At 61.7% G+C, this 112,496-nt stretch carries 114 protein-coding genes, 1 tRNA gene and 3 pseudogenes (2 of these 118 running past the window's edge); 70 read left to right on the plus strand and 48 right to left on the minus strand.

The features are described 5' to 3' along the window. The 27 genes from NKJ77_RS03320 to NKJ77_RS03450 all read left to right on the plus strand — a co-directional run. On the plus strand, positions 1–484 hold the end of the coding sequence (locus tag NKJ77_RS03320; protein WP_352499111.1) for a helix-turn-helix domain-containing protein. It extends 533 nt beyond the left edge of the window; only the last 484 of its 1,017 coding nucleotides appear in the window; its start codon lies off the left edge, out of view; its stop codon occupies positions 482–484. A 100-nt stretch (positions 485–584) separates the two neighbouring features. Continuing rightward, positions 585–1,727: an efflux RND transporter periplasmic adaptor subunit gene (locus NKJ77_RS03325; protein WP_352534234.1), complete on the plus strand. Its 1,143-nt coding sequence runs from the start codon at positions 585–587 to the stop codon at positions 1,725–1,727. Continuing rightward, on the plus strand, positions 1,724–2,419 hold the full coding sequence (locus NKJ77_RS03330; protein WP_352499113.1) for an ABC transporter ATP-binding protein: 696 nt from the start codon (positions 1,724–1,726) through the stop codon (positions 2,417–2,419). Before NKJ77_RS03325 ends, NKJ77_RS03330 begins: the two co-directional genes overlap by 4 nt. Next, positions 2,419–3,561, plus strand: a complete 1,143-nt coding sequence (locus tag NKJ77_RS03335) for an ABC transporter permease (RefSeq protein ID WP_352499114.1) — start codon at positions 2,419–2,421, stop codon at positions 3,559–3,561. Before NKJ77_RS03330 ends, NKJ77_RS03335 begins: the two co-directional genes overlap by 1 nt. A gap of 5 nt (positions 3,562–3,566) precedes the next feature. Then, positions 3,567–4,769: an ABC transporter permease gene (locus NKJ77_RS03340; RefSeq protein WP_352499115.1), complete on the plus strand. Its 1,203-nt coding sequence runs from the start codon at positions 3,567–3,569 to the stop codon at positions 4,767–4,769. A gap of 531 nt (positions 4,770–5,300) precedes the next feature. Next, on the plus strand, positions 5,301–6,068 hold the full coding sequence (locus NKJ77_RS03345; RefSeq protein ID WP_352499165.1) for a 3-oxoacyl-[acyl-carrier-protein] synthase III C-terminal domain-containing protein: 768 nt from the start codon (positions 5,301–5,303) through the stop codon (positions 6,066–6,068). Continuing rightward, entirely contained in the window at positions 6,065–7,447 is a 1,383-nt protein-coding gene (locus NKJ77_RS03350; protein WP_352499116.1) for a cytochrome P450, read from the plus strand. Before NKJ77_RS03345 ends, NKJ77_RS03350 begins: the two co-directional genes overlap by 4 nt. Beyond that, positions 7,440–9,053 (plus strand): AMP-binding protein, encoded by a 1,614-nt coding sequence (locus NKJ77_RS03355; protein WP_352499117.1) that lies wholly within the window; start codon positions 7,440–7,442, stop codon positions 9,051–9,053. Before NKJ77_RS03350 ends, NKJ77_RS03355 begins: the two co-directional genes overlap by 8 nt. Then, a complete protein-coding gene (locus NKJ77_RS03360; RefSeq protein ID WP_352499118.1) occupies positions 9,050–10,195 on the plus strand; it encodes a MupA/Atu3671 family FMN-dependent luciferase-like monooxygenase in 1,146 nt (381 codons plus the stop codon). The genes NKJ77_RS03355 and NKJ77_RS03360 overlap by 4 nt, the downstream gene beginning before the upstream one ends. A 587-nt stretch (positions 10,196–10,782) precedes the next feature. Next, on the plus strand, positions 10,783–11,055 hold the full coding sequence (locus NKJ77_RS03365) for an acyl carrier protein (RefSeq protein ID WP_352499119.1): 273 nt from the start codon (positions 10,783–10,785) through the stop codon (positions 11,053–11,055). Then, the gene (locus NKJ77_RS03370) at positions 11,055–11,777 is read left to right on the plus strand and encodes a hypothetical protein (protein WP_352499120.1); all 723 of its coding nucleotides are present in this window, start codon (positions 11,055–11,057) and stop codon (positions 11,775–11,777) included. The genes NKJ77_RS03365 and NKJ77_RS03370 overlap by 1 nt, the downstream gene beginning before the upstream one ends. Then, entirely contained in the window at positions 11,774–12,346 is a 573-nt protein-coding gene (locus NKJ77_RS03375; protein ID WP_352499121.1) for a hypothetical protein, read from the plus strand. Before NKJ77_RS03370 ends, NKJ77_RS03375 begins: the two co-directional genes overlap by 4 nt. A gap of 140 nt (positions 12,347–12,486) precedes the next feature. Then, the gene (locus tag NKJ77_RS03380) at positions 12,487–13,707 is read left to right on the plus strand and encodes a hypothetical protein (RefSeq protein ID WP_352534236.1); all 1,221 of its coding nucleotides are present in this window, start codon (positions 12,487–12,489) and stop codon (positions 13,705–13,707) included. A 151-nt stretch (positions 13,708–13,858) separates the two neighbouring features. Further along, positions 13,859–14,665 (plus strand): alpha/beta fold hydrolase, encoded by an 807-nt coding sequence (locus NKJ77_RS03385; protein WP_352499123.1) that lies wholly within the window; start codon positions 13,859–13,861, stop codon positions 14,663–14,665. After that, positions 14,649–15,575 carry a 3-oxoacyl-[acyl-carrier-protein] synthase III C-terminal domain-containing protein gene (locus tag NKJ77_RS03390; protein WP_352499124.1) on the plus strand — a complete coding sequence of 309 codons (927 nt, stop codon included), beginning with the start codon at positions 14,649–14,651 and terminating at the stop codon, positions 15,573–15,575. Before NKJ77_RS03385 ends, NKJ77_RS03390 begins: the two co-directional genes overlap by 17 nt. A gap of 90 nt (positions 15,576–15,665) precedes the next feature. After that, positions 15,666–15,956, plus strand: a complete 291-nt coding sequence (locus NKJ77_RS03395; protein ID WP_352499125.1) for a hypothetical protein — start codon at positions 15,666–15,668, stop codon at positions 15,954–15,956. Positions 15,957–15,961: 5 nt separating this feature from the next. Further along, positions 15,962–18,394, plus strand: a complete 2,433-nt coding sequence (locus tag NKJ77_RS03400; RefSeq protein WP_352499126.1) for an acyl-CoA dehydrogenase family protein — start codon at positions 15,962–15,964, stop codon at positions 18,392–18,394. Continuing rightward, positions 18,378–18,578 (plus strand): hypothetical protein, encoded by a 201-nt coding sequence (locus NKJ77_RS03405; protein WP_352534238.1) that lies wholly within the window; start codon positions 18,378–18,380, stop codon positions 18,576–18,578. The genes NKJ77_RS03400 and NKJ77_RS03405 overlap by 17 nt, the downstream gene beginning before the upstream one ends. A gap of 16 nt (positions 18,579–18,594) precedes the next feature. Continuing rightward, positions 18,595–19,227, plus strand: a complete 633-nt coding sequence (locus tag NKJ77_RS03410; protein WP_352534240.1) for a hypothetical protein — start codon at positions 18,595–18,597, stop codon at positions 19,225–19,227. A 12-nt stretch (positions 19,228–19,239) separates the two neighbouring features. Next, on the plus strand, positions 19,240–20,178 hold the full coding sequence (locus NKJ77_RS03415) for a beta-ketoacyl-[acyl-carrier-protein] synthase family protein (protein WP_352534242.1): 939 nt from the start codon (positions 19,240–19,242) through the stop codon (positions 20,176–20,178). After that, positions 20,175–21,773, plus strand: coding sequence for a class I adenylate-forming enzyme family protein (locus NKJ77_RS03420; RefSeq protein WP_352534244.1), 1,599 nt, complete (start codon positions 20,175–20,177; stop codon positions 21,771–21,773). Before NKJ77_RS03415 ends, NKJ77_RS03420 begins: the two co-directional genes overlap by 4 nt. After that, positions 21,770–22,030: an acyl carrier protein gene (locus NKJ77_RS03425; protein ID WP_352499130.1), complete on the plus strand. Its 261-nt coding sequence runs from the start codon at positions 21,770–21,772 to the stop codon at positions 22,028–22,030. Before NKJ77_RS03420 ends, NKJ77_RS03425 begins: the two co-directional genes overlap by 4 nt. Continuing rightward, positions 22,027–23,649 (plus strand): AMP-binding protein, encoded by a 1,623-nt coding sequence (locus NKJ77_RS03430; RefSeq protein WP_352534246.1) that lies wholly within the window; start codon positions 22,027–22,029, stop codon positions 23,647–23,649. The genes NKJ77_RS03425 and NKJ77_RS03430 overlap by 4 nt, the downstream gene beginning before the upstream one ends. Further along, positions 23,639–24,991, plus strand: a complete 1,353-nt coding sequence (locus tag NKJ77_RS03435) for a cytochrome P450 (protein WP_352534248.1) — start codon at positions 23,639–23,641, stop codon at positions 24,989–24,991. Before NKJ77_RS03430 ends, NKJ77_RS03435 begins: the two co-directional genes overlap by 11 nt. Then, positions 24,988–25,944: an aldo/keto reductase gene (locus NKJ77_RS03440; protein ID WP_352499133.1), complete on the plus strand. Its 957-nt coding sequence runs from the start codon at positions 24,988–24,990 to the stop codon at positions 25,942–25,944. The genes NKJ77_RS03435 and NKJ77_RS03440 overlap by 4 nt, the downstream gene beginning before the upstream one ends. A gap of 53 nt (positions 25,945–25,997) precedes the next feature. Then, positions 25,998–27,155 carry an acyl-CoA dehydrogenase family protein gene (locus NKJ77_RS03445; RefSeq protein WP_352499134.1) on the plus strand — a complete coding sequence of 386 codons (1,158 nt, stop codon included), beginning with the start codon at positions 25,998–26,000 and terminating at the stop codon, positions 27,153–27,155. A 666-nt stretch (positions 27,156–27,821) separates the two neighbouring features. Continuing rightward, complete coding sequence (locus NKJ77_RS03450) at positions 27,822–28,142, plus strand: hypothetical protein (protein WP_352499135.1); 321 nt, start codon at positions 27,822–27,824, stop codon at positions 28,140–28,142. 86 nt (positions 28,143–28,228) lie between these two features. Here NKJ77_RS03450 and NKJ77_RS03455 read toward each other — a convergent pair whose 3' ends face one another. The 9 genes from NKJ77_RS03455 to NKJ77_RS03495 form a co-directional block, all read right to left on the minus strand. Next, the gene (locus NKJ77_RS03455; RefSeq protein WP_352499136.1) at positions 28,229–28,549 is read right to left on the minus strand and encodes a hypothetical protein; all 321 of its coding nucleotides are present in this window, start codon (positions 28,547–28,549) and stop codon (positions 28,229–28,231) included. Positions 28,550–28,684: 135 nt separating this feature from the next. Beyond that, the gene (locus tag NKJ77_RS03460) at positions 28,685–29,377 is read right to left on the minus strand and encodes an amino acid ABC transporter permease (protein WP_023809599.1); all 693 of its coding nucleotides are present in this window, start codon (positions 29,375–29,377) and stop codon (positions 28,685–28,687) included. 17 nt (positions 29,378–29,394) lie between these two features. After that, a complete protein-coding gene (locus NKJ77_RS03465) occupies positions 29,395–30,111 on the minus strand; it encodes an amino acid ABC transporter permease (RefSeq protein WP_352499137.1) in 717 nt (238 codons plus the stop codon). 67 nt (positions 30,112–30,178) lie between these two features. Further along, positions 30,179–31,006, minus strand: coding sequence for a transporter substrate-binding domain-containing protein (locus NKJ77_RS03470; protein WP_352499138.1), 828 nt, complete (start codon positions 31,004–31,006; stop codon positions 30,179–30,181). A 23-nt stretch (positions 31,007–31,029) separates the two neighbouring features. Beyond that, a complete protein-coding gene (locus tag NKJ77_RS03475; RefSeq protein WP_352445348.1) occupies positions 31,030–31,770 on the minus strand; it encodes an amino acid ABC transporter ATP-binding protein in 741 nt (246 codons plus the stop codon). Between the two features lie 57 nt (positions 31,771–31,827). Next, positions 31,828–32,391, minus strand: coding sequence for a peroxidase-related enzyme (locus tag NKJ77_RS03480; RefSeq protein WP_352534250.1), 564 nt, complete (start codon positions 32,389–32,391; stop codon positions 31,828–31,830). Next, positions 32,388–32,870: a CMD domain-containing protein gene (locus tag NKJ77_RS03485; protein WP_352499140.1), complete on the minus strand. Its 483-nt coding sequence runs from the start codon at positions 32,868–32,870 to the stop codon at positions 32,388–32,390. Before NKJ77_RS03485 ends, NKJ77_RS03480 begins: the two co-directional genes overlap by 4 nt. Continuing rightward, complete coding sequence (locus NKJ77_RS03490; protein WP_352534252.1) at positions 32,867–34,336, minus strand: NAD(P)-binding domain-containing protein; 1,470 nt, start codon at positions 34,334–34,336, stop codon at positions 32,867–32,869. Before NKJ77_RS03490 ends, NKJ77_RS03485 begins: the two co-directional genes overlap by 4 nt. Continuing rightward, positions 34,333–35,304 (minus strand): LysR family transcriptional regulator, encoded by a 972-nt coding sequence (locus NKJ77_RS03495; protein WP_352534254.1) that lies wholly within the window; start codon positions 35,302–35,304, stop codon positions 34,333–34,335. The genes NKJ77_RS03490 and NKJ77_RS03495 overlap by 4 nt, the downstream gene beginning before the upstream one ends. Before the next feature lie 231 nt (positions 35,305–35,535). Between NKJ77_RS03495 and NKJ77_RS03500 the strand changes: the two genes are divergently transcribed. Then, a complete protein-coding gene (locus NKJ77_RS03500) occupies positions 35,536–36,606 on the plus strand; it encodes an NAD/NADP octopine/nopaline dehydrogenase family protein (RefSeq protein WP_352534256.1) in 1,071 nt (356 codons plus the stop codon). Between the two features lie 210 nt (positions 36,607–36,816). Here the strand turns inward: NKJ77_RS03500 and NKJ77_RS03505 are convergent, their stop codons facing one another. From NKJ77_RS03505 to NKJ77_RS03515, 3 genes are read right to left on the minus strand one after another with little or no spacing between them, the layout of a single operon-like run. Beyond that, the gene (locus tag NKJ77_RS03505; protein ID WP_023669873.1) at positions 36,817–37,464 is read right to left on the minus strand and encodes a hypothetical protein; all 648 of its coding nucleotides are present in this window, start codon (positions 37,462–37,464) and stop codon (positions 36,817–36,819) included. A 34-nt stretch (positions 37,465–37,498) separates the two neighbouring features. After that, positions 37,499–38,233, minus strand: a complete 735-nt coding sequence (locus NKJ77_RS03510; protein ID WP_352499144.1) for a HupE/UreJ family protein — start codon at positions 38,231–38,233, stop codon at positions 37,499–37,501. Positions 38,234–38,281: 48 nt separating this feature from the next. Further along, a complete protein-coding gene (locus NKJ77_RS03515) occupies positions 38,282–38,671 on the minus strand; it encodes a hypothetical protein (RefSeq protein WP_023683326.1) in 390 nt (129 codons plus the stop codon). Between the two features lie 104 nt (positions 38,672–38,775). Between NKJ77_RS03515 and NKJ77_RS03520 the strand changes: the two genes are divergently transcribed. The 10 genes from NKJ77_RS03520 to NKJ77_RS03565 all read left to right on the plus strand — a co-directional run bounded on the left by NKJ77_RS03520 (position 38,776) and on the right by NKJ77_RS03565 (position 49,101). Further along, complete coding sequence (locus NKJ77_RS03520; protein ID WP_023669876.1) at positions 38,776–39,057, plus strand: metal-sensing transcriptional repressor; 282 nt, start codon at positions 38,776–38,778, stop codon at positions 39,055–39,057. 8 nt (positions 39,058–39,065) lie between these two features. Further along, positions 39,066–40,406, plus strand: coding sequence for a cation diffusion facilitator family transporter (locus tag NKJ77_RS03525; RefSeq protein ID WP_352534258.1), 1,341 nt, complete (start codon positions 39,066–39,068; stop codon positions 40,404–40,406). A gap of 64 nt (positions 40,407–40,470) precedes the next feature. Next, entirely contained in the window at positions 40,471–41,793 is a 1,323-nt protein-coding gene (locus tag NKJ77_RS03530) for an MFS transporter (RefSeq protein ID WP_352499146.1), read from the plus strand. A 9-nt stretch (positions 41,794–41,802) separates the two neighbouring features. After that, entirely contained in the window at positions 41,803–42,243 is a 441-nt protein-coding gene (locus NKJ77_RS03535) for a YqaA family protein (RefSeq protein ID WP_352499147.1), read from the plus strand. A gap of 129 nt (positions 42,244–42,372) precedes the next feature. Then, positions 42,373–43,935 (plus strand): ABC transporter substrate-binding protein, encoded by a 1,563-nt coding sequence (locus NKJ77_RS03540; RefSeq protein ID WP_352499148.1) that lies wholly within the window; start codon positions 42,373–42,375, stop codon positions 43,933–43,935. A 28-nt stretch (positions 43,936–43,963) separates the two neighbouring features. After that, the gene (locus tag NKJ77_RS03545; protein ID WP_023703912.1) at positions 43,964–44,905 is read left to right on the plus strand and encodes an ABC transporter permease; all 942 of its coding nucleotides are present in this window, start codon (positions 43,964–43,966) and stop codon (positions 44,903–44,905) included. Positions 44,906–44,909: 4 nt separating this feature from the next. After that, positions 44,910–45,821 (plus strand): ABC transporter permease, encoded by a 912-nt coding sequence (locus NKJ77_RS03550; RefSeq protein WP_023669882.1) that lies wholly within the window; start codon positions 44,910–44,912, stop codon positions 45,819–45,821. After that, entirely contained in the window at positions 45,818–46,828 is a 1,011-nt protein-coding gene (locus tag NKJ77_RS03555; RefSeq protein ID WP_031201713.1) for an ABC transporter ATP-binding protein, read from the plus strand. The genes NKJ77_RS03550 and NKJ77_RS03555 overlap by 4 nt, the downstream gene beginning before the upstream one ends. Next, positions 46,821–47,804, plus strand: a complete 984-nt coding sequence (locus tag NKJ77_RS03560) for an ABC transporter ATP-binding protein (protein WP_023696818.1) — start codon at positions 46,821–46,823, stop codon at positions 47,802–47,804. Before NKJ77_RS03555 ends, NKJ77_RS03560 begins: the two co-directional genes overlap by 8 nt. A gap of 259 nt (positions 47,805–48,063) precedes the next feature. Further along, on the plus strand, positions 48,064–49,101 hold the full coding sequence (locus NKJ77_RS03565) for a Cj0069 family protein (protein ID WP_352499149.1): 1,038 nt from the start codon (positions 48,064–48,066) through the stop codon (positions 49,099–49,101). A 229-nt stretch (positions 49,102–49,330) separates the two neighbouring features. Here NKJ77_RS03565 and NKJ77_RS03570 read toward each other — a convergent pair whose 3' ends face one another. Then, a complete protein-coding gene (locus tag NKJ77_RS03570) occupies positions 49,331–49,924 on the minus strand; it encodes a TetR/AcrR family transcriptional regulator (protein ID WP_023703909.1) in 594 nt (197 codons plus the stop codon). A 204-nt stretch (positions 49,925–50,128) separates the two neighbouring features. Between NKJ77_RS03570 and NKJ77_RS03575 the strand changes: the two genes are divergently transcribed. The 7 genes from NKJ77_RS03575 to NKJ77_RS03605 all read left to right on the plus strand — a co-directional run bounded on the left by NKJ77_RS03575 (position 50,129) and on the right by NKJ77_RS03605 (position 56,371). Further along, complete coding sequence (locus tag NKJ77_RS03575) at positions 50,129–50,941, plus strand: class I SAM-dependent methyltransferase (protein ID WP_352499150.1); 813 nt, start codon at positions 50,129–50,131, stop codon at positions 50,939–50,941. Positions 50,942–51,095: 154 nt separating this feature from the next. Continuing rightward, positions 51,096–51,623, plus strand: a complete 528-nt coding sequence (locus NKJ77_RS03580) for a hypothetical protein (RefSeq protein ID WP_023685957.1) — start codon at positions 51,096–51,098, stop codon at positions 51,621–51,623. Positions 51,624–51,710: 87 nt separating this feature from the next. Continuing rightward, the gene (locus tag NKJ77_RS03585; RefSeq protein ID WP_023696813.1) at positions 51,711–52,355 is read left to right on the plus strand and encodes a DUF1007 family protein; all 645 of its coding nucleotides are present in this window, start codon (positions 51,711–51,713) and stop codon (positions 52,353–52,355) included. A 20-nt stretch (positions 52,356–52,375) separates the two neighbouring features. Beyond that, positions 52,376–53,092: a HoxN/HupN/NixA family nickel/cobalt transporter gene (locus tag NKJ77_RS03590; RefSeq protein ID WP_023669894.1), complete on the plus strand. Its 717-nt coding sequence runs from the start codon at positions 52,376–52,378 to the stop codon at positions 53,090–53,092. Between the two features lie 483 nt (positions 53,093–53,575). Next, entirely contained in the window at positions 53,576–54,919 is a 1,344-nt protein-coding gene (locus NKJ77_RS03595) for a hemolysin family protein (RefSeq protein WP_352534260.1), read from the plus strand. Positions 54,920–55,867: 948 nt separating this feature from the next. Next, entirely contained in the window at positions 55,868–56,005 is a 138-nt protein-coding gene (locus NKJ77_RS03600) for a YHYH domain-containing protein (RefSeq protein ID WP_023669898.1), read from the plus strand. Positions 56,006–56,131: 126 nt separating this feature from the next. Then, complete coding sequence (locus tag NKJ77_RS03605) at positions 56,132–56,371, plus strand: hypothetical protein (RefSeq protein WP_156933401.1); 240 nt, start codon at positions 56,132–56,134, stop codon at positions 56,369–56,371. Positions 56,372–56,651: 280 nt separating this feature from the next. Here the strand turns inward: NKJ77_RS03605 and NKJ77_RS03610 are convergent. Then, positions 56,652–56,881: pseudogene (locus NKJ77_RS03610) on the minus strand (hypothetical protein). Between the two features lie 814 nt (positions 56,882–57,695). On the opposite strand from NKJ77_RS03610, the gene NKJ77_RS03615 reads away from it, so the two are divergent. Then, a complete protein-coding gene (locus tag NKJ77_RS03615; protein WP_023669902.1) occupies positions 57,696–58,007 on the plus strand; it encodes a DUF736 domain-containing protein in 312 nt (103 codons plus the stop codon). Positions 58,008–58,095: 88 nt separating this feature from the next. On the opposite strand, the gene NKJ77_RS03620 is transcribed toward NKJ77_RS03615, so the two are convergent. The 3 genes from NKJ77_RS03620 to NKJ77_RS03630 all read right to left on the minus strand — a co-directional run bounded on the left by NKJ77_RS03620 (position 58,096) and on the right by NKJ77_RS03630 (position 59,741). Further along, positions 58,096–58,626, minus strand: coding sequence for a Ros/MucR family transcriptional regulator (locus tag NKJ77_RS03620; protein ID WP_023669903.1), 531 nt, complete (start codon positions 58,624–58,626; stop codon positions 58,096–58,098). A gap of 538 nt (positions 58,627–59,164) precedes the next feature. Continuing rightward, positions 59,165–59,413, minus strand: a complete 249-nt coding sequence (locus NKJ77_RS03625) for a conjugal transfer protein TraD (RefSeq protein WP_023669904.1) — start codon at positions 59,411–59,413, stop codon at positions 59,165–59,167. 1 nt (position 59,414) lies between these two features. Beyond that, entirely contained in the window at positions 59,415–59,741 is a 327-nt protein-coding gene (locus tag NKJ77_RS03630) for a conjugal transfer protein TraD (RefSeq protein WP_023669905.1), read from the minus strand. Positions 59,742–59,913: 172 nt separating this feature from the next. On the opposite strand from NKJ77_RS03630, the gene traA reads away from it, so the two are divergent. Continuing rightward, positions 59,914–62,961, plus strand: a complete 3,048-nt coding sequence (gene traA / locus NKJ77_RS03635) for a Ti-type conjugative transfer relaxase TraA (RefSeq protein ID WP_352534263.1) — start codon at positions 59,914–59,916, stop codon at positions 62,959–62,961. A 129-nt stretch (positions 62,962–63,090) separates the two neighbouring features. Then, positions 63,091–63,306, plus strand: a complete 216-nt coding sequence (locus tag NKJ77_RS03640; RefSeq protein ID WP_023669907.1) for a helix-turn-helix transcriptional regulator — start codon at positions 63,091–63,093, stop codon at positions 63,304–63,306. An 85-nt stretch (positions 63,307–63,391) separates the two neighbouring features. Here the strand turns inward: NKJ77_RS03640 and NKJ77_RS03645 are convergent, their stop codons facing one another. Beyond that, on the minus strand, positions 63,392–63,634 hold the full coding sequence (locus NKJ77_RS03645) for a helix-turn-helix domain-containing protein (RefSeq protein ID WP_023699715.1): 243 nt from the start codon (positions 63,632–63,634) through the stop codon (positions 63,392–63,394). A gap of 136 nt (positions 63,635–63,770) precedes the next feature. On the opposite strand from NKJ77_RS03645, the gene NKJ77_RS03650 reads away from it, so the two are divergent. The 3 genes from NKJ77_RS03650 (at position 63,771) to NKJ77_RS03660 (ending at position 67,013) form a co-directional block, all read left to right on the plus strand. Further along, complete coding sequence (locus NKJ77_RS03650; RefSeq protein WP_023669908.1) at positions 63,771–64,451, plus strand: hypothetical protein; 681 nt, start codon at positions 63,771–63,773, stop codon at positions 64,449–64,451. 7 nt (positions 64,452–64,458) lie between these two features. Then, on the plus strand, positions 64,459–64,914 hold the full coding sequence (locus tag NKJ77_RS03655; protein ID WP_023686247.1) for a helix-turn-helix domain-containing protein: 456 nt from the start codon (positions 64,459–64,461) through the stop codon (positions 64,912–64,914). A 470-nt stretch (positions 64,915–65,384) separates the two neighbouring features. Then, positions 65,385–67,013, plus strand: coding sequence for a recombinase family protein (locus NKJ77_RS03660; protein ID WP_352534335.1), 1,629 nt, complete (start codon positions 65,385–65,387; stop codon positions 67,011–67,013). Here the strand turns inward: NKJ77_RS03660 and NKJ77_RS03665 are convergent. Beyond that, positions 66,970–67,046, minus strand: a tRNA-Met gene (locus NKJ77_RS03665). The two genes, NKJ77_RS03660 and NKJ77_RS03665, sit on opposite strands and share 44 nt — an antisense overlap. Positions 67,047–67,281: 235 nt before the next feature. Between NKJ77_RS03665 and NKJ77_RS03670 the strand changes: the two genes are divergently transcribed. Further along, positions 67,282–68,241, plus strand: a complete 960-nt coding sequence (locus tag NKJ77_RS03670) for a Gfo/Idh/MocA family protein (RefSeq protein ID WP_023683623.1) — start codon at positions 67,282–67,284, stop codon at positions 68,239–68,241. Between the two features lie 64 nt (positions 68,242–68,305). Here the strand turns inward: NKJ77_RS03670 and mnmA are convergent, their stop codons facing one another. Further along, entirely contained in the window at positions 68,306–69,496 is a 1,191-nt protein-coding gene (gene mnmA, locus NKJ77_RS03675) for a tRNA 2-thiouridine(34) synthase MnmA (protein ID WP_023831456.1), read from the minus strand. Between the two features lie 257 nt (positions 69,497–69,753). On the opposite strand from mnmA, the gene sciP reads away from it, so the two are divergent. Continuing rightward, complete coding sequence (gene sciP, locus NKJ77_RS03680) at positions 69,754–70,029, plus strand: CtrA inhibitor SciP (RefSeq protein WP_013529904.1); 276 nt, start codon at positions 69,754–69,756, stop codon at positions 70,027–70,029. 64 nt (positions 70,030–70,093) lie between these two features. Here the strand turns inward: sciP and NKJ77_RS03685 are convergent, their stop codons facing one another. Beyond that, a complete protein-coding gene (locus NKJ77_RS03685; RefSeq protein WP_352534266.1) occupies positions 70,094–71,023 on the minus strand; it encodes an NADP-dependent oxidoreductase in 930 nt (309 codons plus the stop codon). A gap of 92 nt (positions 71,024–71,115) precedes the next feature. Here NKJ77_RS03685 and NKJ77_RS03690 point away from each other — a divergent pair, with 92 nt between their 5' ends. Next, positions 71,116–71,517 (plus strand): winged helix-turn-helix transcriptional regulator, encoded by a 402-nt coding sequence (locus NKJ77_RS03690; RefSeq protein ID WP_352534268.1) that lies wholly within the window; start codon positions 71,116–71,118, stop codon positions 71,515–71,517. A gap of 100 nt (positions 71,518–71,617) precedes the next feature. Here NKJ77_RS03690 and NKJ77_RS03695 read toward each other — a convergent pair whose 3' ends face one another. Continuing rightward, entirely contained in the window at positions 71,618–71,995 is a 378-nt protein-coding gene (locus NKJ77_RS03695; protein ID WP_023669945.1) for a flagellar export protein FliJ, read from the minus strand. A 449-nt stretch (positions 71,996–72,444) separates the two neighbouring features. Here NKJ77_RS03695 and ctrA point away from each other — a divergent pair, with 449 nt between their 5' ends. After that, positions 72,445–73,140 (plus strand): response regulator transcription factor CtrA, encoded by a 696-nt coding sequence (gene ctrA, locus NKJ77_RS03700; protein WP_006203583.1) that lies wholly within the window; start codon positions 72,445–72,447, stop codon positions 73,138–73,140. A gap of 86 nt (positions 73,141–73,226) precedes the next feature. Here the strand turns inward: ctrA and NKJ77_RS03705 are convergent, their stop codons facing one another. Further along, complete coding sequence (locus tag NKJ77_RS03705) at positions 73,227–73,595, minus strand: response regulator transcription factor (RefSeq protein WP_023669946.1); 369 nt, start codon at positions 73,593–73,595, stop codon at positions 73,227–73,229. A gap of 244 nt (positions 73,596–73,839) precedes the next feature. Next, positions 73,840–74,469, minus strand: a complete 630-nt coding sequence (chpT, locus tag NKJ77_RS03710; protein ID WP_023669947.1) for a histidine phosphotransferase ChpT — start codon at positions 74,467–74,469, stop codon at positions 73,840–73,842. Between the two features lie 390 nt (positions 74,470–74,859). Here chpT and NKJ77_RS03715 point away from each other — a divergent pair, with 390 nt between their 5' ends. Both NKJ77_RS03715 and NKJ77_RS03720 read left to right on the plus strand, forming a co-directional pair. After that, positions 74,860–75,396 (plus strand): DUF1134 domain-containing protein, encoded by a 537-nt coding sequence (locus tag NKJ77_RS03715; protein ID WP_245259859.1) that lies wholly within the window; start codon positions 74,860–74,862, stop codon positions 75,394–75,396. A 154-nt stretch (positions 75,397–75,550) separates the two neighbouring features. Continuing rightward, positions 75,551–76,711, plus strand: coding sequence for a coiled-coil domain-containing protein (locus tag NKJ77_RS03720; RefSeq protein ID WP_352534270.1), 1,161 nt, complete (start codon positions 75,551–75,553; stop codon positions 76,709–76,711). A gap of 38 nt (positions 76,712–76,749) precedes the next feature. Here NKJ77_RS03720 and NKJ77_RS03725 read toward each other — a convergent pair whose 3' ends face one another. From NKJ77_RS03725 to NKJ77_RS03750, 6 genes are all read right to left on the minus strand, one after another. Beyond that, positions 76,750–77,544, minus strand: coding sequence for a TrmH family RNA methyltransferase (locus tag NKJ77_RS03725; RefSeq protein ID WP_023831453.1), 795 nt, complete (start codon positions 77,542–77,544; stop codon positions 76,750–76,752). A gap of 71 nt (positions 77,545–77,615) precedes the next feature. Beyond that, complete coding sequence (locus NKJ77_RS03730; protein ID WP_023669951.1) at positions 77,616–77,954, minus strand: ArsR/SmtB family transcription factor; 339 nt, start codon at positions 77,952–77,954, stop codon at positions 77,616–77,618. A 153-nt stretch (positions 77,955–78,107) separates the two neighbouring features. Next, entirely contained in the window at positions 78,108–78,878 is a 771-nt protein-coding gene (locus tag NKJ77_RS03735) for a HugZ family pyridoxamine 5'-phosphate oxidase (protein ID WP_023817384.1), read from the minus strand. A gap of 35 nt (positions 78,879–78,913) precedes the next feature. Continuing rightward, positions 78,914–80,080, minus strand: a complete 1,167-nt coding sequence (locus NKJ77_RS03740) for a CaiB/BaiF CoA transferase family protein (protein ID WP_023831452.1) — start codon at positions 80,078–80,080, stop codon at positions 78,914–78,916. 6 nt (positions 80,081–80,086) lie between these two features. After that, positions 80,087–80,848: a 3-hydroxyacyl-CoA dehydrogenase gene (locus tag NKJ77_RS03745; RefSeq protein ID WP_023683632.1), complete on the minus strand. Its 762-nt coding sequence runs from the start codon at positions 80,846–80,848 to the stop codon at positions 80,087–80,089. Positions 80,849–80,954: 106 nt separating this feature from the next. Further along, the gene (locus NKJ77_RS03750; RefSeq protein WP_023683633.1) at positions 80,955–81,491 is read right to left on the minus strand and encodes a GNAT family N-acetyltransferase; all 537 of its coding nucleotides are present in this window, start codon (positions 81,489–81,491) and stop codon (positions 80,955–80,957) included. A gap of 271 nt (positions 81,492–81,762) precedes the next feature. Between NKJ77_RS03750 and NKJ77_RS03755 the strand changes: the two are divergent. Then, a pseudogene (locus NKJ77_RS03755) lies at positions 81,763–82,747 on the plus strand (glutathione S-transferase family protein). 16 nt (positions 82,748–82,763) lie between these two features. On the opposite strand, the gene NKJ77_RS03760 reads toward NKJ77_RS03755, so the two are convergent. Next, on the minus strand, positions 82,764–83,264 hold the full coding sequence (locus tag NKJ77_RS03760; RefSeq protein ID WP_031195394.1) for an NUDIX domain-containing protein: 501 nt from the start codon (positions 83,262–83,264) through the stop codon (positions 82,764–82,766). 71 nt (positions 83,265–83,335) lie between these two features. On the opposite strand from NKJ77_RS03760, the gene NKJ77_RS03765 reads away from it, so the two are divergent. Then, positions 83,336–84,262 (plus strand): metallophosphoesterase family protein, encoded by a 927-nt coding sequence (locus NKJ77_RS03765; RefSeq protein WP_023683636.1) that lies wholly within the window; start codon positions 83,336–83,338, stop codon positions 84,260–84,262. On the opposite strand, the gene NKJ77_RS03770 is transcribed toward NKJ77_RS03765, so the two are convergent. The 4 genes from NKJ77_RS03770 to leuA all read right to left on the minus strand — a co-directional run bounded on the left by NKJ77_RS03770 (position 84,263) and on the right by leuA (position 89,569). Then, positions 84,263–84,880 carry a hypothetical protein gene (locus NKJ77_RS03770; protein WP_023817388.1) on the minus strand — a complete coding sequence of 206 codons (618 nt, stop codon included), beginning with the start codon at positions 84,878–84,880 and terminating at the stop codon, positions 84,263–84,265. Between the two features lie 84 nt (positions 84,881–84,964). Further along, a complete protein-coding gene (locus tag NKJ77_RS03775; RefSeq protein WP_023686188.1) occupies positions 84,965–85,768 on the minus strand; it encodes an alpha/beta fold hydrolase in 804 nt (267 codons plus the stop codon). Between the two features lie 103 nt (positions 85,769–85,871). Then, positions 85,872–87,641, minus strand: a complete 1,770-nt coding sequence (locus NKJ77_RS03780) for a tetratricopeptide repeat protein (protein WP_023711106.1) — start codon at positions 87,639–87,641, stop codon at positions 85,872–85,874. 188 nt (positions 87,642–87,829) lie between these two features. Continuing rightward, entirely contained in the window at positions 87,830–89,569 is a 1,740-nt protein-coding gene (gene leuA, locus NKJ77_RS03785; RefSeq protein WP_502902098.1) for a 2-isopropylmalate synthase, read from the minus strand. 596 nt (positions 89,570–90,165) lie between these two features. Here leuA and NKJ77_RS03790 point away from each other — a divergent pair. Then, positions 90,166–90,390: an RNA-binding protein gene (locus NKJ77_RS03790; RefSeq protein WP_352534275.1), complete on the plus strand. Its 225-nt coding sequence runs from the start codon at positions 90,166–90,168 to the stop codon at positions 90,388–90,390. On the opposite strand, the gene NKJ77_RS03795 is transcribed toward NKJ77_RS03790, so the two are convergent. Both NKJ77_RS03795 and NKJ77_RS03800 read right to left on the minus strand, forming a co-directional pair. After that, entirely contained in the window at positions 90,387–90,863 is a 477-nt protein-coding gene (locus NKJ77_RS03795; RefSeq protein ID WP_352534277.1) for a hypothetical protein, read from the minus strand. The genes NKJ77_RS03790 and NKJ77_RS03795 overlap by 4 nt on opposite strands. A 13-nt stretch (positions 90,864–90,876) precedes the next feature. Continuing rightward, entirely contained in the window at positions 90,877–92,013 is a 1,137-nt protein-coding gene (locus NKJ77_RS03800; protein ID WP_352534279.1) for a HigA family addiction module antitoxin, read from the minus strand. Between the two features lie 111 nt (positions 92,014–92,124). Here NKJ77_RS03800 and NKJ77_RS03805 point away from each other — a divergent pair, with 111 nt between their 5' ends. From NKJ77_RS03805 to NKJ77_RS03830, 6 genes are all read left to right on the plus strand, one after another. After that, positions 92,125–93,003: an IS1 family transposase gene (locus NKJ77_RS03805; protein ID WP_352534281.1), complete on the plus strand. Its 879-nt coding sequence runs from the start codon at positions 92,125–92,127 to the stop codon at positions 93,001–93,003. A gap of 213 nt (positions 93,004–93,216) precedes the next feature. Continuing rightward, on the plus strand, positions 93,217–93,426 hold the full coding sequence (locus tag NKJ77_RS03810; RefSeq protein ID WP_352534283.1) for a hypothetical protein: 210 nt from the start codon (positions 93,217–93,219) through the stop codon (positions 93,424–93,426). Positions 93,427–93,459: 33 nt separating this feature from the next. Beyond that, positions 93,460–94,077, plus strand: coding sequence for a Fic family protein (locus tag NKJ77_RS03815; protein ID WP_352534285.1), 618 nt, complete (start codon positions 93,460–93,462; stop codon positions 94,075–94,077). A 121-nt stretch (positions 94,078–94,198) separates the two neighbouring features. Beyond that, a complete protein-coding gene (locus tag NKJ77_RS03820) occupies positions 94,199–95,365 on the plus strand; it encodes an ATP-grasp domain-containing protein (RefSeq protein ID WP_352534287.1) in 1,167 nt (388 codons plus the stop codon). Positions 95,366–95,370: 5 nt separating this feature from the next. Next, positions 95,371–96,147, plus strand: coding sequence for an esterase family protein (locus tag NKJ77_RS03825; RefSeq protein ID WP_352534289.1), 777 nt, complete (start codon positions 95,371–95,373; stop codon positions 96,145–96,147). Beyond that, complete coding sequence (locus NKJ77_RS03830; protein ID WP_031197571.1) at positions 96,147–96,461, plus strand: nuclear transport factor 2 family protein; 315 nt, start codon at positions 96,147–96,149, stop codon at positions 96,459–96,461. The genes NKJ77_RS03825 and NKJ77_RS03830 overlap by 1 nt, the downstream gene beginning before the upstream one ends. A 10-nt stretch (positions 96,462–96,471) precedes the next feature. Here NKJ77_RS03830 and NKJ77_RS03835 read toward each other — a convergent pair whose 3' ends face one another. Next, positions 96,472–98,007, minus strand: a complete 1,536-nt coding sequence (locus NKJ77_RS03835; protein ID WP_352534291.1) for an MFS transporter — start codon at positions 98,005–98,007, stop codon at positions 96,472–96,474. 146 nt (positions 98,008–98,153) lie between these two features. On the opposite strand from NKJ77_RS03835, the gene NKJ77_RS03840 reads away from it, so the two are divergent. Further along, positions 98,154–99,050, plus strand: coding sequence for a LysR family transcriptional regulator (locus tag NKJ77_RS03840; RefSeq protein WP_352534293.1), 897 nt, complete (start codon positions 98,154–98,156; stop codon positions 99,048–99,050). Positions 99,051–99,201: 151 nt separating this feature from the next. Here NKJ77_RS03840 and NKJ77_RS03845 read toward each other — a convergent pair whose 3' ends face one another. The 5 genes from NKJ77_RS03845 to NKJ77_RS03865 form a co-directional block, all read right to left on the minus strand. Next, positions 99,202–99,954 carry an SDR family NAD(P)-dependent oxidoreductase gene (locus NKJ77_RS03845; protein ID WP_023733383.1) on the minus strand — a complete coding sequence of 251 codons (753 nt, stop codon included), beginning with the start codon at positions 99,952–99,954 and terminating at the stop codon, positions 99,202–99,204. Positions 99,955–99,999: 45 nt separating this feature from the next. Next, a complete protein-coding gene (locus tag NKJ77_RS03850; RefSeq protein ID WP_352534295.1) occupies positions 100,000–101,088 on the minus strand; it encodes an AbrB family transcriptional regulator in 1,089 nt (362 codons plus the stop codon). Between the two features lie 80 nt (positions 101,089–101,168). Next, positions 101,169–101,477 carry a putative quinol monooxygenase gene (locus NKJ77_RS03855; RefSeq protein WP_023691624.1) on the minus strand — a complete coding sequence of 103 codons (309 nt, stop codon included), beginning with the start codon at positions 101,475–101,477 and terminating at the stop codon, positions 101,169–101,171. A gap of 79 nt (positions 101,478–101,556) precedes the next feature. Further along, on the minus strand, positions 101,557–102,336 hold the full coding sequence (locus NKJ77_RS03860; protein ID WP_023699699.1) for an SDR family NAD(P)-dependent oxidoreductase: 780 nt from the start codon (positions 102,334–102,336) through the stop codon (positions 101,557–101,559). A 72-nt stretch (positions 102,337–102,408) separates the two neighbouring features. Further along, complete coding sequence (locus NKJ77_RS03865; RefSeq protein WP_352534297.1) at positions 102,409–102,837, minus strand: DsrE family protein; 429 nt, start codon at positions 102,835–102,837, stop codon at positions 102,409–102,411. A gap of 100 nt (positions 102,838–102,937) precedes the next feature. On the opposite strand from NKJ77_RS03865, the gene NKJ77_RS03870 reads away from it, so the two are divergent. Both NKJ77_RS03870 and NKJ77_RS03875 read left to right on the plus strand, forming a co-directional pair. Beyond that, positions 102,938–104,032 carry a hypothetical protein gene (locus tag NKJ77_RS03870; protein WP_352534299.1) on the plus strand — a complete coding sequence of 365 codons (1,095 nt, stop codon included), beginning with the start codon at positions 102,938–102,940 and terminating at the stop codon, positions 104,030–104,032. Positions 104,033–104,181: 149 nt separating this feature from the next. Continuing rightward, positions 104,182–104,766, plus strand: coding sequence for a DUF4272 domain-containing protein (locus NKJ77_RS03875; protein ID WP_352534301.1), 585 nt, complete (start codon positions 104,182–104,184; stop codon positions 104,764–104,766). A gap of 259 nt (positions 104,767–105,025) precedes the next feature. Here the strand turns inward: NKJ77_RS03875 and NKJ77_RS03880 are convergent, their stop codons facing one another. Both NKJ77_RS03880 and NKJ77_RS03885 read right to left on the minus strand, forming a co-directional pair. Beyond that, the gene (locus NKJ77_RS03880) at positions 105,026–105,955 is read right to left on the minus strand and encodes a cation diffusion facilitator family transporter (RefSeq protein WP_196815073.1); all 930 of its coding nucleotides are present in this window, start codon (positions 105,953–105,955) and stop codon (positions 105,026–105,028) included. A gap of 23 nt (positions 105,956–105,978) precedes the next feature. After that, positions 105,979–108,168 carry an anthranilate synthase gene (locus NKJ77_RS03885; RefSeq protein ID WP_023686176.1) on the minus strand — a complete coding sequence of 730 codons (2,190 nt, stop codon included), beginning with the start codon at positions 108,166–108,168 and terminating at the stop codon, positions 105,979–105,981. 321 nt (positions 108,169–108,489) lie between these two features. Between NKJ77_RS03885 and NKJ77_RS03890 the strand changes: the two genes are divergently transcribed. Continuing rightward, positions 108,490–109,260, plus strand: coding sequence for an isocitrate lyase/PEP mutase family protein (locus NKJ77_RS03890; protein WP_023669978.1), 771 nt, complete (start codon positions 108,490–108,492; stop codon positions 109,258–109,260). Between the two features lies 1 nt (position 109,261). Here NKJ77_RS03890 and NKJ77_RS03895 read toward each other — a convergent pair. The 3 genes and pseudogenes from NKJ77_RS03895 to NKJ77_RS03905 all read right to left on the minus strand — a co-directional run. After that, positions 109,262–110,316 (minus strand): annotated as a pseudogene (locus NKJ77_RS03895) (peptidase M14). Between the two features lie 91 nt (positions 110,317–110,407). Continuing rightward, positions 110,408–111,586: an MFS transporter gene (locus tag NKJ77_RS03900; protein WP_023831445.1), complete on the minus strand. Its 1,179-nt coding sequence runs from the start codon at positions 111,584–111,586 to the stop codon at positions 110,408–110,410. A gap of 115 nt (positions 111,587–111,701) precedes the next feature. Next, on the minus strand, positions 111,702–112,496 hold the 3' portion of the coding sequence (locus NKJ77_RS03905; RefSeq protein WP_023831444.1) for an FAD-containing oxidoreductase. The gene runs 597 nt beyond the window's last position; the window shows 795 of its 1,392 coding nt (coding positions 598–1,392); its start codon lies beyond the right edge, outside the window; its stop codon occupies positions 111,702–111,704.

The following is a 112,496-nucleotide window of genomic DNA, read 5'->3' on the forward strand; positions in this document are numbered from 1 at the left end:
GACGCGGGGCGAGCATACCCCGCTGCTGGTCACCATCGGAAATCTTGCGCTGCTGGTCGTGCTGTCAATTGCCGTCGCGGCGGCAAGCCGCCGCGGCATGCCCGCTCAGACGATCGGGCCCACTCCGATTCTGGATATTGCGGAGGACACGGCAACCATCGCCGCAATTCAGGTTCTCATGGAGACCAAGCGCGTCTATCGCGATGTCGATCTCAACCTCGACCGGCTGGCCCGCAAGGCGGGAATTCCAGCCCGGCAAATTTCCACGGCGATCAACCGCGCAACAGGTAAGAACGTCTCGCAATACGTCAACGATTACCGGATCGCGGAAGCGTGCAGCTTGCTCAGGGATACGAAGAAGCCCGTAACCGAGATCATGTTTGACGTAGGCTTCCTGACCAAGTCCAATTTTAATCGCGAATTCCGCCGCGTCACCGAAAGCACGCCGCAAGAATGGAGGCGGACGAAGGCCGAGCCTGATTGAATCTCTTGTTTTCATGAGAACGTCGGACTAGATCGCGGTCTAGGACGGTCCAGAACGCGTTTCAGGTCTCTTTTCTCACATCGCCGGTCATACTGCCGGCATGAACATGATCACGGAACACGACCGCAAACTGGCCGCCAAACTGGCCGCCGCGCTCGCGCCTCTGCCTCCCGGGCCTGTTGCGGACACAGTCGAGCCGCGAAGGAAAGGTCTCCGGCGGCTGATCCTTCCCATGGGTTTTTCGGTGCTGGCCGTGACAGCCATTGCTGTCGTTTACCACCAGCCAGAGCTGTACCGCACTATCGAGGCCAAGGTCCTGACGACAACTGGCCTAACGGATGATGCAATCGAAAACGGCGTTTCGGCACCCGTGGAACAGCCGGGCGCCCTAAACGGCGCGCAGGTGACAGAGCCTATCGGCACACAAGCCCCCATCGCTCGCGAGATCAACGGCTCGGGTTATGTAATTGCGCCCCGCACCACGACTGTCTTTTCCAAGTACGAAGGCAGGATCACCAGCGTTGCCGTCCAAGTGGGAGACCTTGTGGAGGCCGGCCAGGTTCTGGTGACGCTTGACGATGCAGGAGCCCAGTTCGCGCTCGAACAGGCCGAAGCAGCGAAGGTCGCGGCGGATCTCTCGCTTGCCGCCCGAAACATCGATCTTGACCAAGCGCGGGCTTCTCTTGGTCGTACCGAATCTCTGGCCGCCCGTGACGCGGCAAGCAGGCAGCAGTTGGACGAGGCGCGCTGGACCCTCGAACGCGCCGAGAACACGGTGGCTCAGGCGCGGCAAGAATTGGCGGCCGCGGAGCTTGCCATCCGCATCGCCGAGGAACCCGTTCGCGAGCTGACGGTGCGCGCGCCCTTTGCCGGAACCGTGACGCGGGTCGACGCCCATGTCGGCGACACCATGCTCGCTCGCGTCGACAGCGTACGCGAGAGCCTGAGCCTGCTGACGATCACCGATAGGACCAAGATGGTGATCGATGCCGATGTGGCGGAATCCAGCATGGCCGACCTCCGGCCGGGGTTGCGGGGGGAGGCCGTTCTCGACGGATTTCCCGATTCCCCCTTTTCAGTCGAAGTCCTGCGGGTCGCACCCGTCGCCTCCATGGAAAAGGGGACGGTCACCTTGCGCCTCTCGCTGACCGACCCACCGGCCGGCATGCGGCCGAACATGGCCGCGCGCATTCGCATCCAACTCACCGATACCGTCAGCAAGACCGGAGCAAACAGCCAATGACACACGACCCCTACATCACGCTCGCCGGCGTGCGGAAAGGATATCGCATGGGCGGCGAGGCGATTCCGATTTTCACGGCCCTCGACCTTGCCATACCGCGCGGCGATTTCGTCGCGATCATGGGTCCGTCCGGATCGGGCAAATCGACATTGCTCAATATGTTGGCCGGGATAGACGTGCCGGATGCCGGCAGCCTGAGCATCGGCAACCACAGGCTCGACCGGATGGGCGAATCGGCGCGCTCGACCTGGCGAGCGCACAACATGGGCATTGTCTTCCAGTTCTATAATCTTCTGCCGATGCTGAATGCGGCGGAGAATGTCGAGCTTCCTCTGCTGCTGAAGCCGCTATCGGCGCGGGAACGCCGTTCGCGCGTCGGCAAGGTGCTCGATCTCGTCGGGCTTTCCGGCCGCGAGAAGCAGTATCCATCCATGATGTCGGGCGGCCAGCAGCAGCGTGTGGGCATCGCCCGCGCCATTGTCTCCGATCCCGGGTTGCTTCTGTGCGACGAGCCTACCGGCGACCTCGACAGAAAGTCCGCCGACGAAGTGCTGGAGATGCTGTCTTTGCTCAACCGCACTCTGGAAAAGACCATTGTCATGGTCACCCATGATCCGCAGGCTGCGCGTTCCGCCAGGAGAACGCTTCATCTCGACAAAGGTATGTTCATCGAAGAGAAGAGGGCCGCCTGATGACATTCTTGAGCCTTACCCGCAAGAACGCCTGGCGAAAGCCGTTGCGCACTGTTTTGCTGCTGGTCTGCGTCGCGGTTGCCTTCCTTATCTACGGCCTGACCGCGAGCTTCCTTGCCGGTTCGCAAGGCACATCCGCCGCGAGTGAGGACTTGCTGGGCGTCATGAGCGTTGCGGGACGCGCCCAGCCATTACCCATGGCGCATCTCGCCCGCATCGCTGCCGAGCCCGATGTCAGTGCTGTCGCATACATGTCGCGATTGCGCGGATACGTGGTCAACGAGAAGAATGTCATTGCTGTCAGCGCCGTCGAGCCGCAGGCTCTCATGACCGTCAATGGCAAGGAACTCGGCCTGACGCCGGCGTTGGTCCGGGCGCTCGACCAAGGTCGCGACCGGGTGCTGGTTGGTCGCGCGCTGGCCGAGGCTCAAGGCTGGTCGGTAGGCCAGCGCATCACCGTCACCGCCTTCCAGATGATCCGCCAGAACGGCGATCGTGACTGGAGCTTCGAGATCGCCGGTATCTTCGAAGGCGAAAACGACAGCACCGACACCTATTTCGCCATCGGGCGCTACGACTATGTGAATGCGGCCCGGGCGAAGGGCAAGGATACGGTGGACGTCTTCGTCGTTCGCCCGCGTGACGGGGTGAAGGCAAGTGCACTCGCCGCACGCATCGATTCGCTGTTTGCCAATTCCGCCGCGCCGACGCGAACGCAGTCCGAAAAGCAGTTCCTCGAAGCCTTCCTGCGCCAATATGCCGACATCAAGCTGATCGTTAATCTGGTCACGGGTGCGGCTTTCATCACCCTGCTGATGATTGTCATCAACACCATGGTCTTCGCCGTGCGCGAACGAACCTTTGAAATCGGCGTTCTGAAAACGCTGGGCGTCTCCCGCGGCAGGATCATAGCCCTGGTCCTCAGCGAGACGCTGTTAATCGTCATAATAGGCGCAAGTGTAGGTCTTGCCCTAGCGAAGCTCGCAACCGTGCTTGTCGGGCCGGTTCTCGGCCTCGCATTCTCCCCGTCGGTGCTGGCCAAGGCAACAGTGATTGTCTTCGCGGTTGGCCTCGCGACCGGCCTGCTGCCGGCAATCAACGCCATGCGAACCCCCATTATCAAAGCCTTCAGAGCGAGGTAGCCGCCGTGTCCACCCAGATCAAACAGACGCTCGTGATGACGAGGGCGAACTTCTCCAGCCTGCCGCGTCGCCTCGCGATCTCACTGTCGATGGCGCTTTCCGTAGCCCTCGTTGTCGCTGTCCTTGCCGGCTTCCTTGCTATGGCCGAAGGGTTTGAAAAGGCGCTGTCCGGCGCAGGTTCGCCCCTTGTCGCGGTTGTCCTCGGCGGCGGCACAAACCAGGAAACCGGCTCCGACATCCCCGCAGATGCGATCCGCAGCATTCAATCCATGACTGGAGACATCGGCGTTGCTCGCGACGAAGCTGGCAACCTACTCGCGTCCCGTGAACTGGTGCTTCCGGTGGAGGTCGTCGGAACGCAGGGTGTATCGTCGACGACGCTTGCGCTGCGCGGAATGGACGTTGGCGGTCCTTCGGTCCGCGACGGCATCGCGCTTTCGGCCGGTCGACTGTTCACACCTGGCACCCGCGAGATCGTGGTCGGTGCGCGCATCGCCGGCGATTTTCCGGGCTTCGGCATTGGCGAGACGATTCGGTTGGGGACGGTGGACTGGACAGTGGTCGGCCATTTCGCGGCCAATGGCAGCGCCTTCGAATCCGAAATATGGGGCGACCTGGACGCGGTTCGCGCCGCCTTCAACCGGCAGGGACAGGTACAGAGTCTGCGTTTGCGCCTCACCGCCCCTTCATCGATTGCGGCGCTGAAGGCCAGGTTGGCGACTGTAACCTCCACGCCGCTTGTCGCCGTCTCCGAAGCTGATCTTTATGCCGCGCAATCGGGCCGCACATCAAACCTCATCCGCCTGTTCGGCTGGCCGCTTGCACTGCTTATGGCCATCGGCGCAACCGCCGGCGCCCTCAACACGATGATGAGTTCGGTCTCGGATCGAACCGTCGAGATCGCCACCGTTCGTGCGCTTGGCTTCGGCCGGCTCTCGGCCTTCCTCGCGACTTGGTTCGAAGCGGTGGCGATTGCCGCCACCGGCGCGATCCTGGGCATCTTCGCCTCTTGGCTTGTCTTCAACGGCTGGCAAGCCAGCACTGTCGGTGCCAACGAAGCCAGCATGGGCTTCCGGCTGTCGGTTGACGCAGGTGTGATGCTTACCGCCGGCCTGCTTGGCCTCGCCATCGGCGTCATCGGCGGCGCTCTGCCGGCAATCGCGGCCACCCGGCTGCCTCTGACGGTTGCTCTGCGGGCGCGCGGATAAAGTGCGAAAATGCCCAGGCGCTGGTCGTGTTATGCCCACTGCCAGTGTTCTCTGCCATCGCTTCGCCTCGTCTGGGGCTGGCGGGCGATGGCTGCCGTTATCTGTAAAGCACCCGCGGTAGAAATCCGCGCTCCCGAATCGGATTTTCGGCAGCCAGCCAAGTCGCTGCCAACACCTGAAATCCGGGCCGCGCAGGCCGGAGCTTTGTCCTGTTGATCCCGCTGGCGCGATGTTGTCTTCGGCGACGTCCTCTTTTGCGATTTTGATGGTCCTCAAACGCGTTCCAGGACGCAAGTCGATCGCTTCTGCCCGATAATGAATTATGGCCAAAATAGAAAGCACAATCTCCAAATAGCTGGATTGGGCATTTTCTTGATCTTGAACAATATCTTTTCAGGTTCTCAGAGGAGCCAGGCCGTTTCACTGGAGTGTCTTGACGAGAGTTATGGCATAACCCCAGGTGGTATTGCCGTATATAGACGTTTCTATGGCATATCTGCAGTAACACTTTGCGAGGCTGACTTGTTCCATATGCTCGGCGACGTGTTGGCGCGTGCGCTTGAGACGGTGCCGAACGCATCCGAATGTGAAGGGCAACTGATCTATTGCAAGACCCAGACGCATAACACCTTCAGCGATGACGGCTGGTTGCCTTCGCTGGCCGAGAAGTACGGACTGGCCCGATGGGAAACCTTTTCCTGGGCGATGACCAATTGCGCCTCGGCGATCGTCGCGATGCATTTTCTCGAGCATAGCAGCACCCGCGCGCCGGTCATCTTGATCACCGGCGAAAAGGCTTTCCACCCCAGTGTCAGCGCCCTTTCGGTCGGCCTTTTGTCTGAGATCCCCGCCGCAAGTGTCCTCAACATCGGCGGGGATGGATGGCGAGTGCTTGCAACCCACGTGCAGCATCTGGGCGGGTTCTATGAGAACCCGGACCAGATCAAGCCGGCGGAGCGCAGAAGGCTTCAGGAAATCTATGCGGACGCGCTTCGCACCTTCATCGATGACAGCCTCGCGCGGTACCGCCCCATGCTACGCGGCGATGCCGTGCTCATGCCGCACAATCTGAACCTGCCCGTTATGCGAGCGGTCATACGCCAGCTCGGATGGGAGGATCGCACGCATTACGGCGATGTGGCCAACCACGGTCACGCCTATTGCTCGGATCTTTTCCTCAACCTCGATCGCCTCACAGCTCCGGAAGGAACAGCGCTTCCGGAACAGGCGATTCTGGTCGCTGCCGGGACGGGTATCACCTTCGCATCCTGTCTGCTTGAACGCAAAGCGCCGTCATGACCGGCCTCGAAACATCAGTCGTCGAGGCAGCGACGGGGAAACGGGCAGAGCCGCTCACCCGGTCCATCCCGGTCTTCGATACTTCAAGCGACACCTATCAACGGTTCGGCCTGCTTGCCCTCACCGAGATGGCCGCCCGCCAGGGCGGGGACGCTGTGTTGCTGCGACTGGCCGGCGGACATAATGCTCTTCTTCTGTCCGGCGCAGACGGCGCTGATCATTATGCGCGCCACGTTGCCGACATCCCGGGCGAGCGCGGCGACGTCACCAGCAACGCGGCTGCGGTGCGTCGTCTGCTCGGCGATTCGGATCTTGCCGAGGCCTGGCGTCGGGGCAGATTGTCCATCGACGAGCACCTCCCGCTTTGGCTCGAACGGGCGCGGGCCAGGGCGACGACGGCGCTGCTACACGATGCGCTGCGACCGCAGGGTTCGGATCGGCTCCGCGTCCTTTGCAGGCTCTGGTCCGTGCGTGCATGCTGCCCGGCACTCCTCGGCCACGGGCTTGCCGACCCAGATCTGATCGAAGGGTTTCTGCGAATCGAGGCCTTCTTTACTGCGCTGAATGGCGTCGGGCCGCAGGTGGATGGAGCCGAAGCGGAGGAAGCGTTCAAACAGGCGCGCGCCTTCGTCGATGATGTCCTGGCCGCCGGGCTGATGAGAGGTAGTTCGGGAGATGACAACGCCGTCTGCGCACTTCGCGCGCTTCTGCCCAGCTCTTGCAGCACGAAAAACATGATCGATGAGCTGCGCCCCGTTATCTTCGGGCTGCTCTTCGAGGCGATTCAGATTGATGGTCTCAACCTGCTTTGGACCCTGGTGGAACTTGCGCGCGGCGGTGCTTTGGTCGAGGCAATCGCAATGGAAGGGCGGACCGATGACGCAGTCCGGGCTGGTCCGCTTGCCCGTGCCGTCACTATGGAAGCGTTGCGGCTCTATCCCGAGTTGCCCTTCATTCACCCGACAGGCCCCGCCTCGAATGTCGATGACGAAGGGTTGCGCGGCGAAGCCATTCTCTATGCGCCATGGCTCATTCACCGCGACGCCCGCCTCTGGCCGGAGCCAACCCGCTTCTTGCCGCAGCGCTTTCTGTCCGGCGCAGAAAAGGCCCGCCTTCCAGACATCTATATGCCGTTTGGTCTCGGTCCGCTCGCGCGAAAGCGGACGCAATTCGTCATCGACCAGATTGCCGCGACCGTAACGACAATTTGCAGGAACGCGTGTCTTTCGCTTGCGCCGGACTGTCGTCCCGGCGATCTGCGCCCGGTCTATCGCGCTACCTTGCAGCCTCGCGGTGACGTCGACGTCCATTGGCAGCGCCGACCGAATGGAGATGCGGCCCCGCACGCGCCCCTTGAAACGGAGAAGAGTGATGGTTGATCTCATTCTGTCGCGTATTCGTAACCACATGGTGCGGTCTCCGCAGACACCGGCCTTGGTCGGCGAGACCGGGGTCATGCGGTTCGGCGAACTGGGCCGACGGTGCGCCGGTATCGCGGCGCATCTGCAGGATCTGCCCCCCGGGCCCCTGCTGGTCGTCGGACACAAGGACCATGATTGCATCGCGGCGATGCTCGCCTGTGCATTTGCCGGACGCCCGTTCATCTTCGTCGATCGGATGAACCCGGTTCAGCGGATCGAGCGGATCGCGGCCATTGCCGGCGTGACGCATGCCCTTGTGGCGTCGTCGGGTATCGCGCTTTCGACCGTCACCCTTCTTGACGCCCGTGATATGGAGGCCTTGCCCGTGGAGGCCGTTCCGTCAGGTCCCGTCCCCGGTTCAACCCTGTTCTATCTCGTCTTCACGTCCGGCAGTACCGGCGTGCCGAAGGGCGTGGCCGTGACGCGTGACAACTTCGCCGCTTTCGACGACTGGTACGGCCCTTTGCGTCATGCGCATGCAGGACGGGGCGCCCATGTGAACCACGCAAGCCTCGCTTTCGATATGGGTATGCTCGACCTCTGGCCGGCGCTCGCTACGGGGACTCCGGTCATCCTGCTGGATCACCGCAACAATGTGATCGCTCGCAACAACATGCGCCTCATGTCCGAAAACGGCGTGACGACACCGGCATCGTGGTTCTCGACGCCCTCGCTGCTGCAGATTATGCGCACGGACAAGGGCTTCTGCGGGAAGACCTTTCCGGAGTTGAAATGCTTCTTTGTCGGCGGTGAGGTCGTGCAGAAGAACCTGATCCGCGACCTGTGGCGGTGTTTCCCTGAAGCAGTGGTCCTCCATGCCTACGGCCCAACGGAGGTGACCTGCGTCACCCATGCGAAGGCGTTGAAGCCGGCCGATCTCGAGATCGGCGATCTGCTCCCACTCGGTCCAGCGCTCGCCACGACCACGATGCGCATCGTCAAGCCCGAAGGCAGCCTGGCAGCAGCAGGCGAGCTGGGTGAGGTGGTGCTGAGCGGACCGCAGGTGGCGGTAGGCTACCTGCCACCGGACCATCCGCGCAATGTCGCGTTCGCCACCTGGCGGGGCGAACCGAGTTATCGCACGGGCGATCTCGGCTATGTGGATCAGTTTGGGGATCTTGTGTTACTCGGTCGGATCGACCGGCAGGTGAAGTGGAACGGCAACAGGATCGAGCTCGACGAAATCGAGGGGGTCGCCTGCGCGCTTCCCTATGTGGTGCAGGCGAGCTGCGTGCCGATCTTCAAAGACGGCCGCGTCATCAACATCGTGCTGTTCCTGCAGCTGGCGGCCGATCGGGATATTCCACGCGACACGATCGTCCTGGACATGCGCCAGGCGCTACCCGCCGTAATGGTCCCTCGCGACATCCATCTGGTGTCGACGTTCCAACTCACCATCAATGGCAAGATCGATACGGCAGCGTTGCGCGCAATCGCCGGTGCGGAGGCGTCGCAAAGCGCTGCCGGCGCTGGCTTGTCCCACCAGGATGGGCCTGACGCGAGCACTCCCTTTCACCAGCGGCACAACGGGAGCGACCTCAAGCAAAAAGGAGTACCACAGTGACAGAGCATGTAACCGCCCCGGCCGGATTCGACAGTTCCGTCACACCTCCGGACGTCGCCGGCCTTTCTGTGACGGCCCGCGCGCCGTCGACCAGGCCGATTGGCTTCAGCCTCTCTTTCTTTGCCAACGATGACCAGCAGGCACGCGGCCCAGCTGCCTACCGCCTGCTGCGGGAGGCGAGCGAATATGGCGACCGTAACGGTTACGAGGCGGTCTGGCTGCCCGAGCGCCATTTCCACACCTTCGGCGGGCATTTCCCGAATCCGGCCGTGCTCGCTGCGTCGCTGGCGACAATCACCAGCCGCATCGGATTGCGGGCCGGCAGCGTCGTGGCGCCGCTGCACCACCCTGTGCGGATCGCCGAGGAATGGTCGGTCGTCGACAATCTCTCCGGTGGCCGTATCGGGTTGTCCTTCGCCTCAGGCTGGAACCTCAACGACTTCATCCTCGCGCCCACCCCCTTCGAGATGCGCCGCGAGACCACCAACCAGGCCATAGACACGGTACGCCGCCTGTGGCGCGGCGAGGAAAGCTCATTCGCTCATAACGACGGGCCGCGGGCGGTCAAATCCTTCCCGAGGCCCTTCCAGGCGGAGCTGCCCGTCTGGCTGACGACGTCGGGCCGCGTGGAAGGATTCGAGGCCGCCGGCAGCCTCGGTGCCAACGTCCTAACCCACCTGCGCGGCCAGGAGATGGACGACCTTCCGGCGAAGATCGCGCGGTATCGCAAGGCTCGGCAGGAGCATGGCCATGCCGGTCCCGGCCAGGTCACTCTCATGATGCACACCTATATCCATGAGAACCGCGCTCGCGGGCTCTCGGATATTCAAGGGCCGCTCCAGTCGTATCTCGGCAGTTCGCTCGACCTCACCCAGGCCTCGACTCGACGCGCGGTCGTCGCCAGACCGTCGTCGAAAAACGCTGCGCGTCTGCGCGAGGCTATGCTAGCCAATGCATGCGAGCGCTACATGGGCGAAAGCGGCCTCTTCGGCACACCGTCCGAGGGGATCGAGGTGGCCGACCGGCTGGCGAAAGCAGGCGTCGACGAGATCGCCTGCCTCGTGGATTTCGGGATTGAGCACGCCAAGGTGATGCGCAGCCTTGAACTGCTGACGGAGGTCAAGGGCCACTTTCATCGCTAGCCCGGATATCTCGCAGATATGATGTTCGAGCCCGTCGACGGCCACGACGTTGTGGCTGGTTTCGATGGGCGGCGCAATCAGTTCGGATGCCGGAGCGCTGCTGCCTTGGCGTGACGGTCAACGCTTGGCGGCTGAACGCTTTGGCGCCTGCTTCGGGATCGGCGCGATCCGCACCGGATCGGGCATTCGGTTGGCCACAAGGCTGGTTCTGTGATCCGCCAACGGCCGGCTGCGTAGGATTCTTCCGCGCAACGCGGATTCGGCCAGGTTCACCGATGCCGACATTCACGACATCGCCTGGAGCATCGTCTCAACCCGCGAAAATGCCTCAACTTCCAGGCCCCTGCAGAGGCCTCCGCACCACAAATCAATGCCGCGCTTAAAAGGAGAACGTAGCGAGGTCCTATTTCGTGATGTTGGCGGTCCAAGATCGTGTTCGAGGACGCGACGTCTGAAATCCCTGCTTAAGCTGCAGCTACCAAAAACCGAGCGTCGTGCGGGAGCGCCGCTGCGGCAGACTGACTGAAATCTAAAAATATGGCGGACCTACGTGGCGCAGAGATTCCTCTGAACAGCGGGATGAATTCATGAACAGTGCCCTCCTCAATGTCATTCTTACTGCAATCAGGAACGCACTTTCCGAGGTGACGGAGCGGCCCGTCGCGGCGTTGAGCTTAGACATGAAGCTGGACCGGGACTTCGACCTGGACTCGTTCATGTTTGTCCAGTTCCTTCTGTCTCTGGAAGACAAGGTCGAGAATCTGCGCTTCGATCCGCTCGCGCTCGGCGAGGCCGATTTCAACGTGATCGGCAACCTTGCGACCTATATTTCCAGCCAGGCGCTGGCCAAAGCACCCTGATGCTCCACACCGCCGCTCCGTTGACAGCAGACCAGCTTTTCTCGCTCGCCCGCCAAGGTGAGGTGCGTGTCACCCTTCGTGCGCTCTGCCGGTATGTAACAGAGCTGGACGGCTATCTGGTGAGCAACGGTTTGGCGCTGCATGCCGCGGCCAATGACCGGCCCCTGGTGTCACCGTCTTCCGGCACCGCCGATATCGGCATAGAGCGGACGAGTGAAGACATCGTCCTCGTCCATCTGGGGCTCTGCCTTTCGCAGGTCCGCGGAGCAAGCGAAACCGGGCGGTTCGCCTTGCGCCAGGCGATCGCGGCAACGGCAGTGCGCCTGGGTCTGCTTGCACAGGCCCTTGATACGGCCTTCCGCCATCTCGAGCCGCGGCAGAGTTTTGGGCGCAAGGTGCTGCACCATCAGCTCGTCAAGGCACATTTCTCGGCCTCCCACGACCTGATTACGCGCCGCCGCGAAGAGCTCGCGCTCATCGAGACAAGCGGCGACCTCGCCTATGATCCGGGTGTGCAGCACGAGATCAGCACGCATTTCATGAACGTGTCCAAGCTCATGGGCGGCCACGGCTTCCTGCTCCACGGGATCAACACGACTGAATATCTGGCCTCGCTGATCCGCGCACTCTACGCCAACCCGGCTGGATCGATCGGCCTCTACGAAATTGCCGTGCATCCCTATGCCAGGCAGACGCCGGCGACCGTCGGGGGCCGGCAATGATCATCGGCAAGGTCGGACCCGACTATTATGTTGTCGAAGGCGCGATCAGCGTCGCGGCAAGCGTGCGCCCTCTCGATGCGGCGGAGCGTCGGCAGGTCGCGCTGTGGCTGGACCTGAACCAGGTTTCGCACAATGTCGACCTGCAGACGGTTGTCTTCGAGAATGCGGCACCTCACGCCGGGGCACTTCAACCTCTGCTGGCGGATATCCGCGCGCGCCTTGGCGGCTCTGATCTCTCAATCCTGTACCTCCACCGCGGCCACCAGCTGGATACGCGCTCGCCGATCCTGCAATGGCTGCTGCCGCTTGTCGGCGGGACGGGCCCCGTCTTCGCGCTGCGGGTAGACGACGAGATCGCCCGCCAGGACGCCACGACCATGGCGCGAGCCCTGCTGCACCGCCATGGAAGGGTTCTGGTGCTCACCGACGAGACCCGCCGTCTCGGCCCGCACGAGGCGGCAGCCCCCGTCATCACCTACACGGTTCTAGTCAAGGGAAGCATCGAGACCGATCCGACCATGGCTTCCCCCGGACAAGCGGTCGTCGAAAACCTGGAGGTTCGCCTGTGACCATTGACGTTTCCGTACAGCCCGCCCCGGCCACGATCCCGCAGCCGACCACGCGTATCATCGGTCAGATAGGGGCTCTCGCGGCACCGCTCGCGCTTGGCGCCTGCGTCCTTTCGTCACTCAATCTCGGCACGCTGGCCTTGCTGTCGCGCTACGACCAAAGTGGCGCGCTCCATATGATGTCCCTGCTGCAGCCGGCCTTCTTCCTCGTCATCGCCCTGATGGAAGGCCTGTCGGTCACCAACCAGGTTTTTGCCGCGCGCACGAAGCATGCATTGCCGAAGGGTAGCCTGCGCAGCTCTTCGCGCATCCTCGCAATCGCCGGTCTTTTGCTGCTCTGCCTCCTGGCCGCCTCGGCCTATGGCGTGGAGCGCTTCCTCGGAGAGCGGGCTGGGGCCTGGCAACCGACGCTGGCCGAGCTGCCACTGGCAGTCCTGTCCATGGCGGCATTCGTGATTTTCGAGGTCTACCATGGCGCTTTGCGCGGGCGCGGACGCGTGCTTATGGGGCTGGTGCCCTTCGCGATGGCGGCGGCGATCAGCCTTGCGGCAACCTATTTCCTGCTGACACGTCACCAGCTGGGCTTCGACGCGGTGCTGCTCGGCAATCTCGCCGGATCGCTGGTCATGCTTCCCCTCGTCATTTACCTCGTCCACCGCGAGGCGCGCGGCGGAGAGAGCATGCCGGCGCCCCAGCTTTACGGGAGGCTTCGCGGGCTTCTGACAAATGTCGGTGGCCCGGTCTTCTTTTCCATCCTTGTCGCCAGTGCCAGCGCGGCCGTCCTCTTCCCAGTGCTCGACCGCTTCGGCAAGGACGAGGTATCCGCCTTTCTCATCGTCATAAGGCTGCGAGTTGCATTCATGATCCCCGCCGTTGCCGCGGGCTCGGCTATTGCCATCCTCGCCAACCAATCCCTGGACGAGCACTCGAAGCATGGGCAGAGCGTGCGCCCCCTGGCTGTCGGCCTTCTCTTCGTCTTTACCCTCTATCTGCTCGCCACACTGGTCATGGCACTCATGCCTGGAGTTGTCATCGACGCCATCGTGCCGCAGCAGACAGCGGAACTGAACGACCGGTCGATCCGGCTTCTTCTTCTTCTTCTGCCGACCTTCTTCCTGCTGCCCTGCGCTATCTGCATGCAGATCATCCTCGAGCAGGTCGGCGACGGCCTCAAGGTGCTCCTCCTGACCATTGCCGTCGAGCTGGCAACCGTTGCCGCGGTTCTTTTCGTCCTTCAGGACCAGCCCTCCATGGAGCACATCTGCTACATTCTCATCGCATCGGCCACCATCATGTTCACCGCCTTCCTTGCCCGCGTCCTCATACTGTCGCGCAGATGGGAGGTAGAGCGTGTTGTTTGAACTCGCCTATCCCGCCTTGTGCCTGATGGGCGGCGTTCGCCGCATGTGTGCGCCTTGGCTCGGCCGCCCGGCTCCGGCCTTTGGCGGCGATCCGCAACCGGCGCGCTTCCGCCATCTGCGTTCGCGCCTGCGCCGCCTCGATATACAGCTCATGACGACCATTCTGCCGTTTGCCGGAGGCATGCTGGCGCTGCGGCGTTTCGAGCGCGATCGCGCCTCGGCCCCAGCGGTTGCTCTTCCCATCGATCACCATGTCAGGACAGCAAAAGCCACCCTTGCCGTGCGGCTTTGCGGCAACCCGAATGGACGTCGGGCCCTTCTTCTGCATGGCTGGGGCACCGACGGCACGATGGTGTGGCCCCTGGCGCGGTTGCTCGCCGATGCCGGTTTCAGAGTGGTCGTCCCGGATCTTCCGGGGGACGGCGCGTCGCAGTCCGCGGCGCTCTCATTTCATGAAAAGGGCCGGCTGATCGCTGCGCATTGTAGCGCGTTTGGGCCGTTCGACTGCGTGATCGGCCATTCCGCCGGGGGGCTCATCGCGGCCATCGCGCTGGACGCGGGTCTCAAAGCCGACAAGCTCATCACCGTCTGCGCGCCGCAATCCCTTGGCTCCCTGCTGCATTCCTATCTCGTCCAGACCGCCGCGCCGCGCCGGCTGATGGATGCCATCCTCGGCGTCTATCGGTTCGTCTACCGGGTCGATCCGCGGCATATCGGGCCCCGCACCTTCGCCCGGATGGGCAACCACCTCCTGGTCGTTCACGCCACCGCCGACTGGCAGGTCATCGCCGAGGAGGCGCATGCCATTCTCGCTATCGCGCCGGGTGCAGGCGTCCTGTTTCTCGACGATTGCAATCACCGCACCGTTCTGGGTCATCCCGCCCTGACCAGGGCCATCGTCGGCTTCGCCGACAACAGGCATGCCGGAGCGGAGGCCAACCATGCTAACGCTGCTTGATCTCGAGCTTCATTTTCCCGCCCGCGTGGAAAAACTCGACGACATTGCGGGCAGCCTGCTGCTGTCGCGCGACCAGCATCGGATGTTCGGCCGCTTCTTCGGTTTCGACACCTTCCATTGCGATCCGGAGCAATCGCTGCCCGACCTGGTCGGTGTTGCGGCAGACGTGCTTCTCGCCCGAAACGACGATATCGGGGCACGGCTGACCCATGTCGTCCATTGCCACACCTTGCCGACGACCAGCATCATCGATGGTTGTCATGGCGAGGTGCTGGCGGCCTTCTCGGCAAAGGGCATCGAGGTCTTCAGCGCCGCCATGAGCCATTGCGCGACCGGCTTGAGCATTCTCGATCTCCTCGACAGCATCCTGGCCAAGGACGACGTCGCTCTGGTCCTCATCGGCGAAAAGGCCTTTCACCTCGGCATAAGGGTGATCGAGAACGCGACCATCATGGGCGAGGCCGCCTGCGCGCTTCTGGTGGGGCGGGGCAGCGGACCCTATCACGTGCTCGCCAGCGCCACGCGTCACGATGGGCGGTTTGCAATCATCAAGGGCGAGCCCCACGAGCCGTTGGCGGACGGCTTCGCCGATGCCTATGTCGATTTCGCCTGCGACAGCATCCAGCGTTCCCTCGCCCGCTTCGGCGTCGGCCTTGACGATCTGCGCTGCATCCTGCCGCACAACGTCAACATCCCGTCCTGGGCGCAGATCGCCAGGCGGCTTGGCATCGGCCTCGACCGGATCGTGCTTTCCACCATCCCGCACTACGGCCACTGCTTCGGCGCGGATCCCTTCATCAACCTGCAGCATGCCCGAAGGCATAGCGTGGTCGGCCCATCCGACCTCGTCCTGCTGTTCAGCATCGGGCTTGGAATGACCGCTTCCTCAGCTTTGGTGAGCGTGAACTAGAGCATGGTGTCAAGAGGCTGAAGAGTTCTGGGCAGATATTATGGGTAGAAACAACAGGTTAGAGTGAAATGGCGATTGGGGAGCCCCGAAATGCTCGATACAAAATCCACCATCCGGCATGCGCTGGAACAGACCGGACTTGGCCCGACACGTATCGATGACGTGTTGGGCGGCGCTCAGATCTATGGCCCGACGGGCATCATGGATTCGCTCGAGTTCGTGCATTTTCTCTCGAGCCTGAGCGAGCAAATTCGCGTCGATGTCTTCGACCTGCTCGGCGAGCTCGACATCGCCACGTCCACCATTTTCCGCAACATCGACGAGCTTTCGCTTTTCGTCGAAGCGAAGGTCGCTACAGCCGTCGAACTGACGGGGCAGTGACGACAATGGTGGGGGATGACAAGCGCCTTTGGGAGATCGCAGAGGCAGTCGGAACACCGTTCTACCTGTTCGACGCGGCACTTCTGCGCGCGCGTTACGCGGCTTTGAAGACGACATTCCCTTCGGTGGCGTTCTTCTACTCGCTGAAGGCCAACCCGAACCTGTCCGTCGTGCGCGAACTCGTGCGCGCCGGGATGGGATGCGAGGTCTGCTCCATGCTGGAACTGGAGACGGCGATCGCGGCCGGCGCGCCGGCGCAGCAGACACTTTTCGTCGGCCCGGCGAAGTCCGGGGCAGAGCTGCGCCAATGCGTTTCGGAAGGGATCAAGGCCGTCGTCGTCGAATCCGGCGAGGAGCTCCGGCAGCTTGAAGCCATCGCTGGCGAGCACGGCAAGATCCAGACCGTCGCCCTGCGCATCAACCCCGACTTCCAGTTCCCCGGCGCCAAGCTCAACATGAGCGGTAAGGCGAGCCAGTTCGGGATCGACCAATCTACCCTGTCCAACGTGCTGCGGGACGCCGCAGCCTATGGCCATGTCCGGATCGTCGGTCTGCATGTCTATATGGGCACGCGCATCCTGGACCACATGGCTATCGTCAGCAACAGCCGCCATATCCTCAGCCTTGCCGATGACGTCCGCGACCATCTGCGCTACCCACTTCAATTCGTCGACATCGGCGGCGGCTTCGGCGTTCCCTATTATGAAGGTGAAGCCGAGCTGGATCTTTGCGCGCTGGGACAGGATCTGAATCCGGTCCTCGCGGCATACGAACACGCGAACCCGCAAACCAGGATCTGCATCGAGCTTGGCCGCTACATGGTGGCGAGCGCCGGCCGCTTCGTCGTTTCGGTGCGCCAGCATAAGACGATGAAGGGCGAGAATTTCGCCATCTGCGACGGCGGATCGAACATCAATTCGGCCGCTTCGGGAAATGGCGTGCTCATGCGCAAGAATTTTCCCATGACCCTCCTGCGCAAACACCCGGAGAGCGACGCTGCCAAGGGCAACTGGACACTGACTGGACCGCTCTGCACGCCGATGGACATCATTGGCAAGGATGTGCCCATGATGTCGCCGTCGGCTGGCGACCTCGTCTGCATTCATCAGTCCGGAGCCTATGGCGCGACCGCTTCGCCAGTGAACTTTCTCGGTTTCGGACAGCCCGCCGAGGTGATGATCGACGGTGATCGCCTCACCCTCGTGCGCCAGCGGGCCTCGAACGCTATCATTCTGGCGGACCAGACGCCCCGCAGTCTGACGCCGGCACCGGCTTTCATCCGTTCGGCATCGGAATCCAACGTTTTCGATCACCCGTGCCTGGCCAAGCTTGATGCGCTGCGCCCGCTTCTCGTTGCGACAGGCGCCAGGCTCGAAAACGATCCGGAGGCATGGCGCGACCTTTGGACCAATCCGCTCCTGCGTGCCTTGACCCTGATCGGCGTGCCCGCCCGCCACAATTGCTTTCCGATCGAGCAGGCGGGTCTTGATCTCGACGGATGCAGCTACGCCCTGCAAATCGCCATGATCGAGCGCATAGCGAGGGCGGACGCAAGCTGTATCCTAGCGCTTCAGGGGCCGTCGCTTTCTGGCGGGGTCGTCCAGAAGATGGGAACGCCGGAACAGATCGAGCGCTTCTTTCGCGCCTATCAACGCGGACCGCAGGGCACGTTCTTCGCCGTGACCGAACCGACGGGGGGCTCCGATCCTTCGCAGGGGAATTCTCATCTCTGCGACAAGGCGGGAACGCTTCGACTCAACGCGCACAAGATGATCGTCGGAAACGTCGAGCGCGCTGCCGTGGGCTTGCTTTTTGCCCGCGACGAGCGTTCCGGCCGTCCGGTGCTGGTCATGATCGACCGCGAGTGCCATGCCCGCCATCTCACTATCGAGAGACTGCCGACATTCGGCCTGCACGGCGCCGATCTTTGCCGTCTGATGGTCGAGGATCTTCCTGTCCAACCGGACATGATCCTCGGCGACGGGAGGCCCTCGCTGCAGGACGGCTTCGTCGCCATCAACGATGTGTTCGAACGGAACCGGCCGATTGTCGCTGCCCTCGCACTCGGGACGGGCCGCGGCATACTCGACTATCTGAGCGAAGCCACGCATGGCGTCGAACCTCGTCTCGCGGACCTGCGCCTGCGCCATGCGGCGCTCTTGCGACGGCTCGACAGAGTGCTTGCGGCCTATGAAGCCGGACGCCCGAAGACGCAGGAAATCAGCCTCATCAAGCTGCAAGCCGTCGCCTTTGCCGATCAGGTGGTCGAAAGAGCCTTCTCCCTCGATTGTTCTGCGCAGCTGATGATGGATCCCGTGCTTCGCCGCAAGACGCGCGACGCCAAGGCCTTTGAATACATGGAAGGAACCACGAACATTCACGTGCTGAATGCCTTCCGTTCGTATGTTTCAGGAGTGCCGCATGAGCATGTTCATTGATCCGCGCACCATCGTCTGCGGCACCTTCGGCGGGCTCGAACCGGCGGCGGCGGCCTTCGCCGATCAGGTTGACTATTGGGAAGATTATACGCGCCGCTTCTTCAAATCGAACGGCAGAGCCTATACCGAAGACGACAGCAACGTCGTCCGCTGGCTGAGCGCCGACGATCGCGCCCTTCGTTGAGATGGTGCGGGCACTGTTGCCATCCCTGTCCGCCCGCGCCGATCTTTCCAATATCGATCTGATCATCCTTGCGCATTGGCTGCCCGATGTTCATCTCGGCACTTCGGTGACGAACTTCGCGCTGCACACGCTCGACCTTTCGGAAGGGCTCGGCTTCGCGATATCCGACCGCGGTGCTTCCGCTCCGCTTTTTGCTCTCCATTGCATCGAGCGCTACCTGACAGGGCCGCGAAACAAGGCGCTGCTGATGGTCATGGATCAGAAGCACCTTCTCTATAGGTCGGAGCTTGTCGATAGGGTCGATCCTCTCAACTCGGCCAGTCTGGTGCTGGTCCAGCGGGGCAATGAAGGTCCGCTGCGCTACCGCGGTTACCGTCGCCGTCACGAGATCGCACGCATCGGCTTGGCGGAACACCTTCGTATCATGGCGCAGGATCTGTGTCTCAATTCGCAGGCCTGCACGCTCATCGCCGACGCTGAGACCGCCGATCGGGCGGGTTGGCCTGGACCGGTGCTCGTCCAGGACAAGCGGCTGCTGTGCAGCGCACCCTTCGCCGTACTCGCCGATCAGGGAAAGCCCGGAAACGACTATCTCATCATCGTCCATGACAAATTCAGCCTGACCGGCATCGGTTTCAGCGCCGACTAAGGAGATTGTACCATGAGACTGGTTGCCATAAGTGCTCATGTCCCGGATGGCCGCATTGAAGCGGAAGAGATCGTCCGCGCTGCCGGTGGCTCGCGTTCGCAGGCGCAGGTCTTTTCCAGGCTCTTCGGCATCAACCAGGTCTCCACCGCAGCGGACGGAACGTCTCCCACTGGCGCATTCGAGGCGGTTCTCGACAGCCTGCTGCAAAAGCACGAGGGCCTGGCACCGGATGCCGCCATCTACGTTCACGCCCTGCCGCTGCAATATCCGGAAGGCAGCTCGCCGCTCAGCGAGCTTCCCGACCACCCGCTCCTCGCCGACGTGCGTACGCGATACGAAGTCGACCAGTACAATTGCGGTGGCATGTTCTGGGCGCTCGAAATGGCGGAGAGCCTCCTGCGCAGCGGACTTTCCCGCTGCGTGCTCCTGCTCGCGGGGGACGGGCATAGGGGGCTGCCGCTGTCCGAACGCTACGTTCCCGGATGTACTCTCATGGGCGAGGCCTATTACGGTCTGATCGTCGACAATGAGCACGGCGGGTGGCGCTTCGCGCCGATTGCGTTGCACATGCGGCCGGAATTCCACAGCGGTCGTGCCGGCACGCACAGCGAGATGAGCGCGTTCTTCGCCGCCCACAACGGGATGGTCAAGGCCGCCCTCGACGAAACGCGGTTCGACTGGAGCGGGTCGTCACGTCTGCTCCCGCACAACGTCAACCAGCTCGTCTGGAAGCAGATGAGCCAGAACCATGACCTCGCTTTCGACAGGGTCGATCTCGGCCTCCTGCCGGATATCGGGCATTGCTACACGGCCGATCCGTTCGTCCTGCTGTCCAATCTCCTTGCGAAGGCGCCTGACCGTCAGGATCCCCTCACGCTTGTGTCTGTCGGAATGGGCGCCTTCATCGGAGCTTTCCAGCTTCACAGATCGATGAACGGGGTATGGCAATGAAACGTTCTCCAAATTTGCTTTCCAGCTTCCTGCTCGATACTGCCGCGGTACGTGGCGATCAAATCGCCCTGCGCGACGGGCTGCGCGAGCTGAACTATGCCCGAATCGTCCTGCTGGCCTCTGCGATCGCGCGCGACCTGCAACAGGCCGGGATCGGTCGCGGCGACCGCGTCGTGCTCTTGATGTCGAACTCCATCGGCTTTTGCGTCACCTTATGGGGCATCGTGCTCGCCGGGGCGGTGGCCGTGCCGCTCAGCCCCGACACCAAGAAAGAAAAGTTCGCTTGGATCGTCGGCAATTGCGAGCCCAAGGCCGTCGTCATGGACGAACTCCTCCTGCCAATGGTGCAGGCGGCCATCGCCCAGACGAGCCTTCCACCTTACCTGCTAATGTATGTCGGCACCGGCCTTCTCGGACAGGACCTGATCGTATTCGATGAAGACACCGCCGCCGCCGAGGCGACGCCCGTCGCCCGGCCGCTCGCCGACATCATCGACCGTGATCTGGCCGCTATCATCTATACGTCCGGCTCCACGGGCGATCCCAAGGGAGTCATGCTCACGCATCTCAATATCACGTCGGCCGCCCGTTCAGTGTCGACCTATCTGGGTTACCGGTCCGACGACGTCGTCTTCTGCGCTATTCCGCTTAGCTTCGATTACGGGCTCCACCAACTGACCATGGCCACGCTCGTCGGCGCGACGCTCTATGTCGAAGTGAGTTTCGCTCAACCGTTCTTTGCGCTTTCCCATCTGGTCTCTTGCGGGGCGACGGTCTTCCCGATCGTGCCAACCATGGTTCCGCTGATCGAACCTTTGGTGGACCGTTTCGAGGTCGGTCGCGTCCGCTGCCTGACGAGCACATCGGCAGCGCTCCACAGCGGCAGCATCGACAAGCTGGCGGCTATGTTCTGCCACGCGACCATCTTCTCCATGTACGGCCTCACTGAGTGCCATCGTTGCACCTATCTCGATCCGGCGGAGCTCGAAACGCGCAAGATGAGCGTGGGAAAAGCCATTCCCAACACGGAGCTCTGGCTGGTGGACAAGGAAGGCCGGCGTCACTTCCGCAACGCGACCGGTGAGCTCGTCATCCGGGGAAGCACTGTGATGAAAGGCTACTGGAATAATCCCGCCAAGACGGCTGAAAAGTTGCGCATGTGCCCCGAGACCCAGGAAGTCGTTCTTTTCACCGGCGACACCTGCCGGCTAGACGAAGACGGCTTTCTCTACTTCATCGCCCGCGACGACGACATTCTCAAGGTCGGCGGTCAGAAGGTGGCCCCTTCCGAGATCGAGCGCATGCTTACGTCGCATCCGGTCGTGTCTCAGGCCGCCGCGATCGGCGAGACGCATCCGACCCATGGAGAACGCCCCGTCGCCTTCGTCACGCTGCATCCCGGGCAGCACGCCAAGCCGAGAGCCCTTCTCGACTGGTGCCGCGAACGCCTGGAACACCACGTCGTGCCCGCCCGCATTATCATCGTCGACGAATTGAGGCGTAACCAGAACGGAAAGATCGACAGGCATGTCCTGCGGGACCTGCTCGTCAACACGCTTGATCACCCCATTGCCGCAGAGGAAACCCCATCATGAACGAGTTGGAAGCCATCATCATTAAAGCCATTGTCGAACTTCTCGAACTCCCGAACCAGAATGGGCTTGCGCCCGAGACGCGCCTGCAGGACCTAGGCATCGACAGCGGCCTTATGCTGGAACTCTTCCTCCTCATCGAAGAAAGCGTGCCGAGTCTGGACATCGATCCGGCGCAACTGCTCCCAGAGCACTTCACGAGCGTGGAGAGCCTCGCGAGTTTCGTAGGCAGGAGCGTCCAGGCGCAGGCAGTGGTATGACGGCTCTTCCCAACCGTCACGAGACCTTCCAACCCACCGTGGAAGAGCGTCTGCACGCGATCTTCGAAAGCTTCGCTGGCGAGACGGCTGCAAGCTGCCGCTACGCAGGGGGCGAGCTCAGTTATGCGGAGCTGTATCGCCGGGCCGCCAATCTCCGCCATGATCTTGCCAGCGGCCCGCTTGCAGGACCGGAGCGTCCCCCGGTCCTGATCTGGGGCCACAAGGACCATCGCTACATGATCGCATACTGGGCGTGCCTGACCGGTGGCTGGGCGTTGGTGCCGGTAGAGCCGGAGACACCGGTGGAACGTGTGCGCCAGATCGCGTCGGCCTGCGGCGCCGGAGCCCTGCTCATCGCCGATACGGATACGAGGATCGAGGCGCAGATCGCTGATCTTGTGTCGGTCGTTCACATCGGCTGCGAAGACGACTGCACGGGTCTGGCCTTCGATACCGCCTGCCGGGCGCCAAACGCCGGCATCAATCCGCATGACGTGGCCTACATAATGTTTTCCTCCGGCACGCTCGGCCAGCCGAAGGGCATTCAGGTGAGCTATGCCAATCTCATCGACTTCATAGACTGGCTCGACGTGCTCCTGCCCGAGGCGGCGATGTGGCAGGGCGTGTCCGGCAACATCCGCTACTGCTTCGACGTATCGCTCTTCGAGATCTGGACCGCCTGGCTTCATCTGCTGCCGGTGACAGCGCTCGATCACGCGGACCTGGCAAATTCCAGCGGACTGATCCAGAGGGTGGCGGCCGATCGCGTTTCGCTGTGGGTCTCCACGCCATCGATCATTCGTCTCTTCCTCAAGAATCCGCGCTTCACCGGCGAGGCTCTTCCCGATTGCAGGACATTCCTCTTCTGCGGCGAGCCACTTACAAAAATGATCGTCCGCCAGCTTTTCGAGCGTTTCCCAGGATGCCGGGTCGTCAACACCTACGGGCCGACCGAATGCACTGTCGCCGTCACCGGCGTAGACATCACCGAGGCGCACCTGACGGATACGCACGAGCTGCCGATCGGCTATGCGCGCCCCGGCACCGTGCTCGAACACTTCGCCCAGGCCGAAGCGGGCGCGGAGGATGGGAGCGAACCGCTGGCGGGCGAAATCTACATCCGCGGCCTCAGCGTCGGCAACGGCTACATCAACCTGCCGGAGAAGCAGGCAACGGCCTTCCCCAAGCCGGGGCTCTACCGCACAGGGGACTGGGGATATCGGGCGAAGGACGGCCTCTGGTACTTCAAGGGGCGCATCGACCGGGAAACGAAAATCCAGGGCGTGAGGGTCGATCTCGATGATGTCGAGAAGCATGTGCGCTCGCTTGAAGGCGTCGATGATGCGGTGGTCAGCGTCTATTCGCTCGACGGCCAGCCGCGTGCGCTAAATGCCTTCGTCCTCGGACCACGCGGTGCGGCGGATCTGCGGGCCCTTGCCGAGCGGCTCGCGACCGAGCTCCCGTCCTATCTCGTCCCACGCTTCTGGTATGCGAATTTCAAAGTCAAGCTGAACAACAACTCCAAACTCGACCGCAAGGAGGTCATCACTGCCGCCGGCAAGGCGCGCGCCCGCTACGTCCATTCCGGGCTTGGCGTGGGTGTCCCTCATGGGCACTGATTCCGGTTTCTCACAGGAGGGTCCTCCGGTGGCTGCATGCCCCGTCTTCGACGCCAACTCGGCACTCTACCAGAATCTCGGCCTGCTGAAAGTAGCCGAGGAAGCATCCCGACGGCACGGCGACCTCGTTGTCCTACATACGGGCGACGACCGGGACACCTACCTTTTGAGCGGTGAGCAAGGCCTGCGCTCGTGGAAAGAGAACGCCGCCCAGCTGCTGGCCACTTTCGGCGACGTAAGGAGCAATGCCAACACCACGCGCATGCTTCTCGGCGCAGATGGCCAAGGCGCCTCCTGGGCACGGGTCGGACTGGCACTCCGCCGGGCCCTTTCGCAGGCCGAGGCGGCGTCGGAAGCGCAGTTCGACGCGGCCGCGGACGCTGCGGCCGATGCATTCATCGCCGAGGTGCAGGGCACGGTCGACGACCTTCGCGACTTGACGCGGCTGTGGGCGGTTCGCTCGGTGGCGCCTACGATCTTCGGCTCGGTGGCCGATCCGGCCACCTTGGCGCAGGGGCTGATCGCGATGCAGTCCTTCCACCGCTTTGTGTTCAACAAGACGGCGGAGACGCTGCATTCCGCCGAAAGCTCCGAGGAGTTCATCAAGATCCGTGCCTTCCTTGACCAGGTGGTCGCGGCCAGCATCGAAGCGGCGAGGCCGGGCGACCCGACATTCGTCGCCGCCCTGGCTGGGGCACTGCCAGAAGAAATCGAACCAGACGCGCGGGTGAACCTGCTGCGCCCCATCCTGTTCCGCATCCTCAAGGATCGGCTGAACGTCGACGGGCTGGGCCTGTTCTGGGCGCTTGTGCATCTGGCAAGGGATGACGCGCTTGCGGCTGCGCTGGCCGGGGAGCAGGACGCCGGCGCCAGGCCGGACGGCCGCTCCCTGGCCATGTCGGTCGCAAAGGAGACCGCGCGCCTCTATCCGGAGCATCCTTTCGTCTACCGCACGGCCGGTCGAAGCATGTCCGTCGACGGGATGACCATTCCGACCGGCGCGACCGTCCTGTTCTCGCCCTGGCTCATGCATCACGACCAGCGCTGCTGGCGGGAGCCGAGCCGTTTCTACGGCCGCCGCTTCATGGCGGAAAGCGAGGACCCCGAATGCTTCATGCCTTTCGGCCTTAGCCCCACGGCGCGCAAGCAGACACGGTTCATGCTGCGCCAGCTTTCCAGGTCGCTACACACCGTCACGTGCGCCCTGGAATTCGAGATCGCACCGGCCTGCGCGCCCGGCAACCTGCGCCCCTTCCTGCGCGCCCAACTGGCGCCCCGCGGACCTGTCCCGTTCGTCTTCCGCAGACGCCGGCAGCTGGTCGAGACAGGTTGGTTGCAATGAATAGGCGCAGGCTCGGTCGCTCGGGGCTTCTCGTAGCGCCCTTGGGACTTGGTGGAAACGTCTTCGGCTGGACGATCGACGAACGCGGATCCTTCAGGGTCCTCGACGCTTTCGTCGACCGCGGATTCAACCTCATCGACACCGCTGATGTCTATTCCAATTGGGCGCCCGGCAATCCGGGTGGCATATCGGAAACGATCATCGGCAATTGGATCAAGGCGCGCCACAACCGCGACCGGATCGTGCTGACGACGAAGGTCGGCTTCGCCATGGGCACCGGGAGAGAGGGCCTGTCACGGCGCTATGTGACAGAGGCCATTGAGGCTTCCCTGCGGCGCCTTTCGACCGATTACATCGATCTCTATCTTGCCCATCGGGAAGATCTGCAGGTCCCCATCGAGGAGACGCTGGGTATCTTCGCTGACCTAGTGCGGGAGGGAAAAGTCCGCGCGATCGGCGCGTGCCATCATGGAACGCAACAGCTTGGCACGGCCGAGCATATTTCCAGGCACGAAGGCTGGCCCCGATTCGAGACAGTGCAGGCGCACTACAATCTGTACGATCGGGGAGAGCACGAAGGGGACCTCGCGGCCTTCTGCTCTGCCCATGAAATCGCGGTCACAAGCTACTTCTCGCTGGCGCGCGGCTTTCTCTCCGGAAAATATCGGGCGCGGAGCGATTTTCGCAAGAGCCCGGCCCGCGGCTTCTTCATGAAGGCCTACCTCAACGAACGGGGGCTACGGATACTCGACGCCCTCGACGAGATTGCTCTTGCCCACGGCGTTGCCCCGGCGAGCGTGGCGATCGCCTGGCTCAACAGTCGCCCGGGTCTTGCCGCGCCGATCGCCAGTGCAACGACGCCAGCCCAACTCGCACAGATCCTCGAAGGTGCGACGCTGCACCTTGTGGCCGACGAATTGCAGCGCCTCGACAGCGCCAGCTCCTATTATTGAGGCACCGGCAATGCCTGAGCCATCTCGAACCGGGCCGATCATTGAGGTATGCCATGATCAAACGAAGTCTTTTTTCACATACGGATGACCGTTTCCGCCTCTATGTTGCGGATTTCCTCGACAGCGAGATAGCGCCATACCACGGTGACTGGGAGATGCAGGGCCGCATCCCGCGCGATGCCTGGCTCAAGGCTGGTGCGGCCGGCCTGCTGTGCCGCACGGCTCCTAGTGGCCACGGCGGCTGCGATGCCCCGTTCACCGAAGCCGTGGTCATTGCCGAGGAGCTGGCGAAACGACGGCTCTCCGGCTTTCTGACCTTTTTGCAGAGCGATATTGTAGCGCCATATTTTCTCAAGCTGGCGACGGAAAATCAGAAGCAGGACTATGTTCCGGGTTTGTGTTCGGGCGCAAAGCTCGGGGCAATCGCCATGACGGAACCGCAATCGGGTAGCGAGGTCGCGCATATGAAGACCTCCGTCGCCCGGATTGACGGCGATTTCGCCATCAACGGCGAAAAGAAACATATATCGAATGGCTTTTCGGCTGATGTAATCGTCGTCGCCGCGCGCAAGGCAGGCCTGGCCCTGGAGCAGGCCCCGCAGTTGAGCCTCCTGATCGTCGACGCGGATAGGCAGGGCCTCAGCCGAGAACCCATCGCCAAATCCGGAATGCGCGCCCTCGACACCAGCACGATCGTCTTCGACGATTGCCGTGTAGGCGGAGACAAGCTGCTGGGTGCCGAGGGTCGCGGCTTGTTCTACCTTTTGACCTTCCTGGGTCTCGAGCGTTTGATGCTCGCAATCTATGCCCAGACGAACGCGGTCACCATTCTGCAAGAGTTGATCGGCTTCTGCGGGCGCCGAAAGACATCCAGGGGCAGCCTTCTCGACTATCAGGTCAACTATTGCCGCTTGGCGGATCTCTACGGCGAATGCACCGTCAATCAGGCCTATATCGACGCATGCATCATCGAGCAGTCCCGTAGCGGCCTCAACCCGAGGGCTGCGAGCCTGGCAAAGTTGCGGGCGACGGAAACGCTGAAATCTGTTGCTGCCCTGTCGGTCCAGCTACACGGCGCCCAAGGCATAAGCGGCGTATCAGGTGAGCGTTGCACGCAGGATCTCCTCGACAGTGCCGTACAGTCCATTTGGGGCGGAGCAAGCGAAGTGCTGCGCGATGTGATCGGTCGAGGCTTGGTCAACAGTCTTTAGGACGAACCAGGCCGCCCCAATTTTCCTTAGAAATACAGCATTCGGAAAGCGCCCGGCAGGTCTTTTAGTAGCGATTGTTTACCCGCGAGATGTTGCACTTCCCCAGATGTCTTTGGAGCATAATTGAGGACTGCGGTCTTGGAGCGGCGAGGGGACTTGCCTACATCGCACATGTCGCCGATATGAAGGTCGATGAGTTCGCCGAAGGTTTTCAGGCGCGCTATACGGGACTTGGTCGGCGTCTCACGCGATCGACTTGGCGCTCGGTTTCGGTTGCCCTGCGTCGTGCATCGTCTCGGCGCAAGAAGGTCTCGCTGACGTAGCGACCTTTGCGACGGACTTGGACACGCCAGGAACCGGACGAGAGCTTTGTGTAGGTGGCCATTTTTTCGTGTGCGCTCCGTGTGCAATGAGAGATCGAAACGTGGCGAAAAGGGTCGTATTCTGGCGTAAATTCGAGTGCACTCGGCAGGTCCTAGCGATTTGATGTTAGAGAAAAAATGCTAAAATATCAAGCACATAGATTGGCCATAGCACCCATGAGCTGATGGAACGTCCCCAACTCTGAACCTTGAAGGTGGGCGAGGTTGTCGAGGCGTTGACCGTTCTGACGGGAGCAGGTTTTGCCCTCCCGGCGCAAACGCCAACAAAACAGACTACCGAGCGATGCAACAAGCTGAACCGCCATATCCGCAGCCGCGCGCTTGGCGCACGGAACTTACGCATCTTGCTTCACCCGTGACTCGCGGCGGCATATTCGTGCCCCATGTCTACCAGATGTTTATGCTCGCACTCGAGCAGGGCAAGCAATCAGCTGAGGATCTTGCGGATTTCGTCTGGGAATTCCTCGACAGTGTTGGCGAACGGCTGGTGAGGAACGGACAGCGCGTCGAAGAGAAGGACGAGAACATCAAGGAGTTCACAACTATGGCCAACGCATTCCTAACTAGGAAGCGCCCGCTGTTGCAGGCGCTCGCGGTCATGTAGGCGATCAACTTCGCCTGCCAAGCTTGGGGGTGGCGACTCTCCTCTGTGCAAAAAAAATGCAGATCCATGCAAGGCCCGCTATGTCGCTACAGTCGATTTAGGCCGGCCGTTGTCGCTCGAAGCAGGAAGTCAAAAAAACGAGGATCGGAGGCCCAAGCGATGTTGACGCGAATGCCTGCCTTCGTCCGCCGATAGTGGCCCTCACTGATCAGCCCATGGATCAGCCGCTCGATATGTCCCGAGCTGTTGACGTTCGTCAGCATCTTCAACTCGGCCAGGGAAGCGATCAGGTCTTGACGCGCTGCGATATAGCCGCAGCGCAGGTTGGCCGAGAGCGTCTTGGGGAAGGCGCGCACGCAGATGACGTTCTGCAACTGGTCGAGTGGTGCCAGGTCGACGCCGCGCACCTAACCAAGCGCATGAAACTCACCGATACATACATCGGCTACTTGGGTTTCTCCTCAAGCTTTTCATCTCCGAAAGAATTGCCTCCCAGCTGCGGGTCGATATCCGAAGCTTGACGATTCTATCCCACATCCGCCTCACGTCCGCACCCTCAGCGCCTGCTCCAGCCTGTCGGCAATCTGTGTGACGATATAGGCAATCACCATATAGATCACGACGGCAATCACGAAGGCTTCGAGGTAGTAGTAGTTCAGCGCGGCGGTCAACTGGGACTGGGCGAAGATATCGACAACCTCGATGGCGAATCCGAGAGAAAGGGCCTTCATGATGACCATCATCGAAGTTGTCAGGTCAGGAATTGCCGTGAGGGCCACCTGGGGAAAAAGGATACGTCGGAACAGTTGGCCGCCCGTATAGCCCAGCGAATGGGCTGCGTCCGACTGACCGGTGTCGAATGCATTCAGGGCTCCCTTGATAATCTCCGATTGGAACGCGGCGACACAGCCGGTAATCGCAACGACAAGGATGACCCAATTGGGGGTTTCGTGGGCGTTGAAGTTGATCCCCAGCAATGAGAACAGGAACTGGAATGCGGGCGGCAGACCGAAATAGGCGAGGAAAATCACGATGACCATCGGAACGCCCTTGAACACGATCTTGTAAGTCATGATGAGCTCTCGCAGCACCGGCACCCGTCTGTATTCGATAAGCGCGAATATGCTGCCGACTATCGTAGACAGGACAAAAATCATGAGCGCCATTCCAATCGTCACGGGTACGGCACTCAGAATTTCCTGAGTGTCCTGGAGCAAAATATCGGTATCAAACATGGTTGAATACCCTTACGTCAGACGCTCGCGAGGAGCTCGTTCTTGATCGGAGTTGTTGTCGTCGCCTCAGGCGCTTGCATCGGTGATCGAAGCTCGAAGAAGCGCACGATGAGCCATGCGACCAGGCACATCAGCGAATAGATGACCGCCAGGACGAGGTAGGTTTCGAACTGGAACTGGTTGTAGTCGCGCTCCATGATCAGATGCGCGGTCGCCATGACGTCGGCCGCCCCGATGTACATGACCAGCGCAACGTTATGGATCAGATAGATGATGGAGTTCCCATAGCCCGGCAAAGCGAAGTGCACCGCCTGAGGACCCACGACGCGAGTAATTTTCTGTCGGAACGTATATCCAAGGCTGTCGGCCGCATCGTGCTGGCCGCGATCGACGGCCAGATATGCAGGCCGCATGACTTCCGACAGATAGCCGCCGTGGTAGAGACTCAACCCCACCATGGCAGCCATCGTCGCCGAAATAAAATCTTTGGCGCCGAACAGGATCACCAACAGCGGAAGCCCATAAAACGCGACGAACAACTGCAGTACGACAGGAACACTCCGGGCATAAGATACGTAGAGGTCCACTAGGTGACTTATGACTGGCACCCTGCGGACCCGGAGGGTTGTCGCGATGAGTGCCAGGCAGAACCCGGAAATGAGGGCCGTAAACGTGATGGCGAGCGTCAGCGGCAGTGCCGAGAGCAACTCGGGAATCATAGCAGAAACATCCACTTTGAAACGCTCCTTCTTGCAATTCAGCCTTGCCGCTGACAAGCGAATATGGCCCTCGACGGCCGTGCTATTTCATGTACTGGACGATGCCCTCGCCGAACCACTTCTGCGAGAGCTTCTCGATCGTGCCGTCGTCTTTCAATTCCTTGAGAACCTTGTTCACATCGTCAGCCAGAACCTTGTTCTCGTCTGATCTGTGGATCAGCATGTAGGTGTTGTTGCTGAACACTGGTTCGGACGCCACGATATCGAGTTTCTTTTGCTCGATGACGGTCTGCTCACCGAGATTGGACGGCAAGACGAGAGCGTCGAACTTACCGTTCTGAACTTCGTCCAGCCGGTTCGGGTAGGGAATGCCTGCACTCGATGCCGTGACATCGAGCTTGTATTGCGGGTTTTCTTTCTGCCAGTTCATGATGAACTTGTAGGTTCCACCGCCGGCCGTGGTCGGAACGATCCTCTTGCCGACCAGGTCTTTCATTTCCTTGATGCCGCTGTCTTTCTTGCTGTAGATCTTCATCAGGCTGGCGCCCATAGGATTTTCCGGAATGAAGAACTGCTTGGAGCGCTCGGGCGACTTGTAGTAGCCACCCACCGCAATGTCGTACTTGCCCGTAGCGAGACCGGTTTCCTGGGCAATGTCGGAGACGCCTTCCATTTCGAACTTGTATTGCGGCAGCTTTGCGTTGATCGCCTTCAGAAGGTCGGGCTCATAGCCTTGCGGCTCGACGCCGATCGCGCCCCATGCCAGCGGCTTGGATTCGGCAGACGTAGCGATCTTGATCGTGCGAACGGTCTGGCCATAGCTGACCCCCGCCGTTGCAAGGGCAATCGCGATGCCGCCGGCGATGGCCAGGGCATAGCGGCGAGAGAAATTGGATGTGATTGCAGACATGTCTTGGTTCCCTTGTTGTTGGATTATTGAAAAGCGAGTTCTGACTGCAGGAATTGAGCAAGTCGTGGGCTGGAAGGCGCGTCGAAGATATCAGCCGGGCTGCCATCGGCGGCGACCACGCCGCGGTCCATGAAGACGATCCGGTTGGAGATGTTCCTTGCGAATTGCATCTCGTGGGTCACAAGCAGCGAAGTGATCCCTGACGAGGTGACGTCCTTGATCACCTTTAGGACTTCACCGACGAGTTCGGGATCTAGCGATGACGTAGGCTCGTCGAAGAGTATTACGTCGGGTCGAACTGCCAGGGCGCGCGCGATGCCGGTGCGCTGGAGCTGGCCGCCCGACAGCTGGGAGGGATAGCTGTCTCGCTTCGGGGTGAGGCCGACCCGCTCGAGCTCCCGCAAGGCGATCTCGCGCGCCTCGTCCGCGGACTTGCGCTGCACGACGACCAGGGGATCCATCACGTTCTGCAGGACCGTCATGTTCTTGAAGACGTTGAATTGCTGAAAGACCATCGCCGTTCGCAACCGGATCGCTTGGACAGCTGTTTTGTCGGCGCGCTGGTAATCCATCCGAATCTGATCGAACGCGATGGTTCCTGAGGACGGCTTGGCCAGGTAGTTGATGCATTTCAGCAACGTGGTCTTGCCGGTGCCGCTGGGGCCGATGATCGACACCACATCACCCCGCTTTACCGAGAGATTGACGCCGTTCAGAACCTGTGTGCTTCCGTAAGACAGCTTTACATCTTTGAGTTCAAGCATTGCTGGTTGGCCCTTCGGAAAGTGTGAGACGGACTGCTTTGACCGTATGCGACATCATCACCCGCTCTCCGCATGGCCCAGAATGTGCATCAGCCGGTTTGCCCAGCCAAAGATCGATATGGCGTGGATCAGGTCGATGATCTCGCGGTCGTCCATGCCGACCGATCGAAGCGCGGCGATATCGTCTGCCGTCGCTTCCGACGGGGCCGCCGACAGGCGGCGGGCAAAACTGTAGATTGCCGCATCGCGTTGGCCGAGCGCTTCAGGTTTGTCGAGATACAGCGCGGTGACCACTTCGTCGCTCTTGGTCAGCTCTGCATGCCTGCGGGCGTGAACGACGGCACAGAATTTGCAGCCATTGACGATCGAGGCACCCAATGCACCAAGTTCGCGGTCAGGGCGGGCAAGCCCGCCTTCTACGTACATGATTGCGTTGAACAAGACGGTGCGAGCAAGGTAGCTCTCAGGGTCATGCGCAAGGGTGCGCACATATTCCGAAACTTTCTTGGCTGATGGCGTGACCTTCATCGCTTCAAGCTGTTCCGGCGTGGCCTCGGATAGCTCGACCGGCGCTATGTACGGATGCCAATTCAATGGCTTCAGGCGCACCGCGGAAATCATGCCGTCCTCAACAATCGCAGGCCGGTTGCCACCCGCGTCTGGAAATTGACGAAGGCGATGAGCTCGGAAAGGGCGACGATCTGAGGATTGTTCAATCCAGCTTGGGCGAGCAGGGCGATGTGGCCCGCTTCCGCCTTTTTCGGTGTCAGCGTAATCAGGTCCACATGGCGTGCGATGGTCGCCAATGGCTCTTCCAAATCCGTTTCCCCCTGGGCTAAGGCCAGAAGCTGCTCAGTCGGATCGAGCTGAGCCAGCTGCTCATCATATTCGGCCATTAGGACCGGATCGGCATTCAGAGCGGCCATGCGACGGGCCAGAGCAACCCGCAAATTAGGCGCAAGCCCTTGGTCGTTTGCTGGCTGCAGGACGGAGAGGCGACATTCCTCGGCCCCCAGCACGAATTCAGGCCGAAACCGACGCGCGCTGAAAAGCGCATCGTCCGTTGATAGACCGGCGGCCTTGTCCATTGCGTCGATCACAGCGCGACCTCCTTCTCCAACAACGGTGTTGAATCGACCCATTCGTCGCCCAGAAGTTCGGGCGTGTCGTAAGCGATCAGGTTGGCGAAGTGGGTTTCGACATCTTCGGCAAACAGCGATGCGGCAATGCCGCGGACCAAACGGTCGGCACCCGCGCTGACGGCTGGGATATCACCGGAGACCTTGCCGTGCGTCAGCATGGCGGCGTCGTTGAAGCAGTGGACATGCGACAGCATCGGGCAGGAGCCGGGGACGCGCTCACGAAACTCGAAGGCGGGACCTAGGTCCGGTGCGTCGGACATGCCTGCACGCGCCGGGCCCATATCCGGCCTATATCGGCCATCCGACCAGGTACGGATATGTGGGGCGATCGCCGCAAATTCCGGGCGGCCGCTGAAGTCATTTGAGAAGCCGGTTGCCGCGATCAGGAAATCGTAGCGCATCGGCCCCTGCGTGGTTTCCACCAGCAAGGTCCCTGCCTCCTGCTTCACCGCAACTATGCCGCAGTCGAGAAAGAACCGAGCATTGGGGTGCCGAGACACGCGAAGTGTCGATGAACGCGGCGGCGGCGTCTGGGTCGAGGCGGTATAATCGAAGAATTTCCACTTCCAGGGGTCGGGCAAGTGATGCATGCCGAGTACAACACCCGGGCTGCCAATGCCGGTCAGCTTGTTGATGCGCGGCATCTCCTTGCGCCGGATCAACATGTCAACAGAGCCGGCTCCCGCCTCGAGCGCCGTTGCGGCATTGTCCATGGACGAGGCACCAGCGCCGATGACAGCGACACGCTTGCCTTTCAGTGTATCGAAGTGGATGTCGTCGGCGGAATGGGCCCAATAGGCGCGATCGACGCCGCTGAGGAAATCGGGCACGGCAAAACCGCCCAGACCAGAGCGGCCGGTGGCCAGAACGAGACGACGGGTGAGAACCCGGCCGGTTTCCGCGCCTTCGATATCGATCGCAATCAGATCTCCAACAGGTGCCAGTCCGGTCATCCGCACGCTGTTGCGGGCCGGCAGGCCGAGAACCTTGCGGTACCAGACCAGGTAGTCCATCCATTGGCCCTTCGGGATTTTGTCCAGCGACCGCCATGCCTCAACGCCCCATTGCGCAGTGAACCAGGCGCGGAACGTCAATTGCGGCAGGCCGAGCGACGGACCGTGCAGAGTCTTCGGCGACCGAAGCGTCTGCATGCGGGCAAAGGTCACCCATGGTCCTTCGAACCCGGCCGGAGCCGCATCATAGGCGACGACATTGGTGATCCCTGCCAGCACCAGCTTTGCCGTGGCAGCAAGTCCGCACATGCCGGCGCCGACGACAACGACATCACGGACCGGCACGCCGTCGTGCGAACGCGCGGGAACCCATGGCTTGGCGGGCAGTTCGAGAAACTCAAGATCCTGTGCGAGCTGTGCTTCGAGCGCGGCAAGACCTGTCGACGTTGGCGCGGTGGGGGTATGCTTCATATTCCCGTTCCGTGATTTGTGCCGGATGCAGGATCGCTCACCAGTTGGCCGGCCAGGGCCGGATCGAGTTTCTTGAAGCCGACGATCGTCCGTTCAGCCACCGCCTCGACCGCATCCATCAACGCCTGCGCGACTGGACGAAGGGGGCGTTTTTCGGCAGCAACAACGCCCCAATAAAATAGGACGGTCGCGTCAATCGGGCGGATGGCGACCCCAGGCAAGGCCACGCCATAAGCGGTGAGGGGATCGATGACAGCGGCTACGCCGGTGCGGCGCACAAGCTGCAACGCGCCATAGGCAGTGTTCGTCCGGATCACTGGCCCGGTGTCGATGCCCCTGGCCGCCAATGCCTTGGAGACATGCAACTGGAAACGCAGCGGATTGAGCAACGTAGCGACGCGGCGGCCGGCAAAGGCCGAAAGGGGTATGACATCAAGTTCAGCCAGCGGATCCTCCTCCCGCACCGCCGCAACATCAGGTGCCGAATAGAGCCGCAGGACATCCAGACCGGGCGTATCGAGCGGCAGGCTTGAAAAACCGATCTCGGCACGTCCGCTGCGCACTTCCTGCGCGACGATCGAGGGAAGAAACTGCCCGAGATGTGTCTCGTGCGGAAGCTCAATACCCTTGAGCTCGGCCAGGGCCGCCGGGATCAAGCCGGTGCCGATCGCGGAGGTTGTGACAATCTGCAGGATCCGCCCACGGCCGGCGGCGATCATCTTGGCCCGCGCTGCAAGTTCGGTGAAAGACATCAGCAATCGCCGCGCTTCCTCCTCGAATGCGACACCCTCTTCAGACAGCTGCACCCGTCGACCGATCCGATGCAGCAATTCGAAGCCAAGTTCGGCCTCGAGCTCCTGAATGGTGCGTGTCACCGAAGGTTGGGAACGCCCGAGCATGTCAGCCGCCTTGGTAATGCTGCCGCTGGCAGCAACCGCAAGGAAGGTCTGAAGGTCCCGGGTTTCCATGTTCTCCCTACATGCGTAATTCGTATGATTGACATCGTCTCATTCATTTTTGATATATGTCAAGCGGAAACTAATGGTCGTTGCGGCGTTTGCCGGCTCAGAGCCGGAGTCCTGATCGAAACGGCTGATGGCAACCGACGTGACTCCAATTCGGATCCTCGTGATGAAAAAACTTGTAGGCGGGGACGGCAAGGATTCTCGAACCATAAAGCCGGCGACAGGAGGAATGTTATGCGCGTGAGTATTCTGGGCGCTGGAGCAATTGCCTATGGCCTTGCGGCCTATTTGGCACAATCGGGACATACGCCAACACTTTGGTCACCGTCGGGAGACCGCACCAGAACGTTGGCGACTGGCGAATTATTGAAGGCGATGGGGGATATCCAGGCGACGGTGCCGGTGCGCATTGCCAATGATTGTAAAGATGCCATCGATCACGCGGATGTGGTGGTGATCGCGCTTCCCGCTTACGGCCACAAGATGGTGATGGATGCCGCCGTCCCTCATCTGGCAGATGGTATTCCTGTCATCGTCAGTTCGCATAGTTCGTTCGGGGCGCTGTATCTCTCCAAGCGGTTAGCCGAGCGCAAGGTCAGGTTGCCGATCGTCGTTTGGGGCACAACGCTCTTGACCGGCCGCCAGCTCGGACCAACAGAAGTCCAGGTCACTTCCATTCGCCAGAAGCTTGATGTTGCGACGCTGCCCTTCGATGCGCTCGATCAAGGGTACAAGCTTTGCACGGCCTTGTTCGGCGATCGTTTCGTCAAGCGCGATGGTCTGCTGGCAATTGCGCTCAGCAACCTCAATCCGCAGAACCATCTGGGAATTGCCCTTCTCAATCTCACACGCATGGAGAAGGCCGAGCAATGGAGCCAGGGGGGAAATGTCACTCCTGCCGTTGGTCGCTTCATCGAGGCTCTGGATGCCGAACGATTGGCCATAGCTGGCAATTTCGGTATCGCGGTTCGTACCGTCCAGGAACATTTTTCATTGTCGTTCCACGTCCCCATGAGCACCGTTTCGGAAATGAACCTGGAGATGGATCGCCAAGGTCGTGGCGGCTTTGGCCCGACGACTATCGAGAGCCGCTATATTCTCGAGGACGTTCCGTTCGGCCTGTTACCAACCGCAGTCCTGGGGAAGATCAGCGGAAATCCGGCGGTTCTCCATGAATCCGGAATTTCCATATTGTCGGCGGCTTATGGCCGGGATCTAAAGGGAGATAATGATATTCTTCCTGGGCTCGGCATCGAGAAAATGACAAAGACGGATCTTGAAGCCCTTTGCCGCAAGGGGTTTTGAGCGCGCTCGCGGCCAATGCGGCGTGATTACGCTTTGGGGAAGCTAGCGCGACGCTCCTGTTACATCATTGCGAGCTGATTCTAACCAACGACATCCGAAGGGGACCAACACAGGTTGGATATTATCAAACTGTGTTGGTCCGAGTTGGCTATTTCACCTGCTTGATCTCCCCCGGCGCCAAACGGCGCCGGATAAGACGTGCCGTATCGATCACATCATGCGTTTGATGTCGGTGTACGCGCCATTCGTCTTCAGCGTCACGGTGACGTCGGCACCGGTGCGGTTGCGCCAGAACCAACCGTGATTGCCGTCAAAGGCTGCCTCAAGTACGCCCTCGTCCTCTGCAGCACCGCGTCCCTTCTCGTATGAGATGTTTTCGCCGCCGCCGTCACCATGGGTGTCGAAGTTCACCGCCGCGCCATTGGCTGTCCAAGAGTAGTTTGCCTTTGCGCCCTTGGCCATGACGAGCTTGATCTCAGCTCCTTCGCCGGGCTTGAGGGTGACCGACATTTCGTCCGTCCGCAGTTCCTGGGCAGAGGCGGAACCAATCACCAGTTCAGCGAAGACGCGCTCCAGAAGACTCGACTGCTGATCTTGGCCTGGCACTGCGGTCGGCGTGCCGTTTTGCAATTCGCGAAGGCGGTCTTGCTCGGCCTCTTCGGCGAGTTGTGTCTTGATCTCGCCCATCTCGGTGAGCTCGAGCGCTCGCCCAACGCCGGTGGGATCGATGGCGTATTCGGCCGGCAGCACGATGGTCACAAGGATGGCCGCTGCCGCGACAATGGCGATAAGGGTAGATCGGAGGAGCTGCATGGATGTCGGCAGTTCAGCGCGGGTCGGGATGTCGGTGTTGTACATGGGAGAATTCCTTTTTTGATCTTTACTTGGAGGTTCAGGAGACGACCCAGCCGGTGAGCTGATAGCCGATCAGCACAAACCCGGCGGTCATCATGATGGTGTTGGCGGTGTATGCGTGGCGCCAGAAACTGTCGGTCCGGCGCCAGTAGCCCATGACGATAAGGATAGCAGCGAGCGCCAGAAGCTGACCGACCTCAACGCCGACGTTGAAGGCAAGTAGGTTGGGCACGAGCCCGTCGGGCGAGATGTTGTATTCGATGATCTTCGTCGACAGGCCGAAGCCGTGGAAAAAGCCGAAGATCAGCGTCGCGATCTTGGTGTTCGGCTGGAAGCCGAGCCACCTCTGGAAGGCACCCATATTGTCGAGCGCCTTGTAGACGACCGACAGGCCGATGATCGCGTCGATGATGTAGCTGTTGATGCCAACGTTGAAATAGACGCCAAGCAGCATGGTCGTGGAATGGCCGAGCGCGAACAGGCTCACATAGATGCCAATGTGCTTCATCCGGTAGAGGAAGAAGATCACGCCGAACAGGAACAGGACGTGGTCGTATCCCGTCACCATGTGCTTGGCGCCGAGATAGATGAAGGGCAGCAGATTGATGCCCGTGATCTCCTGGATATAGCCCTTGTCGCCTTCGGCAACGGCATGGGCGAGGGCAGTCCCCCCAAGCAATGGGAGGGTCAGGAGAGCAATGAGCACAGGAAGGGCAAACCGCCAGCGCGCGCAAGGCGTGCGTGGCGGACCCTTGTAGAAGGATCCTTGCATGAGAATTCCAATCGTCGTCGTTGAGGATGGCCGCGCGTGCGGCCGCGATCATGCGATGACGATCTGCCTGGGAGGGCGCTCAAGCCGGAAACGGATTTCGAGGTCGGCAAACGAAGGCGGGTAAACCAGCCAGCTCCGGCCTATCGGCGGTGCTGGCTGCGCGAAGCCCGGAAGCGTGCTCGCCGTTTCATGGGTGTGGTCGGCCGGATTGTGGCCGTGGGTATGACCAAAGCTCTGCTCATCGGCTTCGCCATCGTCATGGCTGTGGCCGTGTTTTTCGATCTGTGCTGTCAGCTCTGCGTGACGCGCTGCCTCGGCGGCAGCGAGCGCAATCGGGCTATGCGAGGCCGAACTACCCACTGGGGAGAGCAGCACGCCGAGAGTCATCGCGAACGCGACGATGAGACGAAAGGCTGTGCTAGGGATCCAATTCGGCATGCTTAACGATTATTCTCTAAAATCCTAACGAATGGTGGCATGCACCAGAATCGAGGCCACTTTGAGGCTTGGAATATCCTCTCTGGGGGGATAGCATCCAGGGCATGAATGAGCGTCCCCACGTCCACGAAACCCATCCTGCCATCATCAAGCGGCTGAAGCGCGCCGACGGCCATCTGCGCGGGATCGTCGAGATGATCGAGGCCGGGCGACCGTGCCTCGACATCGCCCAGCAACTTCATGCCGTGGAGAAGGCCATCGCCCAGGCCAAGAAGACGCTGATCCAGGACCACCTCAACCACTGCCTTGAGGACGTCGTCGGACCGCTGGCGCTCGAGCAGCGCCGCTCGATCGACGAGTTCAAGGATATCACCAAGTACCTGTGAGAAGCGCCATGATGGACAAAGTTCGCGATTGGTTCGGGTTCGGCCCGATGACGCAAGGCATGGGCGGCCACGGACATGATCACGGCGAGGGCGGCCATGGCCACACGCATGGCGTCATCGACCCGACGATCGCCACGACGACGCGCGGCATCTGGGCGATCAAATGGTCATTCGTCGTTCTGGCCATCACGGCGGCGCTGCAGTTGGTGGTCGTGTTCCTCTCCGGCAGCGTGGCGCTGCTGGCCGACACGATCCACAATGTCGGCGACGCGGTCACCGCCATCCCATTGTGGGTCGCCTTCATGCTGGCCCGTCGCAAACCGAGCAAGACGTTCACCTACGGGCTGGGCCGCGTCGAAGATCTGGCCGGCATTCTGATTGTCCTCATCATCTTGTTCAGCGCCATCGTTGCCGGCTACGAGGCGATCGACCGGTTGATCAATCCGCAGCCGATCGCATTTCTTGGCTGGGTCGCCATAGCCGGCATTATAGGTTTCTTAGGCAACGAGGCCGTTGCAGTGTTCCGTATCCGGGTCGGCCGCGAGATCAACAGCGCGGCGCTGATCGCCGACGGCTACCATGCGCGCACCGACGGCTTTACCAGTCTGGCGGTTGTGCTGGGTGCTATCGGCGTATGGCTGGGGTTTCCGCTGGCCGATCCGATCATCGGGCTCTTGATCACGGTGGCCATCTTCGCGATCGTCTGGCAGTCTTCGAAGGCAGTCCTCACGCGCATGCTCGACGGTGTCGAGCCCGGCATCGTCGATGAAATCCATCATGCCGCCGAGCATGTGTCCGGTATCGAACGTGTCCAAAGCGTGCAGGCGCGCTGGATCGGCCATCGCCTGCATGCCGACGTCGCCATCAGTGTCGCCGACGCGGCGACGGCCAAGGACGTGATGGGCGTCACCGAAGCCCTCAAGGAGGAACTGTTCGCCCACTTGCCGGCGTTGGCTGAAGCGAATGTTCGTCTGGAGAGTTCAGCCGGGTCTGCCGCGACGGGCACGGAACCCTCTCACTCACATAGTCATCATGCGCCGGAGCCCTTCAAGGTCGACTGCGATCTGGCTGCCGGGACATTGGAAATCGTCGACACGCCGGCTGGCGAGCGGATGCGGCTGACCATCGACCGGCATGCCGACGATCTGATGGCAACGGTGATCATCGATAGGCCTGGCGGGCCGGAGACGCTTCGCCTCGAACCCGTCGCCGACAACCATCATCGCCTTGAGAGCACCGTGGCTCCTGCTGAGCCGCATGAGTTCCAGGCGAGGCTGGTCTTGGCCGCGAAGGGTCGCGAGCAGGTGCTGCCGTTCAAAATGGTCGAGCCGGAAGGCCACCATCACTGAGATCAGGCCCGCCATTCAATCGCCACGGATCAACGACCCATCGCTCCTCCAAGAAGACAGACATATGCTGCAAGTCCTTGCCAATCGCACTTATCGCCATCTTTTCCTGGCCCAGGTCATCGCCCTGATTGGCACTGGCCTTGCCACCGTGGCGCTCGGGCTGCTGGCCTATGACCTTGCCGGCGCCGATGCCGGCGCGGTGCTCGGCACGGCGCTTGCCATCAAGATGATCGCCTATGTCGGCGTGGCGCCCGTTGCCGCCGCCTTCGCCGAGCGCCTACCACGCCGTACCATGCTGGTTTCGCTCGACCTCATCAGGGCAGGGGTTGCCGTATTCCTGCCCTTCGTCACCGAAGCCTGGCAGATATATCTTCTCATCTTCATCCTGCAGTCGGCGTCAGCCGGCTTCACCCCGACCTTCCAGGCTTCGATCCCTGACGTGCTGCCCGAAGAGAAGGACTACACACGGGCCTTGTCGCTGTCGCGGCTTGCCTACGATCTGGAGAGCGTGGTCAGTCCGATCCTGGCGGCGGCACTGCTTTCGGTCATCAGCTTCCATAGCCTGTTCGCAGGCACGGTCATCGGCTTCCTGGCGTCGGCCGCGCTGGTGGTGTCGGTGGTTCTGCCGAGCCCGAAACCCTCTGAGCCGCGCGGCATTTACGAGCGCACCACACGCGGCATCCGTAACTATCTGGCGACGCCGAGATTGCGCGGCCTGCTGGCGCTCAACCTCGCTGTCGCCGCCGCCAGTGCCATGGTGATCGTCAACACGGTCGTGCTGGTTCAGGCAAAATTCGGCCTTTCCCAGAGCGACACGGCATTTGCCCTTGCCGCCTTCGGTGGCGGCTCGATGATCGCGGCGCTGGTCCTGCCGCGGCTGCTGGACAGCATCCCGGATCGGGTTGCGATGTTGTCAGGCGCCGGCCTGCTGGTTGCCGGCGTGTTCGCAGGGCCGTTCGCCATCAGCTATCAGCTGCTCTTGCCGCTCTGGTTCGTGCTCGGGCTCGGCTATTCGCTGGCGCAGACCCCGTCTGGGCGGCTGATCAAACGCTCGGCCGATCCCGTCGACCGGCCGGCATTGTTTGCCGCGCAATTCGCGCTTTCGCACGCCTGCTGGCTCATCACCTATCCGATCGCCGGACTCGTCGGCGCGGCGATGGGCCTGCCCTTCACCTTTATCCTGCTTGGCGTCATTGGCGCCGCGGCACTCTTTGCCGCGATGTGGTTGTGGCCGCGTCACGATCCCGACGTTCTCAGCCACGCCCATGACGATCTGTCTGACGGGCATTCGCACCTCGAGGACGCCGTCTGGACCGAAGCAGGCTTCGAGCATGCGCATGGTTATGTCGTTAACGATAGGCACCCAAAATGGCCGAAAGCGAGCTGAGCGGCCCCAATGCTGGGAAATGTTGGTGCCTTCGGCGCGCTGTTCCTCACCGCGTTCGCCGCAGCGACAATTCTGCCGCTGCAGTCAGAGGCGGTGCTGGCCGGCCTGCTGCTGACCGGAAGCCAGTCACCGGCGGCGCTGATCCTGGTCGCGACGATCGGCAACGTGCTTGGTTCGGTTGTCAACTGGCTGCTCGGCCGCTGCATCGACCGCTTTCGCGACCGCAAATGGTTTCCGGTCAAGCCCACTGCGCTCGATCGCGCCGCGGCGCGCTACCGCCGTTACGGACGATGGAGCCTGTTGCTGAGCTGGGTTCCCGTCATCGGCGATCCGCTGACGATGATGGCCGGTGTTCTGCGCGAGCCGCTCTGGAGCTTCGTTGCGATCGTCACGATGGCGAAAGCCGGCCGCTATCTCGCGCTCTCGGCGGCGGTGCTGAACTGGATGTAGGCCGCAACCGCGACCAAGTGGGTCGCTGGGGTAAGACTCTCAAACAGTTTTCCGACTTTATGCTTATGTCTATACAAATTAGCAAGCGTGCACATGATCGTTGCCAATCAAACAAAAAGGGGAACTAACATGATGACTCTCGACCGCCGCAATTTCCTGGCCTCCACAGCCGGCCTGGCCTTCATTGCCGCGTTTCCGCGCGCCGCGTACTCGGAGGGGCATGAAACGTTGAAGGTCGCCATTGCCGCCGAAACCGGCGATCTCGACCTGCTGCAAAACGTCTCCACGCTGAGTTCCTACACGGTCGTGTTCGACGCCCTCATACACTATGGCCAGGACGGCGCGCTCGAGCCCGGGCTCGCCACCAAGTGGGCTGTCGCCGACGACCAGCTTTCGATCGCCTTCGACCTGCGCGAAGGTGTTGCCTTCAGTGACGGCACGCCCTTCGATTCGACCGCCGCCGAATGGAATCTCAAACGCTGGCTGGGCGTCGCGGATTTCTCATGGATCGGTGTGTCCGACGGATTCGACAGCATCGTCACCGATGGACCCAGCAAGTTGACGATCAAGCTGAAGCGTCCGGTGCCCGCCGCCTTGCTGGAGCTCACCATCGTGCGTCCGGTGCGCTTCCTATCGCCGAAGGCTGTCGACGCCGGCGGCAAGCAGACCGCTCCGGTCGGCACCGGACCGTGGATCGTCGAAAGCTACGATTCCTCCGGCACCGTGCTGGTGCGCAACGACAAATACTGGGGCGAGAAGCCACTGTTTGCTCGCATGGAGCTGAAGGTGGTTCCCGACGAACTCGCCCGCGCCAACGCCCTGCGTTCCGGCGACCTCGACGTGATCGGCGGCGACTGGGTGGCGACGCTGTCGCCACGCCGCGCCCGCGCGCTTGAAAAGGACGGTATGAAAGTGGTGGCCGAGGCCGGCACCGCAACCATGCTGCTCGGTTATTCGCCGAAGGCCAAGATGATGGCCGACAAGGCCGTGCGCGAGGCCATCTATGTCTCGGTCGACCGCGCCGCGATCGCCAAGGTGTTGTTCGAAGGCTACGCAGATCCGGCGGCGGATCTCTTCCCGGCCAACGTGCCTTCGTCGGGCAAGCGGCATGACGTGCCGGTACGCGACGTCGCCGCGGCCAGGAAAATCCTTGCCGATGGCGGTTGGAGCGAAAGCGGAGGCGTCTGGAGCAAGGAGGGCGCGCCGCTGGCGATCGATTTCCTCGTATCGGAGGAATCGCTGCCGGGTTCGCGCCGCATCGCCGAGATGATCCAGGGTCAGCTGTCCGAGGTCGGCTTCCAGGTTCAGGTCTCGTCAGTCGACAACGCCACCATGCACGACCGTCGCCCGGCGTTCGAATATGATCTTGCCTTCTTCACCACCTATGGCGCGCCCTATGATCCGCACGGCACGCTCGGCAACGCGTTCGTATCCACCGCCGACAGCGGGCCGGACGGCAAGATCTATGTTTCCCCGGAGCTTGATGGCGTGGTCAAGGCCGCGCTCGAAGCGAGCGGCGACGAACGCGAAGCCAAGATGCAGGCGCTCTACGACTGGCTGCACGACAACCGGGCGATCTGCCCGCTCGTTGTCAGCCAGCGGCTGTGGGCGCACAATCCTCGCGTCGAGAACTTCGCGCTTCCCGCGACGGACTACGACCTGCCGTTCAAGGCGATCACGCTGAAGGCCTGAACGCCTCGAACCTCCTGGGGGAGTTCCGATGAGACGCACGATTCTGCGAAGGATGTTGCTTGCCTGTCTGCTTGTCGTGGCGGCATCGGCATTGACCTTTACCCTGGTTGCCGCGGCGCCGGGCAACGTCGCCGCGCTCATGGCCGAGCGTGCGGCAGGCCCGGGCGCGGATGCCGAAATGATCAAGAAGATCGGCGAGGACCTCGGGCTCTATGATCCGCTGCCGGTCCGCTACGGCCGATGGCTTTTCAGCGCCATCACCGGCGATCTCGGCGTCTCGCTGCGCACCGGCAAGCCGATCGCGCAGGAATTCGCCGCCAGAATCCCGATGACGGCGGCGCTGCTTGCGGGCGGCGGCATTCTCGCCTTTTTCCTGTCGCTGGCGCTCGGCGTTGCCGGTGCGGTCAGCAATGGTGGCGCGTTGGACCGGTTCCTCCACGCCTTCTCGCTGGTCGGCGCCTCGACGCCGAACTTCTTCGTGGCGGCGCTGCTGGTCATCGTCTTTTCGGTGATGCTGGGCTGGCTGCCCACCTTCGGCGTCAGCGGCTTCACCTCGTGGCTCTTGCCGTGGGTGACAATCGCCCTGTTTCCGGCATCGGTGCTGAGCCGCGTCGTCCGCGTCAACCTCCAGGAGGCCATGTCGCGACCCTTCGCCACGACGGGCTTCGCGAAGGGCTACACGAGGACACAGGTGCTGATGCGCGAGGCTCTGCCCAACATCGCCATCCCGTTCCTGACCACCTTCGGCGCCCAGTTCACGCTGATGATCATCGGTTCGATCGTGGTTGAAACGGTGTTTGCGCTGCGCGGCGTCGGCGCCTTCTTTATCGATGCAATCCGCTTCCGCGACTTCGTCGGCATGCAGTCGGTTCTGTTGCTGTTCGTGGTGTTCTTCGTTGTCGTCAACCTGATGGTTGACGTGATCTGCATGTTTGTCGACCCGCGCATGCGTAGGGCGAGAGGAGCTTGATCCGATGAACACGTCCTTGTTCAGGAGCATGAAGGACTGGCCCTGGCTGGTGCTGCTGCCAGTCGTCTTCTTTGTCGCGGTCGGTGTGCTCGGTCCCTCGATCATGCCTTACGATCCCGGCGCGCAAGACTACGACGTCACGCTTGCGGGACCGAGCTGGGCTCACTGGCTGGGCACCGACTATCTCGGCCGCGATATTCTGAGCCGCATCATCGGCGGCGCCCGCATATCGCTGGTGGCGATGGTGATCGTGCTGGTGGCCGCACTTGCCATCGGCGTCAGCATCGGTTCGTTCGCCGGTTATGTCGGCGGGCGCGTCGAGCTGGTGTTGATCAGCCTCATCGACATCGCGCTGGCGCTGCCAAGCCTGGTGATCGCGCTGGCACTGATCGGCATTCTCGGCACCGGCTACTGGTCGATGATCACGGCGCTGACGCTGGCGTGGTGGGCGAACTATGCCCGCATGAGCCGCGCCGTGGTCACCGCCGAATTGCAACAGCCCTATATCGAAGCGGCAAGGGTGATGGGCGCCAGCCATCTGTGGATCTTTGTGCGCCATATCCTGCCGCATGTCCTGGCCCTCGTCGTGGTCTATGCCAGCGCCGATGCTGGCGCCCTTGTCCTGGCCATCGCGACGCTGAGCTTCCTCGGCCTGGGCGTCGCGCCGCCGGCGCCGGAATGGGGCCAGATGCTGGTCGACGGCATGAGCTACATCGAGGAATACCCAAGGCTGGTCGTCCTTCCGGGCCTTGCGCTCACTTTGGTGGTGGTCAGCTTCAATCTGCTGGGCGAGACCTTCGCGTTGCAAAAGGTGCCGAGGCCGGTGCGCGGCGGTTTGCTGCGCAAGCGTCGCAAGGCGCGCGCCGTTGAGGAAGCGGAGCGGAACGCCGTCGAAACGGGAACAGCCGCGCCATGAGCGACGAGCCGATCTACTCCATAGAAAACATGGTCATTGATCTCTACGCCACGACCGTTTCCGTGCGCGCGGTCGATGGGGTGTCGTTCAACGTCCGTCCCGGCGAGACAGTCGCCGTCGTCGGCGAGAGCGGTTCGGGCAAGACCGTCATGACGCTTGGGCCGCTCGGCCTGCTGCCCGAGGGCGTCACCGTTGATATCAAGGGATCGGCGCGAGCCGAAGCGAGCGAACTGGTCGGAATGGAGTCCAGGCGCTTGTCTGACCTTCGCGGCCGCTATTTCGGCGTCATTTTCCAGGACCCGATGAGCGCGCTGAACCCGATGCTGAAGATCGGACCGCAACTGGCGCGCCAGGCGCGCCGCTTTGCCAATCTGTCGCATGCGGATGCCCGCAAGGAAGCAGTCTCGCTGCTCGCCCGCACCGGCATCCCTGATCCGGAAGACCGCTACGATCGCTATCCGCATGAAATGTCTGGCGGCATGCTGCAGCGCGCCATGATCGCACTGGCCCTGGCAAGCCGGCCGCGCGTGCTGATCGCCGACGAGCCGACCACTGCGCTGGACGCCACGGTGCAGGCGCAGATCCTGGAGCTCATCCGCGAGATCCAGCGCGAGGAAGGCATCGCGGTCGTGCTGATCACGCACGACATCGGCGTCGTCGCCTCGGTCGCGGACCGGGTCATGGTGCTCTATGCCGGGCAGGTGGCGGAGGAGGGGACCGCGATGGATGTGCTGACGCGGCCGACGCATCCCTATACACGCGGGCTGCTTGCCTCTGTACCGGATTTCCGCGCCGACGAACGCGCCGCGACCAAGGAAATACCAGGTTTGCCGCCGAACCAGATCAGGCTGGAGCCGGGCTGCCGTTTCGCCGCCCGCTGCGAACTGGTTGAGCCCGAATGCCACGTGCATCGGCCGCCGCTCCAGACGATCTCGACGGGCGGGACGCCGCACAAGGTGGGATGCCCGGTGGTGCTGAGGCGGGAAGGGATAGCGGTCCATGGCTGACATTGCGGCGATTGAGGTCAAGGGCCTGAAGGTCCATTTCGCCAACCGCTCCGGCACAGGCGCCGTGCGGGCGGTCGACGGCATCAACCTGACCATTCCGCGTGGTGCCTTCCATGGCATCGTTGGCGAATCCGGTTGTGGCAAGACCACGCTGGCTCGCAGCGTCGTCGGCCTGCAGAAGGAGACTGAGGGTACGGTGCTGATCTCGGGGCGGGATCGCGCCCAGTGGCTGAAGTCGGACCGCAAATCGTTCAGCCGCGAGGTCCAGTTCGTCTTCCAGGATCCGCTGGGCTCGATGAGCCGTCGCCAGACCGTCTACCAGACGCTGGAAGAGCCGCTGCAGATCCATCGTCTCGGATCTTCGGCCGAGCGCCGGCGCCGTATCGGCGAGCTGCTGGATCTGGTGGCGCTGCCAGCGACCGTGCTCGACCGCCTGCCGCGTTCGCTTTCCGGCGGCCAGCGCCAGCGCGTTTCGATCGCTCGCGCGCTTGCGCTGAAGCCATCGATCCTGGTTTGCGACGAACCGCTCAGCGCGCTTGACGTTTCGATCCGGGCGCAAATCGTCAACCTGTTCACATCATTGCAGAAACAGCTTGGCCTTACCATCGTCATCGTTGCGCATGACCTGGCGATCGTGCGCGAGGTCTGCTCAAACGTGACGGTGATGTATCTTGGCCGCATCGCGGAAGCCGGCGTGACGCGGCCGCTGTTTCGCGAGCCGGCCCATCCCTACAGCCAGGCACTGCTTTCGGCGGTTCCTTCGCCGGATCCTCGTATCGAGGCCGGCCGTCGCCGAATCATCCTCGCGGGCGATCCTCCAAGCCCCAGCGCGCCGCCACCGGGATGCCGCTTCAACACCCGCTGTCCTGTGGCGATCGATGTCTGCCGGGCCGAGGAGCCGATGTTGCGCTCGGTGCCGCATGGCGGGGTCGCGGCCTGCCACCTGGCCGACGGCGAGCGGCGGCCGGTGATTTGAGTGCCGACTTGATCTGCCCTCGTTGCCCAGGCCGCCGCCGGCTTCGGTCACTCAATTCGTTGGTTTCATGTGGTATGCTGGCGGTATTCCGCTTCAAGGTCGGCGTGATCCCGGTGCTAGCGGCATGTTCGATCCTGGGCGTGCTTTTCGGCGTCGCGGCGGGCTCGATCTAGGCCGATCTTTCTGCTCGGATGCGAGCATCGCAGTCTATTTCGTATCGGGGCTGTCTGATGGGCGAGCAAGTAGGAGGCGAGGTATAATGGGCACGAGGCGAGTGGCTGTGGTCTGGCGCGGTAACCGGGAGGCGCGTCGCACGGCGACACCGCAGAACAACCGGTTTCATCGCGTGTTCGAGGAACTCGCTGCGATCGGTGTTCACGCCGAACCGGCCGTTTATGACGAAGAGTTTGCCGAGGAGGTTCGGACCCAGCTCCTGGCGACGGACGGCGTGCTGGTCTGGGTCGATCCCTTGCACGAGGGAAAAACCCGTGCGGTGCTTGACCCGCTGCTGCGCGACGTGGCGGCACGCGGCCCCTGGGTGAGTGCACATCCAGACGTGATCCTGAAAATGGGCGTGAAGGAAGTTCTGCACCGTACGAAGCATCTCGGATGGGGAACCGATACTTACCTCTACGGCTCCGCCGAGGCTTTTCGCGAGGCGTTTCCGGAGCGGCTTCGAACGGCCGGTCCACGGGTGCTGAAGCAGAACCGCGGCAATGGCGGCCAGGGAGTATGGAAGGTCGAGCTGATCGGTTCGTTTCCTGGCGGAGAGCCGGCGGTTCGGGTGCTGCACGCGCGACGCGGCAGTACGCCGGAAGAACTCGCACTGCCGGATTTCATGGCGCGCTGCGAGGTGTATTTGACACCCGATGGCTGCATCGTGGATCAGCCATTCCAACCGCGTTTACCCGACGGGATGATCCGCTGTTACATGGGCGCCGACAAGGTGGTCGGCTTTGGCCACCAGTTCATCAAGGCCCTAATCCCACCACCTCCTGAAGGGCCAGATTCCGAGGCTGCGCAACCAGGGCCGCGGATAATGCATCCCGCTACGGCCGAACCGTTTCAGGCGCTGCGGACCAATATGGAAACCGGGTGGACGCCGCAAATGATGGCTGTGCTAGGCATCGATGCCAGGTCGCTGCCGATCATTTGGGATGCCGATTTTCTCTACGGACCACGGACTGTGTCAGGTGAAGACACGTATGTGCTTTGTGAGATCAACGTCAGCTCGGTCTTTGCCATCCCCGATCAAGCGCCGGCCGAAATAGCTCGACTCGTTGCCATGCGATTTTGAATCGACGAAGATTGGCGGTCCGAGTGGGGCTCTGGCCGAACGCGGTTCGGCGGTCAGTCCGATGGTCGCCGGACCCCTGCTTGCCGTTTCCGGTTTCGGCTGACCAATTCTCATCGCGGTGGCTTGAACACCATCTACGAAATCCTTTTGCTCACGACGTTTCGCAAGATTCGGCCGCCCGAGGAACGTTAGCCTCAACCGGCGCGAGATCTGGATTTGGAAGCTCTTGCTAGGGTGACCGACCCGGAAGAGCTGAACCCGCCATCCGCTGGAACAGGTCGTCGACCTGGGCCGGCGAGAGGCTGGCGTCCTCGGCGATCCACCAGGCAAGCACCGAGAGAAAGGCTCCCGATATGAACTGGACGACGAATTCCAGCGGCACGCCCGCGTCGCCGATCCGCTTGCCAGACAGTTCGGTTCGCACTGCGCGCCGTATGCGTTCACGCAATTGATCGTGGATCGTGTCGCCGCTGCTCGCAAGTAGCGCCTTGTGAAGCGACCGGAACGCCCGCGCGTGCTCGAACATCGGCAGGCTGAATTCGAACGGGCGGTTGCCTGTCTTTTCGTCTGCCGACACGCGCCTGCTCAGCGACAGCAGATGCGCCTCAAGGGCCGCGCTGCGCAATTCGTCCTTGCCGGCATAGTGCGTATAGAAGGTCGACCTGCCGACATCAGCTTTCTGGCAGATGTCTTCCACGGTGAGAGCCGCATAGCCGCACTCTGGGATCAGGGCAATCAGCGCGTCCTGCAGCATGGCGCGCGTGCGCGCGACACGACGGTCGATCGTACCCCTGTGGTCGGGCCGCTCGATTTTAATGGTCATTGCTCTTTCCACCGTGCGGTTTCGGACGTTCAGCGGTCCGTTGTCCAGCAACAGCGCTACTGGACAATCTGTCCAGTATGATACGCCGAGTCCAGAAGCTCAAGAATGCCTTGAGCACTCCGGAAACGGACGAGGAGGCAAAAGGAAATGCACCAATTTGGTCATCGGGCTGGAAACGGACAGCATTCGCGAAAGGGCGTTATTATGCTTGCCGTGCTCGTCAAACTGTCGCTGGTCGCCGGTTTTCTGCTAATGCTTCATTTCGGGGACGGCTATCTCAATGCCGGTGCTTGGACGGCTGCAGTCCACGGCCTCATCCTCGCCGCGGTCGCGGCATTCGCACTCTGGGGCGGCTTTCGTCACATGCGGACTGCCGGCGCGCATGGCGCCGGCGAAAGGGGCATCGGCATCGTCCTGCATAGGGCGGTCGGCTATGACCTGCTTGCGCGCGTCCTGACTTGGGGCCGCGAGGACCGGTTCCGTGAATTCATGCTGCGTCTGGCAAGGCTCCAGCCCGGCGAGGCGATGCTCGATGTCGCCTGCGGTACGGGCACGCTTGCCATAGCCGCGAGACAGTTGGTCGGAGCGGTCGGACGCGTCACGGGCGTCGACGCATCGGTCGAAATGGTCGAGAGGGCGCGCGTCAAGGCTACGCGAGCCGGCGTTGATCTGACCTTCCTCCAGGCGACGGCCCAGGAACTTCCCTTCGAAGATGGCCAATTCGACATCGTGATCGGTACGCTCATGCTGCATCACCTGCCGAAACCCGACCGATCGACCTTCTTTCGTGAAGCGGAGCGGGTTCTGAAGCCGGGAGGCCGACTGCTGCTTATCGACTTCGGAAGGCCGCTGCACGAATCCACATTGCCGAGGCTCCATCGGCACGGGCATATCGACATGAATGCGGTCGGAACTCTACTGGTCGAGACAGGCTTCAGGGTCGACGATACCGGCGCCGTCGGGACCATGAACCTCGATTATGTGCGCGCGACCACGGACAAGATCCTGCCTGCCTGAGCGCGGCATGCTGCGGCGACCGGACCGGGCGCGCCGCCGCCAGGAAGACGCGCGGGCCGGTAGTCGCGGGCCGCGCTGCATTGTGTGCGCAGCCGCCGCGGCGCTATCTTGCCGATTGGCTATCCCGGCCTGCTTCGATACGCGAGTCTACCGAATGCCCAAGACCTACTTGTCCTTGACGCTTGCGGCCGCATGGTTGGCATCACCGCTTGCGCATGCCGATGGCGTCGACCGGGCGCTGGATGCCTTCCACGCGACATGCCTGGCGCACGGCCCCGACTTCGAGCGAACCGCGACATTGGCAAAGACGCGCGGATGGACGCCGCTCGTCGACGGCGCGGCACTTGCTCCTGTGGATGCCATGAAGGCCTTCCGCGGATGGCAGGTCACCGGCGACGACCTTCCGGCCGGAACGATGGTCGCGGTGACCAGGGCGACCATGGACGGCAGGTCCGTCCAGACCTGCTCGCTCAAGCTTTTCGATGTCGACCGCGCCGAGTTTGAAAAACGGTTCTTCCACCGCACCGACGCCGAAAAAATCGGCGAGGAGAGGAAGGGCAGGCAGGTTTCCCGGCTGTTCATACTGATCGCGGGCAATCGCAAGCAGCTCGTGCATTTGACGTCGCCAGCCGTTCGGGGCACAGCGAACGCCATCATAGCAAGTTCGATCGTCGATGATTGAAAAGGCTTCGCGGGCCGCGTCCCAATTTAGCCTGCTTGCGCTGCCAGATCACTCGGTTGGCGCGCAATGACGAGAAAGCGAGCGCAAATGCGACTGACCAGCACGATTTTTGGCGTGGCGCTCCTGCTCGCCTCCACCGTCGCGGCCGGCGCTCATCCTCATGTCTTCGCGGAAGCCCGTTTGGACCTAACGGTTGGCGCTGACAAGTCGGTCAAGTCGCTCAAGCATCTCTGGCGGTTCGACGAGCTCTTCTCCTCGACGGTGCTGATGGAGTTCGACAAGAATTCCGACCTTACTCTCGACGCCGAAGAACTCGACGCCGCCGCCCTCACCATCCATGCCTCACTGGAAGAATACAATTATTTCCAAATGGTCACTGTGGAAGGCAAGGACGTGGCGATGACGCCGCCGGCGAGGCTGGTCACTAGCTACGAGAACAATCAACTCGTCATCCAATTCGAGACGCAGCCGAAAGACACGCTGGCGCTCGCCGGCAAGGTGAGCATCGGCGTCTACGATCCGACCTTCTACACCGCGATCGATTTCACCGATGACGATAAGATCGCCGTGGCTGGCCTACCGAAAGATTGCACGAGGGCCGTCGTCCGCCCCGATCCGAATACCGCAATCGCACAGAATCAGACGAAATTGACGGATGCCTTCTTCAGCGATCCGACCGGAACCGATCTCGGCAAGATATTCGCGACACGCCTTGAATTGACGTGCGGTTGAAGCGGCGGAACGGATAGAACGTGTTTTTCCAAACCCTGGTCGAGTTTCAACGCACGATATACTTGGCGCTCGCCGAACAGATCAAATTGCTGTCAGCCGGGGGCGACTGGCTGGCGTTCACTGCCTTCCTGCCGATGGGTGTCCTGTTCGGAGCTGCGCATGCTTTGACACCCGGACACAGCAAAGCCGTGCTGGCTACCTATTTGGCCGGATCGGATGCCAGCATCCGTCGCGGCCTACTGGTGTCGCTGACACTCTCCTTCACCCATGTCACGATTGCCGTTGTGATTGCAGCCCTCTCGTTGCCATTAGTCTCGATTGCGCTGGGCAGCGTCGGCCGGGCGCCGCTTTTGGAGGATGTCAGTCGTGGCCTGCTCGGGTTAATTGGTCTGTGGATGCTTTGGCGGGCGCTCAGCCACGGTCATCACCATCAGCATGAAGGCGAGGTTGTGGGCGTCATGGCCGGCCTGATCCCATGTCCATTGACGCTCTTCGCGATGACCTTCGCGATCTCAAGAGGTGTTCCGGTCGCGGGCATACTCTTTGCAATCACCATGATGGCCGGCGTGGCACTGACGTTGTCTTGCGTGGCAGTTCTGTCGATCCTGTTTCGGGAACGGCTGGTGCATTTCTTCGACCGTCGGCCGCGCCTGTTCGATGTGATATCGCGAACTATCGAAGGTACCGCCGGCCTTATTCTTACTGGCGTGGCTGTCTGGCAAATCTCGTCGAAATGAGAAAGTTTGACCGACCGCCAAGGCCACAGCGATTCTCATAGGGATCACATTGCAATTAACGACGTCGTGCCATTAAGTGCCGGCACGCGTGGTTCGGGTTTGGGTTTAGAACATTGAGTGACCGTCAGAAGATCATTTGGATGATAGCGCTGGCGATCCTCGCCGGCATCGGGGTGATATTGCTAAATCACTGGATCAAAGGCGATCTCTACGCGGCGGATCCATTGACTTCGACTACCCAGATACGCCACATTTAGTTCGGCCGGCATGACCGGTTCTTTTTCTATCCGATTTCTGGCCCGCCGGTTCGCGCCGGCGGATTTTTTGCGGGGGTAGGATACTCAGCGCGGATTTGGCTATCTTGCCCCTGATTGTCAGAGGCGGAGCTGCGGTGATCGCTCCGCAATGATGGCCAACGGCGGTTCCACGACGGCGGCATACGCGCTTGAGAGATGAGAGTGGCTGTTTCATAAAGAGGATATCATGCCTGCGGACGATGGTAGTCTACGCGACATTCTTGGAATTCTGTTGGTTCTCCTACTCGTAGGCGCCAACGGTTTCTTTGTCGCCGCCGAATTTGCGCTGGTCGCGGTTAGACGAAGCCGCGTCGACGAATTGGCTACAGCTGGACGCTCGAACGCCAGCCTCCTTCAACGGGCTTTGGTGAATCTCGATGCGAACCTTGCAGCAACTCAGCTCGGCATCACCATCTCATCGCTGGCGCTCGGTTGGGTCGGCGAGCCTGCACTCGCTCATCTGATCGAGCCACTCCTCTTGGGAGTGATGGGGTCGCTGGCCACGGCAGCTTCGCACACCATTGCCGTCGCAATCGCCTTCATCATCATAACCGCGCTACACATTGTCTTGGGTGAACTAGCGCCGAAAAGTCTGGCGCTCCAGCGCAGCGAGAGCACGGCACTTCGGGTCGTCCGCCCTCTCGGTCTGTTCCTGTTCCTGCTCAGGCCGGCGATCCTTGTTCTCAACGGTCTCGGCAATCTGGTGCTGCGTCTGTGCGGTCTGCGTCCGGGCACAGGCGAGGAGTCCTTGCATTCGCCCGAAGAGCTGAAGCTGCTCGTGGCGGCAAGCCAGGAGGCAGGGCTCCTTCATCAGACGCAACAGGAACTGGTCGAGCGTGTCTTCAACATCGGCGATCGGCGCATTGCCGACATCATGACACCGCGACGCGATATCGACTGGATCGATACCGACGACATCCCTGACGAGATTCTGCGCACCATCCGGCAATGTCGCCATGAGCAGCTTCTGGTCGGCCGTGGGGGGATAGACGAACCGCTTGGCATGATTCTGAAGAAGGACCTTCTCCACCAGGTGCTCGACGGCAAAATGCTTGACCCGGTGGCGGTCATCCGAGAACCTTTGATCGTTCACGAGGCAACGCCGATTTTCCGTGTACTCGATCAGTTCAAGCGGACGCCGGTGCGCCTGGCGATCGTCATCGACGAATATGGCGCTCTGGAGGGGATCGTCACCCAGACCGATCTGCTCGAAGCCATCGCAGGCGACCTTCCTGACCTGGACAATGAGGACCCTGATGTCATAGAGCGCGATGACGGGTCCTTGCTCATCGACGGAATGATGCTGGCGCACGATGCGTTCGCTCGCCTAGGATTCCGATCGGGGTCTGCCGAAGGGGATTTTCACACGATCGCTGGGTTCGCCTTGTCCCGCCTTGGGCACTTGCCGGAAGCCGGTGAGCACTTTGACTACGAGGGCTGGCGCTTCGAGATCCTCGATATGGATGGAAGGCGGATCGACAAGGTGCTCGCTCGCCGTGAGCCGCCTACATCCAAGCCGGCAACCAGTTGAGACTGACCGCGCGACAGGCCGGTAAGCCGGCCGGCCTTTTGCGCGCGAATATTCCCACTTTTCGAACCCATGCTCCCACAGTAGTCCCTATCCACAAACGCCCGTCAGTTCGCCCAGGACGCGTATGCGCTGGAGTCACAGTGACTGGTGAGCGTCTTCGCGTCGCGCTATGTGATCAATGGAACCGACAGTTGAGGGTCTAAATGGACGCCAAGAGCGCCGTCTGGCTGATTATTGGGGTCCTGGTGGTGCTAGTGGTGGCCTTTCTCACCGCAATGGCATTCGGGCTGCTATGAGTCAGCCAGGCTGATCGACACTCGCCACAGGCCGTTGTGGCGCCGGGGCGGTGGCACCCCCATTACCACAGCGACTGCGCGACGGAGGGACATGTCGGTTGCGTGTCGACGAACGACCACAGATGCGGCATGCGGCAATTTTTTGCGGCGAAGAATGATTTTTGAATCGTGTACAGAAGTCATGGCCAAGACCAATCCCAAATCCCCTGATTTTCCGCCGCCGCGCCGTTGACCCGCTTTGAGAAAGCCGAGTTCGCGAAGCTTTGCGATCCGAAAGGCCGTCGCAAATCAACTTGCACCGACAGATGCCTCGCTGGTCTGTGATCTGGTAACGGCGAGGTCGCGCTCATTGCCATGCGAGCCCTGTTCAAGCGCGCTGTGGCCGATTGCAGCGACTCGGAATTTCTTTCGACGAAACGACATCTGCTGTCGATCACCAGCGGCATTGACCGGACAACGGCGGCCACGCAAAAGATGGCCGCGCAATTGGGCGTCTAAGCCCGTCGCTCGCCATTTCATCGGCCGATCTTGATGCGCGGGAGCAATATTGGATATTGAACATCGGCACTTAACCAGTAGGTAATTTGCAATCAGCCAGTTGTGCTAACTCCCCGATAGTGCTCTTCTGTCCGAATTATCTTGGGAGGGCGATATGAAATCTACAATTCTTGCCGCCATGGCGGCTTTGACCATGTTGGCATTTTCGGTGGATACCTTCGCACACGGCGGCGGCACCGATGCCAATGGGTGCCATACCAACCACAAGACTGGCGAGTATCACTGCCACTGATATCAGGACCAAATTGCGTGATTTGGGTTCGTGCGAGTAGGCATATTCGCGGCGCCTAGATAGCAGCGTTGCTCACCGTGGGGGGCGCAGATGAGAATTCGAAGGCTGTTCCACTTGGGCACATTGATGCTTGCGGCGGCATCAGCTACGCCATGTCATGCGCAGGGGACTTTCGGAGGAAATGACTGCACCGAAGATTGTTCCGGGCATAAAGCTGGCTACGACTGGGCTGAGCAAAATCAGATTTCCAACGACAGCGACTGCAGCTCAAACAGCCAATCATTTAATGAGGGCTGCCAAACATTCGTTGAAGACCCGTCTCGCGGTTCGGACGAAGACGATGAAGGCGAAGAGATAGACGACTGAGATACAGCGCTGATTCGGATAAGGATCCAGCCGGCGGCTCCGTCGTGTAGGCGCGGTCGCTTTTGGTGTGGCATCTTTCATCGGCTGCGCTCATGCCGAAGACGCGTGCGACCCAAACTACGCGGGAGCCTGCGTTCCAATCGCCAGCGACGTCGATTGCTCCTCCGGAAAGGGCAATGGTCCGCCTAGGTACGCGGCCCGGTCACTGTTGTCGGCACGGATATCTATGATCTGGACCGCGACGGCGATGGGATCGGCTGCGAAAACGGCTAGAGCCACGCTACGGCTTGGACGGCCCTGTCCCGTTCCACTGGATGAACGCCACTTCCTTCCCGGTGACTTCCCGCACGGCTTTCAACAGCACCTCATGCAGGACGCGCGTCTGCCGGTAGTCGTCGCTATGGGGCGATATAAACGGCTGATGATACTTAAGTGCAGTGCCTCCGCTGCCGTCGCAAAGCGCTCAATTTCAGCCTGTGATAATTGCTGCGAACCTTTCGACCTGGCCATGTCCTATCCTCGAAATCTCTCTGTGTGCCAGACGACCTTGCCGTCGATCTTCATCGGCTTGTGGATCATCAAGCGCTTCGGCAGATGCTCGGGATGCACCTCCAAACCAATGGTCGAACCGGGAATTTCCACCACTCTTATCGGGAAAGTCACGCAGCGCATCACCTCGGCGTCAGACGCCCGGCGTGAATCCGACCTTCCAGCAATGCCTCACCGCGCGTCGGCGTGACCGCAGCGGGAACATTCGGCCATGCGGTGGAGGATCAGGTGTGGCGCATCTATAGGAAATCGTCGGCATCTGTCGGCTTAGAAGTGCTGCCCTCAGCAATCAATTGGTCGCCTTCGGAGCCGCCCCGAACGCGATGACGATTCAGCCCAAAGATTAGGGAAATCGGACGTCCCTTCTTCACCGGTTAGGAGTAGGACCAACACCGCCCTGGCGCGTGAGGAAGGTCTGTGACCGAAATTCAGAAGCGCAGGGCGCAAGCTACAATGGCCCTGACTGATCTTAGCCAATGTGGCGTTCCTTCCGGGTATTCTTTCCAGGCCACGCCCAAGGCGTCCTCGAATGGATTGGGTCTGACCGAAGACCGTCTTCGTTTCACTCCGTCTCGATCGTCTTCTCGCAACGTCGGCGCTGCGTTTTCTTCCCCTGTCCGCTGCGCGTCCATTCCTCACGGTCCAAGAAAGCCTCGCGTCGCCGTCTTCCACTTCGTTTCAGCCCCTTCGGGATGCAGACCGATCGTTTCCGGTCTCACGTCCACCATCGAGGCCGCGATGGGCGCGGCCCGAGAAAACACAAAGGAACATCACCATGGCTACGATCGGCACTTTCTCCCGCACCGCGAACGGCTTCTCCGGCTCGGTCAAGACCCTCAATCTCAACGTCAAGACGGTAACGTTCGCTCCGACGGATGGCGAAAATGAAAAGGGTCCCGACTTCCGCATCTTCGCTGGCGCCACCGAGTTCGGGGCGGCATGGAAGAAGACCTCGCGCGAGGGACGCGACTACCACTCGGTCAAGCTCGACGATCCCAGCTTCCCCGCTCCGATCTATGCGAGCCTGGTCGAGACCGACACCGAGGGTGAGTTCTCGCTCATCTGGTCACGCCGCGCCGCAGAGTGACCCGACAAAACACGAAGCCCCGCCGCAAGGCGGGGCTTTGCCATGTTCAGGTCCTATACAACTTGGCACGTCCGCTAGGTGCAGCGCGTTACGCTTTGGCCGGCGCCTTGCGGACCTTCTTCAGCGGCGACTTCATGGCCGCCGCAGTCGTCGCCGCTGCCGCCGCACGAGTAGCCCGTTTTGGTTTTTCCGCCGCGGCAGACGTGGGCGTCGCCGCCTTGCGCCCGAGCCCTATTGATTTCGCCAGAGCCGACCGGGTAGCCGCGTAGTTCGGCGCCACCATCGGATAGTCGGACGGCAGGTTCCATTTCTGCCGGTATTCGTCGGGGGTCAGGTTGAAGTGCTGAAGGTGCCGCTTGAGCGATTTGAATTTCCTTCCGTCTTCCAGACAGATGATGAAGTCAGGTGTCACCGATTTCTTGATCGAAACTGCCGGGTCCTGTTTTACCACAGGTTCTACCGCCGGCGTGCCGATGCCATTCAGGGCGGCATGGATGTCGCCGATGAGTTTCGGCAACTCGCCAACCGGTACTGGATTGTTCGATACATAGGCGGCGACAATGTCAGCCGTTATCGACACGGTATCCAGTTTGTTGCCTTGCTCGAGAGCAGTGGTCATATGATTTCCCTTTTTTGTATCGGATGAATTGAGCGACGTTTGATTTTTCTAGCCTGCCCACGGCGCAAATAGTACGTTTCTTCGTAAAATCCACCTCTTTTGCGCAACATGACAAGAGTAAGTTTCGCTTCTGTTGTCCCATCGGCTGGGATGCTTTTGCCTATCTCATCTAAAGCGAGGAGCTTCCTTCACTTTTCCGCCCGTTCCAGCTGTGCAGAGCAATGCCGCTGGCTCTCACCCTGGCTATAGAGTTTGTATCAATGCGCAGTGTGCATGATCGAATCTGGAGGGCGTGGGAGGTTTCGAGGGCACGATCTGGATTTTGAAGTTCGCTCATAGGGCAGCGCCCGCTTTGACGAGCGTCGCCAACGCGAGCCTTGCGCTCTATATGATCAGGATCAAGGCTCGCGAGAGAAGATTGTCGGCGGTCGCGAGGAGATCGCGAAAGCTTCCTGCGCAAGCGCTTGACTGCGGCGCTGGCACACCGGCGGAAGTTTGCTGTTCCGACTTCGGACTGGCCGCTGCTCGCCAACTGTGGCTATGTTCGCCAGTCCATCTGCTCTTCACGCCGTTCACCATCGAATGCCTGCTTTCCCTTCGCGGCCAAAAGCTCCCGGGCATGCTTACCGTCATGGCCCTGCAGCTTCGCGGCGATCCAGAGCATCGCGCCGTAGATGATTGCGCGATCGTCATTGGTGAGCTCGACAATGCCTGCCTTGAGGACGAGACCGCCAAGCTCGATCAGCTGTCGGGTGCGTTTGCGACGCTCCACCTGCCATGTTCTCATGTCATTGCGAGCCTGTGCCGCCTGCCGGCGATTGCGCGCTGCCCGATTGCGCTGGAGCGCCGCGAGGGTTGCGCTGAGATGCCGAAGCAGTTCGCCGGGACCTGCTCTCGAAAAACATCACCCCACGCTTAGCCCATGCCTCACGCTTTGCCGTGTCTTTCGTCTCAGTGATTGCGACCAGTGCGCCCGCCAGTTCGTCCGCGCTGAGCTGATCGGCGCCGGTGGCGATCACCAGCTCGCCAAGCTGCTGCACCTTTCTGGTTTTGAGCTCTCGCGCTTTTTCTTCCAGGGCTTGAAGTTCTGCGTCGAAGTCCCGCGGTTTGCGCATGGCTGTCTCCATCGGTTGTCGGTCGGAGGATGATAGGGGAGCGGCTGCCGGAAGGCTTCAGGGTCGCCGAGACAGCCCGGGACGGGCTGGTCCATCCCGAGATTTTTTCGAGGGAGGGCGCGCTTATACGTCGTGCCGACGTGGGCTTTGACGTGCAAATGATCTGGTCGCGATGGCGATCTATCATCTTCACGTCAAGGTCATTGGCCGCAAGGCAGGCTCAAGCGCTGTGGCGTCCGCCGCCTACCGCTCGGCCTCGCGGCTGCGTGACGAGCGGATAGAACGCAGCCACGACTTCTCCGCCAAGCGCGGTGTCGTTCATTCCGAGGTGATGCTGCCGGAGGATGCACCGGAGGCCTGGCGCGACCGCGAACGGCTTTGGAACGATGTCGAGGCGTTCGAGGTGAGGAAGGATGCGCAACTTGCCCGCGAGGTCGAGTTTGCGCTCCCGCGTGAACTCAGCCAGGCGCAAGGCATCGAGTTGGCGCGCGACTTCGTTCAGGCTGAGTTCGTAAGCCGGGGCATGGTCGCCGATCTCAATGTGCACTGGGACCGCGCAGAGGATGGAAGCCCCAAGCCGCATGCTCATGTCATGCTGACCATGCGGGCCGTGGACGAGAATGGTTTTGGCGCCAAGGTTCGAGACTGGAATGCTACCCAGCTGGTTGAGCGCTGGCGCGAGCGATGGGCGGAGCTGGCCAATGAACGCCTGGCCGAACTCGACATCGACGCGCACATCGATCATCGCAGTCTGGAAGCGCAGGGCATTTCACTGGAGCCGCAAACCCAGATTGGTGCGCCAGCACAGCGCATTGAGGGCAGTGGCCTTGCTGCTAGCGACATTGAAGCAGATCGCGCCGAACTGCATCGCGACATCGCGCGCAACAATGGTGCGCGCATCATTGCCGATCCATCCGTGGCGCTCGATGCCATCACGCATCAGCAATCGACTTTCACCCGAAAGGACATTGCGAAGTTCTCGCATCGGCACAGCGACGGAGTGGAGCAGTTCAACGCGGTCGTGGCAGCCATCAGCAACGCACCCGATCTGATTGAACTCGGCAAGGACGGACGTGGCGAAGATCGCTTCACCACTCGGCAGATGATCGACACCGAACAGCGCCTTCACCGCGCTGCGGAGCGTATCGATTTGGACGAGAGACACGCGGTGAGTAACGCACATCGCGAGGCGGCACTGGCGCGCGCAGCGCAACGCGGGCTTGTCCTTTCGAGCGAGCAGACCGATGCGCTGGCGCATATCACCGATAGAAACGGTCTTGGTGTCGTCGTCGGCTTTGCCGGAACGGGCAAGAGCGCCATGCTGGGCGTTGCGCGCCAGGCATGGGCAGCGGCGGGCTACGAGGTTCGAGGCGCCGCACTCTCCGGCATTGCCGCCGAGAATCTGGAAGGCGGATCAGGCATCTCATCACGCACCATCGCCAGTATGGAGCATAGCTGGGGACAGGGCCGCGATCTGCTCACAGCTCGCGATGTCCTGGTGATTGATGAGGCCGGCATGGTCGGCACGCGCCAGTTGGAGCGCGTGCTTTCCCATGCCGCCGACGTTGGCGCAAAAGTCGTACTCGTCGGCGATCCGCAGCAGTTGCAGGCGATCGAGGCCGGCGCCGCATTCCGTTCCATCCACGAGCGTCATGGCGGCGTCGAAATCGGTCAGGTTCGCCGGCAGCGTGAGGACTGGCAGCGCGATGCCACGCGCGATCTGGCAACCGGCAGGATCGGCGCCGCGATCGGCGCCTACGATGCGCAAGGCATGGTGCATCAGGCTGCAACGCGCGACGAGGCGCGAGCTGAACTCGTCGAGCGCTGGGATCGCGACAGGCAGGCGCATCCAGAGGCAAGCCGGATCATTCTCACCCACACAAACAACGAGGTGAGCGCGCTCAACCAGGCAGCGCGCGAGCGCATGCGCGCTGCCGGCGATCTCGGCGACGAGGTTCAGGTGGATGTGGAACGCGGTGCAAGGGCCTTCGCCAGCGGCGACCGTGTCATGTTCCTGCGCAACGAGCGCGCGCTTGGCGTCAAGAACGGCACGCTCGGCGTGATCGAAGAGGTCAGCATACAGAGGATGACGGTTCAAATCGACGACGGCCGATCCGTGCGCTTCGATCTGAAAGACTATGCCCACATCGACCACGGCTATGCCGCGACCATTCACAAGGCCCAGGGCATGACCGTCGACCGGACGCATGTGCTCGCCACACCGGGCATGGATGCGCATGGCAGCTACGTCGCACTGTCGCGGCATCGAGACGGAATGGACCTGCACTACGGCAGCGATGACTTCACGACCCGCGAACGCCTCGTCCGGACGCTGTCACGGGACCGCGCCAAAGATATGGCGTCGGATTACGAGCAGGTCGACTCGGCGCAACACTATGCCGAACGGCGCGGCATCACGTTCCGCGAGCGCGTGGTCGAGATCGTGCGCCGGATCGTTCCGGAGAAGCTGCGCGACAGGATAGGCGGACTGCTCGACGGGTTGCGCTCGCCCGCAGACGCCGTGCCCATGCAGGAACGTGGACCTGGGCCGGGAAGGGAGAGTGTAGAGGTACGGATCGGAGATGCGGACCCGACGCCCGGCAGAGAAAATCTCGCCACCGGAGTGCCACGCGGCGCGAATGTGCCGGTGGACGCGGAAGCGGCGTTGCGCAGCGCTCGTACGAAGGCGCTTATTCGTCACGCGCGCGCTATCGACGCGATATCGCACAACGGAGATGCGGATGGGCTGGGCAGTCCCGAGCAGATGCGCGAGTTGAGGGATGCCCGTAGGGCCTTCGAGAAGGTGCGGCCCTTTGGCTGGCGCGATGCCGAAGCGGCTTATGTGAAAAATCCCGAACTTGTCCACGAGGCGGGGGCTGGCCGCGTCCGCCGCATCGTGCTTGCTCTCCAGCTTGAGACGGAAATCCGCACCGGGATGGACATCGATCCAGGCCGCCGCGCCGACCGTTTCGTCGAACGCTGGCAAAAGCTCGATCGGACGGGACGGGAGCAATATCAGGCCGGCGACACGTCCGGCTACAAGTCAACGCGCTCGGCCATGTCCGATATGGCCAAGAGCCTTGAACGCGATCCGCAGCTTGAATCCATGCTCGCCAATCATAAGAAGGCGCTTGGCATCGAGGTCGAATCCGGCCGGCGTCTGGGTGTGGAACTGGCATTCAGCCATGGCATCGGAAAGGGGCGGGGCCTTGGGCTCTGACACCCCTCCGATTTGCCACCGTTTTCACGCTACAGGCGGATGAAGCGAAAAATCGGATTGCCTCCGGCATGGGTTCGTCCTGTCTGTCCCAACAGAAATCAGCAACAACCATTCAGGTGGACGCAAGCTATGTCCGAGCCGGATCGTATCGTTCGTCTCAAAACAGTCCTCGCCAGGACAGGCCTGTCCCGCTCGACAATCTATCGCAAGATCGCCGACGGCACGTTCCCGGCTCAACTGAGGATCAGCACCAATGGCGCCGGGTGGCATGAATCCGAGATCAACCGCTGGGTTGAGGATCCCATTCGATGGGGGTCGAAGGCTGAGGTGAAGAGGTCCGATTGAACGGGTAGGTGCAACAACCTGGGGGCTTCCTTGCCGGTTCTGCAAATTGTCAATTTGCACTAGCGCGGTCACACGCTCCCATCGCTCAACCTGTTACTTCCGATAGCTTCTTGATGGCTGACGGAGCGCTAAAACCGAGAATCTCGGCGAGGTTTATAAACTCCACGACATCAACACGTCTCTGTCCGCTTTCTAGTCGAGCTACGAACGATTGGTATTGGCCGAGCCTGGTTGCCAACTCAACTTGCGTAAGGCCTGCCGCTTCACGGTTTTTGATCAGCAGCGCGATCAAAGCTTTGTGCCGATTCGTACCGAGTGTATCGACCACTTATCACCTCATCTGAACTCAGATGGGGGCTTCCTTTATATCTGATTTTCAGTTATCTTAAATTCAGATATTTAGCTGAGGCCGCCAAAGCGTTGGCTGTATCACCAACCATGCAAAGCTGTTTGGAGCTCGGATCATGGATGATTCCGACGATAGCATGAATTTGTTTTTCATCACCCGGCGGCGCTTGCTGACGGGAACGGCCACGGGCGCGGCGGCATGGCCCTTCCAGGCAAAATCGCTGGCTGGCGAACTGACGGACGGCAGCGCGGCCGATCCTGCTCTTCGTCTGTGTGGGAGCTGGCAAAGAATCCATGATGAGACACTGGCGCTGTGCCGCGAACAGCAGCGGTTGGAGACACACCTCGCCAGGATAGTTGGCTTTCCCTGCGCCAAGGTGCGGCTTGCCGATGGTACGGACGTGACGCTCCATTCCATCGAGAGCCTGAACGATGCCCACTCTCCTGAAAATGAAGTCGAATGGGGCAGGGCGCTTGCGGATTTCGTGGCACACCAGGCGCGCTGGGACGCTGCTGATGCTGAGATCGGCTATTCGAGAACAGACGAACTGATCCGGCAATCGGAAACAGTCGAAGGGGCACTTCTGGATGATCTACCGCAGACAGCGGCCACGTCCATCGAAGGCATTTTGGCCAAGCTCAAGGTCATCCTGCGTGACGGTGAGCACTGGGAACATCCAGACGATTTTCCCTGGCCGCACATCCGATCGGTACTGAATGACCTCGTCCGTCTTCACCGTTTAGACGTTGCGACGAACCCAAGCTCAGAAAAGCAGCAAAACTCACAGAGCAGGTGAAGCCTTGATGAAAATCTTGGATCGTTTTCAAAGCGGTGTGGCACCTAACGGTGAGGTCGGTCCCCATCCGGCCGACCGTCACGTCGGCAGGCAGATCGCGACTCTGCGAGTCCAGTCGGACGTCTCGCAGGCGCAACTGGCCCGTGCGATCCGCATCAGCTTTCAACAGCTCCAGAAATACGAAAGCGCGCGCAACCGCGTCAGCGCTTCCACGCTCTACGAAATCGCCCGCTCGCTGGATGTTCCTGTCAGCCGCTTCTTCGATGGTCTGCCGGGCAATGGCGAGGCAACCGCTCCGCTCCTGACCGTAGACGAACGCCTGGGATTCATCGCCAGCGCGGAAGGCAGACGCTTGATCGAAAGGCTGATGCGACTCCCCCCGCGTGTGCGCAACCGCGTGTCGTCTCTGCTCTTTGAATTGGGAAAGGAAATCGATCCTGTGCAATGCCCAGACGAGTATTAGAAACGAGGTTGAGGAGGTCGTGAGGGCCCGCGCCACTTGTTGCCTACAACCTCGGAAAGACGGCGGTGGGTGTAGTCAGGCGATCCCGCCAGACATGCCTGAGAGCTTCTCCAGAGCCGCCCGGAATAGCTTGCGGCTTGAGGTTGGGACTTACGGATTTCGGAAAAGCACGCCTTGCTATCCAATTCTGCGACTAATCAATTTGATGGCTTTTCTCATCTCCTGCATGCGCGCATCTGGGAGACATGGACCAAGATCATGATCTCGGCAGAATCGAACCAAGCCGCGCATTCTTATTTTCAGCAGAAGCCCAGCCGATCCGTAGCGAGCGCTACTCGCAATGGTTGTGAGGCACCAAAAAAGGGCCTTGTTCCGAGCGCCTGATAGAGCGATTCTGCGCCTTGCAAAAGCACTTGCGCGCCAAGCGGCTCGCGAAGACCACGAGCGTGAACAGGCCGAGAAAACTTATCATGACTCGAACCGCGATCTACGCACGCTTCTCAACCGACCTCCAAAATGAGCGATCAATCGACGATCAACTCGCTTTGTGCCGAGCATATGCAGAACGTGAGGGGTTGAACGTTGTCGCAACGTTTGACGACCGAGCACGCTCCGGTGGCTCCGTCCTGGGCCGTGACGGATTACTTCAGCTCATGGACAAAGCGCGTGAGCACGAGTTCGACGTGCTCGTCGTAGAGGCACTTGATCGGCTCTCGCGCGACATGGAAGACCTTGCGGGCATTCACAAACGCCTTTCATTTCTCGGCATCGAAATTCGTGCCGTTCACGAAGGCGTGGTGAACACGGTCTTGGTCGGCCTGCGCGGTCTCGTTGGCCAGCTATACCGAGAGGACATCGCTCACAAAGTCCGCAGGGGCCAAGCCGGCCGAGTCAACAAAGGGCTTCACGCCGGCGGTCTGACCTATGGCTATTCGTACGTGCTAGGCGATCCCGGGAAGCGGATGATCGCAGAGGATGAAGCGGAAATCGTGCGTCGTGTCTTTCGAGAGTATGTCGCAGGGCAAACCCCGCGCGATATCGCTCACGATCTAAACACAGACCGCATACCGCCGCCTCGCGGTCGTGCCTGGAATGCCTCCACCATCAATGGAAATGTGCAGAGAGGGACGGGGCTGCTTCACAATGAGCTTTATGCTGGCCGCCTGATCTGGAACAGGGTCAGAATGATCAAGGATCCTGACACGGGGAAACGTGTCTCGCGCCCAAATCCCAAGGGTGACTGGCGAGTAGTCGCAGTGCCCGACCTCGCTATTGTTCCGTCCGACCTGTTCGACGCAGCACAAGCACGCAAGAAGGCGCGTGCAGCCACTCATCCAAGCCACCAGCGCCGACCACGGCACATGTTGACGGGGCTCCTGAGGTGTGGTCCCTGTGGTGCGGGAATGTCGTCGAAAGGCGTGGACAAGTCCAAGCGCATTCGCATCCGCTGTTCCGCCGCGACTGAAAGCGGAACATGCGCCGATCCCAAGACCTTCTATTTGGATACGGTCGAAGCTGCAGTTCTGAACGGCCTTTCCGCCGAGTTGCGCCATCCCGAAGTGATTGCCCAGTACGTCCAGACCTACCACGAAGAACGGAAGCGCTTGGCAGCCGACACCGATGCCAGGCGCAGCCGTTTGGAGCGACGGCTTGAAGAACTAACTCGGGAGATCGAGCGCCTGGTCAACGCCATTGCCAAGGGCTATGGCGACCCAGCCGTGCTGGGACCGCAATCAACAACGCTGAATGAAGAGCGTAAGGGCATTCTAGCCGAGTTGGATCGGGTGCCCGCCGCTACGGGAGTGATCGCGCTGCACCCTGCGGTGCTCGCTCGCTACGAGGAACAACTAAACCAACTTCGGACCGGGCTTGCTAAGGGCATTGCTTTTGGCGATTCCGAATGTGCAGAGGCAATGCGCGACTTGGTCGAAACCGTCACGGTGTTTCGAGATCCATCGAGGATCGGCGGCGTCGAAGTCGAAATCGCTGGGCGGTTAACGGCACTCTTGGGCGAGGGTGCCTTCCCCCACGGCGTCAAACGAGCGGGGGGAATGGTGGTAGCGGGAGAGGGACTTGAACCCCCGACCCCAGGATTATGATTCCCGTGCTCTAACCAACTGAGCTACCCCGCCAGGGCGGCGAAAGGCCCGAAATCGCCTTAAATCGAAAGGCATTTCGAGGCGTTCGCCAAGGTCGCGCGGATATAAGGTTGGGAGGGCGAGCCTGTCAAGCATCGATGCGCGAGGGGCGCCGGCATATTGTCGCCGGCAAAAGCTTTGCCGGGCTGGCATCTCCGGTAAGCCACCGGGGTTGAGTTCGACGGGGCACGCCGCTATGTCTCGGCCAAGAAATTAGAGTTTGAAGCTGATGAAGCCGCGCATTGCAGTCCTCGGTTGCGGATACTGGGGCAGCAACCACATCCGCACCCTCAAGGCGCTCGGCGCGCTGCATGCGGTTTCCGATGCCAATCGGGCGCGGGCCGAAGGCTTTGCCAGCGAGCAGGACTGCCTGGCGATCGAGCCCGACCAGCTGTTCGTGCGTGACGATATCGACGCCATCGTCATGGCGCTGCCGCCGCAATTCCATGCCGATCTTGCCGTGCGCGCCGCTGAGGCCGGCAAGGACGTGCTGGTGGAAAAGCCGATTGCGTTGACCGTGCCCGACGCCGAGCGCGCCGTGCAGGCGGCCAAGGACAATGGCCGCGTGTTCATGGTCGGCCATGTCTTGCGCTTCCATCCCGCCTTCGAGACGCTGAAGGCGCTGATCGACAATGGCGAGCTCGGCGAGGTCCGCTACATCCACTCGCACCGGCTCGGCCTCGGCAAATTCCACACCGAGAACGACGCACTGTGGGATCTGGCGCCGCACGATTTGTCGATGATCCTGGCCATCACCGGCACCGAGCCGATCGAGGTCAGGGGCGAGGGGGCGGCACTCCTCGACAATCTCAGCGATTTCGCGCATCTGCACATGCGTTTTCCCAACGGGCTGCGCAGCCATCTCTTCACCTCGCGGCTCAATCCCTACCGCGAGCGGCGGCTTACCGTGGTCGGCACCAAGGCAATGGCGGTGTTCGACGATGTCGAGCCCTGGGAGCGCAAGCTGGCCGTCTACCGCCACGCGGTGTGGCAGGACAGCGGCCAGTGGGCCTTCACCACCAACGAGCCGTCCTATGTCGCGGTCGGCCAGGGGATGCCGCTGACGCGCGAGCTCGAGCACTTTATCCAGTGTATCGAGACGCGGGCCGAGCCGCGCACCAGCGGCGAGGAAGCCATCAGGGTGCTGCGCATCCTGACGGCGGGTACAGTCACGCACACAAAGTCCTGAGACCGTTTCGAAACTCTGCTTTTAAGGCAGATCGAAACTAAAACTGTCTCCGAGAGGGTAGTGTTTACTCTGCGGGAATCTGCGCCGGCCTAGCTGCGAGCCGGCTGAGCATGGCTTCGGCCCCGGCGCCGCGCTCGGAGCGCTCGATGAAGCCGCCGCCGAAGACGCGGGCTTCGTTGCCGTCGTCGGAATAGAGCACGCAGGCCTGTCCGGGCGCGATGCCGGACTCGCCGTCGACCAGTTCGACAAAGGTGCTGCCAGCGCGGTGATGCAGCACGGCCGGGCGCGGCGGCCGCGTCGAGCGGACCTTGGCGAACAGCTCCATGCCGGCGGCCGGAATGTCGGACAGCGCGCGATCGCCCAGCCAGTTCATGTTGCGCAGATAGATCTTGTGGGTCTCCAGCGCCTCGCGCGGGCCGACGATGACACGGGCCCGGTCGGCGTCGAGATGGACGACGTAAAGCGGCTCGCCCGAGGCGATGCCGATGCCGCGGCGCTGGCCGATCGTATAGCGCAGGATGCCGTCATGGCGACCGAGCACGCGGCCGTCGATATGGACGATGTCGCCTGGGTTGGCGGCAGCTGGCTTCAGCTTGGCGATGATGTCGGAATATTTGCCCTGCGGCACGAAGCAGATGTCCTGACTGTCCTGCTTGGCGGCAACGGTCAGCCCCATTTCTTCGGCGATGGCCCGCACCGCAGGCTTGGACAGCCCACCCAGCGGAAAGCGCAGATAGTCGATCTGCGCCTGCGTGGTGGCAAACAGGAAATAGCTCTGGTCGCGGTCGGCATCGACGGGCCGGAATAGCGCGCGGTGGGCGCCATTGGCCCCGGAGCGGATATAGTGGCCGGTGGCGAGCGCATCGGCGCCAAGGTCCTTGGCGGTGGCCAAAAGGTCGGCGAACTTCACCGTCTGATTGCAAGAGACGCACGGAATGGGCGTTTCGCCGGCGACATAGCTCTCGGCGAACGGGTCGATGACCGCCTTGCGGAAGCGCTCCTCATAGTCGAGCACGTAATGCGGAATGCCCAGTGTCTCGGAAACGCGGCGGGCATCGTCAATGTCTTGGCCGGCGCAGCACGACCCGGCCCGGTGCGTTGCGGCGCCATGGTCGTAGAGCTGCAGCGTGACGCCGACGACATCATAGCCTTCGCGCTTCAAAAGGCCGGCAACGACAGACGAATCCACACCGCCCGACATGGCGACGACGATGCGGGTGTTTTGCGGGCTGGCGGGAAGGTCGAGGCTGTTCATGGTTCTTTCGTTCTGCGCGGCGCTTCAATGGCAGTGGCGCGAATATAGGTCAACCACACCGGTGGCGCCAGCTTTGCGGCGGTGCCGATTTTGCGGGAGAATCGCGCGTCTGCCCGCAGTTGCCTCAAATGCCGATAAAAAGACTAACGCGGCGTTCATGATCCTTACCTACTCATTAGGGTTCGCTTAGGCAATTTTTAAAGCTGTGGCGGTAATGTGGTGGGGATTGGGTCTTTGAGTTTTTAGTAGAGAGTACGATGACCGATCTTGTTAGACCGCGAGTCAAATATGTTATCGGGCCTGACGGCAGCCCTCTTACGATTGCCGATCTTCCGCCGACGAATACACGTCGCTGGGTTATCCGGCGCAAGGCGGAAGTGGTTGCTGCGGTGCGCGGCGGGCTTTTGAGCCTCGACGAGGCATGCCAGCGCTACAAGCTGACCACCGAGGAATTCCTGTCCTGGCAAGCGTCGATCGACGAATACGGCCTTGCCGGGCTGCGCACGACGCGCATCCAGCAATACCGGCACTAGAGCCAGGACCACAACAGAAAAGGGCGCGGTAACCGCGCCCTTTTGCCTGTCGGTAATGCCTGCTTCAGACCGTCAGCACCACCTTGCCGATCGGCCTAGTGGCGAGAAAAGCGTGCGCGGCGCCCGCCTGTTCGAGCGGAAACGCCTTTGCCACATGGACCGCAAGCTTTCCCGCATCGACCAGTTTGCCAAGTTCGACGAGGCCTTCACGGTCGGGCACGACGGACATGCGCTCGACGCGGATCCCACGCGCAGCAGCCTTGGCTCGGGTGGTGTCGTGGACATTGAGCAGCGACACCAGGTCGCCACCGTCCTTCAGGACTGTCAGCGATTGGTCGGCATGGTCGCCGCCCATCGGCTCCAGCACCAGGTCGACGTCGCTGACCTCGGCGGTGAAATCTCGCTTGGTGTAGTCGACCACTTCATCGGCGCCGAGCGAGCGGACGAAATCGAGTTTCTTCGGGCTGGCGGTGGCGATGACACAAGCGCCGTGCGCCTTGGCGATCTGCACCGCCAGATGCCCGACGCCGCCGGCCGCGGCATGGATCAACACGCGCTGGCCGCGCTTCAGGCCGCCATGGCGGACAAGGCCTTGCCAGGCGGTCAGGCCGGCCAGCGGCAGCGCGCTGGCATGATTGTGGTCGATGCCTTGGGGCTTCGGTGCGATTTCATCGGCCGGCGCCACAGCGAGTTCCGCATAGGCCGCGGCCTGCTTGGGAAAATGCGGCATGCCGAACACGGCGTCACCGACCTTGAGGCCGCCATCGACGCCTGGGCCCACCGCCTCGACCGTGCCTGAAATATCCCAGCCCAAACTGAAGGGCGGTTCGCCCAGCAAAGGATAGTAACCGGCGCGCACCGAGCCATCGACCGGATTGATGCCGGCGGCATGCACGCGCACGAGCACTTCGCCTGACTTGGGCGAGGGCGCGGGGCGATCGGCGATGACGAGGACGTCGGGCCCGCCGACGGAATTCTGGATAACGGCACGCATGGGAGGCTCCTGCTGGGGTTTTCTGAGCCACTATCATTTCGATAGTAACATTCCCTTGTCCAGTATGTACCTTTTCCATATATAGGCACCTCATGGATAATGATAATGATTGCGGCTCCGGCTATGACGCCTTCCAGCGGACGTGTCCTTCGCACGCCGTGCTCGAGATGCTGGCCAGCAAATGGATCTATCTGACGGTTTGTGCGCTGCGCCGTGGCCGGATGCGCAATGGGGAACTGGCGCGCAAGCTCGAAGGCATCACGCCCAAAATGCTGACGCAGACGCTGCGCGTCCTCGAGCGCGACGGTCTGGTGCGGCGCGAAATCTTTCCGGTGATCCCGCCGCGGGTCGAATATGAATTGACCGAACTTGGCCAGAACCTGGCGGGGCTGCTCACCCAGATACGCTCCTGGTCGGAAGAGCATGTGCCTGACATCAAGCAAGCGCGGGCGAGGGCGGCGGCGAACCAGGACGGGGATTTGACACGGGCCTGAAGCTGCGGCCGCCTTGCGGCCAAGTCAGCAGCGCTGGAGCCTTTTGGTCCGGAGCAAGAAGATCGGCGTCAGGCGGCGCCGGTCGGCTCAAACTCTGCCGTCAGCCGATCATGGCGCTGCGACCGCCGAGTTCCGCGTCGCGGATCTTGGTGTCGCGCGATTCCAGCATCTCGGCCTTGGAAAGCTCCGCTTCAGCTTCGCCGAGTAATGATTCGGCAGCGCTTCGCTGCTGGGCGAGGTCGCTTTGAGAGTTTCTGAGGTTATCACGGCGCAGACGCGCCGCCTTGGCGAAGGTCGGATAGGCAAAATGATTGATGTCCGTGATGCCGGCCTTCTTCTCCTCGGCGGTGATCTGAAGCTCCAGTTCAACGGCCATGCGCTCGAACTCGGCGATCATCATGTCGAGCTGCAGCAGCTGCCGCCGCTTCTCATTCACCTGAAATTGCTTCAGCCGAACGAGGTTTTCACGTGACTTCATGATTCGGTACTCCCGGAAACGCACACCTGCACATATCGTCCAATCCGCCCGCCAGGGCCTGACGCCGCCCGTATCCACCGGCATTCCCCGAACTATGGGAAACAAATCCCTAAAGTTTTTTGCCGGCGGTAACCATTCGTTTACGCGCATTGTTAATCATAAGGGCGAGGACTTAAGGCCGGGTAAAAATTCCGGCTCCCGATACGGAAGCCGGCCAGCGAGTCCCTTGAGTCACTTAGTCCGACTTATTAATGTGTTGCATTAGCGATTTGGTTCTGTGATTCATCATTAGATTCAAGAGGGTGTAGAAAGGGGTTAAAAAATCTGGTACCGTCCTTGGTGCGGAATTAGGTTTTGTTAACCATTCGATGGCAGCCTCTGTTCAGGCAATCACTGCTCCGGTCCCGGATGGGTCGTGACATGGTCCGGCGGCAGAAAAGGGGAATGAAATGCGCGTTCTGCTGATAGAAGACGACAGTGCAACCGCTCAGAGCATCGAGCTGATGCTCAAATCTGAAAGTTTTAATGTTTACACGACCGACCTCGGCGAAGAAGGTGTCGATCTCGGTAAACTTTATGATTACGATATCATTCTTCTCGACCTCAACCTTCCCGATATGTCCGGCTACGAAGTCTTGCGGACACTTCGCCTGTCCAAGGTGAAGACGCCGATCCTGATCCTGTCCGGCATGGCCGGTATAGAGGACAAGGTGCGCGGCCTGGGCTTCGGCGCCGACGACTATATGACCAAGCCGTTCCACAAGGACGAACTGGTCGCCCGCATTCATGCCATCGTGCGCCGTTCCAAGGGCCATGCCCAGTCGGTCATCACCACCGGCGACCTGGTGGTCAATCTCGACGCCAAGACCGTCGAAGTCGGCGGCCAGCGCGTGCATCTGACCGGCAAGGAATACCAGATGCTGGAGTTGCTCTCGCTGCGCAAGGGCACCACGCTGACCAAGGAAATGTTCCTCAACCACCTTTATGGCGGCATGGACGAACCGGAACTGAAGATCATCGACGTTTTCATTTGCAAGCTGCGCAAGAAGCTCGACGCAGCATCCGGTGGCCAGAACTACATCGAGACGGTCTGGGGTCGCGGCTATGTGCTGCGCGAGCCGGAAGACATCCGCGTCAGCGCCTGAGCGAACATCATCCAATTGAATGAATGCAAATAACCCGGCTCAGGCCGGGTTTTTTGCTGTCCTTTTGTGGCCGAAAACGAGCCGAATCAGGCGGCAACCTTCAAGGTACGAAAACGTTCGAGCAGTTGCGGCCGGTTGAACGGCTTCAACAGATAACCCTGGGCGCCGGCGCGCTTTGCCTTCATGATCGAGGCAACATCGACCTCGACCAGCGAGATCAGAATCTGCGGTTTGATCGTGCTCTCCATGGCGCGAACCTGGCGAATGACGTCGACCGCTTGCATGTCCGGCAGGGCGCCGTCGACGACAATCACATCAGGCATCTCGGCAGCGCACATCTCAACAGCATCAAGTCCAGTTGCCGCTTCGATCACCACCATGTCGGAGCCGCCAAGAATCCGTTTTGCAACCTTTCTGATGACGCTCGAATCGTCGACAAACATGCAGCGCTTCATTTCCGGGTCCTCTTTGCCATGGGGCGAACCGGCGGCATCCGGGTATCGGGATGCACACTAGGCCGATCTGGTAAAGAAGCAGAAAAGCCGTTAGGTAAAGTTTTTACAAACATGTCGTCTGCAGCCCCATTCGGCAGGGGCATTGCCGGCAATGAAACTTTCCTGTTCTGAATTGCCGCAAATATCAGCGGGAAAAGATACTTGATTGTTCTTGATGCTCGGACGTCCTGCCGAACGGCTTCGCTCAAGCCGCGGACAGCACGATCTCTTCGGCGGTCGCATGAATCGAGATCGTCATGTTGGCCTCACGCGCCAGCAGCAGCGTGTAGTAGGGCTGGACGGTATGGGCGTCGATAGGCTCCTCGGGCTTGTTGCCGGAATGGAGCTCGAGGAATTTCGGCGGCACGCGCAGCATCGGGCCGCTTGCGGCAAGCGCAAAGCGCGGCTCGGTGTCGAGGTTTTCCAGCGTGACCACCAATCTGCCACCGCGCGGGATGGCGGCATTGGCGACGAGCAGCAAATTGAGCAGCAGCTTGACCTTGTTCTTGGGCAGCAGGGCGCGAACCCCGTTCCAGATCAATTCCGGCTTCTCGTTCTTCAGGAAGGCGATGGCGACGGACTCGGCATCGCCGGTGTCGATCATCATGCCCGCCGAACCGGCGGCACCGAAGGCGATGCGGGCGAATTGCAGGCGGGCCGAAGCGTTTCTGGCGCTCTGCCGGATCAGTTTCATGGCGTCTTCGTCGGCGCCGCCCTCGTCCAGGAGTTCAAGGCCGTTGTTGATGGCGCCGACCGGCGAAATGATGTCGTGGCAGACTCGGCTGCACAACAAGGCTGCGAGATCGGGTGCGGAGAGAGAGAAAAGCTCAGCCATCGGCGAAAAATCCCTGCTAAAATTCACATCCTGGTGGCCGCGCGGCCGACAGCCACGCTCACCACCCGAATCACGCTCTCTCCCCCAGGCATTCTGAATACACAGCGCCCGAGCGTGCAGCAACAATCCACAATTCTTGTGAGAAAAACGGCATCTTTGCACAGGATGGGAGTCCGTGCAGACAGTCAGAAACAGCCTTCGAACCGCCATGTTCATGTGGGAGGTTAATGGTTGAAAAAGGATTACGGCATAGTTTGCCCGTAACAGTCATCCTTAACGGTCGCCTAAAGAGCCGGACGGGGTGCGAGGCGTCGGCGAAAGTGCTCCCTGACGGAGATTGGAAGCATGGTTTCCCGATTCTACGACCGGACGTTTGTCCGCGTCTTCTTCATGGCGATTGCCCTGATGGGCGCTCTCGCATTCTCAACCTCTGCGTCGCGGGCACAGGAATACACCGCTCAGGAGATCGTCGATTCCGGTCACAAGTTCTTCGGCGCGACGTCGGGCGGTCTTGCAACCGTCGTCGAGAAGATTTTTGCCTCCTACGGCCTGCCCAATGGCTATCTGCTCGGCGAAGAGGGATCCGGCGCGCTGATCGGGGGCCTGACCTATGGCGAAGGTACGCTCTACACCAAGAATGCCGGCGACCATAAGGTGTTCTGGCAAGGGCCTTCGCTCGGTTGGGATTTCGGCGGCGAGGGATCGCGGGTGATGATGCTCGTCTATAACCTCGACGACGTCAGCAATCTCTACAATCGGTTCGGCGGCGTTGCCGGTTCGGCCTATGTCGTGGCCGGCGTCGGCTTCAACGTGCTGCAGAACAACAGGGTGCTGCTGGTGCCGATCCGCACCGGCGTCGGCGCGCGGCTTGGCGTCAATCTCGGCTATCTGAAGCTGACGCAGAGGCCGACCTGGAATCCCTTCTGAGCGATTCCGACCACACTTCGACCCGATCAACAGATTCTGCCCGCTGCAGCTGCGGCAAACCCTTGCCGCAGCGCTGGATTTGCGTCATGCGAACATGGCAAAGTCCAGACTTGGCGGTTGCCGGATAGCGGCCCGCCCGTAACGGGTAGTCACCTTGGTTCAGTCGATCCTGTTCTTCGCCCTCGGCTTCCTGTGCGCAGGCTTTCTGGCGCTGCTGGTCGCGCCGGCCATCTGGCGGCGGGCGGTTGTGCTGACACGCAAGCGTGTCGAGGCGTCGGTGCCGCGAACGCTGGCCGAGATCCAGGCCGACAAGGACAGCTTGCGGGCCGAGTTCGCCATGACGACGCGCCGGCTCGAAATCAGCATCAAGACGCTGCGTGAGCAGGCGAATGAGCAACTCGTCGAAATCAATCGCGGCCGCGAGGCGCTGAAGGGCCTGGCGGTCGAGCGCAAGGACAAGAAGCAGGCGCTTTCGGAGCTCGGGGAAAAAAACGAATTGCTGCTGCATCGCGAGCAGCAGATAGAACAGCTGTCGGACAGGCTTGCACAAACAGAGCGCATGATGGAAAAGCGCGCGCTCGAGCTGGAAAAGCTCGAGCATATGTACGACGACGCGTCCTTCTCCTCCAGCAATCGTCAGATCGAACTGGTGGCTCGCGAATCCGAGCTGGAAAAACTTGCCAACGACATTTCAGTGTTGCGCGGCCAGCGCAAGGAGGCCGACAGGCGCCATCAGGAAGTCGTCGCCGAGGCCAAGGCCACGCGCGATGCCTTGAAGGCCGAAAAGAAAAGAACCGCCGACCTCGACAGAAAGCTCGAGCGTCTGCTCGCCACGCTTGCCGATCGCGAGGACAAGCTCGATCGCCGCGAAAAGGAACTGGCCCGGCTTCGCGAACGGGTGAAGGGCGAGGCTGCGGGAGGCGCCGCGGCTGCTGGCCTAGTTGGTGCGCAAGACAGTGCCCGCGCCAGGAACGAGGACATCGACAAGACGCTCGCCAAGCTCGAAGGCGACCGAGAGCGGCTCGAAGCCAGGCTGACGACGCTGGCCCGCGAAAACAAGCGGATGAAGGCGGAGCTTGGCGGTTCTGGATCCGCGAAGCCCGGGAATGGCCCCGGCAATGGCAATGATACCGGTTCTGCCTTGCGCGAACAGATGAACAATCTGGCGGCTGAGGTCGTCCATTTGACGGCCAAGCTCGAAGGACCTGATTCACCGATCGCCAAGGCGCTGGCGGCGCCGCAGGAAACGCGGTCGGGAACCACCAGCCTCGCCGATCGCGTGCGGGCGTTGCAGAAGGCAGATTTGCCGAGCTGAGTTTCAAGCCCCGGCTTGGAATTGCCTGACTACGCCTATCAGAGCGAAAAATGGTGCAGCGCAATGGCTGACGCGGCAGCAACATTCAGGCTGTCGAACCCTTCCGACATCGCGATCCGCACCGTCCGCAGGCGGGCAAGCAGGCTCTCCGGGAGGCCCTCGCCTTCGGTGCCGAGATAGAGCGCCAGTCGTTTCGGTCGCGCGGCATCACGAATGTCAGCCTCACCACGCGGCGACAAAGCGACCTGGCCGAAGCCCAACTCGCCGAGCTTCGCGATGAAAGCTTCAGTGTTGCCGAAGGACGCAAAGGGCACCTTCAACGCGGCGCCGACGGAGACGCGGATCGCCTTGCGATACAGTGGGTCGCAACAGGTGGCGTCGACGAAGACGGCATCGGCGCCGAAGGCGGCGGCATTGCGGAAGATCGATCCGATATTGTCATGGTTGGCGATGCCGATGAGAACGACGATCAACGCTTCGGCAGGCAAGGTGTCGAGCAAGGCCTCGGCGGGCTGTGGCGTGCCCTTGCTGCCGATCGCCAATATACCGCGATGCATGTGGAAGCCGGCGATCCTGTCCATGACGGCGCTTGCCGCAACGTAGACCGGCAGGTCGGCAGGGGCCTTGCGCAGGATGTCGTCGAGCCCGGCCAGCCGGTTTTCGAGGACCAGGACCGACTCCGCAGCAAAGCGTCCGGCTGACAGCAGGACGTCCAGCACCACCTTGCCTTCGGCAACGAACCGGCCATGACGGCCGGTGAGATCGCGCTCGCGGATGTCGAGATAGGCGGCGACCCGCGGATCGCGCGCGTCGTCGATCTGGATCGGATCCATCAATACCTCGGCCGGCGAAAAATCGTCAGCGAGGTAAGGAGCGATCGGAGCCGCCAGTCAAGCCCTGCAGGTCAAGTCCCGGCGCGGCGCAGACGCGTTGCCATCTGGGACAAGTCGCCTATCCCGAAAATGCCGTCCAGCATGCGCAACAGTTCGCGCACGGCTTCGGACTTGCAGGAATAGTAGATCATCTGCCGGTCGCGGCGGGTCTCGACAAGATCGAGCGCCCTGAGCTTGGCCAGATGTTGCGACAAAGCGGACTGGCTGAGCATCACCTTTTCGGCGATGGCGCCGACCGACATTTCACCGTCGGCCAGATAGCTCATGATCAAGAGCCGCTTTTCGTTGCCCATAAGGGTCAGAAATGTCGCCGCCGATTCGGCATTGGCGATTAGTTTGGTCGAGACCATCGATGCCCCATGTTTTCCTGCTCATCCAAACGCTATGGGGGCAAATAGCGTTGGCTGCTATAATTCAGCTATGGATCACGCTGCTGATTCAGCGTCGTCTGAATCGTAGATCATTTCGCCCAAATCTCAAGACGTGCTTTTGATTCATGACGATTATCCTTGCGTAGCTGGCGCACGACCGGCTTTGGCCATGTCGACCAGAACCGGCCGCAGGTCGCGCGCGGTCTTCAACGGCTGCGGAAAATAGACCCTGCAAACGGTGTCGCCCGATGCCAGGTCCATGCCATCGGCATCGAAGCCGGTCATGGTCCAAGCATCACCTTCAACCCTGGCGAAATGATGGGCATAGACGGCGATGGCGTCGAGATGGTCGGCATTCATGTGGTCGAGAGCGGACTGTTCGCTGGCGGCCAGCTCGTCGACGATCGGCCCCTCGGTGATGAGATCGGCACGGTCGAGCAGGTAGGCCTTGCCGAAGCCGCCATTCAGGCTGGCGCGCTCCGGCTCGAGGCGAAAGATCGAGAAATCGCCGAGCTCGGCATAGAGCTTTGCCTTGGGATTGCGGTTGAGATAGCGCCGCTCGGCCCGGGCATGCGCGCTCGACCCGCGTTCCAGCGGCTGCGCCCGGCAGACCAGCGTTATCCTGGGATGCGCCAGCGGATCGCCCTTGCCGGGTTCGCCGACAAGCAGCGAGCAGCGCGGCTCGGCAAGCATGGCGCCGGTATGGGCTGACAGCGCCGAGACAAGGATCAGCGGCGTGCCATCGATGTCGGTGGCGACTCCGACCCTGGAGGCCAGCGGTGCGCCGGCCGACGGCTCGATCACCGCGAGGGCGCCGAAACGGGCGCTGCGGATCAGCGTTGCGGCCAGCCTGATCGCCTCGGCGTCCGTCGCGCGAATGACGTCCTTCTTCGGCTGGTCCAAAATGCTCACCAGGTAAGTTGATTTTCTAAATCCAGTTATTGGCCAATCATGCCGGCTTTGACAAGCGTTTTGATCTCGGCTGTCGAAAAGCCGAAGCGCGCCAGCACAGTCTGGGGCAGCTGATCGTCATCTTCAGACATGCCGGCAAGCGCCGGCTGCGAGGCCGAGAAGCGTGGCGCGGGCGCGGGGCGCTCGAGCGCACCGGCCTTCACAAATGCGTGACGCGCCCGGTTGTGCGGATGATCCCTGGCTTCGGCCAGCGACAGAACCGGCGCCACGCAGGCATCGCTTGCGGCAAACAGCGCGTCCCAGTCGTCGCGTGTCTTCTGCCGGAACCGGTCGGCAATGGCCGCGCGCATGTCCGGCCACAACGCCTTGTCGTATTGGCCGCGGACAAAATCCTCGCCGAGCGGCAGCAGCCTTGCGAATGCGGCGAAGAAGCGCGGCTCAAGGCAGCCGACCGCAACGTGGCGTGCGTCCGCCGTCTCATAGGTGTCGTAGAAGGGCGCACCGGAATCGAGCAGGTTGGCGCCGCGCCGGTCGCTCCACAGACCTGCCGACATGAAGGCGTGTATGGGGGCCGCCAGCATCGAAGCGCCCTCGACCATCGCCGCGTCGATCACCTGGCCTTTGCCGGAGCGCGAGCGCTCGAACAGCGCTGCAAGCACCCCGGCGATCAGCATCATGGCGCCGCCGCCATTGTCGGCGATCAGATTCAGCGGCGGCACCGGCCGACCTTCCTCCCGGCCGATGGCATGCAACACACCCGAATAGGCGAGGTAGGTGATGTCGTGGCCGGCACGACCTGCGAGCGGCCCGTCCTGGCCGAAGCCGGTCATGCGGCCGTAAATCAGCGCCGGATTGCGCGCCAATGCAGCATCCGGGCCGAGACCAAGCCGCTCCATCACACCGGGGCGAAAGCCTTCGACAAACAGATCGGCCTTTTCGGCAAGGCGCAGCAGCAGTTCCGTTCCTTTGGCCTGCTTGAGGTCGACGCGCAGGATGGAGCGGCCGTGACGGTCGAGATTGTACGCATCGGAGAGGGGCAGCAGGGGTTGGTCCGAACCGGTGCGCTCGATGCGCAGCACCTCGGCGCCCATCTCCGACAGCATCAGCCCGGCCAGAGGCACCGGGCCGAGCCCAGCCATCTCGATGACTTTCAGGCCGGCCAGCGGACCGGTCTTCACTGCGCCGGCCGCCATGGCCGTCTATTTCGGCGCCATGCGGATTGCCCCATCGAGGCGGATGGTTTCGCCGTTCAGCATCTGGTTTTCGACGATATGCAGGGCGAGCGCGGCATATTCGGACGGCTCGCCGAGGCGGGACGGGAAGGGCACGGCCGCGCCGAGCGAATCCTGCACCTCCTGCGGCATGCCGGCCATCATTGGCGTCTTGAAGATGCCGGGCGCGATGGTGCAGACGCGAATGCCGGAGCGCGCCAGGTCGCGGGCAACCGGCAGCGTCATGCCGACGACGCCGCCCTTGGATGCGGCATAGGCGGCCTGGCCGATCTGGCCATCATAAGCGGCCACCGACGCGGTGTTGACGATGACGCCGCGCTCGCCGCCCTGCAGCGGTTCGAGTTTGGCGGCACGGTCGGCGACGAGGCGGATCATGTTGAAGGTGCCGATCAAATTGATCTCGATCACCTTGCGGTACTGGTCGAGCGGATGTGGACCATCCTTGCCGATCGTCTTCACGCCGATGGCAATGCCCGCGCAATTGACCAGGATGCGCGCTGGCCCAAGTCTCTTTTCCACCTCGGCGACCGCGGCCGCACCGCTGTCGGCGCTGCTCACATCGCACTGGATAGCGGCGCCGCCAATGTCGCCCGCCACCTTCGATGCCCGGTCGATGCCGATATCGAAAATGGCGACGCGCGCGCCCTTGTCGGCCAGCGCGCGGGCGGTTGCCTCGCCGAGGCCGGAGCCGCCGCCGGTTACGATCGCAATCTGGCCGTTCGGGTTCATGCTGCATGCTCCGTGCTGTTCCGGGTCATGCTACGGAGGTCGCCGCCATGGTGCAACCTGACCAATGGGGATCCATCGCGACCGGTGCCGCGACCGATCCTGGAGCTCAGGCCATCACTGGTGCCTGCTCCGCGATCCTGGCAAGGCTGGCATGGCCGACCTCGCCGGAGAGCCGCGCCACGGCACCGGGCACGATCTCGTGCGACAGCAGCCGGTCGAGGTCGACCGGGCGCGGCATGGAGATCTGGCCGCGGGGGATCTTTCTGAAGCCGAGCGGGCCGTAATAAGGCTCGTCGCCGACAAGGATCACCGCCGGCGCGCCGGCCTTGGCGGCCGCCTCCAGCGCGATCGCCACGAGCCGGCGGCCGATACCGAGATTCTTGAAGGCGGGCCGCACGGCGAGCGGCCCGAGCATCAGCGCGCGTCCGGCGCCGGCGGCGATGCGGGTCATGCGCACCGAAGCAACGACGATGTCGCCATTCATGGCGACAAAGGATAGCGAGCGCTCGTGGCCGCCGGTCTCGCGAATCTTGTAGGCGGCCAGCACGAAACGGCCGGGGCCAAAGGCTTCGTCGTTGATGGCTTCGATTTCGGGATCATGCGCCGGAGTTTCCGGCAGGTATTTCACGTCGGCAAGGCTCATGGTCTTCGCGGTCCGATAAAGAGGAAAGGTTGCTGCAAGCGGCAGCGTTCGCCAGTCAGCGCTTTCTAAGCGCGGGCGCCCTTTCGTCGTCGGTCAAACCGGATCAAGCCAAGATCGAACATGCGGAGTGTCCGCTAGCATCAATTTCCGGCGGCTGCAATCGGCTGTTTTCATCCGGCGTTTCATACGAGTGACGCTCTGTTCAGCAGATGACGGCTTCGGCATTGCCGCCTTGCGACTACATTGGCCAAGGCACGCAAGGAGTTTTCGTATGGGATTGCTGGTCGAAGGCATGGCAGGACCGTCCGGCCAATGTCGATAGCAGCGGCAGGTTCATCCGCGCCGAGACGCAGTGGCGTGACTGGATCACGCGCGACGGCGCGCCGGCGCAAGGTCGTACGCGCGGCTTCAAGGCCGAGCCCGGACGCTACCATCTTTATGTCTCGCTCGCCTGTCCGTGGGCGCACCGCACGCTGATCTTTCGCGCGCTGAAGAAGCTAGAAGACATCATCCCGGTTTCAGTCGTGCATCATTTCCTCGGTGCTGAGGGCTGGACGTTTTTGGCCGAGGATGGCGCCACCGGCGACACGCTCTACGGCCTCGACTTCCTGCACCAAATCTACACCAAGGCCGATCCAGCCTATTCGGGCCGGGTTTCGGTGCCGGTGCTGTGGGACAAGAAGGAAGAGACCATCGTCTCCAACGAATCCGCCGAAATCATCCGCATGCTCAATTCGGCCTTCGACGAGTGGGGCGATGCCGCTCTCGATTTCTATCCGCCAGGCCTGCGCGGCGAGATCGACAAGGTCAATGCGCTGGTCTTTCCAGCCGTCAACAACGGCGTCTACCGCGCCGGCTTTGCCACCACGCAAGCGGCCTATGAAGAGGCGTTCGGCGAGCTGTTCGCGGCGCTCGACACGCTGGAGGGCCGACTGTCAAAACGGCGCTATCTCACTGGCGAGCGTGTCACCGAGGCCGATTGGCGGCTGTTCACCACGCTGGTGCGTTTCGACCCGGTCTATGTCGGCCATTTCAAATGCAATCTGCGCCGCATCGCCGACTATCCGAACCTTTCGAACTATCTGCGCGACCTCTACCAGGTGCCCGGTATCGCCGGCACGGTGAACCTGCACCACATCAAAATGCACTATTACGGCAGCCACGAGAGCATCAACCCGACGCGCATCGTGCCGGTCGGGCCTGGGCTCGACTATGGCGCGCCGCACGACCGGGCGCGGTTCAGGCAGGCGGCGTGAGCATCGGATTGACAGCCTACCAGTACGGCGATACCGGCTCGCCTTCAAAAACCTCGGCAAGCCGCCGCAGCGTCGCCGGCGTCGTGCCATGCGGCAAGCGGTCGAGCGGAAAGAAGCCTGCTTCGGCGATCTCGTGGTCCGGCAGTTTCGGCGCGGTCTGGTTGAAGGTTTCGATGAGATAGAGGCCGACATGGTCGCGGCGGCTGGAGCGGCGGTTGAAATGCATCGATTTCAGCACCGGCTGGGCTGTCAGCGCGATGTTGCCTTCCTCGGCCAGTTCGCGCACCAGCGCCTCACCGAGCGTCTCGCCGACTTCGACGCCCCCGCCCGGCAATTGCCAGCCGGGAACGTAGGTGTGGCGGATGAGGAAGACAGTGTTCGAGGCGCGATCGTGGATCAGGCCGCGCACGCCCAGCGTCATCGGCCGCCGCAGCAGGAAATAGAGATGGAACAGCCTTGCCCTGAGGCCTGCCCAGCCGGTCTGGCGAAACGCCTGCTCCGGGTCCGATATAGCCATGACTAGCGAAACCGTGGATGGGCAGGAAACAGTGAGTGGAAAGCGGGGAGCGCGTCGCCTATGAAGGAAGGATGTTCAGGCTCGCGCATATTTCCGATGTCCATCTGGGGCCGCTTCCCGGTGTAACCTATCGCGAACTCGCGTCCAAGCGCGTCGTCGGCTACGTCAACTGGCAGCGCAACCGCCGCCGCCATATGCACGATGCCGTCATCGACACCATCGTCGCCGACATGAAGGCGAGCACACCCGACCACCTCACCGTTACCGGCGATCTGGTCAATCTGGCGCTCGACGGCGAGATCGAGATGGCCAAGCACTGGCTTGAGACGCTGGGTTCGCCGGAGGATGTCTCGGTGGTGCCGGGCAACCACGACGCCTATGTGCCGGGCGCCTTCGACAAGGTCTGCCGCTCCTGGGCGGCGTGGATGAGCGGCGACGGCGTGACTGCGCCGATCGACCGCAACGCTTTTCCCTATCTGCGCGTACGCGGCAATGTCGCGCTGATCGGCGTTTCGACGGCGCGCGCTACGGCGCCGTTCATGGCCAATGGCTTCTTCCTCGAAGGTCAGGCGCAAAGGCTGGCGACAGTGCTCGACGCAACGAACAAACGCGGCCTGTTGCGGGTGATCATGATCCATCATCCGCCGGTGCGCGGCGCCGTCGCCCAGCAAAAGCGCCTGTTCGGCATCTCCCGCTTCCACAAGACCGTTCATAGGCATGGCGCCGAACTCGTGCTGCACGGCCATTCGCATCTGCCGTCGCTGTTCTTCATCGGCGGGCGCGGCGCCAGGATTCCGGTCGTCGGCGTCGCCGCCGCCGGGCAGTCGCCAGGCAGCAAGAACCCGGCGGCACAGTACAATCTGCTCGATATTGACGGGGAGAAGGGCAATTGGCTGATTCGCCTGACGCGGCGCGGCCTGACCGGGCCGGCCTTGCCGCCATCGGACCTGCAGGTCATTGAACTCGGCGCGCAGACACCGAGGCCTCCAGATCGTTGATCAGAAGCTGATCTTCATCGCCATCAGGCGATCCCAAAACAGCGCGGCCGCCACCGCCAGGCCAACAAGCGCGCCGGCGGCGACCAAGCCGAGACCGGAAAGGAACGTCGACCAGCCCCTGCGGGGCACGGCTGCTTGCAAGGGCGGCTCAGCTTCCGGCACGGCGGCGCGTTTCAGGTCGGCGACGGCCGGCTCGACACCGCCCTCCATCATGCGCTGGCGCTCGACGATACGCTCCGCCACATAGCGCGTGACCTGATCGGCGACCGGTTTCATATCGGTCGATTCGGCGAGCACGACGCGGCCGATGCGGGTATCCCTGAGAAAGCGGTAGGTGCGGCGGTCGCGCCCCATGGCGACATGGCTGACGGCGTCGATCCACAGGCGGGGCTGCAGGCCGGAGGAGATGACGAAGTCGAAATTGTCCATGTCGGCGGGCACGTCGGCAAAGACCGGGGCGAGCTCAGCGGCGAGCAGATCAAGCCGCATCCGGTGCGCCTCGCGCATGTCGACCACGACATCGTCGCGATCGGCGAAGGCATTTTTCACATCGCGAACGGCGTCGGACAGTTTGCGGGAGGTGTCGATGGGGGTGATGTTTTCGCCAGTGTCCTTCATCGGCGTCGCCTCGCTGATATGGTTAATTGCGAGTTAACACAGGCGGCGGCAAAATGCACTGGCGAGATGCGGGGCGCAAGTAAGTTAGCTCGCCGCGGCCTCGAATGTCGGACGCAGGCGCCTGCCGCGGCGTGCCATGTTTCGGCGCACGGCCTGGGCGACCACATCAGGTACTTCCTCGACCAGCATATGGCCGGCATCGAGCACGTGATGAATATGAAAATGCGCCGGCAGACAATCAGCCTGGGTAAAGGGCAGCACCGGATCGTCCGTTCCCCAAACCACCATCACCGGCATGTCGAGGGTGTCCAGCTGTTCGCGGGGTATGACCCCCTGCCGCTCGTTCCTGGTCATGACGGCCGATATCTCAATCAGCTTGCGCAACTGGCCGGGGCGACGGCGTAGGTCCGCCAGGACGCCAACGATGCGTTCGGGCGGCGGGCTTCGCGGTCCCGACATGGCGGCAAGGCAGGCGCGGATTTCCCGTCTGTCGGCGGCCGCGGCGTAGCGGCGCAACAGCGGTCCGTTGATCTCGGGGCCAACACCGCCCGGCGCCAGAAGCGTCAGCGAGCCTATCCTTTCAGGCTCGGCAAGCGCCATCAGGGAGGCGACCGCGCCGCCCATCGAATGACCGGCGACATGCACCCTTGCTATCCCGCGTGCGGCGATATCGGCGAGAACCGCTCGCGCCGCTGTTTTGGCCGGGCCGCTGCCAGGAAATTCGAGAGACAGTCCGTGTCCCGGAAGATCGTAGGCCAAGGTCCTGACATCGGGCCCTAGCGACGCGGTCACCTCGCGCCAGATATCATGGCAACCACCGAAGCCATGCAGCAGGACGACCGTCTTCGGCCCGGCGCCCCGCTCGGCAACATAGAGGGATGAGACCATGAAGATGTGCGATTATTGCAAGACTGGAGAGAAAATTCGAATCGAGGCTGGATTGCTCCCAGTCCAGACCGATGGCCAGTAAAGTTTTCGCGATCCGGAAAGACTAGCTGGCGTTGCCGAGGCCCGCGGCGCGCAGCGCCTCAACCAGCCGGTCGGTCAGATCGGCGGGATATTTGCGCTCGGCGAAGGCCGCGCGCGGATCGGCGGCGAATTTCGGGAATTTGGTGGTCAGCTCATCCAGAAGCTTGGCTGCCAGCTGTTCGCGGCCGGCAGCCTTGGCGCCGATCAGCCGCGCCGCCAGATAATGCGATTTCATCGCCGTCGTGCGCAGCGACTCGCTGGCTATCGCGGCCTTGTTCATGTCGCCCAGCATGAATTGCCCGGCGAAAAGCCCAAAATCCCACCATGTCGGATGGCCGCTGAACGTCTCGACGGCATGGGTCAGGATGGGTGTTCCCTCGGCATATTTGCCGGCAAAGATCAGGCCATAGCCGTAAGCGGCAGCCATGCCGAGGTCGTAGGGGTTGAGCTCATAGGCCTTGCGCATCCAGCGGATCGATTCCTCGGTGTTGCCGAGGCGCGAATTGAGGTAGCCATAGGCGCGGTGCGCATAGGGGCTGGTCGGTCCCATCTGGATGGCGCGATGGGCGAAAGACATTGCCTGTTCGACCGTCGCGCCAGGCGGATAGGCGTAATGATCGGTGGCGGCCTCAAGGGTCAGGGAGGCCAGTTCCGAATAGACCAACGACGATTTCGCACCCTGGCCGGCGAGGTTGTCCAGGCAGCGATAGGCGGCCTCGTGCGTCCTGGTGCTCTGGTCGAGATAGTATCTGTCGTTGAGGATCAGGCAGCTCGTCAGCCCGGTCTGAATGCCGTTCTGTTCGATGTAGCTGTAGAGCGGGCCGGAGGCGGGAATGGTCGAGCTGAGGATGGCGGCGATACGATCCTCGACGGTGCCAGGTGCGCTGTCGGCGGCCGTCAGACTGCGGGACAAAAGCACGCGGCCGGTCGCCACGCTCTGCAGTTCGAGCGTCACGTCACCTGCCATTGGTCCCGGCAGGACATCGAAAACGAAGCTGGTCGGGTCGGTGCTCGGATCGCGCTTGCTGTCGGCGTCGCGGCCGATGAAGTCGATCGTGTCGAAACCGGCAAGGCCGGCGCGCAGCGAAGCGGCGACGCGGCCGGCCTCGGGGCCGGTGGCCTTCACCGCGATGTAGACGAGGGGCAGGGCCTCCATCGACGGCGATGCGATGCTGCTCGTTACGCCCGCGGTCTCGACCACCGCGGTAGGATCGCTGCTGGCAAGCAATGCGCCGCTGCCCTGGCGCAGGATGAGCACGCCCAGCATGAGAATGACCAGCGTCATGGCGACCCAGAAGAACTGGAGATGGCGCGCCAGCGAAGGCCCAGGTTCTGTAACCCCCGAAGCTGTCGCGGCAGCGGGAACGGCGTCAAGAGCCGCCTGGTCGGGCGATCCGGGCAAGGCGGCTACCGCCGCCGCAAGCGGCTCCTGCCCAACCGGCAGGCGTATGGCGTTGAGCTCATAGGACGGCACGTAGCCGCCGCGCGGAATGGCAATGCGAACCGGTTCGGCTATGCCTTCATTGGCGAAATAATGCTGGAGAAGTTCGCGCAGCCGGCCTGCCTGCACCCGGACAACGGCGTCGGTCGATGAATCGAAATCGCCGTCCTTGCCGAAGACGTCCATGGCGATGGAGAAACCCTTGAGCCTGTCGGCTTCGCCGGCCTGCTCGCGCTCAACAAGATAACGCAGCAACTTGCGCGCGCGCTCGGAACGGCCGAACGTTTCGCTGGCGAGCAGTCGCTCCAGTGTCTCGCGCACTGCGGGGGCGGCAGGCGTGGCATGCTGCAAGTGTCGATCCTCTCGAAGTCGGCACAGGTTGAGGCGCAATCATATAGAGCCTGCATTTCCATACAAGCATGCTTATGTTATGCGATCGCGTAACACACCGGATAGTTGCCGGTGGTTGACACAAAAGACCGGAATTTCTCCCGGCAAATGGGGGATTTCCGGGCGGAGATACGGCGCCCGGGAAAATATCAGCCGGACTTGCGGCCGATTATCCGGTTGACGGCCGAAACAACGGCTTCCAGCGAGGCGGCGACGATGTTGGTGTTGATGCCGGCGCCGAACAGCTTGCCGCCGGGATATTCCATCTCGACATAGGAAATCGCCGAGGCATTCGAGCCGCGCTGGAGCGAATGTTCGGAATAATCAAGCACCGACATGTCGACGCCAACATGACGCGACAGCGCATCGACGAAGCCGTCGATCGGGCCGGTGCCGGAGCCGGCGATGGTCGTCTCCTTGCCGTTGTCGAGGATCACCGCCTCGACCACGCGCCGGCCCTTTTTCTCGGTGTCGGGATAGGTGTGATGGTCGAGGAACTTCAGTCGTGCGCCGGGCTGGTCGACATAGGTTTCGATAAAGCGGTCATGGATGCGTTTTGCCGGCACTTCCTTGCCTTCGGCGTCGGTGATCGCCTGGATCTCCTGGCTGAACTCGATCTGCAGGTTGCGCGGCAGATTGAGGCCGTAGTCGGCCTGCAGCACATAGGCGATGCCGCCTTTGCCCGACTGCGAGTTGATGCGGATGATCGCCTCGTAGCTGCGCCCGACATCGGCCGGATCGATCGGCAGATAGGGCACTTCCCAGACCGGCGTGTTGGCCTTCTTCAAGGCCTTCATGCCCTTGTTGATGGCGTCCTGGTGCGAGCCGGAAAAGGCGGTGTAGACGAGTTCGCCGACATAGGGATGGCGCTCTGAGATCTTCAGCTGGTTGGAATATTCGTAGACATCCTTCATCCGGTTTATGTCGGAGCAATCCAGATGGGGATCAACCCCTTGCGTGTACATGTTGAGCGCCAGCGTCACGATGTCGACATTGCCGGTGCGCTCGCCATTGCCGAACAGCGTGCCTTCGACGCGGTCCGCACCCGCCATCAGGCCGAGCTCGGTGGTGGCGATGCCGGTGCCGCGATCGTTGTGGGGGTGCAGCGAGATCAGCAGGTTCTCGCGGTCGTCCAGGTTGCGGCACATCCATTCGATCCGGTCGGCATAGATGTTGGGCGTCGACATCTCGACCGTCGACGGCAGGTTGATGATCAGCTTGTTGTCGGCTGTCGGCTTCACGATCTCGGTGACGGCGTTGCATATCTCCAGCGCAACTTCGAGCTCGGTGCCGGTAAAGCTTTCGGGCGAATATTCGAAGCGATAACCGCCGCCGGCCTTGGCCGCCATGTCGGTGATCGTCTTGGCCGCGTCGGTGGCGATGCGCTTGATACCGCCGACATCCTTCTCGAAGACGACGCGACGCTGCAACTCGCTGGTCGAATTGTAGAAATGCACGATCGGGTTGGCGGCGCCCTTCAGAGATTCGAAGGTGCGGGTGATGAGTTCGGGACGGCACTGCACCAGCACCTGCAGCGAAATATCAGCTGGCACATTGCCTTCCTCGATGCACCAGCGGGCGAAATCGAAATCGGTCTGCGAGGCCGAGGGGAAACCGATCTCGATCTCCTTGAAGCCCATGTCGAGCAACAGGGCGAACATGCGCGCCTTGCGCTCATGGCCCATCGGATCGATCAGCGCCTGGTTGCCGTCACGCAAATCGACCGAACACCAGATCGGCGCCTTGTCGATGACCTTGTTGGGCCAGGTGCGGTCGGTGAGGCCGACGGTCGGATAGGGCTGGTACTTGCGGGCTGCGTCCGGCATGTGGCCGGCCGCGTGTTTTACGCTTTCGGCTTCGCCGGATCGGATCTCTTCTCGTGCGTTCATCGTCTTGTTCTCCCGGCGGCTCGCGGATCGGTCTTCAGACGGATTGGTGGCGAGCAGCGCCTTACCAGATTTTCGTTCGCTTGATGTGAAGTGCCAATTGAACTGGCCAAGGAGCGTGCGCGTAAGCGGCGGTTCGACCGCCGGGCGCTCCTTCAGCGAACCCGGCGATCGCCGATAAGGCCGAGAAGAAGCAGGGTCGATGCCAGCGCGCGCACGGTCTCGCCGGCAAAGCCGGTCGGACGGGAAGCGACGGAGGAGACGCGGGTGTTCATGGCCGGTTTCATACAGGAGCGACCATGGACAGGCAAGTGGGGCCATTTCCAGGTAGTGGGTCAGTTTGAAATTTGACGGGATACAATATGCATTTCACATATCAGGCCGGCCTCCTATATGCTGACCAGAAAGCATGAGGAGAAGCGTGTGCCCTGGTATGTCAAATCCACGAATCCTGACGGCTCTGTGAATCCGATCTTATGCGATGAGCGCTGGCAGGTGGTCGAGAATTTCAAGGATCAGACCGCCCGTGGCCACGTTCCCATTACCATCGAAGATGCACAGGGTAGGAAAGTGGATCCAGTTTTTTTCGGGATAAGCTAATGCCAGCCGGACCTAAAGCCCCCAAGCGCCCGCGCGACCCGAACCAGTTGGCGAAGTCGATTGTCGCGCTCGCCACCGGCGAGGCCGAAGATAAGAAGCCGCTCGCCAGCGCTCGCAAGGGCGGGCTCAAAGGTGGCAAGGCTCGCGCTAAGACACTGACGCCAGAACAAAGGTCAGAAATTGCGACTGTTGCCGCGCAAGCTCGCTGGAAAAGGGGCGATTAAGCCGCCCCATCCTCTTCGTCGGAAGCCTTCCGCCACTCAACGTCCAGACTGAAATCAAGTTCTGCTTCGATGGGCTCTTCGCTAGGGTTGGAAGCGGCCCAATGATCGAGGTCAAAGCTGAGCTGTACCAACTCGCCAACCACATGCTCGCGGCGACGATTGGTGGAGCGAACCATCTGAGCCCGCGAAGCGTCTTCAATATCAATCCAGAAGAATAAAGTCTCTCCGCCCTGCGGCACGGGCAGCGAGTGATACGCGCGATATGGACGTCCTGTCGTTCTATCAACGCGCATTTCTTCGCGGGCTGCCTGGCTGATCTGTTGCACAAGCAATTTCTTTGGGTCCGCAGGTGCAGGAAGAGCTACCCCGTTTGCTATTGCAAAGTCTGCAATCTTAGCAGGGTCCATTTCCGTCTCTCCGGTCTTTATCCGGTAGAGAGCAATCAATTTTTGAAGTGTCTTTGGGCCGGCCATCGTTGATTGGTTCCTATTGTTCGATTGGATGAATATCGCCCCAACCATCCGTTTCGGCTGTTGGGATAATGTACTCACGAACACTTACGAGATGCTGGCGGAATTTATGATACTGTTCCGTTCTTCGTTGCAGCTGTCCAGCGACAATGCCGGGATGAACTTTCATTGTTCGAGCGAAGCCAATGAGGTCACGCTCAGAAAAATACGGTGCTTTCCGCTTTATGTAGGCATCCATCATCTTCGATGGAATGCAGAACTCGCTGGCAGCCGCATTCGCGATTGCTTCCTGCTGAGCTACGGTTGTTTCCAGTTCCACATGGACATCGCCGCCAAGATCAACGTCCAGCATTGCTCCACCGTTCATGCCGTCACGATTCTTCACGTGCTCTAGCTCATGCCGCAGGACGAAAATAAAGTTGTCGATGCGGTCAAATCTGAGCGTCATTCCGACAACCGGAGATCGTTCATTGAGCCAAAGACATACACCGTCAATTTTGCCACCGGGCAGTCCTTCAACCACTACAAACCTAATGCCGGCTTCGGCGAGGATGCGCGGAACGCGCCGCATATGCTCAGGATGGCCCAAAAGAGGCTTTATGTTCGCGATGGCGAATTCGACAGCTTTTGGCGAGTAAGACCCGACCAGCATTCCCTCGGCAATGGACTTTACCCTGTAGAGCCAAGCCATTTGTGCTGGCGTCGCCTCAATGCTGGTTTGAGTTTTCCGCGCAGCGTGCGGCATAATCTCGGCGTCCTCCAAGCGGTTTACCCCGAAAAATCGGCGTAGCTCTCGCTCAACATTTTCGGTGTCGCGGATGCCTTCAGCTTGAATCCAGCCGCGCTCAATCATTTTCGCCACAGGGAGGTCGCCATATATTTTGGCCCGGTTTGCTCGACCTGGATCGGGACGGGCTTCAATCCTGGCTTTCGCAAGATCGTAGTGGTGCTGAAGTTCTAGGAAGCGCTCAGCCTCGACCCCAAAAACCTCCTCTAATGCGAGGGCCATTTCCGCGCTGACCCGGCTTTGACCGGAAATCAGTTTGTTGATGCTCGTTTCGCCCTTGTCCAAAATGACGGCAAGCGATCGTTGCGACCATCCCCTTTCATTCAAAAGCGCTTCAATCAATTGGCCCGGTGTCCTGTATTCCATGCTTCGCCCCTGTGCCCCCGCACTCTGATTCCGTCTTATAGGCCAACCCGCGCAAAATCGCAAACTGACCTTTATGCTTGACTGTCCTGTAGGAAAGCGTAGTGTGGGCTCATGAACAAGCTCGACACCGCGACCCGCTCCAAAATCCTTCACCTACTTGTCGAGGGCCAATCGATCCGCGCCATCACGCGCGTCATGGGCATGAGCAAAAACACGATTGCCAAGCTCCTGTCGGATGCGGGTGCGGTGTGTGCCGAGTATCAGGACCAAGCCCTTCGCAACCTGACCAGCAAGCGCATTCAGGTCGACGAAATCTGGTCGTTTACCTACGCGAAGCAGAAGAACGTCAAGCTGGCCAAGGCCGCCCCGGAAGGGGCTGGCGACACATGGACTTGGACGGCTATCGATGCCGACACCAAGCTTGTCATGTCGTGGCTGGTCGGCGGGCGCGACAGCGAATACGCAATGAGCTTCATGGACGATCTGTCCCGCCGCCTTGCCAATCGCGTCCAGCTTACCAGCGATGGCCACAGGGCTTATCTGGAGGCTGTTGAAGGCGCATTCGGTGGCGACATCGACTACGCCATGCTGATCAAGCTCTATGGCGCTTCACCTGACAGCGCCAAGGGCCGCTACAGCCCTGCCGAATGCACCGGTGCGCGGAAAGAACGGATCGAAGGCAATCCAGACGTCAAGCATGTCAGCACGTCATTTGCCGAGCGCCAGAACCTAACCATGCGGATGCACATGCGCCGCTTCACTCGCTTGACCAACGGCTTCTCAAAGAAGGTGGAAGCCCACGCCAACGCGGTCGCTCTGCACTTTATGTATTACAACTTCGTGCGCATCCATAAGGCGCTTCGCGTTACCCCGGCGATGGCCGCTGGTGTGACGGGCAAGCTTTGGGAGATTGGCGATATCGTTGCGCTGATCGAAGCAAAGGAAGCTGAGCAGCCGGTCGTGCGCGGCCCGTACAAAAAGCGTGCGTAGCTCTCGAAAAGAGCCGAGTCTGCATTATATGTGGCTAGCAGAACCACTGCGAAGCAGTTAGTGTTCAATAGGCGAACGTACCCGTTCGGGGTCGCGCCGGCCCAAATCATTGAATCGCTCAATGACGACGCGCGAAGCCCGATGGTGTTGGGAGTTGGCGTTCGTAAACTATTTGTGTCCAAAATGCCGGACCAACCGCTTGGGAGAATCACAATGGCCGCTCGCAAAACACTCATGACCGCCGCGCCGGCGCGACCTGAACTTGACAGGTTGCTTGAGGAAGCTCGCCGGGAGGGCGTAACCGATGAACAACTTATCGAACAGCGCGCAAGCTTTGCCTATGGCAATGCGCCTCAAGATTCAAATATCACAAAAGAATCGGCGCGCACTGCGTCCCAAACTGTAAGGTTGCTGCACGCTTAATCCAAACACGCACTCCAGGAGGAGAAGCCCGTTTTGACGGGCTTCTTTTTTGCCATGCTCGTTACTGACAATCAAAATCCTGAGCTTTACCGAGCTCTCTTGGAGAAGAACCTTTTGCGGCAGTACGATCTGCTGACCAATTTTATCGAAATTGGCATCCAACAAGGTCCGCAATCCATCGACAAGTACATGCTATGGGCGTTGAACCACGTGGCTGTAGCGGGCATTTCGCAGTTTGGAGGCCGCTTTCGCGAGGAACCAATCTATGTCGGGAATCATATTCCTCCTCACTTCAACGACGTTCCAGAACTCATGGACAGGTTCATTTCTTTCATTCATGAGAACTGGCACAATCTGACGCCTGCCCAACTGGCGGGGTATGGGCTTTGGCGCCTGAACTGGATTCATCCATTCATAGAAGGGAACGGCAGAACCGCGCGAGCCGTGTGCTACTATCTGCTTTGTGTCCGCACCGGGAACCTACTTCGCGGTCGCAAGATTGTGCCGGAGCGGATACGCGAGAGTCGCGGTCCATATGTCGCGGCTCTTCGCGAGGTTGATCGGATTTGGGCAGCCGGGAATCTAGAGCTTGCGCCGATGGAGGCTTATCTAGCCGAGTTGCTAGAAGCCCAGTTGCTCGACGCGGACTGAATTTCAAACTGACCCACTACCCATTTCCAGCCTTCCCGAGCACTCTTCCCCATGCGTGGCAAATGCGCCAAACTTGCATGAGGCCGAGGTCGCAATGCTTCGCCGTCGGGAGGGGTCATTCATGAATTTCGTTTTCTTCTCGCCGCATTTTCCCGCCAACGGCGCCGATTTCTGCGACCGGCTGAAGAAGGCCGGCGCCACGGTGCTGGGCATTGGCGATGCGCCTTATGAGGCGCTGGACGGCAAGCTGAAGGTGGCCCTGTCGGAATATTACCGCATCGCCGACATGGAGGACTACGATCCGGTGTTCCGGGCGATGGGTCATTTCATCCACAAATGGGGCCGCATCGAGCGCTTCGAGTCCCTCAACGAGCATTGGCTGGAGCTGGAAGCCAACATCCGCACCGACTTCAACATCTACGGAACCAAGCTCGATTTCGTGAAGAATTTGAAGCGCAAGAGCCGCATGCGTGCATTCTTTCGCACGAGCGGCGTCGACACCATCGCCCAGCGCAAATGCTCCGACCGGGCCGGTGCCATGACCTTCATCCGCCGCGTCGGCTATCCCGTGGTGGTGAAGCCCGATTCCGGTTCCGGCGCCTCGAACACCTTCAAGATTTCCAACGCCAGGGAACTTGACCAGTTCTTCAGAGACAAGCCCGAGGACGTGACCTTCGTCATGGAGCAGTTCATCGAGGGGCTGGTGGTGACCTTCGATGGGCTGGTCAACCGTGACGGCGAGGTGGTGCTGGCGGCCAGCCACCGCTACGACCAGAGCATCATGGAAGTGGTCAACAAGGACCGCCACATGAGCTACACCTGCTTTCCCAAGGTCCGACCGGCGATCGAAGAAGCCGGCCGCAAGATCCTCAAAGCGTTCGACGTGCGCGAGCGCTTCTTCCACATCGAGCTGTTCGAAACCAAGGACGACCGCGTCATCGCGCTTGAGGTCAACATGCGGCCGCCCGGCGCCTGGATGACCGATGCGATCAACTACACGTTCGACATCGACGTCTACGCGGCCTGGGCCGACATGGTGGTGAAGGATGCCGCCGGTGGTCCTTATGAGGGCAAGTATTTCACCGCTTATGCCAGCCGCAAGCAGCACCTCCACTATTTGCACAGCCATGAGGACGTGCTAGCCGCGCATCGCGACAAGATCGTCCATCATCAGCCGATAGAAAAGGTTTTCAGCCGCGCTATGGGAAATTACGCCTACCAGATGCGCTCGAAGGACGAGAGAGAGCTGCGCGCGGCCGTCGCCTACATCCACGCGGAAAAGGCTTAGACGCGATGGACATCTCTTATCACAAGGCTTTCTCCGGCAATCTCGGCCGCGACATGGAATACAAGCGCTACGGCCATGCCGGCCGGCCGGTGGTGGTGTTCCCGACCTCGCAGGGGCGGTTCTACCAGTTCGAGGATTCCGGAGGGGTTGGAGCGCTGGCCGAATTCATCGACACCGGCCGCATCCAGCTGTTTGCGGTCGACGGCGTCGATTCGGAATCGTTCTTCAACAAGCATGCCGGCGCCGCCCACCGTATCGGTCGCCACGAGGCTTATTTCCGATATGTGCGCGAGGAGGCGCTGCCGGAGTTTCTGGCGACCGCTGAGCAAGCCAATGGCGGGCGCAAATTAAAGCCGCTGTTCACCGGCTGTTCGATGGGCGGTTATCATTCCACGAACTTCGTCTTTCGCTTTCCCGAACTCGCCAGCGGCGTCATCGCGCTGTCGGGCGTCTATTCGGCGGGCGACTTCTTCGGCAAGGCGCTGGAAGGGGATATCTTCTACAATTCGCCGCTCGACTATCTGCCCGGCATCGTAGACCCAAAACTGCTTGCCCGGCTGAAGTCGCTGAGGATGATCTTCTGCTGCGGGCAGGGCGCCTGGGAAGAGCGGATGCTGGTCGAGACCCGCAGGCTGGAACAGATCCTGCGCGACAAATCCATTCCCGCCTGGGTCGACTATTGGGGCGGCGATGTCAGTCATGACTGGCCATGGTGGCACAAGCAGCTGGTCTATTTCTTCGGCCGCTGGCTGGATGACGATCTGATGCACCGGCTCGATTGATGGCCACACCCGAACCTATCCGCCGCTTTATCGAGGCCACCAATGCGGGTGATAGCGAAGCCGTTCTCGACACGTTCACAGCCGACGCGTCCCTGACCGACTGGGGGCGGTCCTTCCAAGGCCGCCAGCAGATCGCGCGCTGGAACCAGTCGGACAATATCGGCGTGAAGTCCAATCTTCGCATTGTCCGCATCGCCGAGGTCGAGGGCAGCTATCGCGTCCGCATCGCCGTGAAAGGCAATGGCTTCAACGGCGAGGGTGACATGACCTTCGTGCTGGACGGCCACCGCATAGCGAGCCTCGCCATCTCCTGACACGGCTCAGCTATCCTTCCTGGCAAGCCGGCAGAGCAATGGGCTCGTGTTCCACCGCCGAGCCACGGCGCAAGCCGAGGAAGACGACAAGGGCGGTGACGATGGTGATTGCCGCCAGCACGATCAGCAGCCTGTCGAACGCGATCTCATAGGCCTGGACCAGGACCGTGGCTCCGGCACCCGGCAAGTGGGCTGCCGCTTCGCCGATGTTGCCGGTCACCAGCAGCTGCGCGGCGGCGGTTGCATCCAGGGAAGATGCCGTCCCCTGAGCCGCCAGTTGGGCTGCCGTGAAACCCGACAGGACTGCCATGACGATCGCCAGCGCCACGCCTTCGCAAGCGACGCGGGTGGTGTTGAAGATGCCGACCGCCATGCCGGCACGCTCTTTCGGCACGACGCCGACGGCAAGTCCGTCCATCAGCCCCCAGGGCAAGGCGATGCCGAGGCCTATGAGGATCAGCGGCGCCACCAGCGCTGCGACGACAGGCGGTGTCAGGCTCAGCCAGACAAGGCCGCCGGCGGCCACAAGCAGGCCGACACCGCAGATCGTCGCCGGAGCGATCCAGCGCGCTACCTGGCCGGCGAGCAGTGGCAGGATCAACAGCGGTCCCGACAGGCAGATCATCAACTGCCCCGCCTTGATCTCGCTCATCCCCTCGATGCCGATGAAGCGGATCGGCAACAGCACCAGCAGGACGACGAAGCCATAGGCGGGAGCGGCCGCCAGGAACTGGACGCCGACGAACCGGGGAAAGCGGAACAGCGAGAGATCGAGCATCGGCCGGCGCACGCGCCGCTCGACGACGACGAAAGCGGCAAAGCAAAGGGCGGCCGCCACGAGAAGCGCGATCACCAGGGGATCGGTCCAGCCGCTCTGCGGCGCTTGCAGCACGCCGTAGGTCAGCGATGCCAGCGCGATCGTAAAGGTGCCGGCTCCCGCCCAGTCGAGGCCGGTCGCATCCGGATCGCGCGATTCCCTGATGGTGCGCAGGCCGAGCAAAGCGGCTGCAATCGCGAGCACTGCCACCAAGACGAAGATCGATCGCCAGCCGAAAGCATCTATGAGCAGGCCCGACGCTATCGGCCCAAAAGCGAGGCCGATGCCGAAACTGGTGCCGAGGAAGGAGAAGGCGCGCAGCCGCAATGGCCCATCGAATTCCTGGGCAAGAGCGGAGGCGCCGCCGGCAAAGGCGGCGGCACTGCCGAGCCCTTGCGCAGCCCTGAGCACATCGAACCAGACGATATCAGGGGCAAACATCGATCCCAGCGATGCCAGCACATAGGTGGCGAGGCCAACAAGGAAGAGCCGCTTGCGGCCATGATTGTCGGCCAGCGCGCCTGATGCCATCAAGGTGGCGGCGAAGGTCAGCATGAAGGCGTTGGTCACCCAGTTGAGCGCGATCGGGCTGCCGCCGAGGTCGGCCGCAATGCGGGAAAGCGCGACGGCCGGGCCGGTGAAGGTCAAGGGCATTGCCATGGCGGCAAGGCATTCCGACAACAGGACAAGCCATGGCGCGACCGCGCCGTTTGTGGTCTTCGAGGTCATGGATTTCCTATCTGAACCAGGATCCGCCGGCCTGCCGCAAGCTTGCTGCGCCGGTCGTAACGGGAAGATAGGCTCGCGACACTTTGAGAAAAATAGTGTTAAATCTCCAGATATACCGGACTGAAACGCTCGAATGGAGAGATGCGATGGAACGCCTCAATGGGCTCCTGGCCTTTGCCCGCACGGCTGAGTTCGGCAGCTTCATCGCTGCGGGCCGCACGCTCGGCATCTCGGCATCGGCCGTCGGCAAGAGCGTCGCCAGGCTCGAGCAGGATCTCGGCGTAAGGTTGCTTCAGCGCAGCACGCGCCGCATCGGCCTGACCGAAGAGGGCAAGCTGTTCAACGAGCGGGTGCGGCGCATCCTCGACGACATCGACGATGCCGAGGCGATGCTGTCGCGGAGCCGCGAAACACCGCATGGGCGGCTGCGCGTTTCGACGCCGATCGTGACCTATCACCTGCTGTTTCCGGTGCTGTCGGAGTTCATGGCGCGCTATCCCGAAATCGAACTCGACATCGACTTCAATGACCGCATCGTCGACCTCATCGACGAAGGCGTCGACATCGCGATCCGCAGCGGCGACCTGCCGGATTCGCGCCTGGTGGCGCGGCCGCTTGCGCCCTTCCGGCTGCTGTTGTGTGCGGCACCTTCCTATATCGAGCAGCACGGCGACCCGAGCGGGCCGGACGATCTCGTGAACCATTACGGCATACGCTTCCGCTTTCCCAACAGCGGCAAGCTGCAGGGCTGGCCGTTCATCGGCGGCAGCGCCGAGCCGCAGGTTCGCTCGATGCTGACCTGCAACAACACGGAGGCGCTGAAGGGCGCCACGATGGCCGGGCTCGGGATTAGCTCCATGCCCGATTTCCTGGTCCGCGAGGCGCTGCGTGACGGCCTGCTGCGCACGGTGCTGGACGACCATGTCGACGGCCGCGGCCAGTTCCGGTTGCTGTGGCCGTCCAATCGTCATTTGTCGCCGAAGGTTCGCGCCTTCGTCGATTTTCTTCCCGACCGGCTTGCCGCGACGCTGAGCGGCTCTTAGAGGATGATCCCAAAAAGTGGGTACCGGTTTTTGGAAAAGATCATGCTCCAACAAAGGGTTAGATCATGATCAGATTTCAACGAAATCTCATCATGATCTAGTCCTTCGCGGCGCCGAGAGCGACGGCGACAGCAAGGAAAAGCGGCGCTTCTCAGTAGGTGGCGCGGCCGCCGGACAGGTCGAAGGTCGCTCCGGTGGTGAAGGAATTTTCGTCCGACAGCATGAAGGCGATCATCGCGGCAGCCTCTTCGACTTCGACAAAGCGGCCGCGCGGCACCTTGCCCAGCATGTAGGCGACCTGGGCCTCGGTGAGCTGTTCGAGGATGCGGGTGCGGGCGGGCGATGGGGTCAGCGCATTGACGGCGATGTCGTGGCCGGCCAGCTCCTTGCCGAGCGATTTTGTCAGCGCGAGCACGCCGGCCTTGGCGGCGGAATAGGCGGCGGCATTCGGATTGCCTTCCTTGCCTGCGACCGAGGCGATGTTGACGATGCGGCCGTAGCTGCGCGCGATCATGCCGGGCACCAGGCGCTTGCAGCAGTAGAAGACGCCGTTGAGGTCGATGTCGATTATCTGGCGCCAGGCGGCAGGATCATAATCCGCCACCGTCGCTGCCGGTCCGGCGATGCCGGCATTGTTTACCAGCAGATCGACCGGACCAAGCGAGCGCTCGGTTTCGGTCGCGGCGCTGTCGACGGCCTCGATCAGCGATTGATCGCACAGCAAACCCTCGACCCGGCCGAGCGGGGCGAGTTCGGAAACGGCCTTCGCCATGGCGGTCTCGTCCACATCCCAGATGGCGACGCTGGCACCCGATGACAGCAGTCGCCGGGCGACGGCAAGGCCGATGCCTTGCGCGCCGCCGGTCACCACGGCGACCCGGCCTGAGAGATCGACGGCATTCACACGACGGTTCATGTGCACTTTTCCTCTTCCCTGCATATTTGAATCTCAGTCCCTGACGGCTCTCGCCACCAGCCGCGCTATGCTCGGCCCGGCGATGAGCACGACCAGGAAGCGGGCCGACTGCAAGGCCATGACGAAGGATATGTCGACGTTCTGGGCGGCGGCGGCAATGATGGCGACGCTGTCCATGCCGCCGGGGCTGGTCGCGAGATAGGCGGTCAGCGGATCGATACCAAGGACGTGGCTGATCAGCCAGGCTAGCCCGCCGCAAAAGGCGATCAGCACGACGATAGAGCCGACGATCTGCGGCAGCGCCCGTGTCGCATGACGCAGGATCGCCCGGGTAAAATTCAGCCCTATCGACCAGCCGACCATCGCATAGGAGAGCGCCAGCAGCCATGGCGGCAATTGCATCGCCACGCCGAAGCCGAGATGGACGATGGTGCCGATGATGAAGGTGCCGAGGAAGAAGGGTGACGGCAGCCGGCACAACCGGCCGAGCAGGCCGCCGACCAGCGCCACGCCGAGCGTGGCGGCAAAGGCTGCCGGTTCGATCGGCGGGAACCAGACGATGGCTGGTACCTCGATGCCCGAAGTGTCGACCCACATCTTGGCGACGAGTGCTGCCGTCATCGAGACGAAGATGACGCGCAGATACTGCATGAAGGCGACGAGGCGCTGATCGGCGCCGAAGGCACCGGCCATCAGCACCATGGCAGTGGCAGCACCCGGCGACGAGCCCCAGACCGCGGTGGTGCCGGGCAGGATGCGCCAGCGGCTGATCAACCAGCCAAGCAGGCTGGACGCCGCAAGGGTCGCCAGCACCACGACAAGGACCAGCGGCCATTCCTTGTAGAACACCGAAAAAATGTCGACCGAGATCGACGCCGCGACCAGACAGCCGACCAAGGCCTGGGCGGCGGCGAACAGCGGCCGCGGCACGCGCACCGTGGCGCCATTGGTGCCGGCAAGGATCGCCGCCAGCATCGGGCCGATCAGCAGGGCCGCCGGCAGTGCGGCGTATTCCAGCGCGCCGGCGAACAGCAGCGAGACGATCAGCAGCACCAGCCATTGTCGGACCGGACGCATGCCCGCCATGCGTTCGACGGCCGGTTGGTCTGGCGAAGAGTCCATGTTTGGGTCTTAGACCTGGAAGAGAAAAATGCGAACGCTGTCTCGGAAGAAATTCACGACCCCGACCCCGCGTTGGGATGTCACTCGTTTTTGATGGCGGGCAGGCCGAAACCGCCGGCCGGATGGGTCTCGACCTGGAATTCGAAGCCGGCGATGATCGGCCGGGCCTTGGCGATCGCTGCCTGGACTTCCGGCAGCTGCAGCGAAGCCTTGTGGCTTGCGGCGTCGGTCCACACTTCGGTCACCCAGATCGCGTCGGCATCGGCCGGGTCGCGGGCGATGACATAACTCAGGCAACCCGGCATGGCGCCGGTCGAGGCGAGCAGCACATCCATGATCGCGTCGCGCTGGCCGCGCGCCGCCCGCATCTTTCCGATCAATCCGTACATTGCCTCTCCCCTTTCTTCCAACCTCAGCAAACGTGCGCACGACATGCATGGTTGCGAGACGCAGTATGCAATTGCCGGCTCACGGCATCAACTGGCCACCGTTCACCTCGATGACCTGACCGGTGATGTAGCCGCTCAAAAGATCGGAGGACAAGAACAGATAGGCGCCGACGCAGTCTTCGGCCGTGCCGGCACGCCCTTGAGGAATGGTGGCGACCATGCCCTTCATCTGCTCGTCGGTGGAATAGCGCTCATGGAAGGGTGTCGCGATGGTGCCCGGCGCCACCGCGTTGACGCGGATGCCGAAGCCGATCAGTTCCTTGGCCATGCCGCGCGTCACATTGGAGACAAAGGCCTTGGCCGAACCGTACAGCCCGGCGCCGCCGCCAGCGCCATTGCGCGCCGCGATCGACGAGGTGTTGACGATGAAGCCGCCCTGCTTCTTCAGCCATGGCATCGCCTTGCGCGAGGCCGTCAGCACCGAGCGGGCGTTGAGGTCCATCACCGCGTCGTAGTGCGCCTCGGTCTGCTCCGCATAGGGCACGCGGCCGAGCATGCCGCCGGCATTGTTGATCAGCCCGTCGAGCCGCCCGAATGTTTCGGCGCTCTCCTCGACTACCCGCTCGACATCGGCTGCCTGTGAGAAGTCGCCCTGTGTCAGGAACACCTCACCGCCGCTGTCGCGGATGTTTTTGGCCAGCGTTTCTGCGGCCTCCCGGCTCGAATTGTAGTGCAGGGCGACCCGGCATTTCTGGGCGGCGTAGGCCAGTGCAAGGGCGGCACCGATGCCGGTCGAAGCGCCGGTGACCAGCACCACCTTGCCGGCAAGATCGGGGATGACGAGGGTGGTCGCAGTCATGAGCACTTTCCTTCGGGCTGTTTGCCACCCTTCGTAGGCTCTCATGGCCTTCGCGTTCAAGCCCGTGGCGGCTCAGGGCCGGAGATAGGCGTAGCCCTGGCGCTGCAGTTCGGCGAGCTTGACGACGCCGCCCTTGTCGGCGGCGTGGAAGCCCTCGAGCAGGTCGGCAAGCGTGATCTCAATGCCTTGCATGGTGTTGCCGCAGGCATGCGGCTCAAGGCCCTGCTGGACAAGGCCGGCAAAGCGTCCCGAGATCGCCGCCGATATGCCTTTCGACTTGAAGCCGGCGAGGGCCGGACCATGCACGACCAACACGATGTCGACATTGCCGCCGGTGCCTTCATAGTGGTTCTTGATGTTGCCGAGCACGAAGTTGACCTTATCGAGGTCGCTGAGGTGATAGGCGACCTTCGGTCTGTCTTCGGCGGCGGCGGCCCGGCTCAGCCCGAACAGGCCGGCGGCACCGGCAAGGCTGGCCCGGAACATGTCGCGTCGACGCATGGCATCCTCTCGGCTTGGCGCTCCCCGCAGATTGCGTGGCTGCGGCCATGATACTAGCATAAATTCACGTTACGTCCTGTCGATGCGAGGAGGGGGTCACATGGCGTTCAGGAAGTGGAAGGTTGTTGCCAGCGCTGGATTTGGCGCCGTGCTGCTCGGCGCGCTTGCGGGTTCCGCCTTTGCCGACGATGCGCTTAAATTACCCGAACTCAGCCCGAATGGCGCCGATGCCTGTTTCGGCCGCGTCTATGATGCGGCGCACCTCAAGGCGCATCCAAAGCAGAAGGTGGCGCGGATCTTCTTCCTCTATGGCCATGATCCGGTGAGCCATCCGAACGAAGAGCCGATGGCAAACGCCGACACCTCCTACAACGGTTTTCTCACCACCACGGTGCGCGGCGACAAGGCGCCGCAATGGGCCGGCGGCTGGTGCAATCACCAGTCCGAGGACGGCAAGTCAGGTCCGATCCGCTGCGGCATGGACTGCGACCGCACCATGGCGTCGCTGAAGCTCGATGACAAAGGCCGCCTGATCCTCACCGACGTCTCGTCCGATCTCTATCTCGACGCCGGATCGGAGGACGAACTGGGCGAAGCCGAATATGACCGGCAGGCGCTGGGCTCGGAGGACGATAATTTCCGTCTCGACCCGATGCCGGCTGCAACCTGCCAGGCTGAATTCGCCAAGATCGACCCGATCGATCCGGCGCTTGGGGCTCCCTTGCGCGAGCGACTGAAACCGGACCAACCCTTCTGCTTCGGGCGAGACTACGATGCCGCGCATCTCTCCTCGCATCCCGACCAGGTGACGCAGTCGATTCGCGTGTTCCGCGGGCCGGTCGAACTCGCCTCCTTCGCCTCAGGCGATGTCGCCAACTGGCCCGACGGCTCCGATGTCGCCGTTTCGGTGACCACCAGGAAGAACGGGACGAAGGTCACGCAGACCTATTCCTGCCAGGGTGAAGCGGATCAATGGCGCTGCGCGGCCAGTTCGAAGATGAGCAACTTTTCCTGCGATATCGCGCAAAAGGAAATCTTCCTCAAGCGCGGCGCCAACGGCACCATGATGCTCGCCAATCCCAACAGCAGCCTGGCGATCGTCGATTTGTGCTCGAAGACGGCGGATGGCAAGACGAAGTCGGACGACAAGGTTTACCGGTTGGAGGCCATGCCGCAGTCGGCGTGTGCGCGTTAGCCACTTTAGCAGCCATTTGGAAATGAATATGATGCGTCGCAGCTTTCTTGGTTTTCTGACTTCCTTGGCTTTCATCGGTTCCGCCAACGCTGAAGGCGAGGCTGAGGCTCGCAAGGCGGCCTCAACAGGCACAGTTGAAGAAGGAGGGCGTGCCGTTCATCGACCATTTGCCGACGATCGAAACCGAAGCCGAAAGTCGGCGACGAACGAAGGACGAGGTGGTTAAACGCGCCATCGCACTGGTGATCGTGGCCGTCACAGCGGAGACCAATGATCGAAATCTTTTAGGCAACTTGATCAGCCAGTTTGGAGCCGAAGGGTTTTTTACGCCCAAAGAGCAAGCGTTTGTCGGTAACCCCGTTGCAACCGAGCAAGATCGCGCAAATTTTAGCTGGCGCTATGAAGGGGCTTTCGTAATGTTGTGGGCGTTGCAAGTCTTCAAAAACCTTGGGCGTCCAGACAAGCCTTGCGATGTGTCGCGTATGGTTTCGGTGTTGCGTGACCTCGACACGGAAGGGCTGCTCAAGCGGGCCAATTTGCGCCCGCAAAGCGAGCTTCTCGATGCTGCCGATCTGATCTATCGGTACAATTGGGCTGTGATGGATGCGCGGGTGAATGGGAAAGCCGCGCCGGCAGGATTGGAACGAGACGTGGTTGTCGAACGTCATTACGCGCTCAATTGGCTGATTGGGTATATGGGGCAGGAATGGGATGACATCTCGACCGACACATGATGAGCCGATCGCAAGCGGGTGCTACCTTGGATCGGACTTCGCTTGCCGAGTTTGGATTTGACGAACTTAGACGGTTCGCCTGACTACGCTTTTGCCGAGGCCGAGCCGGCGCGCGCTTGAGCAGCAGGCGCTGCCCGATTTGGAGGCAATCAACGCCTGGATGTAGCCATTGGCGGGCTACCCCACATGGCGGTAATGGCGCAATCGATCCGGCGAGGTCGGCAGATCCTCGCCCGAGGATGATGCCCTGAGTTTTTCCTCAAGCAAACGGCACAGCAGTGGTGCCTTTCGGCAGCTTCGCCTCGTCGTCGGGCTCGACATGGATGGTGACGCGCACCGAGGGGATTTCGGCCTTCAGCGCGTCCTCGATGCGGTCGCAAATGACGTGGCTGGCGCCGACCGTCATGTCGGCGTCGACGACCAAATGGAACTCGATGAAGGTGGCGCGGCCGGCGATGCGGGTCTTGAGGTCATGAACCTCCAGCGCGCCCTTGCAATTGGCCGAGATGATGTCGCGAATGTGCATGTGTTCGGTCGTGTCCACTGCGCGGTCCATCAGCCCGTTCATCGACGAGCCGATGACGTGCCAGCCCTGCCACAGGATGTTGAGCGCGACGATGACGGCAAGCGCCGGATCAAGGATCTGCCAACCGGTCAGGATAGCGCCGACGAGGCCGCCGAAGACGCCGACCGAGGTCACGACATCGGTCATGATGTGCCGGCCGTCGGCGACCAGCGCCGGTGATTTTGCGCTGCGCCCGGCGCGGATCAGCGTCCAGGCCCAGAAGGCGTTGATGACGGTGGCGACGCCGTTGATCACCAAGCCCTCCCAGGGTTGTTCGAGCGGGGTCGGCGTCTGCCAGGAGCGCCAGACCTCGTTGAGGATCAAAAGCGCGGCGAGCACGATCAGCACGCCTTCCAGCACCGCCGAAAAATACTCGGCCTTGTGGTGGCCGAACGGATGGTCCTGGTCGGCCGGCTTGTAGCTGACCAGGACCGCCCAATAGGCGGCGGCCGAGGCTATGACGTTGACGATCGACTCCAGCGCATCCGAATAGAGCGCAACGGAGCCGGTGACGTACCATGCGGCAAGCTTGAGCGCGAGCACCACGCAGGCGATGACAATCGACCAGAAGGCAAGGCTGGCGATCCTTTGCCTGGCCGCTGCCTTCGCTGCGATCGCCGCCATGTTGTCCGTCGCCGCCATCGTTTCTAAGCGGCCTTTTCCTTGGCTTTGCGCGGCAGATGCGCAACGATGTTTTCGATGATGCGCATGCCGGCATTGTGGCCGAGCGTCATGATCGATTCCGGATGGAACTGGACGGCGGCGATCGGCTCCTTGCGGTGTTCGAAGGCCATGATGATGCCATCCTCGGTCTCGGCGGTGACGATGAAATCGTCGGGCAGCCGCACCGGATCGGCAAAGATCGAGTGGTAGCGGCCGACGGTCACTTCCTTGGGCAGGCCGGAGAAGATGATTCCGGGCTTGGAGACGCGGATGCGCGACGGCTTGCCGTGCATCGGCACGTGCAACTGCCTGAGTTCGCCGCCATAGGCCTCGGCCAGCGCCTGCAGGCCAAGGCAGACACCGAAGATCGGCAGGTCGCGGGCGCGGGCGTTCTTGATGGTCGCGGCGCAGTCGAAATCCTTCGGCGTGCCCGGTCCGGGCGACAGCACGACGAGATCGGGCTTCAGCCGTTCGAAGACTTCTTCCGGCACCGGCGAACGCACGGTCGAGACATTGGCACCGGTCTGGCGGAAATAGTTGGCCAGTGTGTGGACAAAGGAGTCTTCGTGGTCGACGAGCAGGATGTTGACGCCGTCGCCGACGCGCGCGGTGGTGCGTTCGGCGCCTGCGGCATTGCCCAATTTGGCGTCGCGAATGGCGGAGAGCATGGCGGATGCCTTCAGTTCGGTTTCGGCTTCTTCTTCCTCGGGGATGCTGTCGAAGAGCAATGTGGCGCCGGCTCGCACCTCGGCAATGCCGTCCTTGATGCGGATGGTGCGGAGCGTCAGGCCGGTGTTCATGTCGCCGTTGAAATTGACCATGCCGATGGCGCCGCCATACCAGGCACGCGGGCTCTTTTCGTTCTGCTCGATGAAGCGCATCGCCCACAGTTTCGGCGCACCGGTGACGGTGACCGCCCAGGCATGCGACAGGAAGGCGTCGAAGGCATCCATGCCTTCGCGCAGGCGCCCTTCGATGTGATCGACGGTGTGGATCAGGCGTGAATACATCTCGATCTGGCGGCGGCCGATGACGCGCACCGAGCCCGGATCGCAGACCCTGGACTTGTCGTTGCGGTCGACGTCCGAGCACATGGTCAGCTCGGATTCATCCTTCTTGGAATTGAGCAGCTTCAGGATCTGCTCGCTGTCGGAAATGGCGTCGTCGCCGCGCTTGATGGTGCCGGAGATCGGGCAGGTCTCTACGCGGCGGCCGTTGACGCGCACGAACATTTCGGGCGAGGCGCCGATCAGATACTCGTTTTCGCCGAGATTGATGAAGAAGGAATAGGGCGACGGGTTGATCGACTTCAGCTTGCGCGAGATTTCGGAAGGCTGCGTCTCGCAGCGTTCGTAGAACATCTGCCCGGGCACGACCTCGAACAGGTCGCCGCGCTTGAAACTGTCCATCGCCTTGCGCACCAGATTGGCATATTCGCCCGGCTCATGGTCGCCGCGCGGCGGGATGCGGTCGGCGGTCTTGAACGGTTCGGCAATTTCGTCCCGCGGCAGCCCCTCGGTTGAAAAACCGTCGCCGGAATAGTCGTAGCGGTCGGTCCAGGCCTTGGTCGAATAATGGTCGACGACCAGGATCTCGTCAGGCAGGAACAGCACGAGATCGCGCTGGCTCTGTTTGCGCTCGAGCTTGTAGTCGACTGGATCGAACTGGAAGGCGAGGTCGTAACCGAAGGCGCCGTAAAGGCCGAGATTGGCGTCTTCATCGGTCTTGAACAAAGCGGTGATGGCGCGCAGCACAGTAAACACAGAGGGGACGCGGCTGCGCTCTTCCTCGGTGAAGACGCGGCCGGGCTTGGCGACATCGAGGCGGATCAGCTTTTTCGAGGTTTCAGCAATCGTCACCTCGGTAATGCCGGCCAGCGTCTTGCCGATCACCGGCAGCAGCACTTCGCCACGGCCGTTCAGCGCCTCGATGCGCATGGCGCGGCCACGCGCGGAAATCACCAGCGGCGGATCGATGATGGCCGTATCCCAGCGTGTGTAGCGGCCCGGATATTCGTAATTCGAAGAAAACACCGCACCACGGCGCGAGTTCAAGCCATCGACATAAGCGTCGATCGCACCGGCGTAAGGCTTGTCGTGGCGTTCGCGGGTGATGGTGACACCACCTGCGGTCACGAAGCTTTCCGCGCCGTTTTCCAGAGCCTTCATCGTCATTGCCGTCTCCATATGGCTTGTTGGGGCAACGGACCCGGGAATGGCTTTGAAAAAACAAATGGCCGCCCGGACATTCCGTTGCGGCCACCCTCTATTTTCACGCGCACGCGTTCGAACAGGCCGCTGTCAGCGAGCCCACCACCAAATGGTCTTGATCGAGCGCATGTTCATGGGCGAAATCCATAGCGGCGAATAGCCGGATGCGCAACAGGTTTGAAAGGCCTGTTTGTGGCCGCCGCTTCTGCAGCCCATGGCACATCGCCAAGGCTTGGGGTCCTGCCTAGACTGTTCGTCCAACATCGGAAAGACGGGAAGACAGCAATGACCGAGCAGATCGAGCGCGCACGCAGGTTCCATGCGCTCCACGTCAGGGGCAACCCGATCGTTCTCTACAATGCCTGGGATCCGGGCTCGGCCAAGATCGTCGAGAGGGCGGGCGCCAAGGCGATCGCCACCGGCAGCTGGCCGGTCGCGGCTGCTTTTGGTTATGCCGATGGCGAGAAAATCCCGCTGGAGCTGGCGCTGGACAACATCAGGCGCATCGTCGCGGCAGTCGACCTGCCGGTGACCATGGACCTCGAAGGCGGCTACGGCGTCGAGCCGGAGACTGTCGCCCAGACGGTGACACGTGCCCTGCAGGCCGGCGCCATCGGTTTCAATTTCGAGGACCAGATCGTCGGCGGCGCCGGCCTGCACGACATCGCCATACAGGTGAAGCGGATCGAGGCGGCAGCGGCGGCGGTGAAGGCTTCCGGCATTCCCGCCTACATCAACGCCCGTACCGACATTTTCCTCAAGGCCAAGCCGGATGTGCATGACAGCGTGCTGCTCGACCAGGCCATCGAGCGGGCGCACGCTTATGAAAAGGCAGGAGCGAGCGGCTTCTTTGCGCCGGGGCTCGGCGACGAGGCTCTGATCGAGGCGCTGTGCAAGGCCACCGTGCTGCCGGTCAACATCATCGCGCTGGCGCATGTGCCGCCGCGCCAGCGCCTGGCCGAGCTTGGTGTCGCCCGTGTCAGCCACGGCCCGGTGCCGTACCGGCAAATGGCCGAATGGCTGGAGGCCAAGGCGCGGCTGGCGATTTCGGGTTAGCTCAGTCCTCCAGCGTGCCTGACCTCGCGTCGGCGCTCTTCTTGTTGCCGACCAGCTTCAAGAGATCCTCGCCGGCGCGGATGATGCGGCGTGAGCGGCGGGTCAGGATGACGCCGTCCTGCGGCGCCAGCACTTCGGTGCGGCCACCGGCCTCGCCCGGTGTGTGGACGATGGTGGCGAGGCGCGCGCCCTCGGCGACGCGGTCGCCGGGCTTGACGTCGTAGAGGATGGCGCCGGCCCGGGGCGCCGGCATCATGTCGATGTTCTCCAGCGGCGCGACGAGGCCCTTGAACGCGCCGGGTGCGGGAAGGGCGGTATCGGCGATGACGCCGCGCGCCGCCAGCAGCCGGTAGAGGCCTTCGGCATCGGAACTTGCCAGCGCGCCGTCGACATCCAGCATGCCACGGTATTCTACCGTGGTGGCAACGCGGCGGTCGAGCTTCGCCACGTTGGCGGGGACGTTCTGGTAGGGCATGATCGTGGCGCCCTCGAAGGTGCCGTCGGTGTCCTCGCTCCACAACACCACGGCGTCGATACCCATGGCGGCGGCGCAATCGGCCATCGCCGGCCACAGGCTGGCGTGGACGTAGAGATAGGCAAGGCCCTCGTCGTCGCAATGCAGGTCGAGCACGATGTCGTGGCCGAGCGACAGCTGCACCAGACGGGTCTTCAATCGCTGGTCGGGGGTGCCAAGCGTGGTGTCGGGCAAAAGCTTGGCGTCCGGTGCTGCGAGCAACGGAAAGCCGCGGTTGAAATTGTTGCGGGTGCCGAGATGAAAGCGGCCCTGGTGCTCGCCGAAATGATATTGGGCGCGGCCGATCGGATTGGCCCAGGGCACGACCGTGATGCTGCCCTTGATGCGGCCTTCGGCTTCGGCCTTGTTCAGCGCCGGCATCAGCGCGTCGATGGCGACGAACCAGGCAGTTCACCGGCGTGGAGTGCTGCCTGGAGATAGGCCGAAGGTGCTGCCTTGTCGGCGCCGGCGAAGCGGAACACCGGGAATTCGTAGGAAACGCCTTCGGTATCGCCGGCGATGCGTTCGATCGATTTCTGCATGGGATGCCTCCAGGATAAGAGGCAGAACACATGCACTTTTGCCGAAGGGCTGTCGATTGGTCCAGTTCGCGCCGCCATGGGCGCAATGGAATTATTCGGCGGCGGCCGGAACCGTCGTTATCGGCGCCGATCCTTCGAGCGCCTGCGAGACAACGGCTACGCTGACCGCCAGCAGGGCCAGCACCGCGCCGACCAGCGGCAAATGAGCATAGGAAACGCCGGCCGACAGAGCCACGCCGCCGATCCAGGCGCCGCTGGCATTGCCGATATTGAATGCGCCCTGGTTGAGCGTGGCGGCGAGGTTCGGCCCTTCCGAAGCCGCTTCGACGACGCGGATCTGCAGCGGCGGCACGACGACGAAGATCAGCAGTCCCCACAAGAAGACGACGCCGATGGCGACGCTGGCGATAGCGCCGAACTGCGTGAAGCCGACAAACAGAACTGCCATCAAAAGCAGCGTGCCGATGACCGTCGGCATCAATTTCCAGTCGGCCAGCCGGCCGCCGATGATGTTGCCTATGGTCATGCCGGCGCCGAACAGCAGCAGGACCCAGGTGACCGCGGAGGTCGACAGGCCGGAGACATCGGTAAGGTAGGGCTTGATGTAGGTGAAGACGGCAAACAGGCTGGCCGAGGCCAGCGAGGCGATCAGCATGGCGAGCCAGACTTGCAGCTTGCCCAGCACGCGCAGTTCGCTGCGCAGGCCGCCGCCGCTCGGTTCGGCGACATTGGATGGCACCAGCCAGGCGATGGCCGCAACAGAGATCAGGCCGATGCCGACGACGGCGAAGAAGGTGGAGCGCCAGCCGAAGGCTTCGCCAAGCGCGGTGCCGGCAGGAACGCCGAGAATGTTGGAGAGCGTCAATCCCGCGAACATCATCGCCATGGCGCTGGCGCGCTTGTTGCGCGGCACCAGGCTGGCGGCAACGACGGAACCAATGCCGAAAAAGGCGCCATGACCGAACGCGGTGAAGACGCGCGCGGCCATCAGAAGCCAGTAATTGGGCGCAATGGCGCAGAGCAGATTGCCGACGACGAACATCGCCGTCAGCGCGACCAACACTGGCTTGCGCGGCAGATGCGCGGTGGCCATGGCGACGATGGGTGCGCCGAAGACGACGCCCAGCGCATAGCCGGTGACCAGCAGGCCGGCCGAGGGGATCGACACGCCGAGATCGGCCGCAACCTCCGGCAACAGGCCCATGATGACGAATTCGGTGGTGCCGATGCAGAAGGACGCAATGGCAAGCGCAAGGATCGGCAAAGGCATGGAAAATCCAGACTGAATCGGTTCAATTCAGACTGAACGAGAAGCCTTGCCGCGCGCAATGCACATTGCTGCAACGCACCAATGCAGAAAGCGCTGAGCTTGACGCGGGGCTATGTCAGGCGAGCGGCTTCAGCTCCTGGGCGATGGTTGGCAACAGCTCCGAGACGTTGGGGTGGATATGCACGGCGCGCGCCAGCGTATCGACCGACGCCTTGGCGTACATCAGGTCGAGCACGCAGTGCACTGCCTCGTCGCCGCCGGGGCCGAGCACGGAGCAGCCGAGGATTTCCCTGGTGTCGGCATCGACCAGGATCTTCATGAAACCTTGCGTCTCGCCCTTTTCGATGGCGCGGCCGACGCGGGTCATTGGTCGCTGGCCGACCAGCGCCTTGCGCCCGGATTTCTTCACCGCCGCCTCGGTCATGCCGCAGCGGCCGAGCGGCGGATCGATGTAAAGCGCATAGGCCTCGATGCGGTCGCTGACCTTGCGCGGATCGTCGTCGAGCAGATTGGCGGCGACGATCTCATAGTCGTTGTAGGAGGTGTGGGTGAAGGCGCCCTTGCCGTTGCAGTCGCCCATCGCCCAGATGCCGGGCACGCTGGTGCGCAACTGGTCGTCGACGGTGACGAAGCCGCGCAGATCGACCGCGATGCCGGTCTTGTCGAGACCGAGATCGTCGGTGTTGGGGGTGCGGCCGAGTGCCAGAAGCACATGCGAGCCGACCGCCGGCGGCTTGCCGGACGAGAAGGTCACGGCGATGTCCTTGCCCTGTCTGGCAAAGCGGATGTCGTCGGCGCCGACATGGACTTCTATGGCTTCGTTTTGGAGGATCGATAGGATGGCCGCCGACACGTCCTCGTCCTCGCGGCCGGTCAGGCGCGAACTCTTCTCGATGACGGTGACTTCAGA

This window comes from Mesorhizobium sp. M0052 (genome assembly GCF_040323255.1).
Lineage (GTDB): Bacteria > Pseudomonadota > Alphaproteobacteria > Rhizobiales > Rhizobiaceae > Mesorhizobium.

Coding starts and splice junctions, on each gene's coding strand:
- NKJ77_RS03810 (WP_352534283.1), top strand. CDS start 93,217: ATGGCCGCTCGCAAAACACTCATGACCGCCGCGCCGGCGCGACCTGAA.
- NKJ77_RS03685 (WP_352534266.1), bottom strand. CDS start 71,023: ATGCGTGCCGTTATCCAGAATTCCGTCGGCGGGCCCGACGTCCTCGTC.
- NKJ77_RS03800 (WP_352534279.1), bottom strand. CDS start 92,013: ATGGAATACAGGACACCGGGCCAATTGATTGAAGCGCTTTTGAATGAA.
- NKJ77_RS03595 (WP_352534260.1), top strand. CDS start 53,576: ATGCCTGCGGACGATGGTAGTCTACGCGACATTCTTGGAATTCTGTTG.
- NKJ77_RS03460 (WP_023809599.1), bottom strand. CDS start 29,377: ATGTTTGATACCGATATTTTGCTCCAGGACACTCAGGAAATTCTGAGT.
- NKJ77_RS03535 (WP_352499147.1), top strand. CDS start 41,803: ATGCTGGGAAATGTTGGTGCCTTCGGCGCGCTGTTCCTCACCGCGTTC.
- NKJ77_RS03530 (WP_352499146.1), top strand. CDS start 40,471: ATGCTGCAAGTCCTTGCCAATCGCACTTATCGCCATCTTTTCCTGGCC.
- NKJ77_RS03615 (WP_023669902.1), top strand. CDS start 57,696: ATGGCTACGATCGGCACTTTCTCCCGCACCGCGAACGGCTTCTCCGGC.
- NKJ77_RS03355 (WP_352499117.1), top strand. CDS start 7,440: ATGGTTGATCTCATTCTGTCGCGTATTCGTAACCACATGGTGCGGTCT.
- chpT (WP_023669947.1), bottom strand. CDS start 74,469: ATGGCTGAGCTTTTCTCTCTCTCCGCACCCGATCTCGCAGCCTTGTTG.
- NKJ77_RS03850 (WP_352534295.1), bottom strand. CDS start 101,088: ATGGACTCTTCGCCAGACCAACCGGCCGTCGAACGCATGGCGGGCATG.
- NKJ77_RS03865 (WP_352534297.1), bottom strand. CDS start 102,837: ATGCGTCGACGCGACATGTTCCGGGCCAGCCTTGCCGGTGCCGCCGGC.
- NKJ77_RS03730 (WP_023669951.1), bottom strand. CDS start 77,954: ATGGTCTCGACCAAACTAATCGCCAATGCCGAATCGGCGGCGACATTT.
- NKJ77_RS03835 (WP_352534291.1), bottom strand. CDS start 98,007: ATGACCTCGAAGACCACAAACGGCGCGGTCGCGCCATGGCTTGTCCTG.
- NKJ77_RS03490 (WP_352534252.1), bottom strand. CDS start 34,336: ATGAAGCATACCCCCACCGCGCCAACGTCGACAGGTCTTGCCGCGCTC.
- NKJ77_RS03525 (WP_352534258.1), top strand. CDS start 39,066: ATGATGGACAAAGTTCGCGATTGGTTCGGGTTCGGCCCGATGACGCAA.
- NKJ77_RS03890 (WP_023669978.1), top strand. CDS start 108,490: ATGACCGAGCAGATCGAGCGCGCACGCAGGTTCCATGCGCTCCACGTC.
- NKJ77_RS03415 (WP_352534242.1), top strand. CDS start 19,240: ATGAGACTGGTTGCCATAAGTGCTCATGTCCCGGATGGCCGCATTGAA.
- NKJ77_RS03560 (WP_023696818.1), top strand. CDS start 46,821: ATGGCTGACATTGCGGCGATTGAGGTCAAGGGCCTGAAGGTCCATTTC.
- NKJ77_RS03570 (WP_023703909.1), bottom strand. CDS start 49,924: ATGACCATTAAAATCGAGCGGCCCGACCACAGGGGTACGATCGACCGT.
- NKJ77_RS03715 (WP_245259859.1), top strand. CDS start 74,860: ATGGCGATTGCCCTGATGGGCGCTCTCGCATTCTCAACCTCTGCGTCG.
- NKJ77_RS03840 (WP_352534293.1), top strand. CDS start 98,154: ATGGAACGCCTCAATGGGCTCCTGGCCTTTGCCCGCACGGCTGAGTTC.
- NKJ77_RS03860 (WP_023699699.1), bottom strand. CDS start 102,336: ATGACTGCGACCACCCTCGTCATCCCCGATCTTGCCGGCAAGGTGGTG.
- NKJ77_RS03325 (WP_352534234.1), top strand. CDS start 585: ATGAACATGATCACGGAACACGACCGCAAACTGGCCGCCAAACTGGCC.
- NKJ77_RS03445 (WP_352499134.1), top strand. CDS start 25,998: ATGATCAAACGAAGTCTTTTTTCACATACGGATGACCGTTTCCGCCTC.
- traA (WP_352534263.1), top strand. CDS start 59,914: ATGGCGATCTATCATCTTCACGTCAAGGTCATTGGCCGCAAGGCAGGC.
- NKJ77_RS03515 (WP_023683326.1), bottom strand. CDS start 38,671: ATGCCGAATTGGATCCCTAGCACAGCCTTTCGTCTCATCGTCGCGTTC.
- NKJ77_RS03375 (WP_352499121.1), top strand. CDS start 11,774: ATGATCATCGGCAAGGTCGGACCCGACTATTATGTTGTCGAAGGCGCG.
- NKJ77_RS03725 (WP_023831453.1), bottom strand. CDS start 77,544: ATGGATCCGATCCAGATCGACGACGCGCGCGATCCGCGGGTCGCCGCC.
- NKJ77_RS03600 (WP_023669898.1), top strand. CDS start 55,868: ATGAAATCTACAATTCTTGCCGCCATGGCGGCTTTGACCATGTTGGCA.
- NKJ77_RS03370 (WP_352499120.1), top strand. CDS start 11,055: ATGCTCCACACCGCCGCTCCGTTGACAGCAGACCAGCTTTTCTCGCTC.
- NKJ77_RS03705 (WP_023669946.1), bottom strand. CDS start 73,595: ATGAAGCGCTGCATGTTTGTCGACGATTCGAGCGTCATCAGAAAGGTT.
- leuA (WP_502902098.1), bottom strand. CDS start 89,569: ATGAACGCACGAGAAGAGATCCGATCCGGCGAAGCCGAAAGCGTAAAA.
- NKJ77_RS03585 (WP_023696813.1), top strand. CDS start 51,711: ATGCGACTGACCAGCACGATTTTTGGCGTGGCGCTCCTGCTCGCCTCC.
- NKJ77_RS03555 (WP_031201713.1), top strand. CDS start 45,818: ATGAGCGACGAGCCGATCTACTCCATAGAAAACATGGTCATTGATCTC.
- NKJ77_RS03630 (WP_023669905.1), bottom strand. CDS start 59,741: ATGCGCAAACCGCGGGACTTCGACGCAGAACTTCAAGCCCTGGAAGAA.
- NKJ77_RS03540 (WP_352499148.1), top strand. CDS start 42,373: ATGATGACTCTCGACCGCCGCAATTTCCTGGCCTCCACAGCCGGCCTG.
- NKJ77_RS03365 (WP_352499119.1), top strand. CDS start 10,783: ATGAACAGTGCCCTCCTCAATGTCATTCTTACTGCAATCAGGAACGCA.
- NKJ77_RS03400 (WP_352499126.1), top strand. CDS start 15,962: ATGGTGGGGGATGACAAGCGCCTTTGGGAGATCGCAGAGGCAGTCGGA.
- NKJ77_RS03655 (WP_023686247.1), top strand. CDS start 64,459: ATGAAAATCTTGGATCGTTTTCAAAGCGGTGTGGCACCTAACGGTGAG.
- NKJ77_RS03870 (WP_352534299.1), top strand. CDS start 102,938: ATGGCGTTCAGGAAGTGGAAGGTTGTTGCCAGCGCTGGATTTGGCGCC.
- NKJ77_RS03775 (WP_023686188.1), bottom strand. CDS start 85,768: ATGGTCTCATCCCTCTATGTTGCCGAGCGGGGCGCCGGGCCGAAGACG.
- NKJ77_RS03855 (WP_023691624.1), bottom strand. CDS start 101,477: ATGTACGGATTGATCGGAAAGATGCGGGCGGCGCGCGGCCAGCGCGAC.
- NKJ77_RS03900 (WP_023831445.1), bottom strand. CDS start 111,586: ATGCCTTTGCCGATCCTTGCGCTTGCCATTGCGTCCTTCTGCATCGGC.
- NKJ77_RS03395 (WP_352499125.1), top strand. CDS start 15,666: ATGCTCGATACAAAATCCACCATCCGGCATGCGCTGGAACAGACCGGA.
- NKJ77_RS03660 (WP_352534335.1), top strand. CDS start 65,385: ATGACTCGAACCGCGATCTACGCACGCTTCTCAACCGACCTCCAAAAT.
- NKJ77_RS03505 (WP_023669873.1), bottom strand. CDS start 37,464: ATGTACAACACCGACATCCCGACCCGCGCTGAACTGCCGACATCCATG.
- NKJ77_RS03695 (WP_023669945.1), bottom strand. CDS start 71,995: ATGAAGTCACGTGAAAACCTCGTTCGGCTGAAGCAATTTCAGGTGAAT.
- NKJ77_RS03820 (WP_352534287.1), top strand. CDS start 94,199: ATGAATTTCGTTTTCTTCTCGCCGCATTTTCCCGCCAACGGCGCCGAT.
- NKJ77_RS03550 (WP_023669882.1), top strand. CDS start 44,910: ATGAACACGTCCTTGTTCAGGAGCATGAAGGACTGGCCCTGGCTGGTG.
- NKJ77_RS03605 (WP_156933401.1), top strand. CDS start 56,132: ATGCTTGCGGCGGCATCAGCTACGCCATGTCATGCGCAGGGGACTTTC.
- NKJ77_RS03830 (WP_031197571.1), top strand. CDS start 96,147: ATGGCCACACCCGAACCTATCCGCCGCTTTATCGAGGCCACCAATGCG.
- NKJ77_RS03670 (WP_023683623.1), top strand. CDS start 67,282: ATGAAGCCGCGCATTGCAGTCCTCGGTTGCGGATACTGGGGCAGCAAC.
- NKJ77_RS03650 (WP_023669908.1), top strand. CDS start 63,771: ATGGATGATTCCGACGATAGCATGAATTTGTTTTTCATCACCCGGCGG.
- sciP (WP_013529904.1), top strand. CDS start 69,754: ATGACCGATCTTGTTAGACCGCGAGTCAAATATGTTATCGGGCCTGAC.
- NKJ77_RS03475 (WP_352445348.1), bottom strand. CDS start 31,770: ATGCTTGAACTCAAAGATGTAAAGCTGTCTTACGGAAGCACACAGGTT.
- NKJ77_RS03580 (WP_023685957.1), top strand. CDS start 51,096: ATGCCCAAGACCTACTTGTCCTTGACGCTTGCGGCCGCATGGTTGGCA.
- NKJ77_RS03470 (WP_352499138.1), bottom strand. CDS start 31,006: ATGTCTGCAATCACATCCAATTTCTCTCGCCGCTATGCCCTGGCCATC.
- NKJ77_RS03625 (WP_023669904.1), bottom strand. CDS start 59,413: ATGAGAACATGGCAGGTGGAGCGTCGCAAACGCACCCGACAGCTGATC.
- NKJ77_RS03790 (WP_352534275.1), top strand. CDS start 90,166: ATGCCAGCCGGACCTAAAGCCCCCAAGCGCCCGCGCGACCCGAACCAG.
- NKJ77_RS03770 (WP_023817388.1), bottom strand. CDS start 84,880: ATGAAGGACACTGGCGAAAACATCACCCCCATCGACACCTCCCGCAAA.
- NKJ77_RS03885 (WP_023686176.1), bottom strand. CDS start 108,168: ATGACGATGAAGGCTCTGGAAAACGGCGCGGAAAGCTTCGTGACCGCA.
- NKJ77_RS03745 (WP_023683632.1), bottom strand. CDS start 80,848: ATGAACCCGAACGGCCAGATTGCGATCGTAACCGGCGGCGGCTCCGGC.
- NKJ77_RS03640 (WP_023669907.1), top strand. CDS start 63,091: ATGTCCGAGCCGGATCGTATCGTTCGTCTCAAAACAGTCCTCGCCAGG.
- NKJ77_RS03450 (WP_352499135.1), top strand. CDS start 27,822: ATGCAACAAGCTGAACCGCCATATCCGCAGCCGCGCGCTTGGCGCACG.
- NKJ77_RS03480 (WP_352534250.1), bottom strand. CDS start 32,391: ATGATTTCCGCGGTGCGCCTGAAGCCATTGAATTGGCATCCGTACATA.
- mnmA (WP_023831456.1), bottom strand. CDS start 69,496: ATGAACAGCCTCGACCTTCCCGCCAGCCCGCAAAACACCCGCATCGTC.
- NKJ77_RS03350 (WP_352499116.1), top strand. CDS start 6,065: ATGACCGGCCTCGAAACATCAGTCGTCGAGGCAGCGACGGGGAAACGG.
- NKJ77_RS03520 (WP_023669876.1), top strand. CDS start 38,776: ATGAATGAGCGTCCCCACGTCCACGAAACCCATCCTGCCATCATCAAG.
- NKJ77_RS03575 (WP_352499150.1), top strand. CDS start 50,129: ATGCTTGCCGTGCTCGTCAAACTGTCGCTGGTCGCCGGTTTTCTGCTA.
- NKJ77_RS03420 (WP_352534244.1), top strand. CDS start 20,175: ATGAAACGTTCTCCAAATTTGCTTTCCAGCTTCCTGCTCGATACTGCC.
- NKJ77_RS03405 (WP_352534238.1), top strand. CDS start 18,378: ATGAGCATGTTCATTGATCCGCGCACCATCGTCTGCGGCACCTTCGGC.
- ctrA (WP_006203583.1), top strand. CDS start 72,445: ATGCGCGTTCTGCTGATAGAAGACGACAGTGCAACCGCTCAGAGCATC.
- NKJ77_RS03390 (WP_352499124.1), top strand. CDS start 14,649: ATGCTAACGCTGCTTGATCTCGAGCTTCATTTTCCCGCCCGCGTGGAA.
- NKJ77_RS03805 (WP_352534281.1), top strand. CDS start 92,125: ATGAACAAGCTCGACACCGCGACCCGCTCCAAAATCCTTCACCTACTT.
- NKJ77_RS03620 (WP_023669903.1), bottom strand. CDS start 58,626: ATGACCACTGCTCTCGAGCAAGGCAACAAACTGGATACCGTGTCGATA.
- NKJ77_RS03825 (WP_352534289.1), top strand. CDS start 95,371: ATGGACATCTCTTATCACAAGGCTTTCTCCGGCAATCTCGGCCGCGAC.
- NKJ77_RS03385 (WP_352499123.1), top strand. CDS start 13,859: ATGACGACCATTCTGCCGTTTGCCGGAGGCATGCTGGCGCTGCGGCGT.
- NKJ77_RS03440 (WP_352499133.1), top strand. CDS start 24,988: ATGAATAGGCGCAGGCTCGGTCGCTCGGGGCTTCTCGTAGCGCCCTTG.
- NKJ77_RS03740 (WP_023831452.1), bottom strand. CDS start 80,080: ATGGCGGCCGGCGCAGTGAAGACCGGTCCGCTGGCCGGCCTGAAAGTC.
- NKJ77_RS03425 (WP_352499130.1), top strand. CDS start 21,770: ATGAACGAGTTGGAAGCCATCATCATTAAAGCCATTGTCGAACTTCTC.
- NKJ77_RS03435 (WP_352534248.1), top strand. CDS start 23,639: ATGGGCACTGATTCCGGTTTCTCACAGGAGGGTCCTCCGGTGGCTGCA.
- NKJ77_RS03690 (WP_352534268.1), top strand. CDS start 71,116: ATGGATAATGATAATGATTGCGGCTCCGGCTATGACGCCTTCCAGCGG.
- NKJ77_RS03430 (WP_352534246.1), top strand. CDS start 22,027: ATGACGGCTCTTCCCAACCGTCACGAGACCTTCCAACCCACCGTGGAA.
- NKJ77_RS03765 (WP_023683636.1), top strand. CDS start 83,336: ATGTTCAGGCTCGCGCATATTTCCGATGTCCATCTGGGGCCGCTTCCC.
- NKJ77_RS03795 (WP_352534277.1), bottom strand. CDS start 90,863: ATGGCCGGCCCAAAGACACTTCAAAAATTGATTGCTCTCTACCGGATA.
- NKJ77_RS03330 (WP_352499113.1), top strand. CDS start 1,724: ATGACACACGACCCCTACATCACGCTCGCCGGCGTGCGGAAAGGATAT.
- NKJ77_RS03335 (WP_352499114.1), top strand. CDS start 2,419: ATGACATTCTTGAGCCTTACCCGCAAGAACGCCTGGCGAAAGCCGTTG.
- NKJ77_RS03545 (WP_023703912.1), top strand. CDS start 43,964: ATGAGACGCACGATTCTGCGAAGGATGTTGCTTGCCTGTCTGCTTGTC.
- NKJ77_RS03565 (WP_352499149.1), top strand. CDS start 48,064: ATGGGCACGAGGCGAGTGGCTGTGGTCTGGCGCGGTAACCGGGAGGCG.
- NKJ77_RS03500 (WP_352534256.1), top strand. CDS start 35,536: ATGCGCGTGAGTATTCTGGGCGCTGGAGCAATTGCCTATGGCCTTGCG.
- NKJ77_RS03495 (WP_352534254.1), bottom strand. CDS start 35,304: ATGGAAACCCGGGACCTTCAGACCTTCCTTGCGGTTGCTGCCAGCGGC.
- NKJ77_RS03880 (WP_196815073.1), bottom strand. CDS start 105,955: ATGGCGGCGATCGCAGCGAAGGCAGCGGCCAGGCAAAGGATCGCCAGC.
- NKJ77_RS03345 (WP_352499165.1), top strand. CDS start 5,301: ATGCTCGGCGACGTGTTGGCGCGTGCGCTTGAGACGGTGCCGAACGCA.
- NKJ77_RS03750 (WP_023683633.1), bottom strand. CDS start 81,491: ATGAGCCTTGCCGACGTGAAATACCTGCCGGAAACTCCGGCGCATGAT.
- NKJ77_RS03510 (WP_352499144.1), bottom strand. CDS start 38,233: ATGCAAGGATCCTTCTACAAGGGTCCGCCACGCACGCCTTGCGCGCGC.
- NKJ77_RS03760 (WP_031195394.1), bottom strand. CDS start 83,264: ATGGCTATATCGGACCCGGAGCAGGCGTTTCGCCAGACCGGCTGGGCA.